At 70.9% G+C, this 110,992-nt stretch carries 114 protein-coding genes, 1 tRNA gene, 1 other RNA gene and 1 pseudogene (2 of these 117 cut by a window edge); 59 read left to right on the top strand and 58 right to left on the bottom strand.

Going from position 1 to position 110,992, the window contains the following annotated elements:
- Window positions 1-221 carry the final stretch of a helicase HerA-like domain-containing protein gene (locus tag FS769_RS09400; RefSeq protein ID WP_144832785.1) on the top strand. 1,744 nt of this gene lie to the left of the window's left edge, so only the last 221 of its 1,965 coding nucleotides appear in the window; its start codon lies beyond the left edge, outside the window; it ends in the stop codon at window positions 219-221.
- 64 nt (window positions 222-285) lie between these two features.
- On the opposite strand, the gene FS769_RS09405 is transcribed toward FS769_RS09400, so the two are convergent.
- Window positions 286-1,755, bottom strand: a complete 1,470-nt coding sequence (locus tag FS769_RS09405) for an MFS transporter (protein ID WP_144832787.1) — start codon at window positions 1,753-1,755, stop codon at window positions 286-288.
- A gap of 141 nt (window positions 1,756-1,896) precedes the next feature.
- Here FS769_RS09405 and FS769_RS09410 point away from each other — a divergent pair, with 141 nt between their 5' ends.
- The 3 genes from FS769_RS09410 to FS769_RS09420 are packed head-to-tail and all read left to right on the top strand — an operon-like array spanning window position 1,897 to window position 4,475.
- Window positions 1,897-3,510: an SDR family oxidoreductase gene (locus FS769_RS09410; protein ID WP_144832789.1), complete on the top strand. Its 1,614-nt coding sequence runs from the start codon at window positions 1,897-1,899 to the stop codon at window positions 3,508-3,510.
- 57 nt (window positions 3,511-3,567) lie between these two features.
- Window positions 3,568-4,050: a molybdenum cofactor biosynthesis protein B gene (locus FS769_RS09415; RefSeq protein ID WP_144832791.1), complete on the top strand. Its 483-nt coding sequence runs from the start codon at window positions 3,568-3,570 to the stop codon at window positions 4,048-4,050.
- Window positions 4,047-4,475, top strand: coding sequence for a molybdenum cofactor biosynthesis protein MoaE (locus tag FS769_RS09420; RefSeq protein WP_144832792.1), 429 nt, complete (start codon window positions 4,047-4,049; stop codon window positions 4,473-4,475). Before FS769_RS09415 ends, FS769_RS09420 begins: the two co-directional genes overlap by 4 nt.
- 16 nt (window positions 4,476-4,491) lie before the next feature.
- Here the strand turns inward: FS769_RS09420 and FS769_RS09425 are convergent, their stop codons facing one another.
- The 6 genes from FS769_RS09425 to moaA form a co-directional block, all read right to left on the bottom strand.
- Window positions 4,492-5,490: an endonuclease/exonuclease/phosphatase family protein gene (locus FS769_RS09425; RefSeq protein ID WP_144832794.1), complete on the bottom strand. Its 999-nt coding sequence runs from the start codon at window positions 5,488-5,490 to the stop codon at window positions 4,492-4,494.
- Window positions 5,491-5,573: 83 nt separating this feature from the next.
- A complete protein-coding gene (locus FS769_RS09430; RefSeq protein ID WP_144832796.1) occupies window positions 5,574-5,810 on the bottom strand; it encodes a MoaD/ThiS family protein in 237 nt (78 codons plus the stop codon).
- Window positions 5,807-6,286, bottom strand: coding sequence for a cyclic pyranopterin monophosphate synthase MoaC (moaC, locus tag FS769_RS09435; RefSeq protein ID WP_144785831.1), 480 nt, complete (start codon window positions 6,284-6,286; stop codon window positions 5,807-5,809). The genes FS769_RS09430 and moaC overlap by 4 nt, the downstream gene beginning before the upstream one ends.
- Window positions 6,283-7,506, bottom strand: coding sequence for a gephyrin-like molybdotransferase Glp (gene glp, locus FS769_RS09440; RefSeq protein WP_144832798.1), 1,224 nt, complete (start codon window positions 7,504-7,506; stop codon window positions 6,283-6,285). Before glp ends, moaC begins: the two co-directional genes overlap by 4 nt.
- Window positions 7,507-7,520: 14 nt before the next feature.
- Window positions 7,521-8,303, bottom strand: a complete 783-nt coding sequence (locus FS769_RS09445) for a HesA/MoeB/ThiF family protein (RefSeq protein WP_144785829.1) — start codon at window positions 8,301-8,303, stop codon at window positions 7,521-7,523.
- Window positions 8,300-9,520 (bottom strand): GTP 3',8-cyclase MoaA, encoded by a 1,221-nt coding sequence (gene moaA, locus FS769_RS09450; RefSeq protein WP_260979728.1) that lies wholly within the window; start codon window positions 9,518-9,520, stop codon window positions 8,300-8,302. Before moaA ends, FS769_RS09445 begins: the two co-directional genes overlap by 4 nt.
- 109 nt (window positions 9,521-9,629) lie before the next feature.
- Here moaA and FS769_RS09455 point away from each other — a divergent pair, with 109 nt between their 5' ends.
- The 4 genes from FS769_RS09455 to FS769_RS09470 all read left to right on the top strand — a co-directional run bounded on the left by FS769_RS09455 (window position 9,630) and on the right by FS769_RS09470 (window position 12,845).
- Window positions 9,630-10,025: a molybdopterin-binding protein gene (locus FS769_RS09455; protein ID WP_144832799.1), complete on the top strand. Its 396-nt coding sequence runs from the start codon at window positions 9,630-9,632 to the stop codon at window positions 10,023-10,025.
- A gap of 245 nt (window positions 10,026-10,270) precedes the next feature.
- Window positions 10,271-11,044 carry a molybdate ABC transporter substrate-binding protein gene (gene modA / locus FS769_RS09460; protein WP_144832800.1) on the top strand — a complete coding sequence of 258 codons (774 nt, stop codon included), beginning with the start codon at window positions 10,271-10,273 and terminating at the stop codon, window positions 11,042-11,044.
- Window positions 11,041-11,820, top strand: a complete 780-nt coding sequence (gene modB / locus FS769_RS09465; protein ID WP_144832801.1) for a molybdate ABC transporter permease subunit — start codon at window positions 11,041-11,043, stop codon at window positions 11,818-11,820. Before modA ends, modB begins: the two co-directional genes overlap by 4 nt.
- Window positions 11,817-12,845 carry a sulfate/molybdate ABC transporter ATP-binding protein gene (locus FS769_RS09470; protein WP_260979729.1) on the top strand — a complete coding sequence of 343 codons (1,029 nt, stop codon included), beginning with the start codon at window positions 11,817-11,819 and terminating at the stop codon, window positions 12,843-12,845. Before modB ends, FS769_RS09470 begins: the two co-directional genes overlap by 4 nt.
- A gap of 1 nt (window position 12,846) precedes the next feature.
- Here FS769_RS09470 and cydC read toward each other — a convergent pair whose 3' ends face one another.
- The 4 genes from cydC to FS769_RS09490 are packed head-to-tail and all read right to left on the bottom strand — an operon-like array spanning window position 12,847 to window position 18,741.
- The gene (gene cydC / locus FS769_RS09475) at window positions 12,847-14,532 is read right to left on the bottom strand and encodes a thiol reductant ABC exporter subunit CydC (protein WP_144832804.1); all 1,686 of its coding nucleotides are present in this window, start codon (window positions 14,530-14,532) and stop codon (window positions 12,847-12,849) included.
- Window positions 14,529-16,250 carry a thiol reductant ABC exporter subunit CydD gene (gene cydD / locus FS769_RS09480; protein WP_144832805.1) on the bottom strand — a complete coding sequence of 574 codons (1,722 nt, stop codon included), beginning with the start codon at window positions 16,248-16,250 and terminating at the stop codon, window positions 14,529-14,531. The genes cydC and cydD overlap by 4 nt, the downstream gene beginning before the upstream one ends.
- 10 nt (window positions 16,251-16,260) lie before the next feature.
- Window positions 16,261-17,292, bottom strand: a complete 1,032-nt coding sequence (cydB, locus tag FS769_RS09485; RefSeq protein ID WP_144832807.1) for a cytochrome d ubiquinol oxidase subunit II — start codon at window positions 17,290-17,292, stop codon at window positions 16,261-16,263.
- A gap of 9 nt (window positions 17,293-17,301) precedes the next feature.
- The gene (locus FS769_RS09490; RefSeq protein ID WP_144832808.1) at window positions 17,302-18,741 is read right to left on the bottom strand and encodes a cytochrome ubiquinol oxidase subunit I; all 1,440 of its coding nucleotides are present in this window, start codon (window positions 18,739-18,741) and stop codon (window positions 17,302-17,304) included.
- A 156-nt stretch (window positions 18,742-18,897) separates the two neighbouring features.
- Between FS769_RS09490 and FS769_RS09495 the strand changes: the two genes are divergently transcribed.
- Both FS769_RS09495 and FS769_RS09500 read left to right on the top strand, forming a co-directional pair.
- Window positions 18,898-19,443 (top strand): PadR family transcriptional regulator, encoded by a 546-nt coding sequence (locus tag FS769_RS09495; RefSeq protein ID WP_144832810.1) that lies wholly within the window; start codon window positions 18,898-18,900, stop codon window positions 19,441-19,443.
- A gap of 98 nt (window positions 19,444-19,541) precedes the next feature.
- Window positions 19,542-19,880, top strand: a complete 339-nt coding sequence (locus FS769_RS09500) for a hypothetical protein (RefSeq protein WP_144832812.1) — start codon at window positions 19,542-19,544, stop codon at window positions 19,878-19,880.
- A 21-nt stretch (window positions 19,881-19,901) separates the two neighbouring features.
- On the opposite strand, the gene FS769_RS09505 is transcribed toward FS769_RS09500, so the two are convergent.
- On the bottom strand, window positions 19,902-20,231 hold the full coding sequence (locus tag FS769_RS09505; protein ID WP_144832813.1) for a heavy-metal-associated domain-containing protein: 330 nt from the start codon (window positions 20,229-20,231) through the stop codon (window positions 19,902-19,904).
- Between the two features lie 10 nt (window positions 20,232-20,241).
- Window positions 20,242-20,523, bottom strand: a complete 282-nt coding sequence (locus tag FS769_RS09510; protein ID WP_144832815.1) for a metal-sensitive transcriptional regulator — start codon at window positions 20,521-20,523, stop codon at window positions 20,242-20,244.
- A gap of 230 nt (window positions 20,524-20,753) precedes the next feature.
- Here FS769_RS09510 and FS769_RS09515 point away from each other — a divergent pair, with 230 nt between their 5' ends.
- Window positions 20,754-21,116 carry a hypothetical protein gene (locus FS769_RS09515; protein ID WP_230705113.1) on the top strand — a complete coding sequence of 121 codons (363 nt, stop codon included), beginning with the start codon at window positions 20,754-20,756 and terminating at the stop codon, window positions 21,114-21,116.
- Here the strand turns inward: FS769_RS09515 and FS769_RS09520 are convergent.
- The gene (locus tag FS769_RS09520) at window positions 21,097-21,792 is read right to left on the bottom strand and encodes an ABC transporter ATP-binding protein (protein WP_144832817.1); all 696 of its coding nucleotides are present in this window, start codon (window positions 21,790-21,792) and stop codon (window positions 21,097-21,099) included. The genes FS769_RS09515 and FS769_RS09520 overlap by 20 nt on opposite strands.
- Complete coding sequence (locus FS769_RS09525; RefSeq protein ID WP_144832818.1) at window positions 21,789-22,850, bottom strand: ABC transporter permease; 1,062 nt, start codon at window positions 22,848-22,850, stop codon at window positions 21,789-21,791. The genes FS769_RS09520 and FS769_RS09525 overlap by 4 nt, the downstream gene beginning before the upstream one ends.
- 146 nt (window positions 22,851-22,996) lie before the next feature.
- On the opposite strand from FS769_RS09525, the gene FS769_RS09530 reads away from it, so the two are divergent.
- The 4 genes from FS769_RS09530 to gnd all read left to right on the top strand — a co-directional run bounded on the left by FS769_RS09530 (window position 22,997) and on the right by gnd (window position 26,459).
- Window positions 22,997-24,160, top strand: coding sequence for a sensor histidine kinase (locus FS769_RS09530; protein ID WP_144832820.1), 1,164 nt, complete (start codon window positions 22,997-22,999; stop codon window positions 24,158-24,160).
- Window positions 24,157-24,777, top strand: a complete 621-nt coding sequence (locus FS769_RS09535; protein WP_144832821.1) for a response regulator transcription factor — start codon at window positions 24,157-24,159, stop codon at window positions 24,775-24,777. The genes FS769_RS09530 and FS769_RS09535 overlap by 4 nt, the downstream gene beginning before the upstream one ends.
- 34 nt (window positions 24,778-24,811) lie before the next feature.
- Window positions 24,812-25,312, top strand: a complete 501-nt coding sequence (locus FS769_RS09540) for a bifunctional nuclease family protein (RefSeq protein ID WP_144832823.1) — start codon at window positions 24,812-24,814, stop codon at window positions 25,310-25,312.
- 85 nt (window positions 25,313-25,397) lie between these two features.
- Complete coding sequence (gene gnd, locus FS769_RS09545; RefSeq protein WP_144832825.1) at window positions 25,398-26,459, top strand: phosphogluconate dehydrogenase (NAD(+)-dependent, decarboxylating); 1,062 nt, start codon at window positions 25,398-25,400, stop codon at window positions 26,457-26,459.
- 30 nt (window positions 26,460-26,489) lie between these two features.
- Here the strand turns inward: gnd and FS769_RS09550 are convergent, their stop codons facing one another.
- A complete protein-coding gene (locus tag FS769_RS09550) occupies window positions 26,490-27,026 on the bottom strand; it encodes a hypothetical protein (protein ID WP_144832827.1) in 537 nt (178 codons plus the stop codon).
- A gap of 213 nt (window positions 27,027-27,239) precedes the next feature.
- Here FS769_RS09550 and FS769_RS09555 point away from each other — a divergent pair, with 213 nt between their 5' ends.
- Window positions 27,240-27,806, top strand: a complete 567-nt coding sequence (locus tag FS769_RS09555) for a ribonuclease H (RefSeq protein ID WP_144832829.1) — start codon at window positions 27,240-27,242, stop codon at window positions 27,804-27,806.
- 13 nt (window positions 27,807-27,819) lie between these two features.
- On the opposite strand, the gene FS769_RS09560 is transcribed toward FS769_RS09555, so the two are convergent.
- Both FS769_RS09560 and FS769_RS09565 read right to left on the bottom strand, forming a co-directional pair.
- Window positions 27,820-28,806, bottom strand: a complete 987-nt coding sequence (locus tag FS769_RS09560; protein WP_144832831.1) for an NAD-dependent epimerase/dehydratase family protein — start codon at window positions 28,804-28,806, stop codon at window positions 27,820-27,822.
- Between the two features lie 156 nt (window positions 28,807-28,962).
- Entirely contained in the window at window positions 28,963-30,255 is a 1,293-nt protein-coding gene (locus tag FS769_RS09565) for an HNH endonuclease signature motif containing protein (RefSeq protein ID WP_144832833.1), read from the bottom strand.
- A 113-nt stretch (window positions 30,256-30,368) separates the two neighbouring features.
- Here FS769_RS09565 and FS769_RS09570 point away from each other — a divergent pair, with 113 nt between their 5' ends.
- Both FS769_RS09570 and yiaA read left to right on the top strand, forming a co-directional pair.
- A complete protein-coding gene (locus FS769_RS09570; protein WP_144832835.1) occupies window positions 30,369-30,662 on the top strand; it encodes a hypothetical protein in 294 nt (97 codons plus the stop codon).
- A gap of 138 nt (window positions 30,663-30,800) precedes the next feature.
- Window positions 30,801-31,268, top strand: coding sequence for an inner membrane protein YiaA (gene yiaA / locus FS769_RS09575; protein ID WP_144832836.1), 468 nt, complete (start codon window positions 30,801-30,803; stop codon window positions 31,266-31,268).
- Between the two features lie 2 nt (window positions 31,269-31,270).
- Here yiaA and FS769_RS17180 read toward each other — a convergent pair whose 3' ends face one another.
- Window positions 31,271-31,963: a DUF4440 domain-containing protein gene (locus tag FS769_RS17180; protein ID WP_222123919.1), complete on the bottom strand. Its 693-nt coding sequence runs from the start codon at window positions 31,961-31,963 to the stop codon at window positions 31,271-31,273.
- Window positions 31,964-32,152: 189 nt separating this feature from the next.
- Here FS769_RS17180 and FS769_RS09585 point away from each other — a divergent pair, with 189 nt between their 5' ends.
- On the top strand, window positions 32,153-32,437 hold the full coding sequence (locus tag FS769_RS09585) for a hypothetical protein (RefSeq protein ID WP_144832838.1): 285 nt from the start codon (window positions 32,153-32,155) through the stop codon (window positions 32,435-32,437).
- Between the two features lie 35 nt (window positions 32,438-32,472).
- Here the strand turns inward: FS769_RS09585 and FS769_RS09590 are convergent, their stop codons facing one another.
- Together FS769_RS09590 and FS769_RS09595 are read right to left on the bottom strand one after the other, a co-directional pair.
- Window positions 32,473-32,943, bottom strand: a complete 471-nt coding sequence (locus FS769_RS09590) for a GNAT family N-acetyltransferase (RefSeq protein WP_144832840.1) — start codon at window positions 32,941-32,943, stop codon at window positions 32,473-32,475.
- A gap of 71 nt (window positions 32,944-33,014) precedes the next feature.
- A complete protein-coding gene (locus FS769_RS09595) occupies window positions 33,015-34,049 on the bottom strand; it encodes an LLM class flavin-dependent oxidoreductase (protein WP_144832842.1) in 1,035 nt (344 codons plus the stop codon).
- Window positions 34,050-34,138: 89 nt separating this feature from the next.
- Between FS769_RS09595 and FS769_RS09600 the strand changes: the two genes are divergently transcribed.
- Window positions 34,139-34,993 (top strand): hypothetical protein, encoded by an 855-nt coding sequence (locus FS769_RS09600; RefSeq protein WP_144832844.1) that lies wholly within the window; start codon window positions 34,139-34,141, stop codon window positions 34,991-34,993.
- A 228-nt stretch (window positions 34,994-35,221) separates the two neighbouring features.
- A complete protein-coding gene (locus tag FS769_RS09605; RefSeq protein WP_144832846.1) occupies window positions 35,222-37,753 on the top strand; it encodes an RNA helicase in 2,532 nt (843 codons plus the stop codon).
- Here FS769_RS09605 and FS769_RS09610 read toward each other — a convergent pair.
- From FS769_RS09610 to FS769_RS09620, 3 genes are read right to left on the bottom strand one after another with little or no spacing between them, the layout of a single operon-like run.
- On the bottom strand, window positions 37,750-38,283 hold the full coding sequence (locus FS769_RS09610; RefSeq protein ID WP_144832848.1) for a hypothetical protein: 534 nt from the start codon (window positions 38,281-38,283) through the stop codon (window positions 37,750-37,752). The genes FS769_RS09605 and FS769_RS09610 overlap by 4 nt on opposite strands.
- Window positions 38,262-39,683: an ATP/GTP-binding protein gene (locus FS769_RS09615; RefSeq protein WP_230705128.1), complete on the bottom strand. Its 1,422-nt coding sequence runs from the start codon at window positions 39,681-39,683 to the stop codon at window positions 38,262-38,264. Before FS769_RS09615 ends, FS769_RS09610 begins: the two co-directional genes overlap by 22 nt.
- Entirely contained in the window at window positions 39,683-40,009 is a 327-nt protein-coding gene (locus FS769_RS09620) for an SCO6880 family protein (RefSeq protein WP_260979730.1), read from the bottom strand. The genes FS769_RS09615 and FS769_RS09620 overlap by 1 nt, the downstream gene beginning before the upstream one ends.
- 46 nt (window positions 40,010-40,055) lie before the next feature.
- Here FS769_RS09620 and FS769_RS09625 point away from each other — a divergent pair, with 46 nt between their 5' ends.
- Together FS769_RS09625 and FS769_RS09630 are read left to right on the top strand one after the other, a co-directional pair.
- Entirely contained in the window at window positions 40,056-40,625 is a 570-nt protein-coding gene (locus FS769_RS09625; protein ID WP_260979737.1) for an amidohydrolase family protein, read from the top strand.
- A 474-nt stretch (window positions 40,626-41,099) separates the two neighbouring features.
- Window positions 41,100-41,384: a hypothetical protein gene (locus tag FS769_RS09630; protein WP_144832852.1), complete on the top strand. Its 285-nt coding sequence runs from the start codon at window positions 41,100-41,102 to the stop codon at window positions 41,382-41,384.
- A gap of 522 nt (window positions 41,385-41,906) precedes the next feature.
- Here the strand turns inward: FS769_RS09630 and FS769_RS09635 are convergent.
- The 4 genes and pseudogenes from FS769_RS09635 to FS769_RS09650 all read right to left on the bottom strand — a co-directional run.
- Window positions 41,907-42,065: pseudogene (locus FS769_RS09635) on the bottom strand (TraM recognition domain-containing protein); the annotation flags it as partial.
- A 93-nt stretch (window positions 42,066-42,158) separates the two neighbouring features.
- Window positions 42,159-43,400 carry a glycoside hydrolase family 1 protein gene (locus FS769_RS09640; protein ID WP_144832854.1) on the bottom strand — a complete coding sequence of 414 codons (1,242 nt, stop codon included), beginning with the start codon at window positions 43,398-43,400 and terminating at the stop codon, window positions 42,159-42,161.
- 141 nt (window positions 43,401-43,541) lie between these two features.
- Window positions 43,542-44,822 carry an MFS transporter gene (locus FS769_RS09645; protein ID WP_186325495.1) on the bottom strand — a complete coding sequence of 427 codons (1,281 nt, stop codon included), beginning with the start codon at window positions 44,820-44,822 and terminating at the stop codon, window positions 43,542-43,544.
- A gap of 47 nt (window positions 44,823-44,869) precedes the next feature.
- Complete coding sequence (locus FS769_RS09650; protein ID WP_144832858.1) at window positions 44,870-47,578, bottom strand: alpha-L-rhamnosidase; 2,709 nt, start codon at window positions 47,576-47,578, stop codon at window positions 44,870-44,872.
- A 110-nt stretch (window positions 47,579-47,688) separates the two neighbouring features.
- Here FS769_RS09650 and FS769_RS09655 point away from each other — a divergent pair, with 110 nt between their 5' ends.
- Window positions 47,689-48,306 carry a TetR/AcrR family transcriptional regulator gene (locus FS769_RS09655; RefSeq protein WP_186325496.1) on the top strand — a complete coding sequence of 206 codons (618 nt, stop codon included), beginning with the start codon at window positions 47,689-47,691 and terminating at the stop codon, window positions 48,304-48,306.
- A gap of 90 nt (window positions 48,307-48,396) precedes the next feature.
- Window positions 48,397-49,491, top strand: coding sequence for an alanine racemase (locus FS769_RS09660; RefSeq protein ID WP_144832862.1), 1,095 nt, complete (start codon window positions 48,397-48,399; stop codon window positions 49,489-49,491).
- A 58-nt stretch (window positions 49,492-49,549) separates the two neighbouring features.
- Here the strand turns inward: FS769_RS09660 and FS769_RS09665 are convergent, their stop codons facing one another.
- From FS769_RS09665 to FS769_RS09675, 3 genes are read right to left on the bottom strand one after another with little or no spacing between them, the layout of a single operon-like run.
- Entirely contained in the window at window positions 49,550-49,783 is a 234-nt protein-coding gene (locus tag FS769_RS09665) for a hypothetical protein (RefSeq protein ID WP_144832864.1), read from the bottom strand.
- On the bottom strand, window positions 49,780-50,574 hold the full coding sequence (locus FS769_RS09670; RefSeq protein ID WP_144832866.1) for an alpha/beta hydrolase: 795 nt from the start codon (window positions 50,572-50,574) through the stop codon (window positions 49,780-49,782). The genes FS769_RS09665 and FS769_RS09670 overlap by 4 nt, the downstream gene beginning before the upstream one ends.
- Window positions 50,575-50,579: 5 nt before the next feature.
- Window positions 50,580-51,098, bottom strand: coding sequence for a quercetin 2,3-dioxygenase (locus tag FS769_RS09675; protein WP_144832868.1), 519 nt, complete (start codon window positions 51,096-51,098; stop codon window positions 50,580-50,582).
- 162 nt (window positions 51,099-51,260) lie between these two features.
- Here FS769_RS09675 and FS769_RS09680 point away from each other — a divergent pair, with 162 nt between their 5' ends.
- From FS769_RS09680 to FS769_RS09690, 3 genes are all read left to right on the top strand, one after another.
- A complete protein-coding gene (locus FS769_RS09680) occupies window positions 51,261-52,163 on the top strand; it encodes a LysR family transcriptional regulator (protein ID WP_144832870.1) in 903 nt (300 codons plus the stop codon).
- Window positions 52,164-52,535: 372 nt separating this feature from the next.
- Window positions 52,536-53,054, top strand: a complete 519-nt coding sequence (locus FS769_RS09685; protein ID WP_144832872.1) for a hypothetical protein — start codon at window positions 52,536-52,538, stop codon at window positions 53,052-53,054.
- A gap of 12 nt (window positions 53,055-53,066) precedes the next feature.
- Entirely contained in the window at window positions 53,067-53,912 is an 846-nt protein-coding gene (locus tag FS769_RS09690) for a hypothetical protein (protein WP_144832874.1), read from the top strand.
- Between the two features lie 143 nt (window positions 53,913-54,055).
- Here the strand turns inward: FS769_RS09690 and FS769_RS09695 are convergent, their stop codons facing one another.
- Complete coding sequence (locus FS769_RS09695) at window positions 54,056-54,889, bottom strand: S9 family peptidase (RefSeq protein ID WP_222123920.1); 834 nt, start codon at window positions 54,887-54,889, stop codon at window positions 54,056-54,058.
- A gap of 238 nt (window positions 54,890-55,127) precedes the next feature.
- On the opposite strand from FS769_RS09695, the gene FS769_RS09700 reads away from it, so the two are divergent.
- The 3 genes from FS769_RS09700 (at window position 55,128) to FS769_RS09710 (ending at window position 56,385) form a co-directional block, all read left to right on the top strand.
- A complete protein-coding gene (locus FS769_RS09700; protein WP_144832878.1) occupies window positions 55,128-55,352 on the top strand; it encodes a hypothetical protein in 225 nt (74 codons plus the stop codon).
- 356 nt (window positions 55,353-55,708) lie between these two features.
- On the top strand, window positions 55,709-56,188 hold the full coding sequence (locus FS769_RS09705; protein ID WP_144832880.1) for a hypothetical protein: 480 nt from the start codon (window positions 55,709-55,711) through the stop codon (window positions 56,186-56,188).
- Entirely contained in the window at window positions 56,185-56,385 is a 201-nt protein-coding gene (locus FS769_RS09710; RefSeq protein WP_144832882.1) for a hypothetical protein, read from the top strand. Before FS769_RS09705 ends, FS769_RS09710 begins: the two co-directional genes overlap by 4 nt.
- A 77-nt stretch (window positions 56,386-56,462) precedes the next feature.
- Here the strand turns inward: FS769_RS09710 and FS769_RS09715 are convergent, their stop codons facing one another.
- From FS769_RS09715 to FS769_RS09730, 4 genes are all read right to left on the bottom strand, one after another.
- The gene (locus FS769_RS09715; RefSeq protein WP_144832883.1) at window positions 56,463-57,134 is read right to left on the bottom strand and encodes a hypothetical protein; all 672 of its coding nucleotides are present in this window, start codon (window positions 57,132-57,134) and stop codon (window positions 56,463-56,465) included.
- Between the two features lie 393 nt (window positions 57,135-57,527).
- On the bottom strand, window positions 57,528-57,737 hold the full coding sequence (locus FS769_RS09720) for a hypothetical protein (protein ID WP_144832885.1): 210 nt from the start codon (window positions 57,735-57,737) through the stop codon (window positions 57,528-57,530).
- A 66-nt stretch (window positions 57,738-57,803) separates the two neighbouring features.
- Entirely contained in the window at window positions 57,804-58,022 is a 219-nt protein-coding gene (locus FS769_RS09725; protein WP_144832887.1) for a hypothetical protein, read from the bottom strand.
- A gap of 7 nt (window positions 58,023-58,029) precedes the next feature.
- Window positions 58,030-60,345, bottom strand: coding sequence for an RHS repeat protein (locus tag FS769_RS09730; RefSeq protein WP_186325497.1), 2,316 nt, complete (start codon window positions 60,343-60,345; stop codon window positions 58,030-58,032).
- Between FS769_RS09730 and FS769_RS16850 the strand changes: the two genes are divergently transcribed.
- Window positions 60,335-60,496 carry a hypothetical protein gene (locus FS769_RS16850; protein WP_186325498.1) on the top strand — a complete coding sequence of 54 codons (162 nt, stop codon included), beginning with the start codon at window positions 60,335-60,337 and terminating at the stop codon, window positions 60,494-60,496. The two genes, FS769_RS09730 and FS769_RS16850, sit on opposite strands and share 11 nt — an antisense overlap.
- Before the next feature lie 492 nt (window positions 60,497-60,988).
- On the top strand, window positions 60,989-61,399 hold the full coding sequence (locus tag FS769_RS09735) for a response regulator (RefSeq protein WP_144832891.1): 411 nt from the start codon (window positions 60,989-60,991) through the stop codon (window positions 61,397-61,399).
- Between the two features lie 81 nt (window positions 61,400-61,480).
- Here FS769_RS09735 and FS769_RS09740 read toward each other — a convergent pair whose 3' ends face one another.
- The gene (locus FS769_RS09740) at window positions 61,481-62,041 is read right to left on the bottom strand and encodes a Dps family protein (RefSeq protein ID WP_144832893.1); all 561 of its coding nucleotides are present in this window, start codon (window positions 62,039-62,041) and stop codon (window positions 61,481-61,483) included.
- A 169-nt stretch (window positions 62,042-62,210) separates the two neighbouring features.
- Here FS769_RS09740 and FS769_RS09745 point away from each other — a divergent pair, with 169 nt between their 5' ends.
- The gene (locus FS769_RS09745) at window positions 62,211-64,019 is read left to right on the top strand and encodes a glycoside hydrolase family 15 protein (protein WP_222123921.1); all 1,809 of its coding nucleotides are present in this window, start codon (window positions 62,211-62,213) and stop codon (window positions 64,017-64,019) included.
- Window positions 64,020-64,073: 54 nt separating this feature from the next.
- Window positions 64,074-64,967: an SDR family oxidoreductase gene (locus FS769_RS09750; RefSeq protein WP_144785800.1), complete on the top strand. Its 894-nt coding sequence runs from the start codon at window positions 64,074-64,076 to the stop codon at window positions 64,965-64,967.
- A gap of 540 nt (window positions 64,968-65,507) precedes the next feature.
- Here the strand turns inward: FS769_RS09750 and FS769_RS09755 are convergent.
- Window positions 65,508-65,972, bottom strand: coding sequence for a GNAT family N-acetyltransferase (locus FS769_RS09755; RefSeq protein ID WP_144832895.1), 465 nt, complete (start codon window positions 65,970-65,972; stop codon window positions 65,508-65,510).
- A gap of 88 nt (window positions 65,973-66,060) precedes the next feature.
- Between FS769_RS09755 and FS769_RS09760 the strand changes: the two genes are divergently transcribed.
- The gene (locus tag FS769_RS09760) at window positions 66,061-66,990 is read left to right on the top strand and encodes a helix-turn-helix transcriptional regulator (protein ID WP_144832897.1); all 930 of its coding nucleotides are present in this window, start codon (window positions 66,061-66,063) and stop codon (window positions 66,988-66,990) included.
- Between the two features lie 4 nt (window positions 66,991-66,994).
- Here FS769_RS09760 and FS769_RS09765 read toward each other — a convergent pair whose 3' ends face one another.
- A complete protein-coding gene (locus tag FS769_RS09765; RefSeq protein ID WP_144832899.1) occupies window positions 66,995-67,291 on the bottom strand; it encodes a hypothetical protein in 297 nt (98 codons plus the stop codon).
- 142 nt (window positions 67,292-67,433) lie between these two features.
- Here FS769_RS09765 and FS769_RS16855 point away from each other — a divergent pair, with 142 nt between their 5' ends.
- The gene (locus tag FS769_RS16855; RefSeq protein WP_186325499.1) at window positions 67,434-67,592 is read left to right on the top strand and encodes a hypothetical protein; all 159 of its coding nucleotides are present in this window, start codon (window positions 67,434-67,436) and stop codon (window positions 67,590-67,592) included.
- A gap of 61 nt (window positions 67,593-67,653) precedes the next feature.
- Here FS769_RS16855 and FS769_RS09770 read toward each other — a convergent pair whose 3' ends face one another.
- Complete coding sequence (locus FS769_RS09770) at window positions 67,654-68,673, bottom strand: epimerase (RefSeq protein ID WP_144833134.1); 1,020 nt, start codon at window positions 68,671-68,673, stop codon at window positions 67,654-67,656.
- A 151-nt stretch (window positions 68,674-68,824) separates the two neighbouring features.
- On the opposite strand from FS769_RS09770, the gene FS769_RS09775 reads away from it, so the two are divergent.
- Window positions 68,825-69,226: a hypothetical protein gene (locus FS769_RS09775; RefSeq protein ID WP_144832900.1), complete on the top strand. Its 402-nt coding sequence runs from the start codon at window positions 68,825-68,827 to the stop codon at window positions 69,224-69,226.
- 92 nt (window positions 69,227-69,318) lie between these two features.
- The gene (locus FS769_RS09780; RefSeq protein WP_144832902.1) at window positions 69,319-70,647 is read left to right on the top strand and encodes a Cpe/LpqF family protein; all 1,329 of its coding nucleotides are present in this window, start codon (window positions 69,319-69,321) and stop codon (window positions 70,645-70,647) included.
- Window positions 70,648-70,852: 205 nt separating this feature from the next.
- On the opposite strand, the gene FS769_RS09785 is transcribed toward FS769_RS09780, so the two are convergent.
- Window positions 70,853-71,320, bottom strand: coding sequence for a hypothetical protein (locus FS769_RS09785; RefSeq protein ID WP_144832904.1), 468 nt, complete (start codon window positions 71,318-71,320; stop codon window positions 70,853-70,855).
- Window positions 71,321-71,471: 151 nt separating this feature from the next.
- Here FS769_RS09785 and FS769_RS09790 point away from each other — a divergent pair, with 151 nt between their 5' ends.
- Complete coding sequence (locus FS769_RS09790) at window positions 71,472-72,464, top strand: aldo/keto reductase (RefSeq protein ID WP_144832906.1); 993 nt, start codon at window positions 71,472-71,474, stop codon at window positions 72,462-72,464.
- Between the two features lie 65 nt (window positions 72,465-72,529).
- Here the strand turns inward: FS769_RS09790 and FS769_RS09795 are convergent, their stop codons facing one another.
- Together FS769_RS09795 and FS769_RS09800 are read right to left on the bottom strand one after the other, a co-directional pair.
- Window positions 72,530-72,982, bottom strand: a complete 453-nt coding sequence (locus tag FS769_RS09795) for an SRPBCC family protein (RefSeq protein ID WP_144832908.1) — start codon at window positions 72,980-72,982, stop codon at window positions 72,530-72,532.
- A gap of 114 nt (window positions 72,983-73,096) precedes the next feature.
- Window positions 73,097-74,317, bottom strand: coding sequence for an NAD(P)/FAD-dependent oxidoreductase (locus FS769_RS09800; RefSeq protein WP_144832910.1), 1,221 nt, complete (start codon window positions 74,315-74,317; stop codon window positions 73,097-73,099).
- 190 nt (window positions 74,318-74,507) lie between these two features.
- Here FS769_RS09800 and FS769_RS09805 point away from each other — a divergent pair, with 190 nt between their 5' ends.
- Window positions 74,508-74,849 (top strand): sugar ABC transporter ATPase, encoded by a 342-nt coding sequence (locus FS769_RS09805; RefSeq protein WP_144785787.1) that lies wholly within the window; start codon window positions 74,508-74,510, stop codon window positions 74,847-74,849.
- A gap of 68 nt (window positions 74,850-74,917) precedes the next feature.
- Here the strand turns inward: FS769_RS09805 and FS769_RS09810 are convergent, their stop codons facing one another.
- Together FS769_RS09810 and FS769_RS09815 are read right to left on the bottom strand one after the other, a co-directional pair.
- Window positions 74,918-75,373, bottom strand: coding sequence for an Hsp20/alpha crystallin family protein (locus tag FS769_RS09810; protein WP_144832912.1), 456 nt, complete (start codon window positions 75,371-75,373; stop codon window positions 74,918-74,920).
- A 204-nt stretch (window positions 75,374-75,577) separates the two neighbouring features.
- Entirely contained in the window at window positions 75,578-76,468 is an 891-nt protein-coding gene (locus FS769_RS09815) for an SDR family NAD(P)-dependent oxidoreductase (protein ID WP_186325500.1), read from the bottom strand.
- Between the two features lie 246 nt (window positions 76,469-76,714).
- On the opposite strand from FS769_RS09815, the gene FS769_RS09820 reads away from it, so the two are divergent.
- Entirely contained in the window at window positions 76,715-77,548 is an 834-nt protein-coding gene (locus tag FS769_RS09820; protein WP_144832916.1) for a UbiA family prenyltransferase, read from the top strand.
- A 10-nt stretch (window positions 77,549-77,558) separates the two neighbouring features.
- On the opposite strand, the gene FS769_RS09825 is transcribed toward FS769_RS09820, so the two are convergent.
- The 5 genes from FS769_RS09825 to FS769_RS09845 form a co-directional block, all read right to left on the bottom strand.
- Entirely contained in the window at window positions 77,559-78,677 is a 1,119-nt protein-coding gene (locus FS769_RS09825; protein WP_260979731.1) for an NAD(P)/FAD-dependent oxidoreductase, read from the bottom strand.
- Window positions 78,664-79,329, bottom strand: a complete 666-nt coding sequence (locus tag FS769_RS09830) for a methyltransferase domain-containing protein (RefSeq protein ID WP_260979738.1) — start codon at window positions 79,327-79,329, stop codon at window positions 78,664-78,666. Before FS769_RS09830 ends, FS769_RS09825 begins: the two co-directional genes overlap by 14 nt.
- Window positions 79,330-79,367: 38 nt before the next feature.
- Window positions 79,368-80,462 carry a type III polyketide synthase gene (locus tag FS769_RS09835; RefSeq protein ID WP_144832920.1) on the bottom strand — a complete coding sequence of 365 codons (1,095 nt, stop codon included), beginning with the start codon at window positions 80,460-80,462 and terminating at the stop codon, window positions 79,368-79,370.
- A gap of 79 nt (window positions 80,463-80,541) precedes the next feature.
- On the bottom strand, window positions 80,542-81,738 hold the full coding sequence (locus FS769_RS09840) for a glycosyltransferase (RefSeq protein WP_144832922.1): 1,197 nt from the start codon (window positions 81,736-81,738) through the stop codon (window positions 80,542-80,544).
- A gap of 198 nt (window positions 81,739-81,936) precedes the next feature.
- The gene (locus tag FS769_RS09845; RefSeq protein WP_144832924.1) at window positions 81,937-82,137 is read right to left on the bottom strand and encodes a hypothetical protein; all 201 of its coding nucleotides are present in this window, start codon (window positions 82,135-82,137) and stop codon (window positions 81,937-81,939) included.
- Window positions 82,138-82,410: 273 nt separating this feature from the next.
- On the opposite strand from FS769_RS09845, the gene FS769_RS09850 reads away from it, so the two are divergent.
- A complete protein-coding gene (locus tag FS769_RS09850) occupies window positions 82,411-82,863 on the top strand; it encodes a helix-turn-helix domain-containing protein (RefSeq protein ID WP_144832925.1) in 453 nt (150 codons plus the stop codon).
- 54 nt (window positions 82,864-82,917) lie between these two features.
- Here the strand turns inward: FS769_RS09850 and FS769_RS09855 are convergent, their stop codons facing one another.
- Complete coding sequence (locus tag FS769_RS09855) at window positions 82,918-83,259, bottom strand: hypothetical protein (protein WP_144832927.1); 342 nt, start codon at window positions 83,257-83,259, stop codon at window positions 82,918-82,920.
- Window positions 83,260-83,563: 304 nt separating this feature from the next.
- On the opposite strand from FS769_RS09855, the gene FS769_RS09860 reads away from it, so the two are divergent.
- On the top strand, window positions 83,564-84,499 hold the full coding sequence (locus FS769_RS09860) for an AraC family transcriptional regulator (protein ID WP_222123922.1): 936 nt from the start codon (window positions 83,564-83,566) through the stop codon (window positions 84,497-84,499).
- 24 nt (window positions 84,500-84,523) lie between these two features.
- Here the strand turns inward: FS769_RS09860 and FS769_RS09865 are convergent, their stop codons facing one another.
- Entirely contained in the window at window positions 84,524-86,017 is a 1,494-nt protein-coding gene (locus FS769_RS09865; protein ID WP_144832929.1) for a SulP family inorganic anion transporter, read from the bottom strand.
- 118 nt (window positions 86,018-86,135) lie between these two features.
- On the opposite strand from FS769_RS09865, the gene FS769_RS09870 reads away from it, so the two are divergent.
- On the top strand, window positions 86,136-86,507 hold the full coding sequence (locus tag FS769_RS09870) for a MerR family transcriptional regulator (protein WP_144832931.1): 372 nt from the start codon (window positions 86,136-86,138) through the stop codon (window positions 86,505-86,507).
- The gene (locus tag FS769_RS09875; RefSeq protein WP_144832932.1) at window positions 86,504-87,082 is read left to right on the top strand and encodes a GNAT family N-acetyltransferase; all 579 of its coding nucleotides are present in this window, start codon (window positions 86,504-86,506) and stop codon (window positions 87,080-87,082) included. The genes FS769_RS09870 and FS769_RS09875 overlap by 4 nt, the downstream gene beginning before the upstream one ends.
- A 113-nt stretch (window positions 87,083-87,195) precedes the next feature.
- Here FS769_RS09875 and FS769_RS09880 read toward each other — a convergent pair whose 3' ends face one another.
- Window positions 87,196-87,939: a FadR/GntR family transcriptional regulator gene (locus tag FS769_RS09880; RefSeq protein ID WP_144832934.1), complete on the bottom strand. Its 744-nt coding sequence runs from the start codon at window positions 87,937-87,939 to the stop codon at window positions 87,196-87,198.
- A gap of 78 nt (window positions 87,940-88,017) precedes the next feature.
- Between FS769_RS09880 and FS769_RS09885 the strand changes: the two genes are divergently transcribed.
- The 4 genes from FS769_RS09885 (at window position 88,018) to FS769_RS09900 (ending at window position 91,460) form a co-directional block, all read left to right on the top strand.
- Window positions 88,018-88,920 carry a proline iminopeptidase-family hydrolase gene (locus FS769_RS09885; RefSeq protein ID WP_144832936.1) on the top strand — a complete coding sequence of 301 codons (903 nt, stop codon included), beginning with the start codon at window positions 88,018-88,020 and terminating at the stop codon, window positions 88,918-88,920.
- Between the two features lie 34 nt (window positions 88,921-88,954).
- Window positions 88,955-90,379, top strand: coding sequence for an APC family permease (locus FS769_RS09890; protein ID WP_144832938.1), 1,425 nt, complete (start codon window positions 88,955-88,957; stop codon window positions 90,377-90,379).
- Window positions 90,376-91,302, top strand: coding sequence for an acetamidase/formamidase family protein (locus FS769_RS09895; protein WP_144832940.1), 927 nt, complete (start codon window positions 90,376-90,378; stop codon window positions 91,300-91,302). The genes FS769_RS09890 and FS769_RS09895 overlap by 4 nt, the downstream gene beginning before the upstream one ends.
- 66 nt (window positions 91,303-91,368) lie before the next feature.
- Window positions 91,369-91,460, top strand: a tRNA-Ser gene (locus FS769_RS09900).
- A gap of 42 nt (window positions 91,461-91,502) precedes the next feature.
- Here the strand turns inward: FS769_RS09900 and FS769_RS09905 are convergent.
- From FS769_RS09905 to FS769_RS09915, 3 genes are read right to left on the bottom strand one after another with little or no spacing between them, the layout of a single operon-like run.
- Complete coding sequence (locus FS769_RS09905) at window positions 91,503-93,797, bottom strand: DUF3488 and transglutaminase-like domain-containing protein (protein ID WP_230705145.1); 2,295 nt, start codon at window positions 93,795-93,797, stop codon at window positions 91,503-91,505.
- The gene (locus tag FS769_RS09910; RefSeq protein WP_144832942.1) at window positions 93,787-95,037 is read right to left on the bottom strand and encodes a DUF58 domain-containing protein; all 1,251 of its coding nucleotides are present in this window, start codon (window positions 95,035-95,037) and stop codon (window positions 93,787-93,789) included. The genes FS769_RS09905 and FS769_RS09910 overlap by 11 nt, the downstream gene beginning before the upstream one ends.
- Window positions 95,038-95,045: 8 nt before the next feature.
- Entirely contained in the window at window positions 95,046-96,089 is a 1,044-nt protein-coding gene (locus FS769_RS09915) for a MoxR family ATPase (RefSeq protein ID WP_144832944.1), read from the bottom strand.
- Window positions 96,090-96,246: 157 nt separating this feature from the next.
- Between FS769_RS09915 and FS769_RS09920 the strand changes: the two genes are divergently transcribed.
- On the top strand, window positions 96,247-97,176 hold the full coding sequence (locus FS769_RS09920) for an ROK family protein (protein ID WP_144832946.1): 930 nt from the start codon (window positions 96,247-96,249) through the stop codon (window positions 97,174-97,176).
- A 108-nt stretch (window positions 97,177-97,284) separates the two neighbouring features.
- Window positions 97,285-97,381, top strand: an RNA gene (gene ffs / locus FS769_RS09925) — signal recognition particle sRNA small type.
- Window positions 97,382-97,419: 38 nt separating this feature from the next.
- On the opposite strand, the gene FS769_RS09930 is transcribed toward ffs, so the two are convergent.
- A complete protein-coding gene (locus FS769_RS09930) occupies window positions 97,420-98,088 on the bottom strand; it encodes an NUDIX domain-containing protein (RefSeq protein ID WP_144832948.1) in 669 nt (222 codons plus the stop codon).
- A 41-nt stretch (window positions 98,089-98,129) separates the two neighbouring features.
- Between FS769_RS09930 and FS769_RS09935 the strand changes: the two genes are divergently transcribed.
- The 7 genes from FS769_RS09935 to recR all read left to right on the top strand — a co-directional run bounded on the left by FS769_RS09935 (window position 98,130) and on the right by recR (window position 109,615).
- A complete protein-coding gene (locus FS769_RS09935) occupies window positions 98,130-98,891 on the top strand; it encodes a DeoR/GlpR family DNA-binding transcription regulator (RefSeq protein ID WP_144832950.1) in 762 nt (253 codons plus the stop codon).
- Window positions 98,892-98,949: 58 nt separating this feature from the next.
- Window positions 98,950-101,094 (top strand): phosphate acetyltransferase, encoded by a 2,145-nt coding sequence (gene pta / locus FS769_RS09940; protein ID WP_144832952.1) that lies wholly within the window; start codon window positions 98,950-98,952, stop codon window positions 101,092-101,094.
- Window positions 101,091-102,341 carry an acetate/propionate family kinase gene (locus tag FS769_RS09945; RefSeq protein WP_144832954.1) on the top strand — a complete coding sequence of 417 codons (1,251 nt, stop codon included), beginning with the start codon at window positions 101,091-101,093 and terminating at the stop codon, window positions 102,339-102,341. The genes pta and FS769_RS09945 overlap by 4 nt, the downstream gene beginning before the upstream one ends.
- Window positions 102,342-102,409: 68 nt before the next feature.
- Window positions 102,410-103,144 (top strand): HAD family phosphatase, encoded by a 735-nt coding sequence (locus tag FS769_RS09950; protein WP_144832956.1) that lies wholly within the window; start codon window positions 102,410-102,412, stop codon window positions 103,142-103,144.
- A gap of 73 nt (window positions 103,145-103,217) precedes the next feature.
- Entirely contained in the window at window positions 103,218-105,755 is a 2,538-nt protein-coding gene (locus tag FS769_RS09955) for a glycoside hydrolase family 65 protein (RefSeq protein WP_144832958.1), read from the top strand.
- A gap of 207 nt (window positions 105,756-105,962) precedes the next feature.
- Window positions 105,963-109,022, top strand: a complete 3,060-nt coding sequence (locus FS769_RS09960; protein WP_144832960.1) for a DNA polymerase III subunit gamma and tau — start codon at window positions 105,963-105,965, stop codon at window positions 109,020-109,022.
- Complete coding sequence (gene recR / locus FS769_RS09965; RefSeq protein ID WP_013585718.1) at window positions 109,022-109,615, top strand: recombination mediator RecR; 594 nt, start codon at window positions 109,022-109,024, stop codon at window positions 109,613-109,615. The genes FS769_RS09960 and recR overlap by 1 nt, the downstream gene beginning before the upstream one ends.
- 36 nt (window positions 109,616-109,651) lie before the next feature.
- On the opposite strand, the gene FS769_RS09970 is transcribed toward recR, so the two are convergent.
- Window positions 109,652-110,992: the 3' portion of a threonine/serine exporter ThrE family protein gene (locus tag FS769_RS09970; protein ID WP_144832962.1), read on the bottom strand. Its footprint extends 60 nt past the window's final position; only the last 1,341 of its 1,401 coding nucleotides appear in the window; its start codon lies beyond the right edge, outside the window; it ends in the stop codon at window positions 109,652-109,654.

Raw genomic sequence — 110,992 nt, forward strand, 5'->3', positions numbered from 1 at the left:
CCGGATACGCCAAGCAGAAGGCCGCGATCGACAAGGCCAACGCCGAGGCGCAGAAGAAGGCCCAGCGGGAGTACGACCGCATCCTGAAGTCGACGGCCGCTCCGCGCAGCCGCACGAGCGCGCCCGCCTCGGGGCTCGACGGCCTGCTGGGTCGCGGGGCCACGAAGAGCATCGTGAACGGCGTCATCCGCGGCCTGTTCGGCAACAGCCGACGGCGCTGACCCCGAGAACGTGGAAGGGGGCGGATGCCGAGGTGTTCGGCATCCGCCCCCTTCCACGTCACCGCTACGAGCGGCGGATCGCCAGCGGCATGGTCGAGGTGTCGAGGAAGGGGTCTTCGTCCTGCCCCTCGACGAGGGCCTCGGCCTCGGCCGGCGTTTCGACCGTGGGCAGCGACCCGAGGAGCGGACGCTTGGCGGTCTCGCTCATCGCCAGGAGCGCGACGAGTCCGAGCGCGGCGAAGAACATGATGTAGAACGCCGGCATCAGGGTGTTGCCGGTGAGGTCGATCAGCGCCTGACTGAACAACGGGGTCGTGCCGCCGAAGAGCGAGACGGCGATGTTGTAAGCCACGGCCATCGCTCCGAAGCGCGAGGCCGTGGGGAAGAGCGCCGGAAGAGCGGATGCCGAGATCGCGACGTAGAACGCCACCGGCACGGCCGCGAGGCACAGCGCGATCATGACGGCCCACAGCTCGCCGATCTGCATGATGAGGAACGCCGGCACCAGCAGCACCAGGGCCGAGCCCGCGGCGATCGCATACACGGGCTTGCGGCCGATGCGGTCGCTCAACCGCCCGATGAGGGGGAGCGCGGCCGACATCACCAGCAGCACGGGAACCGTCGCCACCGCCGCCGTGATGTTCGAGACGCCGACCTCCTTCTCGAGGTAGGTCGGCATGTAGCTCGTGAGGGCGTAGCCGGCGGTGTTGGTCGCGGCCACGAGAGCGATGCCGATCAGCAGCGCCTTCCAGTGGTGGCGGACGATGCCGACGAGGCCCTGCCGGGCCATCGGGTCGCTCGCGTCGATCTCGGTCGATCCGCCCTGCTCGAAGGCGGGCGTCTCGGGGATGCGCAGGCGGAAGTAGATCGCCACGATGCCGAGCGGGATGGCGAGCAGGAACGGGATGCGCCAGCCGTAGTCGATCATCGCGTTCTCGCCCGAGATCGACATGGTGATCGCGGTGGTGATCGCGACGGCCGAGGCGCCCGCGGCGAAGCCGACGTACGAACCGACGTCGAGCCATGACGACCAGAAGCCGCGGCGCTTGTCGGGGGAGAACTCCGACACGTAGGTCGTGGCTCCGGCGTACTCGCCGCCGGTGGAGAAGCCCTGGATCATCTTCAGCAGGTAGAGCGGGATGATCGCCCAGAGCCCGATCTGGGCGGAGGTGGGCAGGAGGCCGATCAGCGCGGTCGCCGAGGCCATCATGGCCATCGTCAGGAACAGCACCTTTTGACGGCCGATGCGATCGCCGAGGGGGCCGAGCACGAACCCGCCGAACGGGCGGACCAGGAACGAGATCGCGAAACCGAGGAGGGTGACCAGCAGGCCCCACGGGGCGGGGACGTCGGAGGCGAAGACCGCGGTCAGCGTCACGGCGAGGTAGCCGTAGATGCCGAAGTCGAACCACTCCATGAAGTTGCCGACGACGGTGCCGCCGATGGCGGTGCGGACGCGCTTGGTGTCGACGACGATGACGTCGTCGACCTCGAGCCGGGGGGCTCCGGATGCCGAGGGGGATTTCTCGTTCATCCTTCTACCGTTACCCCCATCGCGCTCGCGTTTCCAGTCCAGGCTTTGCGCTCGGCGATTTGCTAGTCCACGGATCCGCAGACTTCTCCGCCGGAGGTCAAGCCCCCGGCGATGTCGGAGGGGCGGCGTACCGTGACCGGCATGAGCGAGCTCTCCGCCCCCACCGGCCGCGAACCAGCCCTGGTCGCGCAGCCGCGATCCGACGGGTCTGCACCCCTCGCGCTGGTCCTCGGGGCCACGGGCTATCTGGGCGGGCGGCTCGTGCCGCGGCTGCTCTCGGCGGGCTACCGGGTCAGGGTGCTCGCGCGCGATCCGCGACGTGTCGGCGCCTTCCCGTGGGGAGACGACGTCGAGACCGCCGCGGGCGACGCGACCGACGTCGACGCCGTGCGCGCCGCGGTCGACGGCGTCGACGTGCTCTACTACCTCATCCACTCCATGGGCAGCGCCCGCGACTTCGAGGCCACCGACCGGGTCGCGGCCCAGACCGTCGCCGACGCGGCCTCGGCGGCATCGGTCTCGCGCATCGTGTATCTCGGGGGGCTCCACCCCGATGACGCCACGCTCTCGGCCCACCTGCGCTCGCGCGTCGAGGTGGGGCAGATCCTGCTGCGCAGCGGCGTGCCCACCCTCGTGCTGCAGGCGGGCGTCGTGATCGGCTCGGGCTCGGCCTCGTTCGAGATGGTGCGCCACCTCACCGACGTGCTGCCCTACATGCCCGCGCCCAAGTGGGTGCGCAACCACATCCAGCCGATCGCCGTGCGCGACGTGCTGCACTACCTGCTCGGCGCTGCCCGCGTCGCCCCCAACGTCAACCGCGCGGCCGACATCGGCGGCCCCGACGTGCTGCGCTACGGCCAGATGATGAACGGTTACGCCATGGAGGCGGGGCTGCCGCAGCGCGCGATCGCATCGCTGCCGGTGCTCACCCCGCGCCTCGCCTCGCACTGGGTCAACCTCGTCACCCCGATCCCCAAGGCGATCGCGCGCCCTCTCGTCGAGTCGCTGCAGAACGACTGCGTGGTCAAGGACCGCGCGATCGACGATCTCGTGCCGCGCCCCGAGGGCGGGCTCATGCCGTACCGCGAGGCCGTGCGCCGCGCGCTGGGACGCGTGAACGACGACGCGATCGAGACCAGCTGGCAGGATTCCGAGGTGTCGGGTGCCCCGAGCGACCCGCTGCCCAGCGACCCGGAGTGGTCGGGGCGCCTGGTGTACACCGACATCCGCACCATGACGACGACGGCGAGCTCGGCCCAGCTGTGGTCGGTGATCGAGGGGATCGGCGGCGAGAACGGCTGGTACTCCTCGCCGCTGCTGTGGGCGATCCGCGGCTGGATGGACCGCCTCGTCGGTGGCGTGGGCCTCGCCCGCGGCCGGCGCAGCCGCTCGGTGGTCACCGTGGGCGATGCCCTCGACTTCTGGCGCGTCGAAGCGATCGAGCCCGGTCACCTGCTCCGTCTGCGCGCCGAGATGAAGGTGCCGGGCGGGGCCTGGCTCGAGCTGCGGGCCACCCCCGAGGGCGAGGGGGCGCGGTTCGACCAGCGCGCCCTGTTCTTCCCGACCGGGCTCGCCGGGCGGCTCTACTGGCTGTCGGTGCTGCCGTTCCACGGCCTGATCTTCAGCGGCATGGCCCGGCGCATCACCGCCGCCGCCGAACACGTGCAGCGCGAAGACCTCGAGCCGAAGGCGAAGGCCGGGCGTATCGCGCCGGAGATCGCCGAGGTCGAGACGACCGCGGCCCCCTCGTCGTGAGCTTCGCCTGGCCGCAGGCCTGCCCCGCTCTCGTGTCGCGCCCGTAGGCTGAGCCGCGTGCCTCATCACGCTCGCGTCCTCACCGTCTCCGACCGCTCGGCCGCAGGGCTGCGCGAAGACCGCGGAGGACCCCTCGCGGTGTCACTGCTGCGCGAGGCGGGGTTCGCCTGCGACGACGCGGTCGTCGTGCCCGATGGCGCCGACAGCGTCGAGACGGCGCTGCGCGCACTCGTCGCGGCGGGACCGGGGCTCATCGTCACGACCGGCGGCACGGGCATCGCCCCCACCGACCGCACGCCCGAGGGCACGGCACGCGTCCTCGACCGCGAGATCCCCGGCATCGCCGAGGAGTTGCGTCGGCGGGGCCTCGCGGACACCCCGATGGCCGTCATCTCGCGGGGCCTCGCGGGGATCGCCGACCCCGGCGCCCTGATCGTCAACCTGCCGGGGTCGACCCGCGCCGTGGCATCCGGGATCGCCGTCATCGCCGAGCTCGCCCCTCACGTGCTCGACCAGCTCTCCGGAGGAGACCACGCATGAGCGCCGTCCGCATCGCCCGCCTGTCCGAGACGCCTCTCGATCTCGACGCGCACCTCGACGCCGTCGAGGACTCCTCGTCGGGCGCCGTCACGACCTTCGTCGGGCGCGTGCGCGACATCGACCCCGACGCCACGGGTCAGGTCGTCGCGCTCGAGTACAGCGCGCACCCCGACGCCGAGCAGGCGCTGCAGCGCATCGCCGAGAGCGCGACCGCCGGCACCGACGCGATCGTCGCGGTCAGCCACCGCGTGGGCCGGTTGGGCGTGGGGGAGGCCGCCGTCGTCATCGCCGTGGCATCCGGTCATCGCGCCGAGGCGTTCGAGGTGTGCCGCACCGTGATCGAGACGATCAAGACCGACCTGCCCGTGTGGAAACGACAGGTCGAGGCCGACGGGACGACGGAGTGGAAGGGCCTGGGCGGCTAGGTTCGCTCCGCGCCGCTCACCGGCGCGACAGCGTCGCCACGATCGGGCGGTGGTCGCTCCCGGCGTCGTCGAAATCGGTGCGGACCTCGAAGGAGCGCACCTCCCACGCCGACCCGACCAGCACGTGGTCGATCGGCGCGGCGAGACCCGTCGGCAGGCGCACGGGCCACGTGCCGAGCGCGGCCGCTCCCGCGTCGGCGGCGGCATCCCGGCATCCGCCGACCGTCGCCTCACCCTCGCCGAGGCCCGCGAGGTGGTCGAGGGTCGAGTTGAGGTCGCCCGCGAGGATGACATCGGGGCCCGTGCACTGCGCCGCGACCCAGTCCATCCCCTCCGTCCACTCCGTCATGATCAGCGGCAACGGCGGCAGCGGATGCGCGGCGACGATCGTCGGCCCGTCACCGCCGACGGGGCGGTACACGCCGCTCGGCACTCCCGGCGTCGAGCCCGCCGACGCGTCGAGGGCGTACGGCCCCATCGACGTGGAGAGCAGGAGCGAGGTCGGAATGGGGTCGTCGCCCGGGTCGGCTTCTCGGGTGGTTGCGGTCATGCCGATGCCGTCGCCGGCCAGGAGGTCGACGACGGTCGCCGCCGCCACGGCATCGGTCTCGGGGAGGACGACTACGTCGGCGCCCGTCTCGCGCACCAGCCGCGCGATGCTGTCGGGTGAGGCACCGCCCCCGTAGGTGTTCCACGCGGCCACGACGACCTCGCCGTCGGCGATCGAGCCGCCGAAGCCGCGACTCAGCACCACCGCGCCGTTGCCGACGGCTGCTGCCGCGAGAACGATCGCGAGCGCCGCGGACACGGCCCACCGACGTCGGAGCACGGCGACGAGCGCGGCGACGGCTGCGAGCACGGCGAAGGCCAGCGCGACAGGTCCACGGAACGGGATCAGCTGCGCGAACACCTGCAGCCGTTGCGCGCCGACCAGCTGCGGCCAGACCGCGAGCACGGCGAGGGCCGAGCCGAGGACGAGCGTGACGAAGAAGGCCGTGCGGCGGGCGGTCGACATGCGGCCAGTAAAACAGGGTGCGATGCCGCTTCCCTGCGAGGAAGGGTGGCGGCGGGCGGGTGAGGGAGTGCGCGAGCCCGGGCTCAGCCGCCGGCGAAGGGCGGAAGCACGTCGACGTGCGTGACCCCCGCGAGCGGGACGTCGTCGTCGTGACGGGTGCCGTCGACGAGCACGGCGCAACGATCCAGGATCTCGCCCAGAGCCGGGTGGTCGGCGACGACGGCCTCGCGCAGGGCCGTCAGAGACGGTTCGGCGCGGTCCTCGGCATCCGTTCCCGCCGCCTCCGCCGCAGCGGCGAAGTAGCGCACGCGGACGCTCATGCGTCTTCTCCGGGACGCATCCAGTCGCCCGACTTGCCGCCGGTCTTCGACACGATGCGCACGTTCTCGATGACCGTGCCCTTGTCCATGCCCTTCACCATGTCGACGATCGCGAGGGCGGCGACCGAGACGCTCGTGAGGGCCTCCATCTCGACGCCGGTGCGGTCGGCGGTGCCGACGGTGGCTTCGATCTCGACGCCCTCGTCGGTGATCGCGAGGTCGACCGAGGCGCGGTGCACCCCGATCACGTGCGCGAGGGGGAGGAGGGCGGGAGTGGACTTCGCGGCCTGGATGCCGGCGATGCGGGCCACCGCGAGCACATCGCCCTTGGGGGCCGTGCCGTCGCGGAGGGCGGCGACCACCTCGGGGGCGCAGCGCACGAAGCCACGCGCCGTGGCGGTGCGGACGGTGGGCTGCTTGAGGGTGACGTCGACCATGCGGGCGTGGCCCGCGGCGTCCAGGTGGGTGAAGGTCATGGAATCAGCATGACATCGAGCGGGTCGCCCACCGACACGGTGGACACCTCGGCGGGGACGATCGCGAACGCCTCGGCGCGCGCGAGAGAGGCGGCCAGGTGCGAGCCCGATCCGCCCGCCGTGGCGGGGCGCACGGTGCCGACGACGAGGTCGATCACCGCGGGGAGGTACTGGCGGCGGCCGGGCGGGGTGGTCCAGGACTCGGATGCCGTGAGCCGGGCGATCCGCCGATCGATCACGGTGCGGCCCTGTAGGGCCAGAAGGGCGGGGCGCACGAACACCTCGAACGACACCGCGACGCTCACGGGGTTGCCGGGCAGGCCGAAGGCGAGCCGGCCGTCGTCGAGCACGCCGAAGGCCTGCGGCTTGCCGGGCTGCATCGCGACCTTCTCGAAGGCGATGCGCCCCTCGAGGGCCTGGCGCACGGGCTCGTAGGCTCCCGCGCTCACGCCCCCGCTGAAGACGATCACGTCGACGTCGCCCGCGTGCTCGAGCAGGGCGTGGATCGCGTTCGCGTCGTCTCGCAGCGACGAGATGACCGTCACGTCGGCGTCGGCGTCGGCGACCAGGCCGGTCAGGAGCGTCGAGTTGGAGTCGGGGGTCTGACCGCGCCCTGGGACGACCCCGGGGACGACCAGTTCGCTGCCGGTCGACACGACGGCGACCCGCGGGCGACGGTGCACGTCGAGCTCGGCCACACCCGCCGCGGCGGCCGCGGCCAGCGCGAACGGCCCCAGGCGTTCGCCGGCCGACAGGACGACATCGCCCGCGCGGGTGTCGCCGCCGCGGCGGCGGATGAAGGCTCCGGATGCCGCGGGTGCCCGCCGCACGTCGATGGTTCCCAGGGAGTCGGCGAGGCCTCCCGCGGTGTCTTCGAACGGAACGATCGCGTCGGCGTCGGCGGGGACCGGCGCGCCCGTCATGATGCGCACCGCCTCGCCCGCGCCGAACGACGGGTCGTCGGACGACCCGGCGGGCAGATCGGCGACGACGCGCAGGGTCACCGGGTTCTCGGCATCCGCCCCCTCGACGTCGGCGAAGCGGACCGCGAAACCATCCATGGAGGAGTTGTCGAAGCCGGGCAGGTCGTGAGCGGCGCGCACGGGGGCGGCCAGCGTGCGGCCGGCCGCATCGGCGAGGCGCACGGTCTCGACGGGCAGGACCGAGACGGCGTCGAGCACGCGGACGCGGTGCTCCTCGACGGTGAGCAGCGGGGTCATCGGGGCCTCCGGGGTCAGGACGAAACGGCGGGGCGGGCGGCGGGGGAGAGCGGGATCACGTCGTGGCGGGCGCGCAGGGCATCGATCACGACGAGCCGGCCGAGCAGGGGGTCGCCCGCGCCGGTGACGAGCTTGATCGCCTCGGTGGCCAACATCCCGCCGACCTGCACGCACAGCGATCCGAGCACGCCGACCTGGGCACACGTGGGTGGTTCGCCCGCCGAGCCCGTCGGGAAGAGGTCGCCGAGCACGACGGGCGCGTGCCCCTCGGGCGGGGCCGACCAGAACACGGTCACCTGCGCGGCCCACTCCTGCACGGCGCCCCAGACGAGGGGGATGCCGAGGCCCTCGGTCGCGGCGGCGACGGCCTCGCGCGTGTCGAAGGTGTCGCTGCCGTCGATGACGAGATGCGCGCCCGCGAAGAGCTCGGAGGCATTGTCGGAGGTCAGTCGTACCGTTCGTTCATGGACGACGGTGAGGGGCGACAGGTCACGCACGGCGCGCGCGGCGGAGGCCGTCTTGGCGGTGCCGATGTCGGTGATGCGGTGCGCGAGCTGGCGCTGCAGGTTGGTGCGCTCGACGGTGTCGTCGTCGATGATGACGAGCTCGCCGACTCCGGCCGCGGCCAGTGCGAGCAGCACGGGGGAGCCGAGACCGCCGGCTCCGACGACGGCGATGCGCGCTGCCGCGAGGCGGCGCTGGCCCTCCTCGCCGATCGCGGCGAGCACGGCGTGACGAGCGGTGCGGATGAGTTCTTCCGGGGCGAGCGAGGCCACCGGCTCGACCAGCGGCTTCATCCGCCGATCGCGCTCATCGTGCGCTCGGGCTGCACGAAGTCGGGGCGCGCGAGTCCCACGCGGTCGGAGCCGTGGGCGCGGGGCTTGGCCCACATGGCCTCCCGCCAGACCTGCGCGATGCCGGCGTCGTCGGCGCCCGCACGAAGGGTCGAGAGGAGGTCGGTCTCTTCGTGCGAGAAGAGGCACGAGCGCACCTTGCCGTCGGCGGTGACGCGGGTACGCGTGCAGGCAGCGCAGAAGGGTTCGGTGACCGAGGAGATGATGCCGATGTGTCCGGCGACGGCCGTTTCCCCGGGGCGGCGGACCTCCCACCGCTCGGCGGGGGCGGCGCCGCGACCGCGCGGATCGGGGGTGAGCGAGAACGCCGTCTCGATCTCGGCGCGGATGTCGCGCGCGGCGATGACGTTCGTCGCCATCCACGACCGGTCTCCGTCGAGGGGCATGTCTTCGATGAAGCGCATCTCGAAGCCGTTCGTCACGGCCCAGTCGACGAGCGAGACGATCTCGGTGTCGTTGACGCCGCGCAAGAGCACCGCGTTGATCTTGATGGGGCCGAGGCCGGCGGCGCGCGCGGCCTGGAGCCCCGCGAGCACCTTGTCGAGGTGCGGGCGGCGCGTGAGCTCGGCGAAGGTCTCGGGGTGCAGGGTGTCGAGCGAGACGTTGAGGCGGGTGAGGCCCGCGTCCTTCAGAGCCTGGGCGCGGCGATCGAGGCCCACGGCGTTCGTGGTCATCGAGATCGGCAGGTCGGGGTTGTCTTCGCGGATGCCGGCGATGATGAACTCGAGGTCCTTGCGCACCAGGGGCTCGCCGCCCGTGATCCGCAGTTCCTCCGCGCCGAGGGACTGCACCGCGACGCGCACGATGCGGCGGATCTCGTCGGTCGACATCAGCTGCGTCTGGGGGAGCCACGGCATCCCGTCGGCAGGCATGCAGTAGGTGCAGCGCAGGTTGCACTTGTCGATGACCGAAACGCGCAGGTCGGTCGCGACGCGGCCGAAGCGGTCGAGCAGGCCGCCGTCCTGCGGGGCTCCGGTCGCGGCGAGGGCGGTCGCGCCGGATGCCGGAGAGGGGGCGCCGGTCGCCGGGAGGGCGGTCGCGCCCGATGCCGGAGAGGCGGCGCCGGTCGAGGGGAGCGCGGTGGCCCCCGATGACGTCACGGTCGCGCCGAGGGCCACGGCCACCGGCCGTCGCGTCGGGCTCGCGTGCTCGGCATCCATGGGTCGAGCCTAGGTCAGTCCCGGTGGGGTCGGGCGGTGAGCCGGGATGCCGCCACGGCGAGCCGCTCTCGCCGGGCGTCCCGGCCACCGCGGGCGGTACGGTCGTCGCATGACGAACACCTTCCGCATCGCGCAGGCGGCGGGCCTGCTGGGCGTCAGCGACGACACCGTGCGCCGCTGGATCGACCTGGGGCTGCTGCCGACCACGGGCGCGACGCCGGTGGAGATCCCCGGGGCCGCTCTCGCGGAGCGGGCCGTGGCGCTCGCCGCCGAGCCCGACGACCCCACCAAGGTTGCCTCGAGCGCGCGCAATCGCTTCGTCGGGCTCGTCACGCGCGTGCAGGTCGACGGCGTGATGGCGCAGGTCGACCTGCAGTGCGGGCCGCATCGGGTGGTGTCGCTGATGTCGGCCGAGGCGGCGCGCGAGCTGGCGCTCGAGCCGGGGTCGCTGGCCGTCGCGTCGGTGAAGGCGACGGTCGTCACGGTCGAGAAGCCGCGCAGCTGACGCGCGCAGCTCGGCCCGCTCTTGACCCGCTCGGCCGCTCGCCGCGCCCGCTCGGCCGCTTGCCGCGCCCGCTCGGCCGCTTGCCGCACGCGAGACTGCATCTGGCTGACAAGTCAACGTCAGGCTGACGCGCAGTTGTCAGCGGGATGCAGTTTCGCGGCATAATCGGGAGGGAATGGCCGTCGAACTCCGCGAATGCGGAATAATCGTAGACAAGCGAGCCGCCGGGTCGCCGAAAGGACCCCATGCGTCGCTCCCTCCGCCTTCTGACAATCCTCGGCGCGGTCGCCGTTCTCGCCTCGGGCTGCGCGTCCGCGAGCCCGGGCGCAGACCCGGCCCCCTCGGCATCCGCCGATTCCCTCACCGGAACGGTCGAGGTGTACGCGGCCGCCTCGCTGCAGCGTTCGTTCGACGAGATCGCGACGGCGTTCGAGGCCGCCCACCCCGGGATCACGGTGAGCGCGGTCTACGACGGGTCGAGCACGCTCGCGACGCAGATCGGCGAGGGTGCCCCCGCCGACGTGTTCGCCTCGGCCGACGAGAAGAACATGGCCAAGGTCGCCGACCTGGCTCCCGACCCGCAGCCGTTCGCGGGCAACACGCTCGTGATCGCCGTGCCGGCGGGCAACCCCGGAAAGGTCGCGACGCTCGCCGACCTCGCGCGGGTCACGACGGTGCTGTGCGCCGCCGAGGTGCCGTGCGGTGCCGCCTCGCAGACGCTGCTGTCGAACGCCGGGGTCGCGGTCACTCCGGCGAGCAGCGAGCAGAACGTCACCGCCGTGCTGACCAAGGTCGCCGCCGGCGAGGCCGACGCGGGACTCGTGTACGCGACCGACGCGAAGGGCAACGGCGACGTCGAGGCGATCGTGCCCGACGGCGCCGACACGGTGGTCAACACCTACCCGATCGCCACTCTCACCAACGCACCGAACCCCGAGGCGGCCGCGGCCTTCACCGCCTTCGTGCTATCGGACGACGGGCAGAAGATCCTCTCCGACGCGGGATTCCGGGCTCCGTGACCGGCGGCGGCTTCGTTCCTCGCTGGCTGGTCGTGCCCGCCGGGATCGGACTGCTGTTCCTGCTCGTTCCGCTGACCGCCCTCGTCGCACGCGTGCAGTGGGCGACGCTGTGGAGCGACGTCACCTCGCCCGCCGCGCTGTCTGCCCTCGGCCTGTCGCTCGGAACGGGGGTGGTGGCAACCGCGGTGTGCGCGGTCGTCGGCATCCCTCTGGCTCTGCTGATCGCGCGCAGTCCCGCGCGCACGGCGGCGGTGCTGCGGGCCCTCGTGACCGTGCCGCTCGTGCTGCCGCCCATGGTCGGCGGCGTGGCGCTGCTGTACCTGTTCGGGCGTACCGGCCCCCTCGGCGCGCTGGGATTGCCGTTCACGACGCCCGCCGTCGTGCTCGCGCAGGTGTTCGTCGCCCTGCCCTTCCTGGTGCTCGCCGTCGAGGGTGCCCTGCGCAGCACCGGGGTGGGGTTCGAGCGCACCGCCGCCTCTCTCGGGGCGTCGCGCGCCACGATCCTGCGGCGCATCACCCTGCCGTTGGCGGCGCCCGGAATCGTGGCGGGGGTCGTGCTGTGCTTCGCCCGCGCGATCGGCGAGTTCGGCGCGACGGCCCTGTTCGCCGGCAACCGCCCGGGCGTCACGCAGACGATGCCGCTGGCGATCTACACTGCGTTCAACGGCGCGGGGGTGTCGCAGGGCACCGCGGTGGCCCTCTCTCTGCTGCTGCTCGTCACGGCGGTCGCCGTGCTGCTGCTCGTGCGCGGATGGCGCCCGGGGGTGGGGCGATGACGATCCCGGATGCCGCCGCGCTCAGCGCTCGCGTCGTCGTGCGCCGACGCGACTTCGCCGTCGACATCGCCCTCGACGTCGCCCCCGGCGAGACCGTCGCCGTGATGGGGCGCAGCGGCGCGGGCAAGTCGACGCTGCTCGGCGCGCTCGCGGGTCTCACCCCGCTCGACGACGGGGAGATCTCGGTCGACGGGCGCGTCCTCGACCGTACGCCGCGCCTGCGGACGGCTCCGATGCAGCGCGGGATCGTGCTGCTCGGTCAGGACGCCCGGCTGTTCCCCCACCTCACCGCGCGCGAGAACGTCGCCTTCGGTCCGCGCTCGGCCGGGGTCGCGGCATCCGTCGCCCGTGCCGCCGCCGACGAGTGGATCGCGCGCGTGGGGCTCCCCGGCGCCGGGGATCGCCGCCCCGCCGAGCTGTCGGGCGGAGAGCAGCAGCGCGTCGCGGTGGCCCGCGCGCTCGCCGCCGAGCCCCGGGTCGTGCTGCTCGACGAGCCCCTGGTCGCCCTCGACGCCGTCACGGCATCGGAGATCCGCGCGATGTTGCGCGAGCGCCTCGCCGGGGTGACGACGGTGGCCGTGACGCACGACGCGGTCGACGCGGCGGCCCTGGCGGATCGTCTCGTGATCGTCGAGCGGGGCCGCGTCACGCAGCAGGGGTCGGTGCGCGAGGTGCTGTCGGCACCGGCGACGGAGGTGGCGGCGAAGATCGCCGGTCTCGAGCGGCTCATCGGCGAGGCGCGGGGCGGCGCCTGGCAGCGGGGCGACCTGCGGCTCGAGTCGGCGGATGCTGCGCCCGTCGACGGGACGGCCCTGGCCGCGCTCTTCCGCGCGAGCGACGTGCGCCTCGGCGAGGGGCGGGCGGCGACGGTGGTCGCCCTCGAACCGACGCCGTCGGGCGTGCGCGTGCTCACCGACGAGGTCGTGGCCGAGGTCTCACCGGCCGAGGCGGCGGGCCTGCGCCCGGGCGACGTGGTGCGCTGGAGCATCGATCCCGCGCGGGTGCGATTCGCGCCGGCATCCTGACTCAGACGCCGACGACCCGCCCGCCCTCGAGCCGCACCTCGCGGTCGACCAGGCCCTCGGGCACCTCGACGTGCGAGACCAGCACCACGGCGCGTTCGCGCCCGACCGCACCGAGCAGATCGAGAAGAAGGGCATCGGATGCCGCGGGGTCGACGCCCGCGGTCGGCTCGTCGAGCACGAGCACCGGGAAGTCGCGCAGCAGCGCACGGGCGAGGGCGAGGCGCTGCGCCTGCCCGCCGGAGACGAGACCGCCGCGGTCGCCCACGCGGGCGTCGAGGCCCCCGCGCTCCCGCGTCCAGTCGGCGAGGCCGACCCGGTCGAGCACATCCCACAGATCGTCGTCGGTCGCGGTGTCGCGCGCGAACAGGAGGTTCTGGCGGACCGACTCGTCGAACAGGTACGGCGCCTGGTCGATCAGGCCGATCGTCTGTCGCAGGTCGTCGCCCGACAGCTCCCGCGCCTCGACGCCGCCGAGGCGGAACGACCCCTCGTAATCGAGGAAGCGCGCGAGCACGTGCGCGAGGGTCGTCTTGCCCGCGCCGCTGGGACCCGTCACGAGCACGGTCTCGCCGGGTGCCACGCGCAAAGAGACGTCGGTGAGCCGGCCCGCGTCGCCGTCGGTCTCGGCCCGGGAGGGCCAGTGCGCGCGGATGCCGTGCAGCTCGAGGCCCGCGCCGAGCGCCGGGGCCACGCCGGTCGGGGTCGACTCGTCGCGCGGCAGGCCCGCGGGAACGGTGTCGGGCACGGCCTCGGCGAGGCGTTCGACCGCGGCGCGCACCTGCCGCCACGACGCGAGGGCGAGGGGCACCGGGCCGAACACGTCGAACACGGCCATCGGCAGCAGCACGACGACCGCCAGGCCGGGGCCGGAGAGCGTGCCGGCGGTGACCCCCGACGCCGCGACGATCAGAGCGAGGAGCGAGGCGACACCCGCCAGCACCGACACCGCCCCCGCGGTGAGGCCCTGCGCGCCGCCGCGCCGCACGATCGCCCGGCGTAGCGCCGCATCGGCGTGCCGGACGCGCTCGCGCGCGGAATCGAGAGCCTCGTAGGCCGTGAGCACGTCGAGGTTCGCGAGCAGGTCGTGCACCGCGTCGGCGACGGCGGCGCGCAAGGGGGCGATCGAGCGTTCCGCCCGGGCTCCGGCGGCCCAGCCCACGGCGACGGCGACCGCGAAGGCCAGCGCGAGGCACAGCAGCAGCACGAGAGCGGCCGGCCACGACACGAACGCGGTGAAGACGACGGCGGCGAGGGCCGTGACTCCCGCGGTCACCAGCGGCAGCACCACGCGCAGGGGAAGGTTCTGCAGTTCTTCGACATCGTCGACCACGCTCGAGAGCAGACCGCCGCGGCGCGAGCGGGCGAGTCCGTCGGGGGCGAGGGGCACGAGATCGCGCACGAGGTCGGCGCGGACCCCGGCGAGCTGGTGCAGCGCCGCGTCGTGACCGGTGAGGCGCTCGAGATAGCGGAACACCCCGCGCGACAGCGCGAACGCGCGCACCCCGACGACGGCGACCGACAGGTACATCACGAGGGGCTGCTCGGCCGCCCGCGTGATGAGCCACGCGCTCGCCGCGATCAGCGCGACGGCGCTCGCCGCCGAACCGAAGCCCGACAGGAGGGCGGGTGCGAGGCGGCGCGGGGTCGGCAGGGCCGAGCGCAGGATGCCGCGGACGCGGTTGTTCATGAGCGCACCTCCGGATGGAGCGAGGTGAGTTTGTGGACGGTCCCGGTCCCTTCGACAGGCTCAGGGACCTCGGGGGGCGGCTCAGGGACCTGTCGGGCTGCGTCGCGCGGGGGCGAGAGCTCGATCACCCGATCCGCGATCGCGCGGGCGGACCGGCGGTGCGAGACCAGGAGCACGCCCCGGCCGGCATCGGCTTCGCGGCGCAGCGTGTCCCACAGGTGCGCCTCGGTGTCGGCATCCAGAGCGCTCGAGGGCTCGTCGAGCACGAGCACCGCTGCTCCGACGACCCGGCTGCGGTACAGGGCGCGCGCGACGGCGACGCGCTGCGCCTCGCCGCCCGACAGACCCGCGCCGCCCGCGCCGAGCGGCGTACCGGGAGCGATGTCGGCCGCCCCCGCGTCGGCCAGGGCGGCAGCGATCTCGGCGGGATCGGCGGGGGAGCCGAGCGCGACGTTCTCGGCGACGGTGCCCGACACGAGTCCCGGACGCTGGCCCGCCCAGGCGACGACGGCGCGGGCGTGCGGCACGGCGACCCCGTCGACGAGCACCCGGCCGTCGTGCTCCGCGTAGCCGAGCAGAGCGGCGATCAGCGACGACTTGCCCACGCCGCTCGGTCCCGCGATCAGCACCACCTCGCCCGGACCCGCCGAGAGCGAGACCGTCGGCAGGGCGTGGCCCTCGCGATGCACCCGCACGCCGTCGAGGGCCACCGTCGATCCGAGCGTCGAGGGCGCGGCATCCGGAGTCTGTCCTTCCCGCGCGGAGCGCGCGGCGTCGAGGGCGTTGAAGATCTCCTCGGTCGCGGCGACTCCCTCGGAGGCTGCGTGGAACTGCACGCCCACCTGACGCAGCGGCAGGTAGGCCTCGGGGGCCAGCAGCAGCACGAACAGCCCCACGAGCAGCGAGAGATCGCCGGCGAGCAGGCGGAAGCCGATGGTCACCGCGACGATCGCGACCGAGATCGAGGCCAGGAACTCCAGCGCGAACCCCGACAGGAACGACACGCGCAGCACCGTCATCGTCTCGCGCTTGTAGTCGCGCGTGATGGTCTCGATGGAGTCGGCCGCGCGGTGCTGGCGTCCGAAGGCCTTCAGCGCGCCGAGCCCCTCGACGGTGTCGGCGAAGCGCGCGGCAAGGCGGCCGAGCGTGCGGTACTGCCTCTGCTGCACGCCGCGGGTGGCGAGGCCGATGAGCACCATGAACACCGGGATGAGGGGGATCGTCAGCACGACGATGAGCCCCGACAGCGGGTCGGCGAGGGTCATGGTGCCGATGAGGATCGGCATGGTGATCGCGGTGGCCACCAGCTGCGGCAGGTAGCGGCCGAAGTACGCGTCCAGCGCCTCGAGACCGTGCCCCGCGGTCACGGCGAGGCCGGCGGCATTGCGGGCGCCGAGCCACCGCGGGCCGAGGCGCGTCACGGCCGAGACGAGGGCGTCGCGCAGCTGCAGCGAGGCGGCCGCGGCGCCGCGGGCCGACACCCGCTCGGAGGCGGCGATCAGCGCTCCGCGCAGCACCACGAGTGCGGTCGCCATTCCCACGAAACCCCACACCTCGCTCAGCGTGCGCCCCTCGATCACCCCGACGAGCGCGCTCGTGAGCGCCCAGGCGAAGCCCACGATGACCCCCGCCTGCGCGAGCACGATCGCCGCGGTCACGGCGAAGAAGCTCCGCGACGCGGTCGCGTACCGCAACAGGCGGGGGTCGACGGGTTTCATGGCGGGGGTCTCAGTGCGCGACGAGCGCGGCCTTCTCGATGCGGGCGCGGGTCACGCGCTTGCGGAACACCCAGTAGGTCCACCCCTGGTAGGCCAGGATCAGCGGCAGGAAGATCAGTGCCGCCCAGCTCATGATCGTGAGCGTGTAGTCGGTGCTCGAGGCGTTGTCGATCGTCAGGCTCGCGCCCCCCGCGAGGGTCGAGGGCATGACGTTGGGGAACAGCGCGAAGAAGAGCGCGGCGACGGCGGCGACGATCGTGACGGCCCCGAGGGTGAAGGCGGTTCCCTCCCGATCGCGCAGGTTCGCGACCCACGACCCGATGAGGGTGAGGGCGGCGACCCCGGCGAGGGCGACGACACCGAGCAGCAGGGGCGCCTCGGCGTTCGCGGCGTTGATGATGGTCCAGACCAGGAAGAGTGCGGCCAGCGCGATCGTCAGCAGGCCCGCCTTCTTCGCGAGCGCCCGTGCGTCGGCGCGAACCTGCCCGTCGGTCTTGAGGGCCACGAAGTAGACGCCGTGCAGGAAGAACAGGCTCAGGGTGGTGAGACCGCCCAGGATGCCGTACGGGTTGAGCAGCGTCAGCACGGTGCCGGCGTACTCGTGGTCGGCATCCAGCGGCACGCCCTGCACGATGTTCGCGAACGCGACTCCCCAGAGGAATGCGGGCACGGCCGAGCCGATGACGATCATGCGGTCGAACGACCGCTTCCATTTGAGCGAATCGCGCTGGTGGCGGTATTCGAAGGAGACGCCGCGGGCGATCAGAGCCATCAGGATCGCCAGCAGCGGCAGGTAGAACCCGCTGAAGAGCGTCGCGTACCACTCGGGGAACGACGCGAACAGCGCGGCGCCGGCCACGATGACCCACGTCTCGTTGAGGTCCCACACGGGACCGATGGTGTTGATGATCTGCCGACGGGCGATGTCGTCCTTGCCGAGGAAGGGGAGCGACATGCCGACGCCGAAGTCGAACCCGTCGAGCACGAAGTAGCCGACGAAGAGGAAGGCGACGATCCAGAACCAGAGCTGCGCGAGATCCATTTCCTGCTCCTAGTAGACCGTGGTGGGGGTGTTCTCGATGGAGTCGTCGTGCACGGCATCCGGATCCGGCAGGGGCTCGGGGCCCTTCTGCGCGAACTTGACGATGAGACCGAACTCGACGATCGCGAGGGTGAGGTAGACGAGGGTGAAGGCGACGAGCGAGATCAGCACGCTCCAGCCCGGCACGCTCGGCGAGACGCCGTCCTGCGTGAGCATGAGGCCGAACACGATCCAGGGCTGACGGCCCATCTCGGTGAACACCCATCCGACGAGGCTCGCGAGCATGGGCAGGGGAGCGGCCCAGATCGCGATGCGCCACATCCAGCCGGCGACGGGGCGCTTGGCGTTCTTGCGGGTGACCCACAGGCCCACGACGCTGACGAGCGCCGCGATGCCGCCGAGGGCGATCATCCAGCGGAACGCCCAGTAGGTGACCCACAGCACGGGGGCGAAGTTGCCGTCGACCTGGTCGGCGAACTGCGGGAACATCTGCTGGCTGTAGAGGGTGTTGAGGTCGTTGATGCCCTCGACGCAGCCGTCGAGCGAGTGCGTCGACAGGATGCTGAGCAGGAACGGCACGCGGATGCTGAACAGCTCGCTGGTTCCGTCGGGGGTGCCGAGCGTGAAGATCGAGAACGAGGCGTCCTGCCCGCAGACGGTGTTGAAGGTCGCTTCGGCCGCCGCCATCTTCATGGGCTGGGTCGCGACCATCACCAGGCTCAGCTGGTCGCCGACGATCGCGACGAGCACGAACGACACGAGCGTGCCCCACAGTCCGAAGCGGAGCGTCTTGCGCATCATGTCGGTGTTGCGCCCGCGTGCCATGTGCCAGGCCGAGACGGCGACGACGATCATGGCCGCGAACATCCAGCCGGCGAAGATCGTGTGCGGGAAGGCCGCGAGGGCCACCGGGTTGGTGAGCATCGCCCAGAAGTCGACGAGCTCGGCGCGGTGGCCGTCGGCCGACATCTGATAGCCCACCGGGTTCTGCATGAAGGCGTTCGCGGCGATGATGAAGTACGCCGAGAGGGTGGCGCCGATGGATGCCATCCAGATGCTGGCGAGGTGCGCGAGGCGGGGGAGTTTGTCCCACCCGAAGATCCACAGCCCGATGAAGGTCGCCTCGAGGAAGAAGGCGAGCAGGCCCTCGAAGGCGAGCGGGGCGCCGAAGACGTCGCCGACGAAGCGCGAGTAGGCCGACCAGTTCATGCCGAACTGGAACTCCTGCACGATGCCGGTGACCACGCCCATCGCGAAGTTGATCAGGAAGATCTTCCCGAAGAAGCGCGTGATGTGCAGCCACCGCACGTCTCCCGTGCGGTACCAGACGGTCTGGAAGATCGCCACGATGAGCGACATCCCCAGCGTCAGGGGCACGAAGAGGAAGTGGTACAGCGTCGTCAACCCGAACTGCCAGCGGGCGAGGGCGAGGGGGTCGAGCCACTCCATCAGGAGCCTCCGATCGAACCGGATTATGTGGTCAGACCACATGCTACGCCGCGCCGTCGGAGCGCCGAAGGGCGATGATTCGGCGTCGAACCACCTCCGCCGGTCTAGATTGGGGCTTACCGAGCAAGTCTTTTCCCGAACCCGTCCGGAGGCCGCATGTCGGTGCGTCAGAGCCTGCTCGCGATCCTCGATCGCGGCGCCTGCTACGGCTCGCAGCTGCGGGCCGAGTACGAGCGGCGCACGGGGGTCCGCGTGAACGTCGGCCAGGTGTACACCACGCTCGAGCGCCTCGAGCGCGACGGGCTGATCGAGAGCATCGGCGTCGACGACGAGGCCCACGTGCTCTGGCAGCCCACCGCCGCCGGTCGCGACGACGCGCGGTCCTGGCTCGCCGGTGCGTCGCTGGCCGAGGGGCGCGACGAGGTGGCGCTGAAGATCGCCCTCGCCGTCACTCTGCCGGGCGCCGACGTCGACGGCATCCTGTCGGCTCAGCGCGCGGCCGTGCGCGAGGCGCTCGCGCGGGTCGACGAGGAGGGGGCGGATGCCGTGCCGGCGGCCATCGTGCGCGCGGCGCGGCGGGCGCGGCTCGGGGCCGACCTGCGCTGGCTCGACGAGGTGGAGCAGCTCACGGTCGGAGCCGAGCCGTTCGGGTTGTCGGAGGAGCGTCCGCGGCGCGGTCGACCGGCCCGTTCCGCGGTCTGATCGCGGGTAACGCTGATCGTCGGATCCGTCAACCCCGGCGCGGGCCCGGGGTCTGCGGTGCACTGTGAGAGAACCCGAACGACCCAAGGAGTTCTCACATGGTCATGGAAGCACCGCTCAGTCGCTCGGGTTCTCTGAAAGCCGCCGCTCGCGCCGCCGCGAAGCTCGCCGCTCTCTCCGCACCGACGACCCCGACCGTGATCTCCCCGTCGCCGGTCGCGTCGTCCGCGCTCGAGACGATCACCGAGATCCCGTGGACGCGCATCGACCTCGATCTGTACGAGGTCGCCCGCGGCGGATACATCGTCGGATACGTCGAAGTGGTCGGGGCGGTCTTCGTCGCCCTCGGCGGTACGCGCTACGACCGCGCGGTGGAGGTGTCGCAACACCTCACGTTCCACGCGGCCGTCGACGTGCTCGTGCGCCGCGGCGCCTGACCGCGGTTCGCCGAGCCGGTCTCACCGGGCGAGCGTGTAGCCCGCCTCGTCGATCGCACCCGCGAGGGCGGTCTCGTCGGCCGCTCCGGTGGAGGCGATGCGCACGATCGAGGCTCCTCCGACGTGCAGCTCGACGTCGAGGACCTCGACGCCGTCGAGGGCGCTGAGCTCCTCGGTCACCGCGCGCACGCAGTGGTCGCAGGTCATGCCCTCGACGCGGAGTTCGTCGGTCGCGGGGCGGGAAGAGGGTGCGGATGCCGCGGCGCCATGGCCGCAGCCGCACGCGTCGCCGCAGCCGCCCGAGGTCGGGGTGGAGGCGCTCAGGCCGAGTTCGATGCGCTGCTCTGTCATGGGGGACTCCTTACGATCGGACCAGGCGGGCGATCGCCTGGTTGGCTTCTTTGAGCTTCTCTTCGGCGACGGGTCCGCCCTGAGCGGCCGCCTCGGCGACGCAGTGCGAGAGATGGTCGTCGAGCAGTGAGAGGGCGACGTTCTCGAGGGCTTTGGTCACGGCCGACACCTGGGTGAGGATGTCGATGCAGTACTTGTCGTCGTCGACCATGCGGGCGATGCCGCGCACCTGGCCCTCGGCGCGGCGGAGGCGCTTGAGCAGGTCGTCCTTGTGGCCCTCGTATCCGTGCATGGTCCCAGCATACCCCCGAGGGGTATGACTAGCACCGTCTCCCGTCCTGTCAACCCCCTCGGCCGGAGGCGTCTCCTGACGGATCGTCGAATCATCAGGAGGTCGACATGTTCGCTCGTCGTACCGGTGGTGGTCTGCGATGACCACCGAGCCCTTCCCCACCGGCCCCCATCGCCCCGTTCGCATCCCGGCGATGCCCCCGCTGCGCTCGCAGCGGAGACAATCGAAGGATGACGAGAACGCTGGCGGCACTCCCGGGCGCCGCCCGGAGACTCTGCCTCAGTCGAAGAAACGGCGAGATCTGCACCCGTGAGAATGGCCACCGCGGGCTGCACCACCGCAAAGGCGGACGCCTGCTGTGGAACGACCTCCAGGCCGACCCGCCCGCGTGCAGCGGAGCGGGGACCGAGGCTGAACCCGCGCCGACACTCGACGACGGCTTCCCCGACGGTCGGGCTGTCTGCCCCGTCTGCTGGGCGTTCGTCGAACTGACCGCTGAGGGCACGCTGTCGGCGCACGACTCGTGGCGAGGCGACGAGTCGCGCGCCGAAGCGGATCACCGACGCGACTGGTTCAACGCGTTCGGGTGGTGACCAGCGCCGCGCGCCCGTCGACCACCTCCACGGTCTCGTCGAGCACCTCGCGGTGCACGAGGTCGTGCGTGACGAGCAGGGTGGCCGTCTGCCGCTCGTGCGTCAGCCGCGCAAGCAGGCCCATGATCTCGGCTCCGCGTGCGGTGTCGAGGGCGCTGGTGGGTTCGTCGACCAGCAGCACCGAGGGCTCGTGCACGAGGGCACGGGCGATCGCCACGCGTTGACGTTGCCCGCCCGATAGCTGCGCCGGGCGGCGATCGGCGACGGCGGCGAGCCCCACGGCATCCAGCAGCTCGTCGACGCGACCGCGGACGAGGGCGCGACGCTCGCGCCGACCGGAGCCGCCGAGCTCTGCCATCACCCGCAGCTGCTCCCGCGCGGTGAGGGCGGGGAGCAACTGCGGCTGCTGGAACACGATGCCGATGCTCTCGCGGCGCAGCGTCGTGGCCTGCGAGCGACTTAGCCGCGTGGCATCCGTTCCCGCGATCATCACGCGGCCGGAGTCGGGCCGCACGAGGGTCGCCGCCAGCGCGAGCAGGCTCGATTTGCCCGAGCCCGACGGGCCGGTGATGCCGGTGAGCACCCCGGACCGCCCCTCGAGGGTGACGCGGTCGACCGCGGTGACGCGGGCGTCGCCGTCGGGGTAGGTGAGGGTGACGTCGTCGAGCAGGATCATCGGGTGCTCCCCAGAGCAGTGAGAGGGTCGGACGAGGTGACGGTGCGCAGCGACACGGCCGCGCCGGCGAGGCCGAGCGCGATCATGATGGCGGCGGGCGCGAGGGTGGTCAGGGGGTTCAGCACGAACGGCAACGCGCCCCCGGCCAGCGCTCCGAGCAGGGCGGTCAAGCCGATCCCGACGCCGACGCCGAGCACCAGCACGACCAGGGCCTGCCCCAGGGCGTCGCGCACGAGGGCCGGGGTGCTGGCACCGAGCGCCTTCAGCACGGCGACGTCGCCGGCGCGCTGCATGCTCCACACGGTGAAGAACGCCCCCACCACCAGTGCCGAGACGCCGAACAGCATCGCGATCATGAGCGCGAGCGAGCCGATCTCGGAGCGGAACGTAGGCAGCGCCGTGAGGCTCGAGAACGGGGCGGATGCCGTGGTGCCGGTCTCGGCGGCGACCTCATCCCACGCGGGAGTGCCGGTGACGGCCAGCACCGTCGCCGCGCCCGTGCCGCCGAGCCGCTCGTCGAGGGCGCGCCACGCCCCGGGAGTCAGGGCGAGTACCGGCGTGTGGCTGTACGACAGGTCGGCGCCGATCGACGACACGCGGAAGGCGGCTCCGGCGAGGGTGACGGTGTCGCCGACCCCGGCTCCGAGAGCCGTCGCCGCGGCGGACGACAGGCCCACCTCGTCGTCGCCCGCCGCGCTCACGCCGAACGCGGGAGAGTCGAGCCCGAACAGGGCGACTCCCGCCGAGCCTCCGGGGCCCTCCGCTCGCGCCTGCGAGATGCCGACCGCGGTGACGCTCTCAACGCCCGGTGCCGCCCGCCACGCGGCGACGGTGGAGTCGTCGATCGCCGACTCGGCGAACGTGGCCGCGGCGTCGGCGGTGGGCTGCAGTACGAGCCGGTCGCCGGGCAGGGCGAGCACCGCCGAGACGTTCTGCGCGGCGAGACCGCCGGTCAGGCCGGAGAGAAAGCCGACCAAGAGGGTGATGAGGGCGACGACCGCCCCGATGAGGGCGAACCGCCCGCGGGCGAACCGCAGATCGCGCCATGCGACGTACACGTCGCCTCCTTCCGCCGGCGGATCTCACCGGTACCCCTCCAGCGTGGTCAGCGGACGCGTCCGCGTCATCGGGGCAACGGGCGAACCCGCTCTCCACCTTTCGGATGATCCGTCGGGGGCGCGGCTTCCGTAGCCTGGACACCGACATGCCGCACCGCACCCTCGCCCCCGTCTTCGCGGGCCTGCGCGTCGGCCTGCACGTTCTGTTCTGCGGGCTGCTCGCGCTGGTCGTGGTGCGCGTGCTCGTGACGAACGGCTCCCTCGTGGCGCTGGTGCTCGCCGGTGTCCTCGGCCTCGTCTATCTCTCGGGCCTCGTCGTCGCCCGGACGCGACGCCGCGCGTGGGGCATCGTGTGGATCGTGGCGCTGACGCTCGTGTGGGCGGCGCTGGTGTGGCTGGTGCCCGAGGCGGCCTATCTCGTCTTCCCGCTGTTCTTCCTGTACCTGCACCTGTTGCCGCGAGGGGTGGGACCGATCGCCGTGGTGCTGACCACGGCGCTGACCATCGTGGCGTTCGCGGTGCACGGCGGTCTGAGCGTCGGGGGCGTCGTGGGACCGATCGTGGGCGCCGGGGTGGCCCTGCTGATCGGACTGGGCTACTCGGCGCTCGAGAAGCGGGCGGCCGAGCGCGAGGCCCTGATGGCCGAGCTGTTGGCCACCCGCGACCGCCTCGCCGCCGCCGAACGCGAGCAGGGCACCCTCGCCGAGCGTTCGCGCCTCGCCCGCGAACTGCACGACACCGTCGCGCAGGGGCTGTCGAGCATCCAGATGCTGCTGCACGCGGCGGAGCGGGCGGATGCCACGGGCCCCGGCATCGCCCACGTGCGCCTCGCGCGCCAGACCGCGGCCGACGGCCTGGCCGAGACCCGTCGGTTCATCCGGGAGCTGGCGCCCCCGAGCCTCGATCGCGGGCTCGCGTCGGCGCTCGAACGCCTCGCCACCGGGTGGGGGAGCCGAGAGGGCGTGGAGGTCGACCTCGACCTCGATGCGGAGGTGTCGCTGCCGATGGACGCGCAGACCGCTCTGCTGCGCATCGCGCAGGGGGCGCTCGCGAACGTCGGACAGCACGCGCGGGCCCACCGCGTCGGCATCCTGCTGGCGTCCGTCGAAGAGGGCGTACGGCTGACCGTGACCGACGACGGCATGGGGTTCGATATCGAGCGGGCGGAGTCCACGGCATCCGCCACCGATTCCTTCGGGCTGCGCGCCATGCGCGAGCGGGTCGACCAGCTCGACGGGCGCATCCAGGTCGACAGCGCCCCTCGCGCTGGCACGACTCTCACCGTGACCCTGCCGGTGGGGGCGTCGTGATCCGCGTCGTCATCGCCGACGATCACCCCGTCGTGCGCGCCGGGGTCCGGGCCCTGCTCGACGCCGAGCCCGACATCGCCGTGGTGGGCGAGGCCTCGACCCCCGACGAGGCGGTCGCGCTCGCCGCCGACCTCGCCCCGGAACTCGTGTTGATGGACCTGCAGTTCGGCGACCGGGCCGCGGGAGCCGACGCCACCCGCCGCGTGCGTGCGCTCGCCGCCCCGCCCTACGTGCTGGTGCTGACCAACTACGACACCGACGGCGACATCCTGGGCGCGGTCGAGGCGGGCGCCAGCGGATACCTGCTCAAAGACGCGCCGCCGCACGAGCTGCTCGCCGGCGTGCGCGCCGCCGCTGCCGGGCAGAGCGCCCTGGCCCCGGCCATCGCGGGGCGCCTGCTCGCGCGCCTGCGCGAACCGCGGGTGACGCTGTCGGTCCGCGAGATCGAGGTGCTGCGCCTCGTGTCGCGCGGGGCGTCGAACGCCGACGTCGCGCGGCGCCTGCACATCACCGACGCCACGGTGAAGTCGCACCTCGCGCACGTCTTCTCCAAGCTCGGCGTGACCTCCCGCACCGCGGCGGTGTCGGCGGCCCGATCGCTCGGCATCCTGCGCTGACGACCGACCACCGCGTGCCCGTACGATGGGCCCCATGATCCGGGTGCGCGTGGTCGGGGTGGCGCTCGATCCCGCCCAGCAGCACGTGATCCTGCTCAAGCCCGTCGACGTCGAGAGCCACGGCGACCGCGTCCTGCCCGTGTGGATCGGTCCGCAGGAGGCGATGTCGATCCTGGTCGCGATCGAGGGCTCGGGGTCGCCGCGGCCGCTCGCGCACGACCTGATGACCGCGATGCTCGGCGAGCTGTCGGCCTCGGTCGACCGGGTCGAGGTGACGCACCTCGACGAGGGCACGTTCCACGCGCGGGTCGTGCTGAACACCCCGGTCGGCCCCCGCACCTTCGACGCGCGACCCTCGGATGCCATCGCCCTGGCCGCCCGCGCCGATGCGGCGATCCTCGTGGCCGAGGCGGTCTTCGCCGAGGCCGGGGTACCCGACGAGGCGGTCGAGCTCGAGGCCGCGGCCGACGAGGATCGGGTCGAGGAGTTCCGTCGCTTCCTCGACGACGTCGATCCCGAGGATTTCCAGGGCTAGCACCGATGCCCGGGGCCCTCGGGCGCTCCTAGACTCGCGGAGGGGCCGCTCGCGGCGGCCGTGATCCACGACGAACGGGGTACCAATGCAACTCGCCATGGTCGGACTCGGACGAATGGGCGCCAACATCGTCCGCAGGCTCATGAGAGACGGTCACGACTGCGTCGTGTTCGACGTGAACCAGGACGCCGTGCAGGCCCTCGTGGCCGAAGGGGCCACGGGAGCGACCAGCATCGCCGACCTGTCCTCGAAGCTCGAGAAGCCGCGCGCGATCTGGCTCATGATCCCCGCCGGCCTCACCGGCACCGTCGTCGACGAGGTGGCCGCGGTGCTCGAGCCGGGCGACATCATCATCGACGGCGGCAACTCCAACTACCGCGACGACGTGCGCCGCGCGAAGAAGCTCGACGACAGCGGCATCCACTACGTCGACGTCGGCACCAGCGGCGGGGTCTTCGGTCTCGAGCGCGGCTACTGCCTCATGGTCGGCGGCCACGACGAAGCCGTCGCCCACCTCGAGCCGGTGCTGCGCACGATCGCCCCGGGCCCCGGCGAGGTCGAGCGCACACCCGGCCGCACCGGCGACTACTCGACCGAGGAGCGCGGCTACCTGCACTGCGGTCCGTCGGGCTCGGGACACTTCGTGAAGATGGTGCACAACGGCATCGAGTACGGCATCATGGCCGCGCTCGCCGAGGGACTGAACGTGCTCAACAGCGCCGACGCGGGCCTGCACCAGGGCGAGCACTCCGCCGAGGTCGCCCCGCTGGAGGAGCCCGAGTTCTACCAGTTCGACATCGACACCGCGCGGGTCACGGAGCTGTGGCGTCGCGGGTCGGTCATCTCGTCGTGGCTGCTCGACCTCACCGCCGCCGCCCTCTCGCAGAACCCCACGCTCGACGGCCTCGCCGGTCGCGTGTCGGACTCGGGTGAGGGTCGATGGACGGTGAAGGCCGCCGTCGACACCGGCGTGCCCGTGCCCGTGCTGGCGGCGTCGCTGTTCGAGCGTTTCGCCTCGCGCGGTGAGGACCACTTCGCCAACCAGGTGCTCTCGGCGATGCGTCTGCAGTTCGGCGGCCACCAGGAGCTGCCCGCGGGCGACGTGCTCGAAGCCGGCCAGAAGAAGGCCGAGAGCGGTCGCGACTGACGAGCGGCCCCGGCGCGGGTCGGGGCGGCGTCAGCGCTCGAGCAGGATCTGACAGATGAAGAGGCCCCCGCCGTCGTTCCACACCTCGACGGCGGGGGCCTCGCACGTGCCGTCTTCGGCGGTGAGCAGGTGGATGCCGGCGTCGTCGACGATCGCGTAGGGCCCGACCGTGCCGCGCACGGGCGCCGAAACCCCCTCGGGGAGGGGACCGGTCGTCGCCAGCGCCTGCATCAGCGGGGCGCTGGCCTCTTCGGTGTAGAAGGTGTTGCCGTCGTAGTCGCGGCAGTTGGGGGTGCCTCCCGCGCCGACCGGGAAGCCGGTGCCGAGGCAGTAACCGCCGGCGGCGACGTCGGGCAGGCCGCTGTTCGCGTCGCGGTAGGTCTCGAAGACCTGCTGCCATTGCACGAGCTTGTCGGTCGCGGCGGCGTTGGGCGTCGTCTGTCCTGCCGTCAGCAGCCACACGAGGAACGCGATGGCGCCGAGGATGATCACCCCACCCGTCGCGAGCGCGACGACCGCGGCGGGGTGGAGGCGGGCGCGGGTCGGGGCGGGGGACGACGTCGACATGGCGGGACGCTTTCTCGAGGGGTGCGCAAGACGCGAGAGCGGGTCGCGCCAGATTCACACGGGCGCGCGGCGCACAGAGCGCGCCGTCGCCCGTCGTCCCGGCGAGCCCCTCTCGCGTTCACCCGCCGTTTCGCACGCGTGTGATGGGGTGCTCACCATGCGGGCCGGATCCCACGGGTGAAGGCGCTCCCTCGGGCAGGGGAGACTAGAGGGATGAGCAGTTCCTCCGCGACCGCGCCCTCCGACCGATACGTCGTCGCCACCGACGGCGCCTGCAAGGGCAATCCGGGGCCGGCGGGCTGGGCGTGGGTCGGCGAAGACGGGCACTGGGCCGCGGGCTCGATCCCCGAGGGCACGAACAACATCGGCGAACTGCTGGGTCTCCTGCACGCGATCACCGACCACCCCGACGTGCGCGAACTCGTCGTGCAGGCCGACTCGAAGTACGCCATCGACACGTATTCGAAGTGGATGGACGGCCACCGCCGCCGCGGCTGGGTCACGAGCGCGAAGAAGCCGGTCGCCAACCAGGGCATCCTCGAGGCGCTCATCGCCGCGCGCGACGCCCGTCGGGCCGCGGGGCTCCCCGACGTGGTGCTCGAGCACGTGCGCGGACACTCCGGCCACGTGCTGAACTCGTGGGCCGACGAGCGCGCGGTGCGGGCCTCGCAGCACGCCGCGAAGGGCGAAGAACTGATCTGGACGTCGTTGCGCGGCCTCGACCGACTCGAGGTGGCCTCGGCCCCGCCGCGGTCGGCAGCGGATCGCAACGGTCGCTGACCCGCGCGCAGCGCTAGCCCGCGAGCACCTCGGCCTCTTCTGCGGGGGTCAGTCCGGCGCGTCTCGGGCGATCGATTCCGCGCGCGCGTTCGTCGTCGAGCGTGCGACGCATCGTCTCGGCGAGCGGTCGTCGACGACCCCCGGATGCCACGAAGGCGGCGTCGCTGCGCCGCGAGAAGCCCCGCGCCTCGGCGGGGAGCCACAACGGCAGCGACCGCGGCCCGGCCCAGTACTGCACCCCGCGCGCCGAGAGGGTGTCGTCGTCGAGCGGCACGCTCTCGGTGACCGGCGCATCGGCGTGCCCCCGGGCGGTGTCGCCCCCGGCGGCGTCGCGAGCGGCGGCGAGCACCGCGGCGAGCGGCAGCTCTTCGCCGACCGCGTTGATCGGCCACGTCACTCCCGTGCGCCCGGCGAGCTCGATCCACGCGGCGAGGTCGTCGACGTCGATGCCCTGCACGTGCCGACCGGCGGTCGCGGGCACGAGCACGCGGCCTCCGCGGGCGAACCGAGCCGGCCAGTAACCGTAGCGGTCGCTCGGGTCGCCCGGACCGACGATCAGTCCAGCCCGGGCGAGCAGAGCCCGATCGGGCAGTCGCGCCGCGGTGAGCCGTTCGGTGTGCACCTTGGCATCCGGATACGCCGTCAGATCCCGCGGCTCGACGAGATCGGCGCTTTCGTCGGCGAAGGGGACGTCGGAGTGGGCGTACACCGAGACGCTCGACACGAGCGTCCAGTGCGCGGCGCGGTCGGCCAGGGCCTCGAGGGCGGATGCCACGAACCCGGCGTCCCACGAGAGCTCGACGACCTCGTCCCAGTCGTGCCGCACGTCGGCGTAAGCGTGGGGGTCGTCGCGGTCGGCGCGCACGAGCCGCGCACCCGGCGCGGGGTCGCCGGAGTCGCCGCGGGCGAGGCACGTGACCTCGGCGCCGTGCGCGAGGGCATGAGCGGCGATGGCACGGCCCAGCCACGCTGTTCCGCCGAGGATGAGGACGCGTCGCATGCCGGCCAGCCAACCACCGTCGCGTGGCGGACGCGAGGGTGTTCGCGCGTGGCGGAGGCGAGGGTGCTGGCGAGCGGGTGTTCGCGCGGATGCGCCGCCGCGTGAGGGGGCCGCTGAGTCGGGCAGAAACGGGCCAGCCGGAGGGGCCGTCGCACGTCAGAACGGCGGCGGGTCGGGGTCGGGCGCGAAGGTGACTCGCCGCTCCGGCGGGTCAGTGGTGCGACGACCCAACGGGCTGGTCCACACGATGCTCCCGTCGGGCTGCTGCTCGGCTGTCCACGCGGTCTCGGTCTTGAGCACGTGATGGCGCTTGCACAGGCAGGCGAGGTTGCAAAGGTGCGTCGCGCCGCCCTTCGCGTGGTCCAGGTTGTGGTCGATCTCGCAGCGTCGGGCGGGTTGGCGGCATCCGGGGAATAGACAGTGCACGTCGCGGATGCGCACGAAGCGACGCATCGCGGGCGTCGGCCGGTAGCGGTCGACGGCGAGGGCGACACCGGTCACGGGATCGGTGAGCAGGCGTTCCCACCCGGGTGCCCCGGCCATGAGCTCGCGCGCCGTGTCGGCGTCGACGGGAGTGCATCCGTCGAGCATCGCCGCCCGCTCGCTCGCGCCGACGGCGGTGAGCACCGGAATGACGACCGAGACCTCGGCACGGATCGCCCCGAGCCCCCCGGGGAGGTGCGCCTGGGTCGGATCAACGACGGGCCGGCCGCCCAGGACGAGGTCGCACAGCAGGTCGGCGCGGGTCTGATCGATCGATCTCGTGTCGTCGACCCCACCGTCGTCGCCCGCGAGGTGCGCGACCTGGCGCACCGCGCGGGCCTGGCGCGTGAGGCGGTCGAACATCGCCCGGATCTTCGCGGCACTGTCGATCACCCCGAGCTGCGCCATGCCGTCGACGTCGTCTTCGACCCACACACGGCGCCGCTGGACGGCCTCGTCGTGGCGCTCGTCGATCGAGCGGGGCTGCAGCTCCTCGACCACGGCGCGGGCGAACGCGCGAGTGCCGGCGACGGTGTCGCGTTCGGCCCGTGCGAGCACTCGACGCTCGTACTGCCGTCGGCTCGGCTCGTCGACGAGGCACGCACCGATCTCGCGGACGACCTCGGTGTGCCGCGCCGTGATGCGCGCCTCGGCCAGTGCCTCCACGGTGGCGGGGAAGTCGTCGACCAGGCTCGCCGCCTCGGACAGGCGGCGCTGCGCCGTGCGGTCGTGCCACCGGAGTGCTGCGCCGATCTCGGCCGCCACCGACCGCAGCGCGAGCTCGCGCTCCTGCACGGCCGCGGGCGAGTGCGCGGTCCGCGCCGTGGCGATGGCGAACGCCCGGCCGAGCAGCCGCGCTCGCTCCGCCTCGAGCTTCGCGATCGACGCGTCGACCCGCATCAATGCCTCGACGATCTCGTCGAGCGCGAGCTCGTCCGCGTCGTCGGCGACGGGGCGGCTGTTCATGTAAACATGCTCCCACCGACCTCCGACATCGGCCCGGGACGTCGGCCGGGGACAACGGTCCGAGACAGCGGCAAGGGCTTCCGCGCGAACCGACCAGCGCGATAGGAAGAGACGTGCCCGACCAGCCGCAGGCCCCGTCCCTCATCCAGCGACGCATGACCCTCTCGCGCGGTCTGGCCTACCCGATCGCCGCCATCGCGGTATCGGCGCTCGATCTGATGCTCCAGATCGTGCCCCTCGTCGAGTCCGATGGCACCGCCGGCTGGCGGTGGATCGTTCTCGTCCTCTGGGCGGTCCTGCTGGCCGCGAGCATCGTCATGCTGGTCAGGGCGAGAGGTGCCATCGTCGCTTTCGAGCGCGAGCACGGCCGCGACGCGGGCAGGCAGAAGCCCGTCGGCCACCCCTGACGAGGCTTCTCCCCAGGCCTCGGCATCGGGAGATCGTCCACATCCGAGCCGCGTATCTCACTTTCGACATACGACCTCCGCTAGCTTCTCCGCCACGGCATATATCCCCGCGCGGGGATCGACGAAGGGGTGGGAAAGATGACGGACACGCACACACCGCAGGTGCTCGGTCGGCCGACCGGAGCCTTCGTGGGGGCCTCCTGGGTGGCACTCGGGCTCGGCACCTCGGTGTATTTCATCGGCCTGTACAGCGCGCACATGACGCTGGCCGAGAAGGGCTTCTACCTCTCGGTCTTCCTGCTCGGGCTGTTCGCCGCGATCTCGGTGCAGAAGGCCGTGCGCGACCGTGCGGAAGAGATCCCGGTCACCGGCGCATACCTCGGCGTCGCGTGGAGCATGCTGCTCGTCGCGCTCACGCTCATGGCCGTCGGCTTGTGGAACGCCGAGCTGCTGCTGTCGGAGAAGGGCTTCTACGGCATCGGATTCGCGATGAGCCTGTTCGCCGTCGTCGCCGTGCAGAAGAACGTGCGCGACCTCGCCGCATTCCGCTCCGTGCACCCCGAGCCCGCGCCGAAGGAGCACACGACCTACCCGACGCTGGGGTGAGCTCAGCCGACCGGCGTCCCCTGGTGGAACAGGCACCGCGGTGCGGGGTCGCACCGCCAGAGGGACGACCGGCGGCTGACGCGATCTTCGAACCGCAGCAGGTACGTCAGCAGCACCGTGTCGGGTCCGAGCACTCGGTGCTCCCTCTCGCTCAGCGAGGGGGAGGGGTCGGTGCCCGGCTCGTTCTGCAGCGCGGCCACGATCTCGTCGCGCGTCCAGCGGCGGCCGGACTGACCGAACTCCACGAACGAGGGATCGAGCAGTCGGCCCGCCTCCTGCGGGTCGGAGCGCACAGACGGATCCAGCAGGTGCTGCTCGGCTGCCCAGGCCGCGGCGACGAGGGCCTCGTCATCCCGAACCCGCCCGCGGATCACGTACGACCGCTCGATCCCGGCGGTCTCCCGCCCCCAGGTGCTCGCGGCGACCCGACGCTGGTGGGCGTCGAATGCGGCCTCGTCGACGAAGCGCTCCGCCACCCGCCACACCAGCTCGTCAGCGGTGGGAGTGACCTCGAACGACAGGCATCCGGGCTCGGCGCGAGTCAGCGCGACGTGCTCGTCGAGGTGGGCGCGCACGCGTTCCGCCTCGGCCGCGTCGGCGCAGCGCAGCTCGCCGGAGAGCGTGACTTCAGGCCCGCGCGAAGGAGAGCGGTCGTCGGGATCGGCCGCGTCGAGGCGCGTCAGGGAAATGCCCACGAGCCCACCGTAGGCAGGAACGCCCAGCAGAGTCGTATCGCGGCGTCGGTACCCTGGAACCGCCGAGTCGCGTCACCGACTCGCGCGCACCCGAAGGAGACCCCCATCGCCGCTTCGCCCTCCTCGACGAGGATCCGCGCCCTGCGCACCGCCTCCCTCGCGATCGCCGGGATCGGCGCCGCGATCACCATGGGCGCCCTGGGGCCCTGGTTCACGCCGGTGATCCTGCTGGTCGCCACGGCCGGGGCGCTGCTCGTCATCTGGCGGAGCGACGGGGCCACGGTCGGTGCCCGCGCCACGGTGCCGGTGCTCGTCGTCGTGGTCGCCCTCACGGTGGCGGCTCTGCTCGGTCTCGCGGGCGCCCTGCCCTCGGGGTGGGTGTGGGCCTCGCTCGGCGCGTATGCCGTGGCGTGGGGTGAGTACCTCGTGTCGCAGACCATCGCGCGTTCGCACGAGCTGACGGGCTACCGGTGATCCCCGCCGCGGCGCGTTGATCGGCGCCGCTCGGATCACCGCAGCTCGAGGCAGACCAGGTCGGGCCGCTCGTCCCACGACGGCACGACCTCGAACCCGGCGCGCGCGTACAGCGACAGCGCGGGCTCGCGCCATCTCCACACGGACAGCCGCACCGGTCGCGGCGCACCGTCGACGGCGGCGGCCAGCAGCGCTGAACCGACGCCGCGACCGCGGGCGGCCGGGGTCGTCCAGAAGCGGGAGATCTCGCCTCCCTCGGCTGAGCGCGCGATCACCACGACGCCGCAGTCCTCATCGTCGACCGCGGCGATGAGCACGCGACGGTCGGCGAAGACGTCGGCCGGATCGTCGATCTCGCGCGCGTAGCGGGCGGGCATCGCGGCATCCGCGTCGACGAGTCCGTGCTCGGCCTTCTCGGACTCGGTGCGACGGAGGTAGTCGCCGACGAGCATCGAGACGGACTCACCGTCGCGCGGGAACCGGGCGGTGCGGATGACGACGCTCACCGCCCCACCGTAGACGGAACGGGCCCGGATGCCGGGGAATCGGCATCGGGGCCCGTTCGGGCACTCGCGAATCAGGCGGTGGAGAGAGTCGACTGCCAGCCGAGGGCAGGGGCGACGTGCTTCGCGAAGTTCTCCACCAGGCGCAGGTTGAAGTCGACGCCCATCTGCGAAGGGATCGTGAGCATGAGCGTGTCGGCGCTCATGACGGCGGCGTCGTTCTGCAGCTGCTCCACGAGCACCTCGGGGGGTGCGGCGTAGGTCTTGCCGAAGGTCGAGCGCATGCCGTCGATCACGCCGATCTGGTCGCTGCCGGCCGAACCGCTGAAGTACATCTCGTCTTCGGCCGTGACGATCGGGAAGATGCTGCGACTGACCGAGGTGCGGGGCTCACCCGGGTGTCCGGCCTCGCGCCACGCGGCGCGGAAGGCGTCGAGCTGCTGCGCCTGCAGGATGTCGAACGGCGTGCCGTCGGCCTCGGTGAGCAGCGTCGACGACATGAGGTTGACGCCCAGGCGTCCCGCCCACTCGGCGGTCGCGGTGGTGCCGGCACCCCACCAGATGCGCTGACGCAGTCCGGGGGAGTGCGGCTCGATGCGCTGCAGGCCGGTGCCGCCGCCGAAGGGGCTGTGCGGGTCGCGCTCGGCGAGACCCTCGCCGTCGATCGCGCGCAGGAACAGGTCGAAGTGCTCGCGGGCGATGTCGCCGCCGCGCGGGTCTTGCGAGCCCGTGTAGCCGAACGCCTCGTAGCCGCGCACGACCGACTCGGGTGAGCCACGGCTCACGCCGAGGGCGAGTCGATTGCCGCTGATGAGGTCGACGGATGCCGCCTCCTCGGCGAGCATGAGCGGGTTCTCGTACCGCATGTCGATCACGCCGGTGCCGACCTCGATGCGCGAGGTGCGGGCGGCGATCGCGGCAAGCAGGGGCATGGGGGCGGCCTGCTGGCGGGCGAAGTGGTGAACGCGGAACGAGACGCCGTTGACCCCGAGGTCGTCCATGCCCTGGGCGAGATCGATCGCCTGGAGCATCGAGTCGCCGGCGGTCAGTTGACGCCCACCGCCGAGGGGCCCGTAGTGGCCGAAGGAGAGTGTGCCGAAGGAGCGCATGTCGGATACAACATCACACTCCTCGATCTATTCCCGCGCATATACCGCGATCGGCCCCGGGGGCGTCCAGGTGTGGAACCATTCAGAGCATGGACGATGACGTGCTCCAGGAGTTGCAGCTCCTGCGCGCACGGGCGTACGGACCCGACGCCGACATCGCCGATGACCCCGCAGCCCAGCAGCGGCTCGCACAGCTCGAGGAGCAGGAGCGACGGGCTCGCGCGACCCCGGCTCCGACCCCGGTCGACCCGCCCCCGCTGCCGCCCCGGCCTGCCGTCGACGCCGCCGCCGCGGCATCCGGAACCTCCCGCCCCCTCGAGGTCGCGAGCACCGACGAGACGCCGTCCGACGATGACGCAGGTCGCGACCACGAGACGCCCCGCGAGCGCCGCCCGCTCGTGCGGTCGAAGCGCAGCTTCTGGGCGTGGGCGATATCTCTGGCGGCGGTCACCGCCCTCGCGAGCGCCGCCACGGCGTCGGGGGTGGCGCTCGTTCCGGTGTCGACGGCGACGGGGGCGTCGCAGGTCGACGTGCTCGTGCCCGATCCCGCGGCCACGGTCCCCTCGATCTTCGGCGACCGCGGACTCGACTCCCGCGGCTACCGCGACTACTTCGGCGTGACCGCCTTCGCCGGGTACGTGCAGATCGACGCGAGCGAGAACCGCAGCCCCTGCCTGTACCTCCTCGACACCGACGAGGTCGACCAGGGTGGTTCGCGCGGCTTCCGCGGCAACTTCGTCTACGGCGGGTGCGGCGCGGGAGTGTTCCCCGCGACCGTGCAGTTCGTCGTCGCCGACGGCATGCCCGAGGCCTTCGTCGAGCGGTTCCCCCTCGGCACGAGCGTGCAGTTCGTCTTCGACGGAGAGAACGTCGGGGTCTTCGCGGACCGCGACGGAGAGGACCGACCCGCGGTCGCGGCAGGCGGCATCCAGGGCGGTCCCTGAACCTGTCGGAGGGCGGTCCCTGAGCCTGTCGAAGGGCGGTCCCTGAGCCTGTCGAAGGGCGGTCCCTGAGGCTTCGGCAAGCTCAGTCGCCTCGCGTGGTTCCGGTGGCTTCGACAGGCTCAGCCACCTCGTGCGCAGTGGTCCCTGAGCCTGTCGAAGGGTGGTCCCTGAGCTTGTCGAAGGGTGGTCCCTGAGCCTGTCGAAGGGCGCGGATGAGAGGCTGGGGGAGTGACCCCCCTTCTCGAGCACGTTCCCGTCGGCGCCGATGCGGATGCCGCGTACCTGGGCTTCGTCGAGTGGGCGGGCTCGCGAGGGCTCACGCTTTACCCCGCGCAGGACGAGGCGATCATCGAGATCGTCTCGGGCGCGAACGTGATCCTGTCGACCCCGACCGGCACGGGCAAGTCGCTGGTGGCGGTCGCCGCGCACGCCGCCGCCCTCTCCCGCGGCGGGCGCACGTATTACACCGCGCCGATCAAGGCCCTCGTGAGCGAGAAGTTCTTCGCCCTCGTCGACATCTTCGGCGCCGAGAACGTCGGCATGGTCACGGGCGATTCGTCGGTCAACTCCGACGCTCCGATCATCTGCTGCACCGCGGAGATCCTCGCGAATCTCGCCCTGCGGCAAGGGGCCGACGCGAACGTCGACCAGGTCGTGATGGACGAGTTCCACTACTACGGCGAGGCCGACCGCGGCTGGGCCTGGCAGGTGCCGCTGCTGCTGCTGACCCGCGCGCAGTTCATCCTCATGTCGGCCACCCTGGGAGATGTCACCGAGATCGCCGACGACCTCTCGCGTCGCACCGGCCGGCCCACCGCGCGGGTGACAGGTGTCGAGCGGCCCGTGCCGCTGCACTTCGAGTACGCGCGCACGCCCGTGCACGAGACGGTGCAGGAGCTGCTCGACACGAAGCAGGCGCCGATCTACGTCGTGCACTTCTCGCAGGCCGCGGCGATGGAGCGCGCCCAGGCGCTGTCGTCGATCCGCATCATCGGTCGCGAGCAGCGCGACGAGATCGCCGAGGCGATCGGCGGCTTCCGCTTCACGACCGGCTTCGGCAAGACGCTCTCGCGCTACGTGCGCGCGGGCATCGGCGTGCACCACGCCGGCATGCTGCCGCGCTACCGCCGCCTGGTCGAGACACTCGCCCAGCGCGGTCTTCTGCGCGTGATCTGCGGCACCGACACCCTGGGCGTCGGCATCAACGTGCCGATCCGCACCGTGCTCATGACCGCGCTGACCAAGTACGACGGCACGCGCATGCGCCAGCTCTCGGCGCGCGAGTTCCACCAGATCGCCGGTCGCGCGGGCCGCGCGGGCTACGACACCGCCGGAACCGTCGTCGTCATGGCGCCCGACCACGAGATCGAGAACGCCGCGCAGATCCTCAAGGCCGGCGACGACCTCAAGAAACAGAAGAAGATCGTGCGCAAGAAGGCGCCGCAGGGCTTCGTCAACTGGACCGAGCAGAGCTACGACCGCCTCGTCGCCGCCGAGCCCGAGCCGCTGCAGCCGCAGATGAAGCTGAGCGCCGCGATGCTCATCAACGTCATCGCCCGCGGGGGCGACGTGTTCGGCAACGTCCGCTCGCTCGTCTTCGACAACCACGAGTCGCGCGCCCGCCAGTACGAACTCGCGCGTCGAGCCCTCGCGATCTTCCGCACCCTCGTGCAGGCCGGTGTCGTCGAGGCGGATGCCGACGGCATCCACCTCACCGTCGATCTGCAGCCGAACTTCGCGCTCAACCAACCCCTCTCGCCGTTCGCGCTCGCCGCGATCGAGATGCTCGACCCCGAGGTCGAGCTCGGGAGGGCTCCGGATGCCGTGCCGGCGGCGTCGTCGGTGGGCACGGGGCACTACGCGCTCGACGTCGTCAGCGTCATCGAGTCGACCCTCGACGACCCGCGCCCGATCCTGTCGCAGCAGCAGTTCCGCGCGCGCGGCGAAGCCGTGGCGGCGATGAAGCGCGAGGGCATCGAGTACGACGAGCGCATGGAGCTGCTCGAGGAGATCACCTGGCCGAAGCCCCTCGACGAGCTGCTCGCACAGGCGTACGAGGTGTTCGCCTCGAGCCAGCCGTGGATCCGCGACTTCGAGCTGTCGCCCAAGTCGGTCGTGCGCGACATGTACGAACGCGCGTGCTCGTTCGGCGAGTACGTCTCGCTGTACCAGCTCGCCCGCAGCGAGGGTCTCGTGCTGCGGTACCTGAGCGACGCGTTCCGCGCGATCCGCCAGACGGTTCCGGTCGATGCGCAGACCCCCGACCTGCTCGATCTCATCGCGTGGCTCGGCGAGGTCGTGCGTCAGGTCGACTCGAGTCTCGTCGACGAGTGGGAGCAGCTGATCAACCCGGCCGACGATCCCACGGCTCCGGTGGTTCCGCCCGCTCCGCCGTCGATCCTCACCAACCGGCGCGCGTTCGGCGTGCTCGTGCGCAACGAGATGTTCCGCCGCGTGCAGCTGGCCGCTCTCCAGCGCGACGACGAGCTCGTCGAACTCGATCCCGACGTCGACTGGCCCGCATCCCTCGACGCCTACTTCGACGAGCACGACGAGATCGGCACCGGGGGAGCGGCGCGCTCCTCGGCCCTCGTCGTCATCGACGAGTCGTCCGCTGCGGACGGCGTCTGGCGCGTCGAGCAGATCATCGACGACCCCGCCGGCGACCACGACTGGCGCATCCGCGCCGAGGTCGACCTCGCCGCCTCCGAGGAGGAGGGCACGGCGATCGTGCGCGTCACCGAGGTGATCCGCCTCTAACCCGCGGTTCCCCCGGTGGGGCGCCGACCGACGACGCGGCGGAGCACCAGACCGACCACGGCGACCACCACGGTCGTCACCAGTGGCGGCACGATGATCTCCGGCATGGTGGATGCCGAGACGAAGACGCGCGCACCGAAATCGGCCATACCCGGCAGATCACGGGCGAGCACTCGCGTCCCCGCGGCCGAGGACAGCGCCGTCGTCAGAGCCGGGACCAGCCACACCAGCACGAGTCCCACGAGGCCCGTCAGCACCCGCCCGATGGTCGAGACACCCGTCCAGACGATCGCAAGGCCGACGAGAACCGGGGAGACGTACGGCAGCACCGGCAGCAGGGCCTCGAACGGAGAGGTGTACGAGAACAACGGGAAGAGGAACGTCGCGAGCCACGATCCCCCCGCCGCGGCCCCGACCACCAGGCCGAGACCCGCGCCGGCGCGCGGCGCGGCGGCGAGGAGGACGCAGGCGACCCACGCCGTGAGCGCGGCCAGCACGGCCACGGCCGTCAGCAGCACCAGGTAGAGCACCGACTCGTCGCGGTCAACAGCTCTTGCTCAGCCTCAGAGAACGGGATGACCGTCGTGAGCTCCGGCATTTCCGTATACGGCAGACCCGCGCACATGACCATGCCGGCGCGCTCTACGAAGCCCTTCGCCTTCAAGCGGTCCTCCTCCGGGAGGGCGCTCAGGTCGGCCATGGTGTGCGAAATCATCGCCGTGCCGACGCCCACCTGACGGTTGAGTCGGGTGAGGAAGTCCACGCGGTCGACGATGCCGTTTCCGGCGCGCAGGGCGCGCCACAGCTCGTCCATGATGACGAAGTAGTGCCGTCGGGGTTCCAGGCCAGCGTCCGCGAGGACGTTGGCGATGTTCACCGTCGCGAAGCCGTTCGACCAGCACGCGAGCAGCGTGGCCGCGCGCAGATCGCCCTCAGCCTCACCGATCGCGGAAATGTCGTAGACCACCGGACGGTCGAGCGCCATGGGGTTCGTCGTGTGGTGCGAGAACACCCCGCCGAGGCGACCGCTACCGGTCGCCAGGGCGAGCAACGACGCTTCGAGGCCACGCGTAATCTCCTGGTACTTGTCGAAGTCGCCGCGGTCGACGGCCACCTGTCGCAGCTCCTCCGGGCCTTTCTGCACGACGGCCAGCAGATCACCGAGCACCGGGATGCCTTCCATGTTGCGATCGAGCACGCGGAGGGCCTGGTCGATGATCGACTCCTCGACGTCGGTCGGCGGCGACTTGCGCTGGATCGTCAGCAGGGACGACACCATCGCCAGGCGGCGACCGTGGGCGTCTTCCAGTACCTCGTTGGCTTTTTTCTGGAAACCGGCCTCGATGAGGCGCAGAGCGGCCTCCTTGGCCTCGCCGGGGTCGAGCACGTTGAGGTATCCGCGCCCGCGGCCGAGGGTGATGACCTGACCGCCGAGCGCGCGGATGACCTCCACGTAGTCGGGGCGCAGATCGCCCAGCACGAGGGGCTGCACGCCGTAGCCGGCGAGTCCCGACGCCATGCGAGCGATGACCGTCGACTTGCCGAGCCCGGGCTTACCGAGCACGAACACAGACGGGTTGCTGATGAGCTTCGCCCGCTGGAACCACGAAATCGGGTCGGCGCAGAGCGTCGCCCCCGTGTGAATGTGGCGACCCAGCGGCACGCCCACCATCGGCGTACCGGCGCCGATCGCGTACGGCCACAGGCCGCACGTCTGCACCGTCGTGCCGCGCCACTCCGGGACGGGCTGTAGGTACGTCGACGAACCGCCGCCGGGGCCGCTCCACCCGCGAGAGGTGAGCGACCCACCGGACGCGCCCGCGCCCGTGGCGGTGTTCTTGCGCCCGGTGCGGACGAAGACGAGCGCACCCACCACGACGAGCAGGATCAACCCGCCCAACGCGAGCAGCGCGATCAGATCAGGGCTCATCAGATTCCCTCCCTCAGCATCGCCGGGACAGCTACGTGCTTGGTCAGCACGAGCCCGAGGGGCAGAGCCGCGGCGAAGGCGCTGTCCTGTGACCCGCACACCGGGCGCAGCCGCAGCCGAGCGGTCGCGCCGAGGTTGTCGACCGCCGCGCGAGCGTCGGCCTCCTTGCTCGGGTCGATTACAGTCGCGGTCACGAGGATGCCGAAGTTGACCAGGCCCGCGCCCGATGCCTCCTCCGACTCCGTGGCCTGAGCCGAGCGCAGCGCGAGCGAGTCGCGCGCCGCCGGCTTCCGGCTGGACGTGGCCTTGAACTCCGCAGCTCGCACGTCCGCCTGGACGATCGCCGCCGCGCGAGAGGCGACGGCCGCGTTCGTGGATCAGGGGGTGGTCGTCGCCGTCGGGCACACGGACGCCTCCTACGACCAGGCCGCCGAAGCGTTCGATCGGGGAGCGTCCCTGCTGACCCACGCATTCAACGCAATGCCCGGCCTGGGACACCGTGCCCCCGGCCCCGTCGGTGCCGCTTTGTCTCGCGAGCACGTCGCCATCGAAGTTATCGCCGACGGAAACCATGTGCATCCGGTCATGGTGCGTACGTTGTTCGATGCCGCCGCATCTCGCGTGGTGCTTGTCACGGACGCCATGTCGGCCACCGGACTCGGCAACGGTCGCTATAGCCTGGGCGGCCTCGACGTCGACGTGAACGAGGGACAATCGACCCTCAGCGGAACCGACACCCTTGCGGGGTCCACACTGACCATGGCACATGCCGTACAGGTAGCCACCGCGGCAGGGGTCCCCGCGGAGCTCGCCCTGCGTGCAGCTACCGATACACCCGCCCGTGTCCTGGGGCTGCCCCTTGCCGCGGACATTGAGCTCGGGACGAGCTTGGCGGGTTTGAACTGTTTCCGTGACGGGGAACCGAATGCGTTCCACGCTTGATTGTCGACCAACCGGGGCGAGATTGAGGTGGCTTGGCCGCAATCACTTGTCGAGTGGATCCACCCTTAGGAAGGAAAGGGTGGGCTCGGAAGCCGGCATAGTCTCGTCTTAAGGAGACGTGTATGCCGCGACAGGGGAGGGGGCTCGCCCCACAGTCATGTACGCCGAGAGGGCGGCGCTCCTGATGAGAGGCGCGTTCCACGAGGTTCCTTCGCGGGACACCTTCCTTATCGCGCTGATGCGGATGCGGGCCGACTCGGGATCGGCGCGACTTTGGTGACGTGGAGGACGGGCGCGGCGTCTCCCTCTGGGGTCGATACGCTGTCGCGCATGCGAAAGGTTGCGGCCGTCTCAGCGGTCTTCGGCGTTCTTCTATTGGCGGGGTGCTCGGGCGGGGAGGCTTCGTCCGAGGGGGACTCTGCGTCAAAGTCCGCCTTGCCCGTCGCTTCGCCGTCATCGACGGTCGTGGCCGCAATGTCGATCGCAGACGTGCTCGACAAGACGGGCTGCGGCCGCCCCATCGATGCGGCGGCGAAGCCACCGGTCGAGAAGGCTGTTTCTTGCAAGATTGGCGCCGATGGCGACCTGGCGTTCCTCTGGGAGCTGCCGTCCGCTTCGGCCGCGAAAAGTTGGCTTGCTGGCGGCGGCATTGAGATTGGCACCACCGATGCGGTCTACATCGACGGAAATGTGATCATGCTGGCCACGGACGCTGCGACGTCGAAGGCATTCGCCAAGATCGGAGTCGCATATCCGTGAGATCAGGCGCCGTGGGAGCCCGCGGCGTTAGGTCAGAAAACTGACCTAACGTGTGACTATCAGTTTCCCTGATAGTCGCCACGTGAAGAGGGCAAGGGCTACCGGCGCGACCGCGCCGGCGGTGACGGATCCCTCAGTCGTCAGCTACCTGCAGGGTGTGACAGCCTAGGCCGATCACGCACAGCGCGGTCGGCCTAGTATGCCCACGTCAACGAAGACCACCGCGGCCTCGATCAATTTGCGACCGAATGTCCTCAGCCGCACGCCGCATTTCGGGATCCAATCGAGGGCTGACGCGGCTGCTACGCCAGCGCGTCAGGGCCACGCCCGCGACAAAAGCGACGGCGACAACTGCGAGGGCTCCCGACGTCATCGCCACAAGTAAACCGATCATTTGGGCTCCGATCATTAGTGGCGAGGCTCACGCCGCCGCATCCCTGACCCTACTCACGAGTCGCGATCGCGAGCCCAACCGCGCGATGCAAGCGAGACCGCGGCCCGGGACGCCAGGAACCGCCAACGGTCGTAGTCACCGATCATCTGGGACAGCTCGTTCAGGAACTCCGGTTCCTTCACACCGCCGCCGTAGATCGCCACGTTCGACGCGCTCCAGAGCTTGCGCATCCCGTCACGGCCCCACACCTGAACGCCCTGGGACCACGACTGCAGAATGGTCATCAACTGGTTCGCGGCGATCATGTCGTCACGGTCGCCCGGGTTCGTTCGCGTGAGGGGGCATCCCCCATCACGCCCGGCACGAGCGGGCGGCAGAGTTCAGAGCATTCGTCCGTTGCTCGCCGCGTGTGCCCCGAGCCACTGGCCACTGGGCTTGACGAGACGCCGTTGGGTCTCTCGATCGACACCGATAAAGCCGAACTTTGGTCGATAACCGAAAATCCACTCGAAGTTATCGAATGCGGACCACGCGATGTAACCTCGCACGTCGATTCCGTCGCGGAGGCAATTGCGGACACCTTCCAAGGCCGTCTGGACATAACGAACGCGTTGGAAGTCGTCCTCGGTGGCGAGGCCGTTCTCGGTGACGAGGACCGGGGTCTCGGCCACGCTCCACGCTTCGCGGATCGTCTGTTCGAGGGCGAAGGGGTAGATCTCTTCGCCGAGCTGGTTCTTCTCGACATCGTCGCCAGCGTGGACGAGCCCGTCGGGCCCGACAATTGAACGTCCGTACGTCTGGATGCCGACGAAGTCGTCACCACGCGACGCTTCCAGATAGCGGATGTTCGTGTTGATCCGGATCGTCTCCGCGCGCTCCTCGGATCCCCCCAGGCTCTGGATCGCACTGTTGGCAAGAGTCCAGCCCGCCGGCAGGTCCGGCAAGATGCCATGGATCGCCTCCACCGCAGCGCGGTGCGCGGCATGCTTCACGGCGAACGCCGCGTCGCCGGCGCTGAATTGGAAGGACGCGAATTTCTCTGGGTCGATTCCCAGACGGCGCGCAGCATTCGCGAACATCGGCTTGCCCGCCCGCGTGTGCGCCGACAGTTCCAGAATGCCGAGATTGTGGATCAGGTCCGCCAGGTTGGGCTCATTCATCGTGCAGACGGCGGACATCAGATGGCCCAGCTCGCGGGTAACGAACGCGGCGTAGGCGGCGAACAGGTCGACAGTCTCCGGGTTCTCCCACCCGCCGCGGGCGATGAGCCACGTCGGCGAGCTGAAGTGATGGTAGGTGACGATGGGCCGCAGGCCATGGCGGTGGCACGCCTCGAGCACCCGGCGATAGTGCTCGACCGCCTCGTGCGAGAAATCACCGGGGGCGGGTTCGATTCGCGACCACTCCACGGAGAACCGGTATGTGGTGAATCCGAGGCCGGCGATGAGCGCGATGTCGGATTCGAAGAGGGAGTAATGGTCGATGGCGCTACCGGAGGGCTCCGCGAAGACGGTCCCCTCGACGTTCTCCAGCAACCAGTAGTCGTTGGCCTGGTTGTTGCCTTCGACCTGATGCGCTGCGGTGGCGAGGCCCCACTGGAAACCTTCGGGAAAAGCGGTCATTTCTACTTTCGTCTCACGTGCGCTGGTGTCGCGGTCGCCTGCAGCCTGCGATGCTGCAGGCGACCGCCCGGCGCGGTTGGGTGTCGATTCCGTGTTTCTTCGCGGCGCCTCCGACAAGGGCGTGGCCTCGGGAGGGAGCGCCTACTTCACGCCCCGGATCGGGACGATGAGGATGGCGCCGACGACCGCGGCGGCGGCGCCGGCGAGGAAGAGCGCCGTGAAGTTCTGGGGATTGGTGGCGGATGCCCCGATCGACAGAAGGGCGGGAGCGACGGCTGTCACGAGCGTGGGTGGCAGGGCGTTCGCAAGATTCATGATGCCGAGGTCTTTGGCGGGGTTCTTCGCGTCGGGTAGGACGTCCATGACGAGGGCGTAGTCGACGGCGAAGTAGACGCCCTGTCCGATGCCGATCACCGCGACAGCGATGAGGAACATCGGGTAGGTCGTCGCCATCGCCGTCAGACCGAGGCCGATCGCGAACACGACCGCCGAGGCGATGACGAAGGGCTTACGGCGGCCGACGCGATCGGACACCTTCGCCAGCAGCGGGGCAAAGATCATCGACAGAGCGGTGCTGATGACGCCGGCGACGAGGATCGCGGTGCCCACCGTCGCCGGATCGATGTGGTGGACGATGATGAGGTAGAAGGCCTGATACGCGTTGACCGCCGCGACGCCCACGAAGATCATGAACCGGCTCCACCACGCCCATCCGTAGGCAGAATGGCGCACCGGGTTGACCCAGAACGTCGCGAGGAACTCACGGAGGAGGAACGGGGGTCGCTCCTGGCGTGCCAGGGCGACGTCGGAGATGGTGAACGCCAGCACGAGCACGGCCACAACCGACACTGCCGCGGGGAGGAAGATCATGGCGGCGAGGTTCGGCTGCATCAACTGGGCGAGGAAGATCCCCACGATCGCGCCGAGCGGCGAGCCCAGCCCCAGCATGGCCGAGGCGGGCCCACGGTGTTCGGCGGCGACCTGGTCGGGGACCAGGGCGGTCGCGCCGACGAGCGCCGACACCGCGCCGAGAGTGGTGATGATCCAGCCCAGGGTGAGCACGGGGACGTTCGAGGCGACGACGGTCACCACCGCGCCGAGGGCGAGCAGCGCCGCCCCGGCGAACAGGTAAGGCCGCCGGCGACCAATCTTGGCGAGAGTGCGGTCGCTGAGTCGACCGAAGACCGGGTAGCCGATCAACGAGAAGACGCTGCCGATACCGACGACGATCGAGAGCACCGTCGTTGCTCCCGCAGCGTCGATCGCGGCGGACTTGAGCGACAGGGTGAGTATCGCGTTGGACAGCAGGGTGCCGTTGACCGCAGCGACGGCGACGACGAGCGTGATCAGGAAGCCCAGGCTGGGCTTGCCGTCTCGGGCACGGGGCGACGTGCGGTGCACGGAGGTAACAATGCGTGACACGGTGTTCTCCTTCGAACGATGGGTGGTGCCAGGGGTGGTGTGGAACGTCAAACGGTGAGGCGGACGGAGGATGCGGCGGTGACCTCGTTCCTTCCGGGATGGAGGGTGAGGGTGAGGTCGGGGAGCACGAGCTCGGCCTCGACCCCGAAGGGCAGGACGACCTCGACGTCGACGACCTCGCCGCGGCGCTGCCATGTGCTCGTGATCTCGCCGAACGGGGTGTCAACCGCAGCCGAAACGCGGTCGAGGGGGGCCTCGATGTCCGGGGCGATGCGCGCGCGACGCCACCCCGCGGCGGCGGGCGCGACGCCCGCGAACCGTCGAACGAGGAAGTCGTCGACGCAGCCGAAGGCGTAGTGGTTCAGAGACATCTCCCGAACCGAACCGTCCGCGGCCACGGCATCCCAGGTCTCCCAGATGGTTGTCGCGCCGCGGTCGACCTCGTACAACCACGACGGCGCCCGGTCCTGCCAGAGCACCGCGCGCGCAAGGTCGCGGTGTCCTGCGTCCCAGAGCGCGTCGAGCAGATAGGGCATTGACAGGAAGCCGGTGTCGAGGTGGTCGCCACGGGCGTGCACCAGGTCGACGAGGCGACCGGCCGCCGCATCGCGCAGGTGGTCGGGGATCATGTCGAGCCCGAGGGCCAAGGCGTACATGCCCTGCAGCTCGACGGGGAGCGACGCGTCGGCGCCGACGTACTCGCGGGCGAAGGCGTCGCGCACCTCGTCGGCGCGCGACGCGTACTCCTGGCTCTCGTTCGCGCGACCGAGCACGGCGGCGATGCGCGAGGCGAGGGTAAGGGTGTGCGCCTGGAACATCGGGGCCGCCAACTCGGAGGTGAGGGCCGGAGCGATGCCGATGGCCTCGTGGGTGGGCTTGCCCTCCATGGTCGAGGGCGTCAGCCAGTCGCCGAAGTGCTCACCCGTGTTGTACAGCAGTCGCTGGCGTTCGCGTCGCTCGGCCGAGAGCTCCGCGCCGGCGAGAGCGGGCGGGACTTCGGCGGCAGCCGTCGCGGTCTGGAAGGCGATCCACCCCTGGATCGCCGGGTAGTTGTCCTCGAGGATGCGCACGTCTCCGGTGCGCTCGTACAGCGTCCACGGCACGATCGCGATGGCATCGCTCCAGCCGGCCGCGGCGACGATTGACCCGAAGCCCGAGGCGGTGGTGATGGCTTCGTCATCGAATGCCGACCGGGGGGAGAAGATTGGCACCCGCCCGTCGGGAAGCTGATCGGCCCGCAGGTTCTCGAGCCAGCGGGTCACGAACGGCGTCACTCGCGCGATGTTGGTCGCAGCGGCGACGAAGACCTGCATGTCGCCCGTCCAGCCGGCGCGTTCGCGCTGGGGGCAGTCGGTGGGGATCGACAGGAAGTTGCCACGCTGGCTCCACACGACGTTCTCGTGCAGGCGGTTCAGGCGCGGGTCGGACGTCTCGAAACGACCCGTATATTCCAAGTCGCTCGAGATGACGATGGCCGAGACGTCGTCGGCGATGAGGGCGTCCAGCCCGCGGATGCGGGCGTAGCGGAAGCCGTGGAATGTGAACTCCGGTTCCCACTCGACCGCGCGCCCGTCGGAGACGTACACGTCGGTCTGCTCCTTGTTGATGCCGGAGATGTTGACGAACCAGTCGCCCTGGGCATCGAGCGTTTCGGTGTGCTCGATCGTGATCTCGCATCCCGGTGCCAGCGCCGGGATGCGCAGGCGCACGCGCCCCGCGATGACCTGCCCGAAGTCGACGACCACACCGTCGTTCGTCCTCGTGACCGACCGGGCGGGCAGTTCCATCACTCGGCGGACCGGCTCTCCCGAGAACGCGACGAGAGGGCTGAGTTCGCCCTCCCGCACCGCGACCGGTGCCCATCCGGAATCGTCGAATGTGGTCGAGGTCCACTGCTGCGCGCGGCGGGCGTCGTAGCGCTCGCCGACGAAGATGTCGGCGTAGGTCCACGGGCCCTCCGCGCTGATGGCACCCGTTCCGGCGCGCACGATCTCGGTGCGCCCATCGGGCATCGTCAGGTGGAGCTCCCAGGTCACGGCGGTGCGGTCGCCGAACTGCGCACTCGAACCGGTGAGTCCGATGCGGCCCGCCCACCAGCCGTCGGCGAGGGCGATGGCCAGGACGGTCGGTCCGCCCTGCAGGTGTTCGGTGACGTCGTAGGTCTGCACGCTCATGCGGTGCCGGTAGCTGTCGAACCCCGGGGCCAGTGCCTCGTCGCCCACGCGCTCGCCGCCGAGCCACGCCGAGTAGACGCCGCGTGCCGTCACCATCAAGCGAGCTCGAACGGGTGCCTCCGTCAACGCGATGCGCTGCCGCACGAGCTGGACGGGGCGCAGTCGCTCGGACGGGTCGGTTGTGGGTCCAGATCCTCGGATCCAGTCCATGAGCGACCAGCGCTCCAGCTCGGTCGGCGACTGCGCGGGCTCGATCCAGGGGGCTTCCCACCGGGACAGATCGGGCGCGGTTCCGAAGTGGGACTCCTCGCGCAGCTCGCCGTACGCGGACCAGCTCGTGACGCGCCAGGTGTAGTCCTCCAGTGGACGGAGCGGGCGCCCGGCGTAGGGGATCAGGGCGCCGGCGCCGTCGGGGACGCGTCCGGTATCCCAGACGGTGATGCCGGCCCGATCGACGACCTCGATGCGGTAGGCGGTCTGTGCGTGGTCGGCGACCCACGAGAAGCGCGGCTCCGGGGAGGCGACCGCAAGAGGGCGCCGTTCGTGCTCGACGCGGAGATCGCGGCAGCGCTGCTCGCTCATCGGGTGCTCCTTCGCTCGCGTCGCACAGATCTGCGGCGCAGGGCGAGCGTACGACGTGAAAACCTTACATGCAAGCTTTTCGCGAAAGTTTCGTCACGTACGCTTCTTCCGTGGTCGCACGAGGGACGAAACGGGGCTCGTACGCGGTCGGCCGGGAGCGGCGCGAACGCATCCTCGCCGTCGCGTCGCAGAGATTCTTCGAGGCTGGCTACTCGCAGACCTCTCTCGCCGAGGTGGCGCGCGCGGTTGGCATCACGACGCCGGGGCTGACGCACCACTTCCCGACGAAGCAGCACCTGCTCCTCGCGATCGTCGAGCACCGGCTCGACGTCGCCCAGGGGATGGCGGATGCCGCGAGCGGCGAGCCCGATGGCATCCGGACCATTCAGCTGCTCCAGTCGATCTCGGACACGATCGCCTCGGACCCGGCGCTGATCACCTTGTTCGTGCTCGTCTCAGCCGAGACGGCCGACCCCTCCAGCCCCGTGCACGCCCTCTTCGCGCAGCGGTACGAGCGCGCCGTGGAGGACATCGCTTCCAGCTTCGAGGCGGAGGCGCGAGCCGGGGCCATCCGTTCCGACCTCGACTACCGCGCTCTCGCGCGCGAGTGCATCGCGGTCAGCGACGGTCTGCAGCTGCAGTGGGTGGTGGCGGGCGGGGGGATAGATCTCTCCGGTCTCATCCGAGCGCATCTGGACCGAGTGTCTCGTCTGATTGCGATCGACTGAGACGGCCGCGCCACAGGCGCCGCGACATCCGCGCCACGCCCGCGGAGCTCCGTGACGTGCTGACGAAACAGCGAGAGACAGAGGGATGACGTGAACGATCTGATGGACGACCTCGACACGCCCGTGGTGCTGGTGGATCACGGCCGGATGCTCTCCAACATCGCGAGGATGCACGAGCAGTTGTGCGCTCGGGGAGTCGTGGTACGACCGCACGTGAAGACGCACAAGATCCCGCAGATCGCTCGACTTCAACGTGATGCCGGGGCGCGGGGTATCACGGTCGCCACGATCGGTGAGGCCGAGGTGTTCGCGGACCACGGTTTCGACGACATCTTCATCGCGTATCCGCTGTGGATCACCGCGCGCGCCGCGGTGAGGCTGAGGGCGATCAGTGCGCGGGCCAAGGTCATGTTCGGCGTCGACTCGGCGGAAGGCATCGCTGCGGCGGCAGCCCACCTCGCGTCGGCCGCGCGAGACGTGTCGGTCATGATCGAGGTCGACAGTGGGCACCACCGCAGCGGAGTGCGTCCCGCCGACGTCGGAAGCATCGCGTCGGCCGCCCGTTCGCGCGGGCTGGACGTGGCGGGCGTGTTCACGTTCCCCGGGCACAGTTACGCCCCGGGGCACGCGGAGGAAGCGGCGCGGCAGGAACGAGAGGCTCTCGCGGAGGCGGCGCGCTCCCTCGCGGATGCCGGCTGGGTCGACGTCTGGATCAGCGGCGGCTCGACTCCCAGCGTACTCGCGACACCCGCCGGTGCCGTGTCGGAGTTGCGGCCGGGAGTGTATGTCTTCGGCGACGCGCAGCAGGTCGAGCTCGGTCACCACGCCCTGGACGAGGTCGCCCTCACCGTCCTGAGTACGGTGGTCAGTCGCTCCGAGGACGGTGACCAGCGGCGGGTGATCCTCGACGCGGGGAGCAAGATCCTCGGGAGCGACAGGCCCGCCTACGTCAGCGGGTTCGGCCGGATCCTTGAGCACCCCGCCGCGCGCATCGCGGCACTCTCCGAGCATCACGCCACCGTCGTTTTCCCCGATGACGTCGCCCTGCCTGAGCTCGGCTCGCGCCTTCGCGTCATCCCCAACCATGTATGCCTCGTCCCCAACCTCGTCGACGAGGTCGTCGTCGTCCGCGATGGCGCTGTCGGAGAGCGGTGGCCGGTCGCGGCGCGCGGGCGGAACGGCTGACGGGCGCCCGCGCTTTCGCTCGCCGCTCCGTCGTGATCGGCTGATTGCGCGGGCGCGCTCACGATCGCGTCCGGCGTCTCCGCGTCCACGCTCCGTGCAGGCGCAGCAACTGCGGCACCACGACGTACACCGCGAGCGGGACGACGGCGAGGGTGAGAACGAACGTCCGGAGCACCGGATGCCAGCCTTCGGCGAACGGCTCGAGAGCGAGGGAGCCGAGCGTCACCAGGGGAAAGATCGCGCACCAGGTCAGAAAGGCCCGGGCGTGGATGCCGGGCGGAGGGCCGCTCATACCGCGTTACCGAAGGCGCGGCGGAGGAACGCGACGGCGGGATCCATGACGATCGCGCTGTCGTCGAGGCCCGACCAGATGTGTCCGACCCCGGGGACGAGCTGCAGCTCGACGTCGACCCCCGCCTCGCGCAGTGCGGCGGCGAAGCGCTCGCTGTGGTGGTGGGGGATCGCGCGGTCGTCGAGGCCGTGCGCCAGGAGGAAGGGTGGCGCCCCCGCGTGAACGTGATGCAGGGGGCTCGCCGCGCGAGCGGCATCCGGCTCCTCCGACGGGTCGACGCCGAGGAGGCGGGCTTCCCGGCTCGGCGGGCCGGCCGGGGTGGGTGCCGGCGGCACGTCCGCGAGGTCGCTGGGGCCGTACCAGTCCACCGCGGCTCGAATCCCGGCGTCGGGTTCGAGAGCGAGCAGGGCCGCGAGATGGCCGCCGGCCGACTCGCCCCACACCGCCACTGCGTGTGGGTCGAGATCGTATTCCGCGGCGTGATCGTCCAGCCACCGGCGTGCGGCCCGGGCGTCCTCAAGCGGCGCGGGGAAGGGGGCCTCGCTCGACAGGCGGTAGTCGACGGATGCCACGGCCCATCCCTCGTTCACCAGTCGGCCGAAGGTCTCGTCCGGCGGGAAGAAGCAGAACGCCCTTCGGCTCCCCACCATCCACCCTCCGCCGTGCAGGAACAGCACGACGGGAGACGGGCCGGTCTCGGCGGGGCGGTGCAGGTCGAGCACGAGCGGCCGGAAGCCCGGGACGCTCGCGTAGACAACTTCACGATCGATGCGGGCGGAATCGCATGTCATGGGCGTCAGTCGAAGAGCGCGTAGTCCGCGACGAAGTTGACGTCGTGACGGGCGCCCTCGGCCGCCATGACCGAGAAGTCGGGGATGTGGAACGCGTCGGGCTCCGGGATGCCCGCGGTGTCGGTCGGTCGGCCGACGGCGCGGAAAAAGTCGCTGAACCCGCCCGAGGTCACGCCGAAGATCTTGCCCGTCTGCTCGATGCGGTACGAGTGGATGGTGTTCTTCGGCACGTAGCCGAAGTGCCCGGCCTCGAGGACGCGGGTCTCGCGGTGACCGTTCTGATCGTCGACCCACAGGCGGATCGCGCCCTCGAGCACGAAGAAGGTCTCGTGGGTGAGGGCATGGAAATGCGGGGGGACGGGTCGACCGGGACGCCCCTCGGTGAGGAAGGCGTCGAACTCGCGGCTCGTCTGCGGAGCGGTCGCCAGCAGCGTGAACAGCTGGTCGAACATGACGAGCTTGTCGCCGTCGGCTTCGCCGAGGAAGTAGGGGGCGGGGCCGGCGGGAAGGGCGCTGTGCGACATGGGGAACCTCCGGGTACGTCGTCGGACCCTTCCCACTCTGCGCGCGGCGGCCGCGCCGAGCCAGTACGTTTTCGTGAAGGAGCGTGAGGCATCGTCTAACACTGGACGGCTGTGGATGTCATGTACGGGGTCGCGGTGTGTGCCGTCGTCTAACGTGGGCGGATGGAGATCTCGTCGCCTGCCCTGCGCTACTTCGCGGTGCTCGCCGAGGAGTTGCACTTCACCCGGGCGGCGCAGCGGCTGCGCATCAGCCCGCCCTCGCTGAGTCAGCAGATCTCGCGTCTGGAGAAGCAGGTCGGACGCCAGCTGTTCTTGCGCACGCCCCGGGCGGTGGAGTTGACGACCGCGGGGCGCGAGCTGGTGCCCCTTGCGCTCCAGGCGGTCGCCGCGCACGAGGCGGTCGCGCGGTGGGCGCGCGCGTCGACCGCGACACCGCCGCTCCAGGTGGGAATCGTGGCGACGGGCGCGGGGGCGCTGACCAGCGACATCATCGCCGAGACGCTACGACGTCTGCCCGACGTGCGCGTCGAGCTGAGGCGGCTCGGATTCATGGACGTCGAGCGGGCACTCATCGACGGAACCGTCGACCTGGTGCTCTCGCTCGGGCCGGCCCCGGCGGATCCGCGGGTGGATAGTACGACGCTCCTCGTGGAGCCGCGCGTGCTCGTCGTGCGCGAGGAACACCCGCTCGCCTCCCGCGACTCCGTGTCGATTGACGAGACGAACGGTCTCGATTTCGTGGTGCCCGTCGAAGCGCACAACGCTGCGCGCGCCTGGTGGCTCGTCGACCCTCGTCCGGACGGATCGACGCCGAGGGTCGTCGGCGTCGCTGACGGTGTGGAGGGGCTTATGGACTTCTGCGTCGCGGGGGTCGGTGTCAACATCGCTACCGCCTCGGCGGCGACCCATTACGGCCGGGCTGGCCTCGCCTATGTCGAGATCGACGACATCGCCCCGGCCGAGGTGCTCGCCATTCGGGCGGCGGAGCCCTCGCGACCCGAAGCGCTCGCGGTGGTCGCGATTGCGGAGGCGCTGGCCCGGCGCCGTACCGCCGTCGCGGACTGACGCCGCGTCGTGCTTCGTCGGCTCCGGCCCGGGGGCGGCTGCGGCCGTCAGTCCCGCAGGAAGGGCGGCACGATGCGCGGCGGCTGCGCCTCCAGCGTTTGTCGTTGGACGTCTCGGAAGCGAGCCGGAGATTTCCCCGTGTTGACGAGGGCGAAGTGGGCGGCGACGAACCACTCGGCAGCCTCGGCCGAAAGGCTTATGGACGTGGCCACGCCCGATGACCTCAGCACGAGCCCGGGCGTCGGCGCTGTGGTCACGCACAGCCTGGCGGGGTGATCGCTCTGCACGCCCTGGACGGCATCCCTAGCGAATGGCGGCGTTGCTCGACAGACCTCAGGCGCGTTCGCGGCGTGGTCCAACGCCGTTGAGGAAGTGCCTGGCGACCTCGCCGCCGCAGCCGACGAGCTGGCGAAGTCGGCACAGACCTACCGCGGCCACACGAAGCCCCAGAAGGCGGGGCGCGTGTCTGCCGGCGGCGCGGCGATGCTGCTCGCGAGCGCCATGCGTGGCGGTCAGGGAACGGCAGCGCAAGCGGCCATACTCCGACAGCTCGCCAACCTCACCGGGGCCGTTTACGACGCCGCCAAGGCCGCAGGACAGGCACGCCACGCCCAGGCCCTCGCCACCGACGTTCGGGAGCGACTGCGCCGCGTCCACGACGCCTTGCCGGCACCCGCGAAGACCGCGACCGCCACGGCCACGCCGGCCCCCGCTCCGCGTCACGCGACGTCGGCGGATATCAACGACATGGCCCGCGACATGCTCGACAAGATCAACCGCGCCGGGGAGAACCGTCGCAAGGGACCGGGCTCGCCGCTCCCGTCGACGATCGAGCCGGCGCCGCCCCGCACGACCGCAACCCCGAGCCCTGACCGAGGCGCGGAACGATGAGAGGAGCACGTCATGGCCGATGAGAGCGACGGCATCTCCGAAGCGTTCGAGGGGCAGCTCCGCGTCGCGATGACCGCCGCCGGCCGCGTGGGCGAAATCATCGCCCGACAGCGCGAGGAAGCAGCTCGGCGCGCCCAGGCCGAGAGCACCCAGCAAGCCCGCGAGCTGGCATCCCGGATGCAGGCCGAACGGCAGTCCACGCGCGTTGAGCTCAGCGGCGTCTACCGGAATGACTGGTGGAATCGTGCGACCCCCGAGCAGATCGGCGCGACGTTGGCCACGGCACGCGCCTGGCGCCACGAGGAGCCCGAGGCAGCGCGCGCCGAGGCGCACATGCGCGACGAGCTGCGCACCCGCTACGGCGTCGACATCGACGCAGCCGGCGGCGACCCTCGGGCCGTGCAAGCAGCCGTCGACGCGGAGCTGCTGCGCCGGCAGTCCGAGTCAGTGCGGCAGCGTGGTACGGGTGAGGAAGCCGAGGCGGCGTTACTGATGCGTGAAGCCGACCGCGCGGATCGCCAGACCGGAGGCGCTGACCGGCGCGCCGAGAACGTGTTTGAGGCCTCTGAACAGCCGATCCAAGCCCATGTTGAGGCTTCGCGCCACGTTCGCGCGGCTCAGCCTGCACGCGCCGTGGCCCCTCCCAGGTATGACTCAGCACGACGCCGAGCAAACGACGCACGCAACCTCGAGGGCAAGGGGATCGAACACGAGGCCATAATCGCAAAAATGCATGCGGACACAGGCAATGCCAAACCAGCGACAGAGGCAGTCAAGGGCGCATCCGAGAACGGCAAGGGGTCACGACGAGCGCGACCTGCATCAATTCAAGTGCAACGCCCCGGGCTCGGGCGCTGAAAAGATACCTGACTATCGATTGCGCCGCCCGTGTTTCGGCGCGTCAGGCTGCGCCTTAGAGCAGCTCCCGTTGGTCCTGGGAGCGCGCTAAGCGACCAAGCTCGATATGAGGGAGAAAAACCCGTGTGACGGGGAGAAGCTGACTAGACGCGGATCTCCGAGAAGGTCTCCGCCACCCAGTCGGCGATATAACCCGCGACGTAGGGCATGTTGTCAATGGAGATGTGCTCCGTGCCGCCCTCAGGCTCACTGAAAATGCGTAGTTCGAGCTTCGAGGAGTTGACGGCTTGCGCGGCGGTGAGTTCGGCGTATCTAACGTTGATCTGTCGGTCATTCGCGCCGTGCGTGATAAGAAACGGAGTCGTGATTTTCTCGGCGACCCCGTTCAGGTGCATGTCCTTGGTGACTCGAAGAAAGTCGTCAATGTTGTCAACGCCCCAAACCCAGAACACATGTTCCCAGTAGTGCGGAACCGGATTCTCGCCCTCGCGGCGCCGTCGGCCCTGTTGCACCTCGGCCCAATCGTGGTTTGCTCCCCACGCGACGACAAGCTTAAGACGCTTCTCGAACGCAGCAGCACGGGGCGCGTAATAGCCGCCCAACGACCAACCGACGATACCGATCTGCGCGGCGTCCACGTCGTCGCGCGTCTCGAGATAGTCGATGCAGGCCGATGCCCACGTCTCTGTGTCATGGCGAGCTGTGAGACCGCGCAGCCGAAGCGCTTCCCCGGACCCCGGCGTGTCGACCATGAGGGTGGAGATACCGCGCCGCGCGAGCATCTGAGGGAAGCCCGAGTAGTACATCATCTCCTTCGTGGAGTCGAGCCCGTTCCACTGAATAATCACGGGGGCGGGGGCGAGGTCAGACGTCTCTGCTGCATAAAAATAGGCCGGCAACGAGACGTCTTCGTACGGAATCTCCACGCGGGTGAGAGGCACGTCGCTGAGGGAGACATGTCGCTCCAGCAGATCCATCGACTTCTGATATGCAGCGGTTCGTCCCGACCACGTGGGGGACTGAAGGCGCTCCGCCTGGGACGTGTAAAGCGATGACCTATACAGCTTGTCGCCCGCACCGATCCTGCGCCCCCGCTCAATATCACCCTCGGCGGAGGTTGTAAGACGGTCAGCGACAGCCGACCACATCATGCTCGCCAAGTTATTGCGAGGCGTTGATCTCGCTGACACGGCAGCCGTCGCAGAGGTCCTCCGCATGTATGACCTCAAGCGCATCGGGCACACCACCTCACAGGTTGAACAGGCCTACGGTGCCGGGCAGCTCTTCCACCACACTCCGCCGGAGGGCCGCGCTGAGCGGGATCGAATGCTGGACGAGACGTCTTTCCTGCAAGACATGGTCGGGGACGGCTCGCCCCGCGAGATCGTCGCTCAGCTGGTTGAGATGGGGGAGGACAGGCTGGCGCCAGCGGGACGCTAATCCTCGGCGAGCACTCCTTCTGAATGCATTCGCTCTCGAGGCGGCGTTCGGGGCAAGCGTCATCGGCCCTGGTGGCAAGGCCGGACTTTTCGCAGCCCCGAACCGATCGCCGCTCGGATGACGGCGACGTGGTCTCGGTCGCGAAGCGGTGTGCGCACGCGGGGAGACCCGGAAAGAAACTGTCGTGCTCCAACCTGTCGGTGGATTCGCTAGATTCGTAGGAACAACGAGGGGCCCCAGATCCAGTCGTCCGGCTGGAATTCTGGGGCCTTTCTCTGATCCCGTCGCCCGTTTAGGTTGCAACTTGGCGTACGTCGGGAAACAACCCATCTGGCGGTTCAACGTAGGCTCGCCGCATGACAGCTGACCTGGGTCCTCACGAGCCAGAGTCCAGGGCCCGGCGGTTGCCGAGGTTGTGGTGGCTGTTCGTCGCTATCGGTTTGGTTGTTGGCGGCATTGGGGGTTTTGTAATCCCGCCGCCCTACCCGGACGGGCAGTGGTGGGGGGCTTTTCTGACATCTGCCGGCTTCGGCGGCAGCCTGGCCGTGGTCGGTGCTGGCATCGCGGCTACCATCGCTTTTTACAACTCTCGCAGCGATCGCCAGCAGAAGCAGGATGCTGACGCGCTTTCTCAGTGGTGGAGCCGCTTCACGTGGGCCTGTGAGAAGGCCGTCAGCACGAAACGTGGCGAGTCGGAGATGGGTCTATCGGTACTCAAAGCATTGATAGATGCGCCTTGGGCTCGAGACGAGGATAATGAGATGGCAATCGGAGTGGCTAACGTCATCAACGACGCCATGAACCCCACACCGAACAAAAGGTGGTGGCAGCGATGAGCGGATACAGCGAACAGTCGCAGAAGCTCGCGGAGGAGCTGGCCGAGAAGGCAGCGAACAATCTCCGCCGATCCGGCCGTACCGTTGAGCGCAGCGCAACGACCGGGCGCTATGTTGTCGGCGACAAAAGTGTCGGTAGCACAGTCGTTCGCAAGCACGGCGGGCTGGGTGGTGCGATCACCCGCCGCAATGGGTAGCCCTGCGCTCTAGTCGCCTTTCAAGTGCCTCTCGCGGGGTATCAAGTTGCGCCAGATGTGGCGCTTGAGTCCGCCCTTCAGCTGGGCAGGAGCTCGAACCCATCGGTCGACACGAGCTTCAGCTTCGGTCCGGAAAGCTTGGACTTTACGTGTAGAACGATGAAGTTCAGGCGCCCGTTGGTGAATCCTTCGGCCACGAAGGTGACACGGCCGCGCGTCGTGTCCAGGGTGATCTCGCATGGAGGAGCGCTGCCGGTTTGCAGGCTCAGAAGCGCTGATAGCTCGGGATACGTGGTCTGGCCGATAGTTCGCCGAAGCATGGAGGTCAGGCGGCCGTAACGGTTCTGGAAGCGAGCCGATTCGAACGTCTGCGTGCCGATTACTTCGACGCTTCCCCCCGGCTTCGGAAACCTGCTGGCTGCGACGACAACCACCTCAGCCGGCCAGTCGAGCACCGGGCGCCACATGTTCTCGGTGGTCGCGATGACGTACCGGCCGCCGTCGAGCGAGTGGTCGTTGACCTTGATCGGTTCGTCCTTGCCGAGCAGTGCGGCCTTCGCGTCCCACGAGTATCCCGGCGCCTCGGCGATGAAGCCGGGACAGCGGTCCGACACGACGAGGTGATCCTCCGACAGGAGCGACGCCTGCGTGGCGATGCCGTACGAGACGTTGTTGAGCCCGCCGGCGGTGGGGATGCCGAGCAGGTTCAGCTCGCGTAGAAAGTGCAGCGCCGCGGGGTCGACGATCACGAGCTCCAGGCGGAGGGCGGTGTCGTACGGCGTATGCGGCTGAGGCGGTCTGCGACCTCGCGGCCATCGAGGTACTTGTCGCCGATGTCCGTGAGGCCGGCCCGCTGCAGTAAGCGCTCCTTCTCATCCCGGGAGTCGAAGCACACGGCAAAGCAGAACTCGGAGTCGGTGGCGCGCTTGAAGCGGCCGGCTCTGTTCGCCCCATGTGTCGCTAAACTGACATAAGATCCATTATCGGCGTTGCCGTCTAGCGGCGCATTGCTAGTGCGTCTGCTGGATTGAGACGCTCGAGCTGAGGCGAGCGATGAACGGCCCCTCCAGGCAGGAGGGGCCGTTCATCCGCAAGTGAGCTCGGGGCTGTACCGAAGGCTCGATACCGACCTCGAACGATAACTATTTCTCGGCGTCCGCCTCAGAGGACGCATCATCCTGCGGCAAACCTCGTTCGGCCACTGCGCGGCGTGCCCAGAATAGAAGCGTCCCGGCGGCAATCCCGGTGAGGATCGCCGGCACCCACCATCCCGCGCCGGCGAATGCGATCGTCGCGGCGCCTAGAGGGATTACGCCAGCGATGTAGATGATCGATGCCTTGTCCATAGTCACAAAACGTTTGTCGTTGTCGACGTTGAACTATTCATACTTGAAGCGCAGGTCGATGGTGCAACGAGATCAACCTTTGTTTCGCCTTTCATTAATCAAGAGCACCGCTATTAGTACGATGGCCGCTACCATTCCGAGCAGCCCAAATGCCCAGGTTGGCCAGCCGAGAAGGCGGTTTGCACCGACTTCCGGGCCGCTTGCATCGCCGATGTTCGCGAAGAATATGAAAGCGCATAGCGCGCCGAGCAGTCCGAAGATGACCACCCCGCCCATAGTGTTTGACTTCATTTTTTCCTTATGTAAATTGTCCGACAACGCCGTACGCGACACCGGTAGAGAGAGCAAGGCATCCAGCCCCGGCGATCAAGCCGAGACCACCGGTCAACCCGGCAGTTACACCTGCACAGATTACGCCCGTTAGCGTGCCTACAATCAGACCGGTCGCTTCCCCAGCTATCTGTTGTGGGTCGCCACTGTGGAGGGCTGCGGCCGCTCCCCCGATGTCCCGTATCAACCCGAGGATGTCGAAGTAGCCAAGCCCGGCGTTCCCCGACGGATCAGTTATGTTTATCGGGTTTCCGCTGGCGTAGCCGTACGGGTTCTTTTCTTGGCCCGTCAGATCCATCTGCGTGAAGCGGGCCTGGCTAGCGTCGTAGTATCGCGAGCCAAATTTGTAAAACCCGCCGCCGAGGGACAGCTCGCCGATGTAGCGGAGTTGGTTTTCTGCGATGCGGGCGTTGGGTCCGGTGGCGCGTTCTTCGCCGTCGGGGCTGTAGCTGTAGCCGCCGAGGTAGCCGCCGCCGCTGTTGAATATGCCGACGACGGATCCGAGGTGGTCGGTGACGTAGTAGAACCGCTTGTTGTCGATGCTCTTGTACGACAGTGCCGCCCCTTCGGGGGTGCGGGTGTACCCCTGGTCGGTGGTCGATCCGTCGCTTCGGCGCATAAGCCCACCGGCTCCGTTGTCGAAGTTAAGGCCGGTGCCGTCGCCGTAGCGTTCGGTGTTGCCGACGGCGAAGTTGGTGTTCGCAACGCCTCCGAGGTAGCGCGTCTGGCTGCGGACACCGTAGCTGGAGGCGAAGCCTGACCCGTCGCGGGTCTGGTTGCCGGCGGCGTCGTAGGTCCAGGTCATGGTGTCGCCGGTGGCGGCGACGAGCTGGTTGGCGGCGTTGTAGGTGAAGTTCTTGTTCCCTGTGATGCCCGTGGACCCGGTGCGGGCCATGGAGGTGCGGTTGCCGTTGGCGTCGAAGGTGTATGCCCAGGACGCTGAGGTGGTCGACCCGGTCTTCTCGGTCGCGTTTGTCAGTCGGTTGCGGGAGTCGTACGCGTAGGTGGAGACGGCGCCGTCGGTGATGCCCTGCTCTTTGTAGGAGGTGCGGGTCTGCACGTTGGCGCGGTCATCGCTGGTGCCGGGCTTGGCGTAGCTGTAGCCGATGTCGACGACAGTGGTGCCGGCCCAGGTTTTCGCGGTGATGCGTCCGGGGCGGCTGCCTGCGTCGCGCGCGGTTTCGATGGTGGCGTTGCCAGGCAGGATGCGCTTGGTCTCTGCTCCGTTGACGTCGTATTCGAAGAGGATGCAGCCGGAGTCATCCGGGTTCGGCGCCGTGCAGTTGGCGGCTCCGCCTTGGAGGACGGTGGTGAGCTGGTTGGCGGCGTCGTAGTTGTAACGCACCTGACCTGAGGCGTCGAGGTAGCTGGTGATGTTGCCGACCTTGTCGTACGTGTACGTCGATTTCACGCCTGAGCGGGGCCCGGTTTCCTCGAGCAGACGGCCCTGGGTGTCGTAGGTGAAGGTGCGTGCCCCGCCGGCGGAGTCGGTGCGGGACTTTTCGAGCCCGTTGTCGTAGTACTCCATGGCGACGTTGGCGGTGTTGTGGAACGTCGTCAGCAGGGTCTTGTCGCGCACGTCGTACTGGTAAGAGGTGGTGTAACCGTTGCCGTCGGTGACGTATGCCACACGCCCGAGCGAGTCGTACGTGTACGCGGTCTCCCCCATCGGTGCCGGCGGGGTGACCTTTCGTAGATCGCCCTTGTTGTCGTAGAGGTAGCTGGTGACGTTGCCGTTGCCGTCCTTCGTGGTGCAGACCTGGCCGGCGAAGCCGCCGCAGGTGCCGTAGGTCTTCTCGAACTCCACCACGGGGTTGCTGCCGCTGGTGTCGGACTGCTTGGTTGGGTTGCCTGCGCTGTCGTACTCGTACTGCTTCTTGTTGCCCGCGTCATCTGTGGAGCACTTGGGCTGGAACGCCGTCCCCGTGTCGGGGGCGGAGCAGTTGGTGCCGATGGCGTACTGCGCCGCCGCGGCCGCGCCGGTAGGAAGCTGAGCTCCGGTGCGGTTGTTCGACCCGTCGTACGTGTACGTGGTCTGACCGGTGCCGAAGGCATCGGTGGTGGTGGCAATGTCGTTGTTTGCTGTCCAAGACTGCGACCGCCCGCGTCCGAGCGCGTCCTTGGTGTTGGTCACCTTGCCGGTGTTGTCGTAGGCGTAGGCGGATGCGTTCCCGTTGGCATCCGTCACTACCGTTCGACCGAACGAGTAGGCGAAGGTGGTGTCGATGCCCGGCTGTTGCGCGACCTTCGTCACACGGTGTGAGGAGTCGTACGTGAACGTCACCGTCGTCGTTGCCCCGGCGGCCCCTGCGACGGGGAACACCATGGTGGAGATGCGGCCGGTGGCGTTGCTGCAGTACCGAGCGGGTGGTCGCCGCCGTCTGCACGATCGCGACGACCTGAACGATCACGAGCCCGCCCAGCGCGGCGAATGATCGGGCCAGGCCCGGACGCGACCGGCGCGCGCGGGCGATGATCCCGGCGAAGACGCCCCCGACGACGAGCAGCACGATGATCGTCGTGATCGCGTACTGACTGTAGGGCAGCATCACGAAGGGCCCGACCTTCGCGGGATCCTGCCCCTCGCCCAGGTTCTGCAGCGGCAGGAACGGCCCGGTCAGCAACCAGGGCAGCAGACCCGCCACGCCGCCCGCCGCCCCAGCAGCACGAACCACGCAGTGCCCGTTCGTCGGCGCAGGTCGGTGTCGTCGTCCATGAGGCCCCCGTCTCGGTCGATGCTCCGACGCTATCGGAGCGACGCGGGCGCATCGTGTCGCCGAGCCGTCGCCGCCACCTGGCACGCGCGGCGGCGGCCTTCTCCACAGTGGGCGATCGGGTGCATTCGTGCACAGTCTCACGACAGCTGCCCGCGGGCAGCCCGCACCGTGATCTACAGTCGGGGCATCTCATCGTGAAAGGACCGGGCCATGGAGACGATCCCCCTGCTGTCGACAGCGATCGGATTGCTCGTCACCGGTTCGGCGACCATCCTCGGGGGCACGAAGTGGATGATCGGTCGTGTCGGACACCGCACCGACGCGCGCTTCGCCGAAGTCGGCGCACGCTTCGACCAGATGGACGCGCGCTTCGACCGGATGGACGCGCGCTTCGATCGGATGGACGAGCGCATGGACCGGGCCGATGCCCGTTCCGCAATCCATGACGAATCCCTCGTCGGCCTCAAGCTCGACCTCGCGCGCTTCGAAGCGCGCACGGACGAGCGCTTCGTCGCCGTGGGCGCGCGCTTCATCGCCGTGAGTGAATCCCTCGCCGAGATCCGAACGACGGTGGCCCGCCTCGAGGGCCCCCACCCGCCGTTCCTCATCGCGCGCGGGTGAGCGGCGAAGCCGGGGGAACCCGCGCACGAACGACGGATGCCGAGGCCCCGGGGCCCCGGCATCCGGTCTCTTCTGCGTGTGTTACGACTTGCGGGCGACGCGGTTCTCGGCGCTGACCATCCACGACAGCTGCTCGAGGCGCTCGAGCACACCGTGCAGGATGTCGGCGCTCGTGGGGTCTTCGTCGTCGACGTCGTCGTGCACCTCGCGGACGGTGCCGACCGTCGCGTCGAGACGCTGGGTGATGAGGTCGATGACCTCCGACGTGTCGACCTCGCCCTGGGGGAACTCCGGCAGGGTGGTGGTCTCGGCGATGGTGTCGCTGCGGCCGTCGGGCAGGGCGTGCAGAGCGCGCATGCGCTCGGCGACCTCGTCGCTGAACTCACGTGCGGCGTCGATGATCTCATCGAGCTGCAGGTGCGTGTCGCGGAAGTTCTTGCCGACGACGTTCCAGTGGGCCTGCTTTCCCTGGATCGACAGCTCGATCAGGTCGACGAGCACGGCCTGCAGCGAGTCGGTCAGCTTCTCCGACGCCTGGAAGCCCTTCTCGGCGTTCTGCTCGTCGGTGGTCTCGGGACCGCTGCCTCCGCGCGCGGGGCGACGACGGTTCTTGGTGGGGGCGTCCTTGGTGGTAGTGGACATGCGCGTTCCTTTCACTCACGGTCGATATCGACGCTAGGCGCGACGCACGCACTCGCAGCGGGGGTTGCGGGGGTTGCGAAGCCGGGGTACCGCCGATCGCCTCTAGCCGTTCACCCGGGGATCGACAACCCCGGCTCCGTGCCGCCGCCGCGTTCCTAGCGTGAGAGTCGTGCCATTGCATCCGCCCTCGCCCTCTCGCCCCCTTCGCGACTACGCCGCGATCGGCGATGGCCGCACGGTCGCCCTGATCGGCCTCGACGGCTCGGTCGACTGGTTGCCGCTGCCCAACATCCACTCGCGGCCCGTGTTCGCGCGCCTCGTCGACGAGTCGTCCGGCGGCTGCATCGAGCTCGCCCCGGTCGGGGAGTACACCGTCACCCGTCGTTACATCCCGCGCACGAACGTGCTCGAGACGACGTTCACGACCGACACCGGGGTCGCCACGGTCACCGACGCGATGGTCACCGGCATCGCCGGTCGCCTGCCGTGGGCGGAACTCGCCCGCCGCGTCGACGGCGTGAAGGGCGAGGTCGAGTTCGCTTGGTGCGTGCAGCCCGGCACCATGCTGCGCTCCGCCGCCCCCTGGACAGAGCGCATCGACGGCTTCTCGATCATGCGCATCGGCCACGTGTCGCTCGCAGTGACGGGTCACGAGCACGGTCTTCACGGTGATCCGGATGCCGGGAACGAGAGTATCGACGGCGGTTTCACGACCGAGAAGGGGTCGCGTCACCTGCTGGTGATCGCCGCGACCGAGGGGGAGCCCTTGCGCGTCCCCGACGCGCAGAACGTCGACCGCGGGATCGACCGCACCATCGGCGGCTGGGAGATGTGGTCGGACGAGTTCTCGTACGACGGTCCCTGGGTCGACGACGTGCAGCGCAGCGCCCTCGCCCTCAAGCTCCTGCTGTTCAGCCCGACCGGTGCGATCGCGGCCGCGGCGACGACGTCGCTGCCCGAGAACCCGCGTGGGGGGAAGAATTGGGACTACCGCTACGCCTGGGTGCGCGACCTCGCCTACACCGCGCACGCCTGGGTCGGTTTCGGCCTGCGCGAAGAGACGCACGCCGCGATCTCGTGGCTGCTGCGCACGATCCGCAAGAACGGCCCCGAAGTACAGGTGATGTACACCCTCGACGGCGACGCCGAGATCGGGCTCGAGAAGCACCAGGTGCCGGGATGGAACGGCAACCAGCCCGTCGTCACCGGCAACCCCGCGCAGGGGCAGCTGCAGCTCGGCGTCTACGGCGACCTCATCGCCCTCTGTCGCACCTACGTCGAGGCCGGCAACCGCCTCGACATCCAGACCGGGCGTCTGCTCGCCGACGTCGCCGACCGCACGTGCGACCTGTGGCGTCTCGAGGATTCGGGCATGTGGGAGCTCCCCGAGCTGCGGCATTACACCTCGTCGAAGATGGGCTGCTGGAAGGCGCTCGACGATGCGCAGTGGCTCGCCACCGGCGGCCACATCCCCGACAACGGCGACCGCTGGCGCGCCGAGCGTGACCGCATCCATCACTGGGTCGGGGAGCACTGCTGGTCGGAAGACCTGCAGACCTACACGCTCGCCCCCGGCAGCGAAGACCTCGACGCCTCGGTGCTGCTGCACGCTCCGACGGGCTTCGACCGGGGCGAGCGCATGTCGAAGACGGTGGATGCCATCACCGAGCGCCTCACGACCGAGAACCACCTCGTCTACCGCTACACCGGCATGGACCAGGAGGAGCACACCTTCGTCGCGTGCGCCTTCTGGCGGGCGACCGCCCTGGCCTGCGTCGGCCGGCACGCCGAGGCGATCGAGGCCATGGATTCCCTCGTCGCCCAGGGCAACGACGTCGGGATCTACTCCGAGATGATCGCCGAAGACGACGGCGCCTTCTGGGGCAACCTCCCGCAGGCACTCAGCCATCTCGCCCTCATCAACGCCGCCCTCGTCATCCGCGAGGTGGTCGACCCCGCCGACCTCGGCGGTCACTGATCCTCCACCGGGGCCTCCGGTCCCGGCATCCACCCCCCCCTGAAAGGACTCGCCATGAGCACGCAGTACACGTTCACCGACCCGTCGAAGCTGTACGCCGACATCGACCCGCAGTCGCAGGACCAGAAGGAGCCCGGCCTCGACGCCGAGCTGACGCCCAAGGCCAAGTTGGGTGAGGACACCTACGTCGGCACCGAGCGCCTCAAGGGCCGCAAGGCCCTGATCACGGGCGCCGACTCGGGCATCGGTGCCGCCACCGCGATCGCCTTCGCCCGCGAGGGCGCCTCGGTCGCGATGTCGTACCTGCCGCAGGAGAAGGAGGATGCCGACCGCATCGCCGGGATCCTCCGCGAAGCCGGTGCCACGGTCGTGCAGATCCCCGGCGACCTGCGCGAGCGCGAGTACGCCCGCACGCTCGTGAAGGAGGCGGTCGAGGGCCTCGGCGGCCTCGACATCGTCGTCAACAACGGCGGCAAGCAGATCTTCAACGAAGACGTCACCACCCTGACCGACGAGCAGTTCGACGACACGTTCAAGACCAACGTCTACGCGATGTTCTGGATCTGCAAAGAGGCCGTGCCGCACCTGAAGCCCGGTTCGACGATCATCAACACGACCTCGATCCAGGCCTACTCGCCGGCGCCGATCCTCGTGGACTACGCCTCGACCAAGGCGACCATCAACACCTTCACGAAGGCGCTCGGTCAGCAGCTCGCCCCCAAGGGCATCCGCGTCAACGCCGTGGCTCCCGGCCCCATCTGGACCCCGCTCCAGGTCACCGACGGTCAGCCCGACGAAAAGGTCGACGAGTTCGGCGAGGAGACCCCTCTCGGTCGCATGGGCCAGCCGGCCGAGCTCGCCCCGGCGTACGTCTACCTCGCTTCGGCGGAGTCGAGCTACGTGATCGGCGAGACGCTCAACGTCAACGGCGGCATGCCCACGCCGTAAGCGTCGTGCGCAGAGAGGGCCGTCGTCCGGGGTTCGGACGGCGGCCCTCCGTCGTTCGCGGAGCGCAGGTGGCTGAGCCTGTCGAAGCCTCCGGTCCCTTCGACGGGCTCAGGGACCTCGCTCCGGCAGATGGTGCGAAGCGGGGCGTAGGTGGCTGAGCCTGTCGAAGCCTGCGGTCCCTTCGACGGGCTCAGGGACCTCGCTACGGCAGGTGGTGCGGGGCGGGGCGTAGGTGGCTGAGCCTGTCGAAGCCTCCGGTCCCTTCGACGGGCTCAGGGATCTCGCTCCGGCAGGTGGTGCGGGGCGGGGCGCAGGTGGCTGAGCCTGTCGAAGCCTCCGGTCCCTTCGACGGGCTCAGGGACCTCGCTCCGGCAGGTGGTGCGGGGCGGGGCGCAGGTGGCTGAGCCTGTCGAAGCCTCCGGTCCCTTCGACAGGCTCAGGGACCTCGCTCCGGCAGATGGTGCGAAGCGGGGCGTAGGTGGCTGAGCCTGTCGAAGCCTCCGGTCCCTTCGACGGGCTCAGGGATCTCGCTCCGGCAGGTCAGTCGGTGAGCGGCTTGCGGTAGAAGATCTCGCCGTCGGCGGTCTCTTCGGTGCGGTGATAGCCCTCGCGCTCGTACAGGCGCTGGTTGGCCTCGCTGAGGCCGCCGGTGAAGAGTTCCGCGGTCGTCGCCCCTTCATCGCGGCCGCGCTGCTCGACGGCCGCCAGCAGCGCCGAACCGAGCCCCGCGCCCTGCTGGTCGGGCGCGATCGCGAGGCGGCCGATCAGCAGCAGCTCCCCGTCGCGGCGCGCGCGGACGGCTCCGACGATGCGGTGTGCGTCGACCGCGACGCACCCGAGGTTCTCGACGAGCTCCGCCCGCAGCTCTTCGAGCGTCTGGGTGAGCGGCGGCATGTCGGGGTCGCCGTAGATGAGCGCCTCGCTCGCGAAGGCGGCGCGTTGAATGGTCAGCACCTCTCCCGCGTCGTCAGTGGTGATCGGACGGATGGTGGGCGCGTCGGCCATGGTCGTGTCCTTCTGAGGGGTGTGAGGCTGCGGGTTAACTATCATGGGCTTCGGTGCCGCGTCATTCGGGTGAACGGTATCTCGCACCATGAATGACTTCTACGACACCTCGGTCCGCACGGACGACATCGCCGCGACGGATGCGTGGCTGCGCGCGCAGTACGGTCACGTCGACCTGCAGGCCGACGACGCCGTCTACGCCGAGCGTCTCGTCGGCGACGGCGCGTTCGCACTGCGACGACTCGAGTGGGATTCCCGCGTCGATCTGGCCTACGAATCCGACCGCTTCTACGTGTGCAGCTCGACGCCCGGGTACGCCTGGCGGATCGGTCGCTGGGACGGGGAGTTCAGCGTCGCTCCGGGTGTCATCCAACCCGGCGACGAGTTGCGCGCCCTCGCCGACCACTGCCGTCTCGACGTCGTCTCGTTCGATGCCGAACGACTGACGCAGACCGCGTGCACCATCTACGGTGACGACGAGCTCACCGTGCGCTTCGCCGGGACCGACCCCGTCTCGCCGCGCCTGCGCGACTACTGGCTGGCGACCCAGCGATGGGCCCTGACGCAGCTGCCGGTCCTCGCGGAACCGCTCGTGCGGGCGCACGTGTACCGCGCGTTGTCGGTCGCGGCGCTCGAGAGCTTCGCGTTGGTCGGCGATCCGCGCGAGCGACGCGCGTCGGCCGCGGCCCAGGCGTCGATCTACAACGCCGCCGCCGCGTGGATCGACGATCACGCCTCGCTGCCGGTCACGGTCGACGACGCCGCTCGCGCCGCGGGCACCTCGGTCGACGGGCTTCGTCGCGCGTTCGCCGCCAACGGGCAGGTCGTCGAGTCGCCCGAGGGCTACCTCGAACTCGCCCGCCTCAGCGCCGCGCACGCCGACCTGCTCGATGCGCACGCCGACGAGACGAGCACCGAGCAGGTCGCGGCGCGATGGGGCTTCGGCGATCCCGCCGTGTTCGCCACCGCGTACCGAGCGGCTTACGGCGTCTCGCCGCGCACGACGCTCGAACGCTGACCGCTCAGCGATCGCGGTCGGTGTACTCGCCGGGGTCGCTCACGTCTTCGTCGTCTCGGTCGCCGCTGGGCAGCTGCACGTCGGTGTAGGCGCCCGCCTCGTCGGCACGCGGACGAGAGGCGCTGCCGTCGGCGTTCTCGCGGTCGACGTACTCGCCGGGCTGGTCGGCGCTGCCGCGATCCGCGGTGCCGTCGGGCAACTGCACGTCGGTGTACTCGCCCTCGCCGGGTCCGGTGCCGTGTGCGCCCGCATGTCCGTCGGCGTGGTCGCCGTCGTGGCCGGGAACGTGGTGATCAGCCATAGCCGCCTCCTCGGGGTTGTGGTGGAATCGACGGTAGTCCCCGGATGCCGCGTGCCCGAGGCTCTTGACACGCGTTCTGCCGTGCGCCGTCGACGGTGTCAAGGGCGTGGGCCGGATCGCGGACGCCGGGCAGGGTGGAGACATGCCAGCTCTCGCCATCATCCTCGTCATCGTCGGTCTCGTGCTGCTGTTCCTCGGCGTCTTCGTCGAGGCGGTCAAGTTCCTGCTGTGGATCGGCATCATCATCCTGATCATCGGTGTGATCGCCGCCCTCATGCGCTTCATCCGCCGCAAGGCCTGACGCTCCGCGTCTACCACGCCGCCCCTCGCGACACTCGTCGCGGCGGGCGGCGTTCGTTCGTTCAGGCGGTGAAGAGATCGCGCGCCCGCGGCGGGTGCTGCGCCGCGACGGCCTCGAGCGCGGGTCCGAGCTTGTCGTGGCGGAACGCGAAGCCGGCCTCCTGCAGGACGCGCGGCACGGCCCAGCGGCTCTTGAGCACGAGCTCGGGCTCGTTGCGCAGCACGGCCATGGCGGGATCGAGCATCCAGCGGAAGGCGGGCAGACCGAACGGCGCACGCGCGATGCGCCGCAGCTCGCGCATCAGCGTGCGGTTGTCGCTCACGTCCGGGGCCGACAGGTTGACAGGACCGGCGAGATCCTCGCGATCGCGGAGGAACCGCACCGACCCCACGACGTCGTCGATGTGGATCCAGCTGAACCGCTGGCGGCCCGAGGTCCGGTGCCATCCCGAAAGGGTCGGGCCCGTGGGGTGCGCGCCGATCCCGCGATAGCGGCGATGCGGGAACCACCAGCTGTCGATCTGCGGCCCGCCGAGTCCGAGGCGGGCCAGGGCGAACAGCATGCGGGTGGCGGGGCCGTCGCCGAGCACGATCGCCATGCGCAGGGCGACCCTCCGGGTGCCGGGGAGGTCGCCGTCGAAGAACGCGCGTTCCCAGCTCGTGGCGACATCCACCGAGAACCCCTCGCCGATGATGCCGTCAACCTCGTCGTTGCCGCTCTCGGTCTCGTGCCGGTAGATCGTCGCGGTGGAGGCGTTCATCCACACGCGGGGTGGTCGCCGGGCGGCGCTCACGGCGCGGTGCAACGATCTCGTCGTGTCGACGCGCGAGCGCAGGATTTCGTCGCGGTTCGCGTCGGTGTACCGGCACGACACGATCTTTCCGGCGAGGTTCACGAGCACGGCGGCGCCGTCGACCGCGCGGGCGATGGCCGCGGTGTCACCCCAGACGATCGACCCCGACCGACCGATCGTGACCACCTCGTAGCCGTCGTCCGCGAACGCCGCGCGGAGCGCTCCGCCCACGAATCCGCCCGCCCCGGCGATCACGACGCGGGGCCGGTCGGGCGCCTCGCCCGGCATCACGCGGTGCGCATGCGCCGCGGTCTCAGCGTCGGCACCGTCTGCTTCGATCATGGTTTCCCGCATCCTCTCGCCGGGTCGATGCTAGTGAGGCCGTGACCGTGCGCGTCATCGCGACCGAGAGGTGCCATGCGATGGGCATGATGAAACGGTGAATGCCCACGAGCAGGACAGCTGGATCACCCTTCCCGCCCCCGTCGCGTACGACGCCCTGGTCGAGCCGCCCTATCGCGACCCGAAGCTCAAGCCCGGCGCCCAGGCGGTGTCGGCCTTCGCAGCCGCCCTCGAGGTCGGCAACAGCGCCTCCTCGTTCACGGTCAACCTCAACCAGTTCAGCGTCGAGTGGGGGTACGCCGCCGTGCGCCTGCCCTCCGCCGCGCCCGCGCTCATCGTCGAAACCACGCGCGCTCGGGCCGAGACCCCGCTGCCCGCTCTGCCCGAGGTCGGGCGCTCGGCCGATGTCACGCGCACGACCAACGGGACCTCCTACGGCATCGCCGGAGGCGTCTTCGTGGTGCTGGCGGCGACCGCCTTCCTGTTCGTGAGGCGGTGATCGGGCGCGGCTGATCTCCCTCGACAGGGGGAGGCGACGGGGCGTGAGAGATCCGTAGCGTGGAGGCATCCCCACCCCCCGGAAGGACCACCGTGACTCTCGCCCGTCGCTTCGCCGCCGCCCTGTCCGTCCTCGCCGTCGCCGCGCTCGCCGCGTGCACGAGCGCGGCCCCCGAGTCGCGTGCGAGTCGCGCGGCATCCGTCGACATCCCCTCCACAGCGGTGGGGGAGCGGATGACGTGGGTTCTCGACCAGCTCGAAGCCGAGGAGGACGCGACGCCCGGAACCTGGGCCCGCGTGCTCCACGAGGACTTCCAGAAGCAGGTGTCGGCGGAGCAGGTCGCCGAGCTGCTCAATCGGCAGATCCGGCCCGCGGCTCCCTTCACCGTCACCGCCTACCAGGGCACCGACACCCAGGCGCTCGCCACCGTCGCCGGGAGCCTGGGCGATCCCTTCGACCTGACCCTCTCGATCGACGCGGACGACCGCATCACCGGCATGATCTTCGGGCCGGCCGCCACGCCCTGGGAGCCCTCGACCTCGCTCGACCAGGTCGAGGAGCGCCTGCGCGCCCTGCCGGGCGACGTCAGCGCGCTGGTGCTCCGCGGCGTCCACGAGATGCTCGACATCGACAGCGCGCGATCGGCCCCGCTCGCGTCGGTGTTCAAGCTGTACGTGCTGCTCGCGGTGGCGGATGCCGTGGCATCCGGCGACCTGTCGTGGGACGAGGTGCTCGTGCTCGGCGACGCCGACCGCAGCCTCCCCTCCGGCGAGTTGCAGGACGAACCGACCGGCACCGAGGTGACGGTGCGCGAGGCCGCCTCGGCGATGATCCGCATCAGCGACAACACCGCGACCGACCTGTTGATCGGCCGACTGGGCCGCGAGAGGGTCGAGGCTGCGGTCGCGCGCAGCGGACATGCCGACCCCGCGGTGCTGGTGCCGTTCGTCTCGACGAAGGAGCTGTTCACCCTCGGCTGGGGGGATCCGGCGCTCCGCGAGGAGTGGGCCGCCGCCGATGTCGCGGGCAAGCGTGCTCTGCTCGACCGCATCGATGCGGCACCGCTCGCGGTCGACGGTGCGGCGGTCGTCGCGCCGGCGTGGGAGGACGGCTTCGACTGGTTCGCCTCGGCCGCTGATGTCGCCGGGGTGCACCGAACACTGCAGCAGACGGGCGACGCCGAGGTGCTCGGCATCCTGAGCGAGAACCCCGGGCAGGGCCTCGACGTGGGCACCTGGCCCTACGTGGCCTTCAAGGGCGGTTCGAGTCGGGGCGTCGTGACCGGCAGCTGGTTCGTGCGCGACGACGACGGCGAGGCGATCGTGGTGCTGATGATGTCGTCGACGGATGCCGCGGCGGTCACCGGCGCGACGCGGGACTTCTTCCACCTCGCCGAAGACGCCCTGCGCCTCGCGCACTGAGCGCGATCCTGTCTGAGGTCCCTGAGCTTGTCGAAGGGCCCCGAACCCGCAGAAGCTCCCTGACCCCGCAGAAGGTCCCTGAGCCTGTCGAAGCGACCCCGAACCCGCAAGGTCCCCGAGCCGGTGGAAGGTCCCTGAGCCTGTCGAAGGGCAGCCCCGAGCGCGGCGGGGCGACCGGCTCTCCCGGCCGCCCCCGCCGCGCTCGTCAGGCCCGGTCGGGGTCGGGCAGCGTCTGCGCGATGCGGCTCGAGGCCGCCGAATCGCGACCGACCCCCGGCTGGAACTTCGCGATCGGGTCGTCGCCGTCGACGTGCGGCTCGGGGCCGTCATCGGCGGGCGCGGGCGAGGCCGGCGTCTTCTCGGCCGACTCGTCGGCCGTGTGGTCGGCGTCCGCGTTTGCGCTGTCGATGTCTTCGGTGTGACGCGAGGTCGAGCCCCCGTCGCCGCCGTGTTCGCGCTCTCCGTCGGCGTTGCGCGTGCCGACCCCCGGCAGGTCGTTCTGGCTCGAGACGCCCTGCACACGCGCTTCGTCGTCGGGGTCGATGCGCGCGGCTCCCACGGCCCCGGTGTCGGCACCGGCGGCGCCGGCGGGCACGTCGGCGGTGAGACCGTCGGATTCGGGCACGAGGTTCTCCTCGTCGGTTCCGGGCAGGTGGTCGGCGGGGTTGTCCATGGTGTTCCTTCCGTGGGTGTGCCGCCACGCTAGGCGCCGATCCATCGGGGTGGACCGGGGTTGCGCGTCACCGGGTCGCGGCATCCGGAGCCTGCGGCCGACGATGTCGGAGCCCGTGGGTAGGCTCGGAACAGCTTCGAAAGGAACCGCAATGCAGCAGCGTCCCCTCTCTCGTACCGGCCGCGAGGTCTCGGCGATCGGCCTCGGCACCTGGCAGCTCGGCCCCGACTGGGGCGGGGTGAGCGAAGACGAGGCCCTGTCGGTGCTCGCGGCCTCGGCCGACGCCGGCGTCACTCTCTTCGACACCGCCGACGTCTACGGCGACGGCCGCAGCGAAGAGATCATCGGCACCTTCCTTCGGAGCACGGATGCCACGGGCATCACCGTCGCGACGAAGATGGGCCGCCGTGAAGACCAGGTGCCCGAGAACTACACGATCGAGAACTTCCGCGGCTGGCTTGACCGCTCGCGGCGCCTGCTCGGCACCGACACCCTCGACCTCGTCCAGCTGCACTGCCCGCCGTCCGCGGTCATCGACGACGACGCGACCTGGGACGCCCTCGACCAGCTCGTGAGCGACGGCGTCATCGCCGCGTACGGCGCCTCGGTCGAGACGATGGACCAGGCCCTGTCGGCCCTCCAGCGGCCGAACCTGACCAACCTGCAGATCATCTTCAACCCGTTCCGCCTCAAGCCGCTCGACGAGGTGCTGCCGCTCGCGGCCGAGAAGAACGTGGCCGTGCTCGCGCGCGTGCCCCTGGCGAGCGGTCTGCTGTCGGGCAAGTACACGCGCGACACCACGTTCGACAAGGACGACCACCGCACGTACAACCGCAACGGCGAGGCGTTCGACAAGGGCGAGACCTTCTCGGGCGTGCCGTTCGACGAGGGAGTGGCGGCCGCCGACGAGCTCAAGAACGCCCTGCCCGAGGGCGTGACGCTGCCCGCGGCGACGCTGGCCTGGATCGCGTCGCGCGAAGGCATCACCTCGGTGATCCCGGGGGCCCGCTCGGTGCAGCAGGCCACCGCGAACGCCGCCGCGGCCGACCTGATCGACGGCGGCTTCGACCTCGCGGCCTTCGACACCCTCGTGCGCGACGTGTACGACCGGCGTCTGCGGGCGGAGATTCACCCGCAGTGGTGAGACCGACATGACGAAAGCCGGGCCCGTCCGTATGGACGAGCCCGGCTTTCGTTCGGAAGGTGACGTCAGCTGACGTCGCCGCGCCAGGCGCCCGATTCGGTGCCGCGCGATTCGATGTACTTCTTGAAGTTGTCGAGGTCCTTCTTGACCGAGTGGTCGTCGGCGCCGAAGGCGGCACCGAGCTTCTCGAGGACGCCGGTGGGGGCCCAGTCGATCTGCACCGTGACACGCGTCTCGGTGTCGGACAGGCGGTGGAAGGTCACGACGCCGGCGTGGTTCTCGTCGCCGCCCACGCTGTTCCACGCGACGCGCTCGTCGGGGTGCTGCTCGGTGATCTCGGCGTCGAACTCGCGCTCGGCTCCGGCGATCTTGACCTTCCAGTGCGTGAGGGTCTCGGACTTCTGCGTGATGGACTCCACGAAGCTCATGAAGTGGGGGAACTCCTCGAACTGCGTCCACTGGTTGTAGGCGACGCGAACGGGAACGTCGACGTCGATGGTTTCGATGACCTGGGCCATGGTGTCCTCTTCCTGTGTGTCTTCCGGGGCTGCCCCCAGTCTTCGTGCGCCCACCCGCCCGCACCCCGGGGGTTGAGGGATCGGCCCTCGTGGCCTATACGCGGGGGAGACGCGTCAGGCGCGGCCGCGCAGGATCAGGTGCCAGTAGACCCACGGAAGCACGCGGCGGTCGGCGATCCACGAGAGCCGGCGCTCGCGATACAGCGAGCGCCAGAACGGGACGCTCGGCTGCAGCCGGCCCTGGCGGTCGAACTCCGCGAACACGACGGTGCCGCGCGACACCGTGAACGGCACCACGCTGTACCCGTTGTAGGTCGCCGTGGGCGCGCGCCCGGCCAGCACGGCCGTCATGTTCTGCACCAGCGCCTGGGCCTGGCGGCGGATCGCTCCGCCCGAGCGGCGCGTGGCGACGGTCGCGGCATCGCCGAGGGCCCAGATCTCCGGATGCCGGGTGTGCTGGAACTTCTCGGGGTCGACGTCGACGAAGCCGTGCGGGTCGTCCGGGGCCGCCAGGCCGCTGCCGGCGATCCACTCGGGCGCCCGCTGCGGAGGGACGGCGTGCAGCAGGTCGTAGGCGATCGTCTCCTCGGCGTCGCCGTGGCCGATCGTCACCGTCCGTGCCGCGGCATCCACCGCTCGAAGCTCCCGGCTGTAGTGCACCTCGATGCCGTACTCGTCGAGTTTGCGCTGAAGTTCGCGGTCGATGGCGGGGATGCCGAAGGGCACGGGGTCGGGGCACACGAAGACGACGCGGATGCCGGCGCGCACGCCGATCGAGCGCCACCAGTCGCAGGCGAGGTACATCGGCTTCTGCGCCGCGGCTCCGCACGACGCGGGCTCGGGTGGCTGCGTGAAGACCACGGTGCCGGAGCGGAAGTCACGGAGCGCGGGCGAGGCCTTGGCCGCCAGGTCGTAGTCGTAGTTCGAGATGCCCGTGGCATCCGCCATCGCCTCGGGAAGGCCCGGAACCTGCTCCCACGCCATGCGGAGGCCCGCGCACACGACGAGTTGGTCGTAGTCGATGCGACCGCCCGACACCAGGTGCACGCGTCGGGCGTCGGGGTCGACCGTGAACGCCTCGTCGCGCAGCCACCTCACCCCCGGCGGGATGACGTCGGCCTGGGGGCGGACGGCCTCCGAGGCGCGGGCGGCGCCGCCGGCGATGTGGGACTGCAGGGGAGCGAACACGTGCTGTTCCCGCGGCTCGATCACGGTGATGTCGCCGAGACGGGCGCGGTGCAGGCGCCCGGCGATCGACAGTCCGGCGTTGCCGCCGCCGATCACGACGATGCGCGGGGTCGCGCGGGCGGGCACGGCGGAACGGGGGTCGGGCATGGGGGATCCTCTCGTTCGTCCCACCGTGCGTCATCGGCGTAGACGCCGCCAGCACCTTGACAGGTGCCGCTCACGACGGCGACGACGGTCGCAGGGACCTGTCAAGGGGCACCGGCCGATGACCGCGGCCCCGTTTGATGAGAGAGCCGCGCCACCCGCGGCTTCGCGTCTGCGACGAAAGGACCCTCTCATGAGCGACGCCTCGATCGACCCCACTCCCTCCGACGCGGCTATGGCGGGCGTGCAGCCGCTGCGCGACGGCGACACCTCCATCGAGCCCGATCCCACGCTCGACCCCGCCCAGGCGGAGTGGGACGCCACGACCGCCATCGACGAGGGCGCCGACCCCGACGACATCAACCCTGCCACCGCGACGGGTGCCGACCCGGCCGAGATCCCCGCCGACGACAGCGACATCCCGCTCGAGGACATTCACCCCGAGTCCACCGGCACCGACTCGCAGGGTATGGACCCGGGCGTTGTCGAGCTGGGCGAAGAGGGACAGGGCGACCTCGCTCCCGAAGACCTCTGAGACGTCTCGCGAACACCGCACGATGCCCCGACCCTCGATGAGGGGGCCGGGGCATCGTCGCGTGCGGACTACTGCTCGATCAGCTGAGGCGTGCTCTCGTGCGCCTCGATGGCACCGTCGTGCTCGTCGGTCGAGACGGCGATGCGGCGCGGCTTCGCCTTCTCGCTGACCGGGATCGTCACGCTCAGCACCCCGTTGCGGTACGACGCGCTGATGCCGTCGGTGTCGATGCCCTGCCCGAGGTTGAGCTGGCGGACGAACGACGCCGTCTCGCGCTCGCGCGTGATCCACTTGACGCCCTCGCCCGAGCCGAGGGTGCGCTCGGCGCGGATCGTGAGCAGCTGGCCGTCGACGTCGATGTCGACCGAGCCGGGGTCGATACCGGGGAGGTCCGCCGCGAGCACGTAGTGGTCGCCGTCGCGGTAGAGGTCCATCGGCATCCGTCGCGGACCACCGCCGCGGCGGGCGTCGAGGAGCGTCGACGCGAGGCGGTCGAGGTCGCGGAAGGGGTCGTAGGTGGCCATGGTCGTTCTCCTTTTCGATCGGTCGGGACTCGGCATCCCCGATGTTCTGTGAAGTTGAGTCCATGTGGCTCAATTGCGATCAGATTAGCACTCGGCCCAGGAGAGTGCCAAGACCCTGCATGCGCAATTGGCGCACCTCGCCGAGCCCATCGGCCCTGACGCGAGCCCCGTGCGCGTCGGCATCCGTGGCCCTTCCCGACACGGTCAGCGCGGGCGACGCAGCGGGATCCGCGACCAGCCCCCGCTCACGGCACCGGGATCGTGCTGGGGAGCGAGGACGGCTCCGGTGGTCGTCGGCGCGGGGCGACGCCGCAGTCCCAGCGCGTGCTGCAGCGCGCGGATGAAACGGTCGTACACGCGCGGCGCGAAGAACTGCAGGGGGCGGGTCACGAACTGCGCCGCTCCCACGCCGACCTCGTGACGGGGCCCGCGCGTCACCCGCACGACGGCCCGGGCGACGCGGTCGGCCGACACCACCGGCGGCAGAGGGAAGGGCGTGCGCCCCGTCGAGTTGGCGGCGCGCTGGTAGATGGGGGTGTCGATGCTCGCCGGAACCACGATCTTCACCCGGATGCCGCGGTGCGCGAGCATCTCCTGCCGCAGCGACCGCGTGAATCCGAGCAGGCCGTGCTTCGCGGCGACGTACGACGAGACGTACGGGCCCGCCACCTGCGCGTACAGCGAGCCGACGAAAACGATCGTCCCGGTGCCGCGGGCGAGGAAGTGGGGGAGCACCGCCCGCGCCGCGCGCATGTGGCCGGTGAGGTTGGTCTCGATGACCCGGTCGCGCACGGCATCGGGGGTGTCGGCGATCGACCCGTACGAGAAGACGGATGCCGAGGCCACCCACACGTCGATGCGTCCGAACCGGAGGAGGGCGATGTCGGCGGCGCGCTGCGGGCCGTCGGCGAGAGCGAGGTCGATCGACGCGGTCTGCACCTCGGCCCCGCGAGCGCGGCATTCCGCGGCGGCGGACGCGAGCGCCTCCTCGTCTCGGGCCACCAGCATGAGACGCGCCCCCTGGCGGGCGAAGCGCAGGGCGGTGGCACGGCCGATCCCGCGGGATCCTCCGGTGATGACGACGACCTGGGGCATCGGGGTCTCCTTCGAGGCTTCTGCGGAACGCTGCTGCCCCGGCGCTCGCGACGGTAGGCGGGAGGGGATCGGATGCCGCGGGGGTTGACGTACCGACCGCCGACGCCCGTGCGCACCGGCGGGCCGCCCGGTGGACACGCCGTTCCCGGATGCCGATCCGCGGCGCGTCGCGCCGGATCCCCGCCGTTGTGCCCGGCGACCCCGCCGCGGGCCACCGGACCGCCGCCGCGCGGTAGCGTCGGACCCGTGACGGATGCCGCGACCACGACGTCGCCCCTGCGGGCCCTGTGGGGGGCTACCCATCCGGGGCCCACGCTCGTCGTGACCGTCCTCTCACTCGCGCTGGGCATCGCGGCGGGGCTCGAGCCGTGGCGCCTGGGGCTGCTGGTCGTGGCGGTGTTCGCGGGGCAGGTCTCGGTCGGACTGTCGAACGACGCGATCGACGGCGCCCGCGATGCCGCGGTCGGACGCACCGACAAGCCGATCGCGGGGGGAGCCCTCACCCCCGAGCGCGCGCTGGCCGTGGCCGTCGGAGCCCTCGTGGTCGCCCTGCTGCTCTCCGCACCCTTAGGGGCTGCTCTCGTCGCGGCGCACGCGATCGCCCTCGCCTCGGCCTGGGCCTACAACGCGGGCCTGAAGTCGACCCCGCTCTCGATCGTGCCGTTCGTGCTGAGCTTCGGTCTCTTCCCTTCGTTCGCGACCCTCGCCGGCCCCGACCCGGCGCTCGCCGCGCCGTGGGCGGCACTGGCGGGAGCCGCGCTCGGCGCCGCCGTGCACCTCACCAACGTCGTGCGCGACCTCGACGACGACCGCCGCACCGGCGTGCGCGGGTTGCCGCACCGCCTCGGTGCCCGCGGGTCGGTGCTGATCGCCGCGGCCGGGATCGTGGTCGGAGCCCTGGCGGTGCTGCTCGGGCCGTCGGGTGGGGCGGATGCCGTCGGGGCGGTGTTCTTCGCGGCCGTGGTCGTGGTCGCGGTCGTCACCGCGGTGCTCGTGCTGGTGCGGCCCCCGGGACGCGCGGTGTTCCAGCTGACGATGCTCGCAGCCCTCCTGCTCGCCGCCCAGCTCGTCATCGCGTGAGAACTGCTCGTCAGGTTCCGGATGCCGCCCGGTCGAGGCGCATCGCGTAGGCCCGGGTGAACAGCGCGCCACCCGGTCCGCGCAGAGCGGTGCGGAGCGCGGCGGAACGGGCCGCGTGCGCCCGCGGGCCGGAGGCGCGGCCCAGCAGGGTGTTGAGGAAGGCGAGGCGCGCGGCGTGCCGGGCCGACGCGAGGCGGTCGCGCTGCCAGCGATCCAGACCGGTCTCGTCGCCCCCGCGCACCCACGGCGCGAGCAGCGGGGCGAGGGTGAGCGCGTCGAGCAGTCCGAGGTTCATGCCCTGACCGCCGATCGGGCTCACCTCGTGCGCGGCGTCGCCGACGACGATCACCCGGCCGCGACGCAGTGCAGGAGCCACCGCGCGTCGCACGCCGAAGCTCGACGCCCCGGCCGTGTCGACCTCGACCCCCGTTCGGCGCGCCACCGCGTCGTGCAGGAAGGCCGCGGCATCCGGAACCTCGTCCCGCCCGGCCCAGGCCACGAGCCTCCGACGTCCGTCGGGGAGGGGGAACGACTCGACCACGCCGTCGCGCTCGAGGTGCACGCGGGCGACCGGCCCTCCCGGCGCGGTGACGTCGGCCATGACGTAGCGATCGGGGTAGTGGTGGGTGCGAACGGCCCCGTCGCGGTAGACGAGGGAGCGTCCCGCCCATCCGGATGCCACGACCACGACCTTCGCGCGCAGGTCGTCGGCCCCCGCGACGCCGACGCGCACGCCGTCCGCCTCCGCCCGCAGCGACTCCACGGTCACCCCGCGCCGCATTGGCGGGGCGAGGGCGGTCAGCACCTCGATCGTGTCGGACTGCGGCAGCGCCGCCACGTACGGGTGGCGCGCCCGCAGGCGATCGAAGCGGATCGCGGCGAGCAGGCGTCCGTCGGCTCGGGCCTCTCCGCGCGCGATCCGCACCGCTCGGTCGAGGATCCCGTCGGTGGCGCCCGAGGCCTCGAGCAGGGCGAGGGCGGGGGAGTGGATGCCGATCGCCCGCGTTCCCGCTCCGGCCTCGCTGCGACGTTCGACGAGGGCGACGTCGACGCCCCGCGCGCGCAGGTCGGCGGCCAACGCCAGCCCCACGGGGCCGGCGCCGACCACGAGCACCTCAGTCATCGGCATCCGCCCGCCCTCGAGCCACGGCGAGCACCCGGAACGGCGCGGGGGTCTCCACCCGCCAGGGCGCGCCGAGGGCCGCTGCGAGCTCGGGCGCGCGATAGCTCCGCCGGATCGAGCGCAGCCCGTCGACCCGCAGGAAGGTGCCGGCGGCGAGAGGGGCGATCCCCGCGGCGTACAGGGCGTAGGCGAGGCGCCCGCGGGCGATGTCGGCGTGCAGCACGCGTCCGCGCGAGAGGGCGAGCGAGTCGTCGGCGAAGCGCCGCAGCCCGTCGGCGTCGAGATGGTGCAGCACGTGGTTCGAGATCACGAGGTCGAACCTCTCGCCCGCGGCCAGCAGATCGTCCGACCCCTGCGCGACGAACCGCACGCCGGATCGTTCCCGCTCGCGCGCGGCCTCGCGGGCACGCGGATCGGGGTCGGCTCCGACCCACTCCACCTCGAGTCCGTCTCGCGCGGCCAGCGCCGCCAGCCGCACCACGACGTCGCCGCCCCCGCATCCGAGGTCGAGCACGCGCGCCGGTCGGCCCAGGGCGCGCAGCTCGGGACGCACCCGCGTGCGGTACACGTGCCCCCACGCCGAGACGAGACGGTTCACGACGTCGAACCGCCGATACGTCGCGGCGAGTGCGCGGGGGTCGCAGTCGGGGTCGTCCATCAGCTCGGTCAGCGCGGTGTCGCGCCGGGCCAGCGTGCTCACGCGCCGGTGCGGCGCATCGTCAGCCGCGCCGCCTCCACCGTGAGCCCCGGCCCGAACGCGAGGGCGGCCACCCTGTCGCCCTCGACGCGCTCCGCATCGGCCAGCAGGTCGCGCAGGATGAACAGCAGCGTCGCGCTCGACATGTTGCCGTGTCGGCGCAAAACTTCGCGCGAGGGGGCGAGGGCGCTGGCATCCAGACCCAGGGCGTTCTCGACGCGGTCGAGGATGCTGCGCCCGCCCGGGTGCACGGCCCACGCGTCGACGGCCGAGAGGTCGCCCAGCACGTCGTCGGCGATGGCCGAGATCTCGCGACCGATGATCCGCGGAACCTCGGGGGTCAGGGTCATCTCGAACCCCGAGTCGCCGACCGTCCAGGCCATGTCCTTCTCGCCGTCGTCGGTCACATGGGTGGCGAACCCGTCGAGGTCGAGGCCGTCACGCGAGGAGTCTCCGGATGCCACGACCGCCGCTCCCGCACCGTCGGCGAACACCGAGGCGGCGACGATCTGGTCGGGGTGCGAGGAGGTCTGCCAGTGCAGGGAGCACAGCTCGCAGCATGCGACGAGCACGACCGCCGCGGGGTCGTCGCCGACGATGCGGGCAGCGAGACGGAGGGCGGGAATGGCCGCCGCGCAGCCGATGAAGCCGAGGTGGTAGCGCTCGACCGCCGGCGAGAGTCCGAGGTCGCGCACGAGGTGGTAATCGGGCCCGGGGGCGAACATGCCGGTGCACGACACCGTCACGACGTGGGTCACCGCGTCGGCCCCGTACCCCGAGCCCGACAGCGCCTCCCCGGCAGCCGCGGCGAAGAGGGCGGGCGCACGGCGGCGGTACTCATCGTTGCGCGCTCCCGTCGGGGGCATCAGCAGGGTGTCGCCGTCGCGCACCGGGAGCCCCTCGACCTCGGTGCCCGCCAGCTGCGGCAGCACGACGTGGCGAGTGTCGATGGCGGCGGCGTCGAACGCCGCGCCGACGAGGCGCTGGCTCTTGCGGTCGAACCCGGGTTGCGCGGCGAACAGGTCGCGCAATGTCGACTGGGAGACACGGGTATCGGGCAGGGCCGTGCCGATCGACACGATGCGGGCGGTCATGCCTCACCTTGACACGGTTTCACCCGACAGGGCGCGGATCGGAGACCGGTTGTCGTGCGCCGATTCTCGTGCCAGCGCCTCAGACGGCGACCAGGTCCGCCAACAGTAGCCCCGCGATGGCTCCGCGGTAGTCGTCGATCATGCGCCGGCGGTCGAGGCGCCCGCGGGCGGCGACGGCCGCGGCGCGCAGGGCGGGCCGGTGGGCGAGGGCGTGGGTCCACGCCGCCACGATCGACGACTCGTCGCGGGCGGTGACCAGGCCGAACCCGTCGATCATGCGCGCGGCGTCGCCGACGTCGGTGGTGACGGGAACGGCTCCGGATGCCGCCCCCTCGACGAGACAGAGCGGCGAGGCCTCGCCGAAGGCACTCGTGAGGGCGACGATGTCGGCGATCCGGTACAGCTCGGGCATGTCCTCGCGCAGCCCGAGCGCGTGCAGGTTCACCGACTCGCCCACTCCGCTCTCGGCCCGCAGGGCGCGGAACGCGGGGTTGTCGGCCGTCATGCCCGAGCCGCACATGACGTAGTGCGCTCCGGGCGCGCGGCGCGCGTGCGTGGCGACCGCGCGGAGGAAGAGCCCGGGGTCCTTCATCGCGTCGAACCGCGCGGCGAGCAGCACGACGGGGGCGGAGTCGGGGATGCCGAGGCCCGCGCGGATGCGCCGGCGCTGCACGCGCGTGCCGGGGCGGAAGCGTCGCGTATCGATGCCGTTGTCGATCACCCGCGCCTCGCGGGTGACGACACCGGCGTTCGCGTAGGCGAGCGAGGTCGATTCGGCGCACGAGATCGTGGCGGTCACGGCGCCGCTGCCCGCGGCATCCGTCAACCACTCGAGAGCGGGGCCGGAGTGCGTCGGGTCGGAGCGGTGCAGGCACGCGGCGATCGGGCGGTCGGGGAGCAGACCTGCACGCGCCAGCGCGACGACGAGGCTGAGCGGCTGCTCCTTCAGAGAGAGCACGACGTCGGCCTCGGTGAACAGGGCGGCGGCCCGGGCGAGCTCGGTCGCGGTGAACTCCTCGGGGGCGAGGGGACGATCGCCCACGATGCGGTCGAAGGTGTCGATGACGACCCCCGCCTGCTGCAGGCGGCGGAAGCGCGTGTCGTCACGGGCGAACTGCATCGAGGCGTCGCGACGCGCGGCGGAGGTGAGCGAGAGCACGCGGTGCTGCTGCGCCCCGCCCTGCGACAGGCCGGCGACCACGTCGGAGTGGAGGATGCGCGCCCCGCCGGCGAAGAAGCCCTCGTAGAGCGAGAGCACACGGATGGGTCGAGTCATCGTCAGTCGCCTTCGGGGCCGGGGGTGGGGCACCGCGGACGCGGTCGTCCCATGCTGAAGGCTCGACCCCGAGTGGTGGGTTACGTCCACGAGACCATCGCATGAACGCCGGGACACGACCCGGTTCGCCTCCGTGAACGAGCCGACGCGCCGGCTCCCGGGGGAAGGAACCGACGCGTCGGGTGAAGGGGCGGTCGATCACGCCGGGGGCGCGACCTCCTTCGCCTCGCCGACCTCGTGCGTGCGCGACCAGGGCCACCGCTTCGTCGCGGGCGCCGTCGCCGACGGCTGGGGGGCCTCATCGATCGAGCGCGGGCCGATGCCGTTGCCCATGGCGGCGGTCATCGCGATGCTCCACACCGAGCCCGTCTGCCGTCCGCTCTGCTGTCCGTAGATCATGGTCGTTCTCCTCGCTCCCGTCTCCCGACGGGGATGCCCGTCTCCCGACGGGGTCGTGACCTCAGTCCTCACCCCGCGATGCGCGGCGAGACGCGCCCTTGACAGCGGTGACACGGTGAGCATGCCCGGCCGGGAACCACGTACTCCGCCGCCGGGCCGACCCGCGGGGCGTTCGCGAAAGGGTGGCCTGTGCGTCGGCCCGGAGTGTCACGATGACGGCGCGCGGGCGCAAGCGGGCGGCGCTCTGGGTTGCAGTGAGTACGATCGTGCCTCGTGCAGACGTCTACCGGTGCTTCGACGCCCCCCTCGCCGGGGTCGGACCTGAGTCGCGCGCTGCTCGCTTACGGCGAGGCCCGCCGCACGGCGGCCGCGGAAGCGCGGCGCGTCCTCTCGCTCAACGAGCTCGACGCGCGCGCCCTCATGTTCGTCGCCGAGAACCCGGGCGCGCGTCCCTCGCACGTGCGCGACCACCTGGGCATCACCTCCGCGGGCGTCACGACCCTCATCGACCGCCTCGTGCAGCGCGGCGCTGTGCGCCGCGACCTCGACGACGAGGATCGCCGCGTCAACCACATCACCGCGACCGTCGATCTCGACGCCGAGCCCTGGCGTCACCTGCGCGCGTTCGACGCGGGCATCGAGAAGGCCGTCGCCGATCTCGACCCCGCCCACGCCGCCATCGCGGCCAGCGTCATCGATCAGCTCATCGGGGCCACCGACAGCTGAGCATCGGCGACCGTCCGGATCGCCCGCGGATCACGTCGCCGACGAGGCGTCGGGTCAGGAGCGTGCGACGAACGCTTCGGAGCGCGCCTGCAGGAACGAGCACAGAGCGCTGAGCGTCGCGAGTTCGCCCGACAGCGCCATGACGCGTCCGGCGGGCAGCGGTGCGGCGTCTTCGCGCGGCTCGAAGGTGACGGCCCACTCGGTGGATCCCTGTTCGGGGCCGGGGGAGATGAAGAACGTCGTCGACACGCTGCGCAGCTGCGCGGCGATCAGACCCGTGTCGGAGCCGTCGTCGCCGTCTTGCGGGATCACCCGCAGGATCTCCGCGTGGTCGTACCCCATTGCGCGGAAGTCGTCGACCCAGGTCTGCAGGGTCGTCATGGTGCGGAACGGCATGCGGGTCCCTTCGGCGGGCGGGGCGCCGGGCGGCGTCACCCTCCCATTATGGCCTCGCGCGCGGCCCGTCTCCGCTGGCCGAGGACTACTCACGCGAATGCGCATTCTGTATTGAGCGCTTCATTTTATGGCTGATCAAGTCGAAATGCGCATGAATGCGCGCGGGAAAGATACGGTGGAAAGACGGATGGGGGGCATCCGCGAAATTCGCATTCGTCGTATCGACTGCGTGGGAGCGTTCCCGCATTCACCTGCGCTATCGCGCCGGTTATCGCCGTCGATCCCGGACGAATGAGGACACTTCGTGGAGCATACGAACATCGAGACGCGAGACGCCGAGACCGTCGAGCATCTGTGGCAGACGGTCGTCCCCGGTGCACGCATCTCGCGAGCCGAGGCGATTCAGCCGGCGCTCACCTGGCACGCGGCATCCGAGCCGGGGTTCGCGTTCTGCGACTACACGATCGGCTCCACCATGCTGGTCGAATCCGACCCGCTCGACCAGGTCGTCGTCGGCCGTATCGCCGGCCCGCGGGTCTCGGCCACTTATCGTCGCGAGCGCATCGACGCGGCCGTGCCGTTCATGGTGGTCGATCGTCCTCTCGAGATCGCCTTCACGGGGAGGATCGCCGGCACCGCCGTCTCGTTCTCGCGCACCGACTTCGACGAGGCCGCGCGCCGTCTCTCGGGTGACGACACCCTGCGCGTGCGCGCCACGGGCTACGCCCCGGTGAGCGAACAGCGCATGCGCTACTGGTCGCGCACGTGGGAGTACACGCGCGACGTGCTGCTGCGCTCGCCCGAGCGCACCCCACTCATCGAGCAGCAGGCGCGCACCCTCATGCTCGAGGCGTCGCTCCTGGCCTTCCCGACCACCTTCACCGACGCCCTCGCGGCGGGTCGACCCTCGCGACCGCTGCCCGCGCCCGTGCGCCGCGCCAAGGCGTACGTCGAAGCGCACGCCGCGGAGCCCGTGGTGCTCGCCGACATCGCCCAGGCGGCGCGCCTGTCGCCCCGCGGGCTGCAGTACGCCTTCCGCGCCGCGACGGGTCGCACGCCCATGCAGTACCTGCGCCGGGTGCGTCTCGACGCCGCGCGCGCCGAGCTGCGCAGCGCCGATCCGTCGGTCGACACCGTGGCCGCGATCGCGGCGCGCTGGGGTTTCTCGAACCTCGGCCGGTTCGCGGCGATGTACCGCGGCGAGTTCGGAGAGACGCCCTCCACGACGTTGCGCTCCTGACACGAAGCGGTCACCCGCGCCGGGTCAGTGGCCCGCGCCGAGCTCTCCGCTGAGGCGGTCGTGGAAGCGCGAGGCGTGGTCGTTCATGCCCACCAGCTCGACCGTGGTGCCCACGTGCGCGTACTTCGTGCGCACGGCGTCGAGGGCGGCGACCGTCGAGGCGTCCCACACGTGCGAGCGCGACAGGTCGATGACCACTCGCGAGGGGTCGTCGTGGTACGCGAACTTCGTGGTGAGGTCGTTGCTCGAGGCGAAGAACAGCTCGCCCTCCACGGTGTAGCGGGCGACGTCGCCGCCGACCTCGCGCGTGACGCGGGTGAGGCTCGCGACGCGGCGGGCGAAGAGCACGGCGGCGGCGATCACGCCGACACCGACGCCGATGGCGAGGTTGTGCGTCCACACCGTCACGGCGACGGTGAGCACCATGACGATGGTCTCGCTCACCGGCATCCGCCGCAGAGTCGCGGGGCGGATGCTGTGCCAGTCGAAGGTGGCGACCGAGACGACGATCATGACGGCCACGAGCACCGCCATCGGGATGATCGCGACGACATCGCCGAACGCCAGAACGAGGACCAGCAGGAAGACGCCCGCGAGGAAGGTCGAGATGCGCGTGCGGGCCCCCGACGCCTTGACGTTGATCATCGTCTGGCCGATCATCGCGCACCCGCCCATTCCGCCGAACAGGCCCGACAGCACGTTGGCGGCGCCCTGCCCGAGCGATTCGCGCGTCTTCGACGAGGGGGTGTCGGTGATGTCGTCGACCAGGGCCGCGGTCATGAGCGACTCGAGCAGTCCGACGATGGCCATGGCGATCGCGAACGGGAAGATGATCGCCAGCGTCTCGCCCGTCAGCGGGACGTTGGGCACGAGCGGCGCGGGAAGGCTCTCGGGAAGGGCGCCCTGGTCGCCGACGGTCGGCACCGAGATGCCGAACACGACGACGGCGCCGGTCAGCAGCACGATCGCCACGAGCGGGGCGGGCACGACCTTGGTCAGGCGCGGAAGCAGGTACATGATCGCAAGGCCCGCCGCGGCGATCGGATAGACCGCCCACGGCACGCCGATCAGCTGGGGCACCTGCGCCGTGAAGATGAGGATCGCGAGCGCGTTGACGAAGCCGACCATGACGCTGCGCGGGATGAAGCGCATGAGCTTGGCCACCCCGAGCAGGCCGAGGATCACCTGCAGGAGGCCGCCGAGGATCACCGTCGCGAGCAGGTAGTCGACACCGTGCTCGCGGGCGACGGGGGCGATGACGAGGGCGATCGCACCGGTGGCGGCCGAGATCATCGCGGGGCGTCCGCCAAGGAACGAGATGGCGACCGCCATGACGAACGACGAGAACAGGCCCAGGCGCGGGTCGACGCCGGCGATGATCGAGAACGCGATCGCCTCGGGGATGAGGGCGATGGCGACGACGAGGCCGGCGAGCACCTCGCGGGTGAGCAGGCGGGGGGAGCGCAGGGCCTGCAGGACGGTGGGCTCGGTGCGCGGGCGCGCGAGGGCAGAGGTCATGGAGAGTCTCCAGGAGGTAGGGGAGGGGACCCGCGTCGGCGCGGGGAAGAATAGGGGGGTCGCGATCGCGACGAACTAGACTCTACCGTAACGAGAGGGTTGCGGGATCGGGGATGCGATGACCGAGGTGCGACCCATGCAGATCGGCGAGCTCGCCGAGCGGACGGGGCTGTCGATCCGCACGCTCCGTCACTACGACGAGATCGGTCTGCTGCGTCCCTCGGCCCGCACCGAGGGTGGCTTCCGTCTCTACACCGCCGACGACGAGTCGCGCCTGCTCCTCATTCGCCGCATGAAGCCGCTCGGCTACTCCCTCGAGCAGATGGGGGAGCTGCTCTCGGTGGTCGACGGCCTCGAGGCCGATCCTTCCGACGAGGCGCTGCGCGCGCGGCTCGCCGACATCCGCGACGAGGCGCACCAGCGGCGGGAGGACCTCCGCCGCAAGGTCGCCGCGGCCGACGAATTCATCGCTCAACTGGAGGCACGATGACCGCGCACGACATCGTCCTCGAGGGTCACGGCATCCGCCTGTCTCCCGCTCGAGCCGACGACGCGGCCGAGGCGTGGCCGCTGACCGACCCGGAGCTGTGGAGCCGCATGACCACGCCCTGGGCGGACTCGGTCGAGGCCTACGCCGCGCGCGTCGAGCAGCAGCGCGCGACGCCGGGGCTGTACGCCTTCACGGTGCGGGATGCCGAGACCGGTGAGGTCCGCGGCGCCACGACGTTCTACGAGTACGTGCCCGCGCAGGGGCGGGTCGAGATCGGGACGACCTGGTACGGCCGCGCGTTCCAGGGCGGTCGCACCAACCCCGCCGCGAAGATGCTGCTTCTCACCCACGCGTTCGAGGCGTGGGAGGTCAATCGCGTGGCGCTCCGGTGCGACGCCCGCAACGAGCGCAGCGCGCGCGCCATCGAGCGTCTCGGGGCCACCCGCGAGGGGCGCCTGCGACAGCACCGCATCGCTCCCGACGGCAGCGTGGCCGACACGCTGTACTTCTCGATCCTGCGCGACGAGTGGCCCGCGGTGCGCGCCGGTCTCGAGGAGCGTCTGCGCGAGGCCTGATCGCGCCGAAACTGCATCTCGCCGACGAAACGGCCGCAGTCTGCAACGGGCGTGTCAGCGAGATGCAGTCTCGCGGTGATCGTGGCGTGAGGCGGACGCGTGTGGGCGCGGGCTCAGCCGGCGGCGGCCTCGGCGGCGCGACGACGGGCGAACTCCCGCGCCTCGGTGAACAGCTCGAGGTCGATCTGCACGTGTCGGCGCGCGAGCTCGGCGGCCTCGTCGGGGGTGGCCTGCACGATCGCGTCGACGATCGCGTCGTGCTCGCGGGCGGCGCGCGTCTCCATGCGGAGGTGACTTCCCCGGTCGCCCCAGGGGTGCGCCGGGGCCGACAGCGAGAGGTGTCGCTCGTGCTCGAGCAGGATGTCGCGCAGCGCGGTGTTGTGCGCGGCGTCGATGATGGCGAGGTGCAGCAGGCTGTCGGCGCGCTGCTTCGGGTCGCCCGACTCCGCCGCGTGGAAGTCGTCGAGGCGGCCCCGCATCGCGGCGATGTCGGCGTCGGTGCGCCGCTCGGCGGCCAGGCGCGCGAGCGAGGAGTGCAGCATCGAGCTCGCCGTGCACGCGTCGACGAGGTCGCTCCATCGCTCCTCGAACCACCGGTCGACGCCGACCACGATCGAGTCGGGCCAGTCTTCGGCGACGAACGTGCCGCCGCTCCGTCCGCGACGCCGTTCGATCAGGCCGCGTGTCGACAGGTCGTCGAGGGCCGCGCGCACCGTGGTGCGTCCGACGCCCAGGAGGGGAGAGAGGTTGCGCTCGGCGGGAAGACGGGTGCCCGGGAGGAACTCGCCCACCGCCACGGCGGTGATCAATCGATCGGTCACGCGCTCCACCAGGGAGGCGTCGTCGGTGTCGGCCATGGGCTCCCGTCGTTTCTCCCATGTTAATTCCGCAGAAAAGGTTTGCCAACGCACCTTTAACGGGTCCACCATGACTGCATGCACCGCTCCACGCAACGCGAGATCACCGTTCCCTTCCGCGACGGCTTCACCTGGGCCCGCCTCACCGAACCGACCGAGCCCACCGGCGCCGCGCCGCTGTTCGTGCTCCACGGGGGCCCCGGGATGGCGCACAACTACGTCTCGAACCTCGACGCCCTCGCGGAGCTGACCGGTCGCACCGTCGTGCACTACGACCAGATCGGGTGCGGCAAGAGCTCCCACCACCCCGACGCTTCGGCCTCCCAGTGGGTGCCGCAGCTGTTCGTCGACGAGTTCCACAACCTGCGCGAAGCGCTCGGCTTCGACGAGTACCACGTGCTCGGTCAGTCGTGGGGCGGCATGCTCGGCGCCGAGATCGCCGTGCGTCAGCCCGCGGGGCTGCGAAGCCTGGAGATCTGCAACTCCCCGGCATCCATGGCCCTCTGGCTCGCGGGAGCGGCGCGACTGCGCGCCGAACTCCCCGAAGACGCCCGCGACGCCCTCGACCGGCACGAGGCCGCCGGCACCCTCGACGACCCCGAGTACGCCGAGGCCACCCGCGTGTTCTACGAGCGCCATGTGTGCCGCGTCACGCCGATGCCGCAGGACTTCGTCGACAGCGAGCAGCAGATGCTCGCCGACCCCACGGTCTACTTCACGATGAACGGGCCGAACGAGTTCCACGTCGTCGGCACGGGTCGTGACTGGACGATCATCGACCGCCTGCCCCAGGTCGCCGTGCCCACGCTGGTGGTCGCCGGCGAGTTCGACGAGGCCACCCCCGAGACGTGGGAGCCCTTCGTCGCGCACATCCCCGGCGCCCGCTCGCACGTGTTCGCCGGGGCGAGCCACTGCACCCACCTCGAGATGCCCGACGCCTTCCGCACGGTCATCGCCGACTTCCTCGCGCCCCTTCCCTGACACCCGCCCCACCCCACCCGAACCAGGAGACCCGATGTCGCACCCCGCCCCCGAGGCCCAGCAGTCGCTGGAGTCGTTCGGCTACAAGCAGGAGCTCAAGCGCTCCATGTCCACCTTCGACCTCGTGGTCTACGGTCTCGTCTTCATGGTGCCCATCGCGCCGTGGGCGATCTTCGGCGTGGTGTTCAACGCCGCGAGCGGCATGGTGCCGCTGGTCTACCTCACCGGCGTGATCGCGATGATCTTCACCGCCCTCGCCTACGCGCAGATGTCGAAGGCGTTCCCGATCGCCGGCTCCGTCTTCTCGTACGTCGGTCGCGGTCTGCACCCCACGGTGGGCTTCTTCGCGGGCTGGGCGATCCTGCTCGACTACCTGCTCGTGCCGACGCTGCTGTACGTGTTCGCGGCCTCGTCGATGGCGGGCATCTTCCCCGACGTCCCGCAGTGGATCTGGGCCGTCTCGTTCGTCATCATCAACACCGTCATCAACGTGCTCGGCATCGGCTCGATCAAGATCGCGAACCGGGTCATGCTCGCGATCCAGCTCGCCTTCGTGGTGATCTTCGTCGTGATCGCGATGGTCGCCCTGTCGTCCGGCACGATCCCCGGCGCGGAGTTCACCATGGCTCCGCTGTGGGATGCCGAGAAGGTCAACCCCGCGCTCATCGCCACCGCCCTCTCGATCGCGGTGCTGAGCTTCCTCGGCTTCGACGGCATCTCCACGATGGCCGAGGAGTCCACGGGTGACCGGAAGTCCGGCGGTCGCGCCATGATCATCGCCCTGCTCGTGGTCGCGGTGCTCTTCATCGCGCAGACCTGGTTCGCCAGCGCCCTCGCCAACGGCACGATCGCCTTCGGCGACGACGAGGTCAACAACGCCTTCTTCCTGCTCGTGGCCAAGGCCGCCGGCAGCGGGTGGGCGACCGCCTTCCTCGCGGTCAACGTCATCGCGGTCGGCATCGCCAACGCGGTCGCGGCCCAGGCGGCGACCTCGCGCCTGCTCTATTCGATGAGCCGCGACCGGCGCCTTCCCGCCTTCCTGTCGAAGGTCACCTCGCGCCAGGTGCCGATGGCGGCGATCCTGCTGGTGAGCGCGATCTCGCTCGTGCTGGTGCTGTTCTTCGTCGGCCAGATCGCCGTCATCTCGTCGCTGGTGAACTTCGGCGCCCTGCTCGGCTTCATGCTGCTGCACGTGTCGGTCGCGGCGTACTACCTCGGCAAGAAGAAGTCGAAGAACTACCTGCTCCACCTCGTGGTGCCGCTGGTCGGCTTCCTGATCATCGGATACGTGCTGCTCAACGCCGATATGACCGCCAAGATCGGCGGCATCCTGTGGCTGGTCGTCGGCGCGATCGTCTACGTGATCTTCGCCCGCAAGAGCGGCGGGGCCACCGGACCCCTGCCCGAGCACGCCACGGCGACCGCCGGCGAGGGCGGCGGAGAGGTGGCGTCCCGATGACCTTCGAGCACCGGCTCGGTAAGGAGCACGGTCGCCCGGGGTACGACGCCTCGGTGCCCCCGGTGCTGCGCATCCGCCCCGGCACCGGCGAGAGGATCGCGTTCGAGACCGACGACGCGGTGTACGCCGAGCTGCACGACCACGGCGATCTCGCTGCCCTCCAGGCGCCGATCAACCCGGTGACGGGTCCGGTGTACGTCGAGGGGGCGAAGCCGGGCGACGCCCTGGCGGTGCACGTGCACGAGATCCGCCTGGGAGACTACGGCTGGTCGCAGAGCCTCCCCGGCGCCGGAGCGCTGCAGCACCGCATGCCCGACCACGTCGTCAGCCGGCGCATCCCGATCGACGCGGAGGGAGTTCACCTCACCGAGCGGCACGTGGTGCCCGCGCGTCCGATGATCGGGTGCATCGGCACGGCGCCGGCGACGGGGCAGAACTCCACCGTCATGCCCACGACCGCGCTCGGCGGCAACATGGACCTCACCGACGTCGCCCCGGGCGCCACGGTGTACCTGCCCGTCGAGGTCGAGGGGGCGCTGCTGTCGATCGGCGACATCCACGCCGTGATGGCCCGCGGCGAGTCGTCGTTCGTCGCGATCGAGGCGGCGGGCGTGGCCGTGGTCTCGATCGATCTGATCCCGGATGCCGCTCTGCGCGCGCCCCGCGTCGAGACCGACGAGGAGTGGATCTTCGTCGGCCTGGGCGACCCCGTGCAGGAGAGCGTCCGGCGCGGCTACGAAGACGTCTTCGACCACCTCGTCGACGAGCGCGGCTGGGACCGGATGGACGCGTACGCGGTCATGAGCGCCCTCGTGCACAGCGAGCTGGGCGGACCGACGGGGTCGGAAGCGCCCGATCCGCTGCATCCGTTCCGCGCCGTGGGGGCGGTGACGCTGCACCGCCTGCCCAAGAGCGTGCTCTGACCGGGGGGTGGCCCGGACGCGGTGGCGGTTCGAGCGGGGCCGGAGCGCCGTGTAAGATCGTCCCTTGGAAGTGTGTCCGAGCGGCCTAAGGAGCATGGCTGGAATCCATGTAGGCGGGGTAACTCGCCTCGCAGGTTCAAATCCTGTCACTTCCGCCACACGAAGAGCGTCACCCCTCAGGGGGTGGCGCTTTTCGCTCGTCAGACGGGGGTGGTCTCGCGCTCCGGGGCCTCGGCCCCCGGTCGCACGAGGAGGGAGCGCGGCGCGATCCGTGCCACGAGGCGTCGCGTGCGGGAGGCGCCCGACGCCAACTGCGTGCGGATGCGCTCGACCGCGTCGGCGAGCGCGGGTCCCGCCGCGGCATCCGGCTCCGTTCCGGCGTAGCTGACCTCTTCGAGCGCTGCGCGGAGCAGATCGACGTCGTCGGCGTCCACGCCGTGCTCGTCGACGAGTTGGGTGGCGTAGGCGCGCGGCGACACGCTCGCGGGGGAGGGGATGCCGAGATCGACGGCGTCTTCGCGCATCGCCGTCCACGCGGCCACCGGGTCTCCCGCCCGTGCGGCGGCGAGTCGACGGCGCCGGACGACGGTGCGCACGACCGACGGTGCGGCAGCCAGCAGCAGCAGTGCGAGTGCGATCACGACGGAGGGGATCCACGCCGTGCCGGTGCGGGCGGCCACGCCCGCGCCTCCGGCCTCCACCGCCCCGGTGTCTCCGCGATCCGCCGACGACGCCGCCGGCGACGGAGCCGTCGAGGGAACGGCCGCGTCTTCTTCGGGGGTCGTGGGGGCGGCTCCCCCTGTCGTGGAGCTGGAGGCGAAGTTCGTGGGCACGCCGAGGCTGTTGGTCGGCTCGAAGGGCACCCAGCCGATGCCCTGGAAGTACACCTCGGGCCACGCGTGCAGCTGGCTGGAGGTGACCGTGTACTCGATGCCCCCCTGCTGCGGGATGCTCGAGGCCGTGCCGGGCAGGTACCCGATCACGATGCGCGAGGGCATGCCCAGCGAGCGCGCCATGACCGCGAACGCCGAGGCGTAGTGCACGCAGTAGCCTGCGCGCACCTGCAGGAAGTCGGCGACGGCATCCATCCCCGCCCCGTCGAAGCCCGCCTCGACGGGCGCATCGAGGGAGTAGCGGAACGCGCTGCTGCGGAACCACGTCTGCAGGTCGATCAGCGCGTCGTACGACGTGCTCGCGCCGGCCGTCACCTGTCGAGCCGTGTCGCCGATGATGGCGGGGACGTCGGGGGGCAGCGAGGTGAGCGCCGGGTCGAGGTCGGGGCTGCCGACCTGACGGGCGCGGATCTGCTCGAGGGTCGGCCGGGGCACGTTCGCCTGCACCTCGTACACCTGGTCGCGCGTCGAGCCGGCGCGGGTGACGACGGTGCGGTTCTGCGGCATGCCCAGCCAGTCGCCCGACAGTCCCGTGACGGTCGAGGCGGGGTAGGGCACGGGCAGCCACGGGCTGTCGAGCTGATCGACGGTGACGGTGGTCGACCAATCGGCCAGGGCGATGTCCTGGTCGACGCCCACGCGGTCGAACACGGGCCCGTCGGAGGGCACGGGCACCGTATCGGAGCTGTCGGGTTCCCACACGGCGCCGTCGAAGCGCGAGAGCGTGACGGCACGCAGGTACGGGGCGGTCGGCCCGGTCGTGCGCACGGTCAGCACGTCGACCTCGCGCGGCTGGCGCAGGTCGTTGCCGAGTTCGAGGTTGGGGTTGATGGTCGTCCCGATACCGCCGGTCCCGCCGGTCGCGAAACGCAGGCCCGGCTGGGGCAGCAGCGGGGTGGCGACCACGGCGACGATCACGGCGACGGCGGCCACGCCGAGCGCGGTCGACGAGGCGCCCAGGCGACGCGGGGCCGGGTCGCGGTCGGACACCGCGATCGCCCGAGCGCGTGTGTCGACGCGCAAGAGGAACAGCAGAGAGGCCGCCAGCAGCACGAAGGCGACGATGTCGACGTCGGAGGGGATCGCGATGGTCGGGATCAACGAGACCGCGACGAGACCGACGCCGGCGAGCAACGGCATCCGGGCCGTGAGCACGACGTGATCCAGCACCAGGGCGAGTCCGCCGATCGCTCCCACGAGCAGGAACGCCAGGCCGACGGCCGGTTCGACGGGGGCGACACCGAGGCGGATCTCCTCCGACGCCCCCGAGAGCAGACCCGGGACGCTCGCGAAGGTGGCGGGGGTGGGGATGAGCCCGAGGAGCGCCGTGGTGCGACCGAAGATCGCCGTCAGCAGCACGACCCACACACCGAGCTCGATGGCGCTGGCGAGGATCGCGGGCAGGCGGGCGATGCGCACCAGCAGGCCCGCGCCCAGCACCCCGGCCGTCACGACGACGGCGCCCGCGACCCACGGGCCCGGCGCGATGACCGAGAAGACCGGCAGCATCGCCGAGACGATGGCCGCGAACAGCCCCAGGGTGAGCATCGTCGCATCGCGACGTCGACGCGGGGTGCGCAGCACCGTGAGGTCAGCCGACACGGGAATACCCCTGTTCCATGGCGTCGTCCCACGATGCGGCGACCTCGCCGCCTGACCGCACGAGGGACGCACGCCATCCGCCGGCGCGCAGGCCGTCGAGGTCGGTGTCGAAACCCTCGTCCGCGACGACGATCAGCACCGGCATCGCCGAATGTCGCGCCACGGTCCCCAGCGAAGCACGATCGTCGGCCCCCAGTCGTCCGGTGACCACCACGACCGGGCCCAGCAGCGCGCCGGCCGAGGCGGGCACGATGCGGTGCGAGGGGTCGTCGGGGCGCGCACGCAGGCTCGCGAAACCGGCCGCGGTCCGGCGGGCGTCGACGTCGTCACCGCCCTCGACGGGATCCGTGAGCAGGGCCCCGTCGCTGTCGACGACGTCGACGGTGTAGCCCTCGTGCACGAGACGTGCGATGACCGACACGCACGCGCTGACTGCCGTCTCGAACGCCGCATCGGCGCCCGGCGCGTGCGCGGCGAGCGGCGACCAGCGCGACAGCGCGCGGTCGAGCACGACCGTCGCGGCCGGAGACGACTCCTGCTCCTCCTGACGCACCATGAGGGTGTCGCGGTGGGCCGTCGCCCGCCAGTGGATGCGCCGCATCGAATCGCCCGGGGCGTAGGGCCGGGCGACGAGGTTGTCGGCGCCCTGGCCCAACTGCATCGTCGTCGTCTGGCGCGACCCGCCGGCCTCGCCCGACGCGGTGGGCAGGGGAGCGAGGTCGACCACGGCCGGACCCACGGTCACGGGGGTGGGGCGCCCGAGGGCGAGCCGCCGCCGGACCAGGCCGAAGGGATCGGTCGTGGTGACCTCGAACGGACCGAGGGAATGGATGCCGCGCGACGTGCCGACGACCTCGTAACGCACCTCGATCGCTCCGCCCGCGCCCGCGAGCGTCGATGAGAGGCCGGGAGAAGCGCCCTCCGCCCGACCCGAGAGACCCGACGGCAGCGCGTCACGCCAGCGTCCGGGGCCCGTCGGCAGCGCGCTGTGCAGACCCGCGCGCACGAGCACGCTCGCGCGGGCGCCGACCTCGGGCACCTCCGGGGTGATCGTGCGCGTCACCGAGCCCGCGCCCCGCGTGAGCAGCAGGGCGATGCCGGAGGCCGCGAGAAGCGCCGCCAGCAGCGAGGCGAAGTACAACAGTTCCGGGATGCCGGCGCGCTGGGCGATCACGAACGAGGCCACGGCCAGCAGCACCGCGCCGGTGCCGCGGACGGTGAACGGCCACCAGCGCCGCACGGCCGGCCTCACGGTCGCGGCGCGAGCGGCACGCGGACGCTCGTGGCGATCCGATCGAGCGCGTCGGCGACCACGGCGGCCCCGGCGCGACCGCCGGCCGCCGACCGGTTGGCGATCAGACGGTGGGCGAACACCGGCGACAGCAGCGCCGTGATGTCGTCGGGGATGACGTAGGCGCGACCGTCGAGGGCCGCGCGCACCTTCGCCGCGCGCACGAGCTGCAGGGTCGCGCGGGGGCTCGCCCCCAGGCGGATGTCGGGATGGCTGCGGGTCGCCTGCGCGAGGGCGACGACGTAGTCCTCGAGCGCGGGCGCCACGTGCACGCCGCGCGCCCAGGCGATCATCGCCGTCACCTGACGCGCGGTCACCACGGGAGTCAGTCCGTCGAGCGGGTTCACGCTGTCGCGCTGGCGCAGCATGAGCGCCTCGGCCGCGGCATCCGGATACCCCATCGAGATGCGCAGCAGGAAGCGATCGCGCTGCGCCTCGGGCAGCGCGTAGGTGCCCTCCATCTCGAGGGGGTTCTGCGTCGCGACGACGAGGAACGGCGAGGGGAGCACGTGGGTCCGACCGTCGACGGTGACCTGGCGCTCCTCCATCGCCTCCAGCAGCGACGACTGCGTCTTGGGGGAGGAGCGGTTGATCTCGTCGGCGATCACGATGTTGGCGAACACGGCACCGGGGGTGAACTCGAACTGCCGCTGCACCGGGTTGAACACCGACACGCCCGTGATGTCACCGGGAAGGAGGTCGGGAGTGAACTGGATGCGCCGCACGTCGGCGTCGACCGTGGCGGCCAGGGCCCGCGCGAGCATGGTCTTGCCGACGCCGGGAACGTCTTCGATCAGCAGGTGTCCCTCGGCGAGCAACGCGATCAGGGCGCTGCGCACGGCATCGGGCTTGCCGTCGATCACGCGGGAGACGGATGCCACGATGTCGCCGGTCAGCTGGGCGAATGACGCGGCGTCCAGGCCGATGTCGACGCCCGGGCGCGGGCTCGTGTCGGTGCGGCGTGTCCGCGTGGTCGCCTCGGGCGTGACCGTCTCGTCCATGGCATCCCTTGTGTCGTGGAGGGCGGCGGCGCATCCTCGCCGCCGTGACCTGATCGTAACCCGCGTCATGGTGCGGCGGGTCGGAAAGAGCCGGGTGCACAGGGGGCGCACGGCTGCACCCCTAGGATCGGGGGCGTCGATCCGCCCGAGGAGCCCCATGCCCGACACCGCGACCACCCTCCCGTTCACTCACGTGCTCGCCGTCGACATCGGCGGGACCAAGGTCGACGCGGCCCTCGTGTCCGTCGAGGGAGAGGTCGAGCGTGCGAGCGTGGCCCGGCGCCCGACGGGGCGCGAGGCCGACCGTGCGCAGATCGCCCGCTACGTCCGCGAGGCCGCCGTCGCCGCGCTCGCCGCGGTGCCCGGTGCCCGCGTGGGAGCGATCGGGGTGGGCAGTGCCGGTCCCGTCGACCTCCCGTCGCGGTCGGTGTCGCCGCTGAACCTTCCCCTGGCCGCGGGCCTGCAGATCGACGAGGTGCTCGACGGACTCGTCGACGGTCCGATCCACCTGGCCCTGGACGGCACCTGCATCGCCCTCGCCGAGCACTGGCGCGGAGCCCTGGTCGGCTGCGACGACGCGATGGCCATCGTGGTGTCGACGGGCGTGGGCGGCGGCTTCGTCCTGGCCGGCGAGCCGGTGCGGGGCGCCAGCGGCAATGCCGGACACCTCGGCCAGATCTTCGTGCGCACCATCGACGACGGCGAGGTCGTCGCCTCGACCCTTGAAGCCGTCGCGGCCGGACCCGGCACTGTCGCGTGGGCACGCGCCCAGGGGTGGGAGGGCCTGACGGGGCTCGATCTCGCCGCCTCGCACGCGGCGGGTGACGACATCGCCGTCCGCGCGGTGCGCCGCTCGGCCACCGCCGTCGGGCAGGCGATCGCGGCCGCGGCCACGCTGTGCGACCTCGAGGCCGTGGCCATCGCCGGCGGGTTCTCGCAGGTCGCGCCCGACTACATCGATCAGGTGCGCGCGGCGGCCCAGGCCGCCTCTCTGCACGCCTACGCGCGCCGCTGCCGCATCGTGGGGTCGGGACTCGACGGCGACGGACCGCTGCTGGGCGCGGCCGCGCTGGCGCTGCAGGCGTGAGGCGCCGCGTGCCGTCGTCGCGGGGCCGGTTTCGGCGGTGAATCCCGGCGACGGATGCGCGCGGCTGGATCGCGGCGGGGAGACGCCGATGAGTCGGGTAGGCTAGTCGACGGCTCTCCGCGTGGCGGTATCCCGGCCAACTCCCCCAGGACGGAAACGTAGCAAGGGTAACCAGGCTCTACCGGGTGCGCGGAGGGTCTTTTCTTTTCCCCGATGCCCGACTCTGTGGCTCGACACCGCGCCTTAATGCCGGGCGAAGGGCCCGTCGAGCACCGCCCACTGCAGCAGCATGATGGTCTTGGCATCATGGATCGATCCGTCCCGGATCATCTGCATCGCCAGATCGATGTCGTATTCGAGGATCTCGATCTCCTCGTCCTCCTCGGCCAGGCCCCCGCGATCGCCCTCGCGGTCGGCGCCGTCGTAGGCCGCGGCGAAGAAGTGCAGGCGCTCGGTGACCGATCCCGGGCTCATGTAGACGTCGAACACGTGCTGTATTTCATCGACGCGCACCCGCGTCTCCTCCTCGGCCTCGCGACGGATCGCGGTGACCGGGTCGTCGTCGTCGAGCAGGCCCGCGGCGGTCTCGATGAGCATGCCGTCGGGGTGGTCGTTGACGTAGACGGGGTAGCGGAACTGCCGGGTGAGCAGCACGGTCCGCCGGTCGGGGTCGTAAAGCAGGATCGTCGCACCGTTGCCGCGGTCGTAGGTCTCGCGTGTGAGGGTCGTCCACTCGCCGTCGTCGCCGCGGTAGCGGAACGTCGTCGCCCGCAGCACGTGCCAGCCGGCCGCGAGGAGGTCGACGTCGGTGACCTCCACCCGCGGGTTGCGGTCGAGGTCGCGGCCGGTGAGGTGCAGGCCGGTGCGGCCGCGGTGATCGGCGACGGTGGTGCCGGGGCGAGGGTCGGTCATGACTCGGAACAATAGTGCAGAAACGTGCAACACTGTGGACCATGCTCGCTGCCGCCCGGAAAGACGCCCTGCTCGACCGGCTCCGGCGCGACGGCCGTCTCGTCGTGAAGGACATCGCCGTCGAGCTGGGTCTCTCTGAAGACAGCATCCGCCGGGACCTCCGAGAATTGGATGCCGCGGGCCTCGCCGTCCGCGTCTACGGCGGGGCGCTCCCGGCCTCGCCCGCCGTCGCCGACTACGCCGCTCGTCGCGAGGTCGCGCGGGGGAGTAAAGAGCGCGTGGCCGCCGCCGCGGTCGCCCTCATCGAGCCCGACTCCACCGTGCTGCTCGACGGCGGGACGACGACCCTGGCGATGGTCGATCTGCTGCCGCGCTCGTTCGGCGGCACGATCATCACCCACTCGCCGACGATCGCCGCCGCGCTCCTCGACCACGACGCCGAGGTCATCATCCTCGGCGGGCGCCTCTACAAGCACTCCGCCGTGGCCTGCGGGGCCGCGGCGATGGAAGCGGCGCAGAACGTCAGCGCCGACCTCTTCTTCCTAGGCGTGACGGGGGTTCACCCCGAAACGGGGCTGTCGACGGGGGATGCCGAGGAGGCGGCCATGAAGCGCGCTCTCGCGGCCCGCGCGGCCGAGACGTTCGTCCTCGCGAGCGAGGAGAAGCTCGGTGCGGCTTCGCGCTTCGGCATCCTGCCGCTCGACGGGGTCGCGGGGATCATCGCCGACCTCGACCCCGACACGGCGCTCGCCGCGGATCTCCGGAGGGTCGGCGCCCGGCTCGTGCCGGTGGACCCCTCCTGATCACTCGACACCGAAGCAACCCCGCGGCGGTGTCGGAGGCCCGCAATAGGCTGGCTCCGTGACGCAGAGCATCTACATCACGTCGGCCGAAGGTCATTCGGGCAAATCCTCGGTGGCTCTGGGCGTCCTCGACGCCCTCAGCCGCGTCACGCCGCGCGCGGGGGTGTTCCGTCCCATCGCGCGATCGACGGCCGAGCGCGACTACGTGCTCGAGATGCTGCTCGATCACGACAGCGTCGACCTCGCCTACGACGACTGCGTGGGCGTGACCTACGACGACGTGCGCGACGACGCCGACGCCGCTCTGGCCCGCATCGTCGAGCGGTACAAGGCCGTCGAGGCCCAGTGCGACGCGGTCGTCATCATCGGCAGCGACTACACCGACGTCGGCAGCCCCGCCGAGCTGGCCTACAACGCCCGCATCGCGGCCAACCTGGGCGCCCCCGTGCTCCTCGTGCTCGGCGGTCGTGCGCAGCAGGGTCACAGCGAGACGCTGGGCATGTCGGTCGCACGCACCCCGCACGAGGTCGGACAGATCGCCTCGCTCGCCGTCTCCGAACTGCAGCACGAGCGGGCGGCGCTGTTCGCCGTGATCGCCAACCGCGCCGATCCCGATCACCTCGACGAGATCACGGCATCCGTGCGTCAGGTCGTCGACGCGCTGCCCGTCGGCACCGCGGCCGAACGCCGCAGCGTGCCCGTCTGGGCTCTTCCCGAAGACCGCTTCCTCATCGCCCCCTCGGTGCGCGGCGTGCTGCGCTCCGTCGAGGGTGAGCTCATCAAGGGCGACCCGGCGCTGCTGACCCGCGAGGTGCTCGACGTGGTCGTCGCGGGAATGTCGATGGTCAACGTCCTGCCACGGCTCAAAGAGTCCGCGGTCGTCGTCATCCCCGCCGATCGCAGCGAGGTGCTCATCGCCGCCCTGCTGGCCAACGCCTCGGGCACCTTCCCCTCTCTCGCCGGCATCGTGCTCAACGGCGGGTTCGAGCTGCCCGATGCGATCGTGCGCCTCATCGATGGCCTCGGCTCGCCCCTGCCGATCATCGCGACCGACCTCGGCACCTACGACACCGCGGTGCGCATCATGAACACGCGTGGTCGCCTGGCCGCCGACTCGCAGCACCGCTACGACACAGCCCTCGCCCTGTTCGAGCGCCACGTCGACACCGAACTCCTCACGCGCGAACTGGGCGTCGCCCGCCCGAGCGTGGTCACCCCGCTCATGTTCGAGTACGGCCTGGTCGACCGCGCCCGCAGCGACAAGCGCCGCATCGTGCTGCCCGAGGGCAACGACGACCGCGTGCTGCGGGCGGCGGCCACCGTGCTCTCGCGAGGCATCGCCGACCTCACGATCCTCGGCGAGCCGATCGAGGTGCGTGGGCGCGCGATCGAGCTCGGCATCGACATCCGCGACGCCGAGGTGCTCAGCCCCTTCGACGCCGTGCACGTCGACAAGTTCGCGACCGAGTACGCCCGGCTCCGCGCGCACAAGGGCGTCACCTTCGCGCAGGCCGCCGACACCGTGACCGACGTGTCGTACTTCGGCACGCTCATGGTGCACCTCGGCCTCGCCGACGGAATGGTCTCCGGCGCCGCTCACACCACGGCGCACACGATCCGCCCCGCGTTTGAGATCATCAAGACCGCCCCCGGCGTCTCGGTCGTCTCGAGCGTCTTCCTCATGGCCCTCGCCGACCGCGTGCTCGTCTACGGCGACTGCGCCGTCATCCCCGACCCCACGAGCGAGCAGCTCGCCGACATCGCCGTGTCGTCGGCCGCCACCGCCGAGCAGTTCGGCATCGCGCCGCGCGTGGCCATGCTGTCGTACTCGACGGGCGAGTCCGGCACGGGCGCCGACGTCGAGAAGGTACGCACCGCGACCGCCCTCGTGCGCGAGCGCGCGCCCGAGTTGCTCGTCGAGGGACCCATCCAGTACGACGCCGCGGCCGACGCGGCCGTCGCCCGGGCCAAGATGCCCGACTCCGAGGTCGCCGGTCGCGCGACGGTGTTCGTCTTCCCCGACCTCAACACGGGCAACAACACCTACAAGGCCGTGCAGCGCTCGGCCGGGGCCGTCGCGATCGGCCCCGTGCTGCAGGGTCTGAACAAGCCCATCAACGACCTCTCGCGCGGCGCCCTCGTCGACGACATCGTCAACACCATCGCGATCACCGCGATCCAGGCCCAGGGGGGCACCCAATGAGCGTCGTCCTCGTCGTCAACAGCGGTTCGTCGTCGTTCAAGTACCAGTTGCTCGACATGGCGCACGAGCGGGTGCTGGCATCCGGTCTCGTCGAACGCATCGGCGACCCTTCGACAGGCTCAGGGACCGGGGGAACGGCGACCCACACCATCACCGCCGCGGCCCTCTCCGCTCCCGACGCTCCGGCGCCCACGGTGACGGATGCCACCTACACGATCGAGCGCGAGATCCCCGACCACACCGCGGGCTTCGCCGTCATGCTCGACGCCTTCGCCGCGCACGGGCCCTCGCTCGACGAGCGCGCCCCGGTCGCGGTCGGTCACCGTGTCGTGCACGGCGGTGCGCGCTTCTTCGCGCCCACGGTCGTGACGCCGCTCGTCGAGATCAACATCGACGAGCTGTCGGTCCTGGCGCCTCTCCACAATCCCGCGAACCTCGCGGGGATCGTCGCGGCGAAGAAGGCGTTCCCCGACGTTCCGCACGTGGCCGTGTTCGACACGGCCTTCCACCAGTCGCTCGCTCCCGAGGCGTACACGTACGCGATCGACCGCGAGGTCGCCGAGGCCCACCGCATCCGTCGCTACGGTTTCCACGGCACGAGCCACAAGTTCGTCAGCGAGGCAGCCGCCGCCTTCGTGGGTCGCCCGCTCACCGAGCTGAAGCAGATCGTGTTCCACCTCGGCAACGGCGCCTCGGTCGCCGCGATCGAGGGCGGGCGTTCGGTCGACACCTCGATGGGCCTCACGCCTCTCGAGGGGCTCGTCATGGGCACGCGCTCGGGAGACCTCGACCCAGCGGTGCTGCTGCAGCTCGCGCGCCGCGCCGAGATGTCGACCGCCGATCTCGACACGCTGCTCAACAAGCGCTCGGGCCTGCTCGGCATCGCGGGAGTGTCCGACATGCGCGACATCCAGCAGCGACGCGAGGCGGGAGACCCGGCGGCGCGCCTGGCCTTCGACGTCTACATCCATCGCCTGCGCGCGTACGCGGGCGCGTACCTCGCGCAGTTGGACGGGGTCGACGTCATCTCGTTCACCGCGGGGGTGGGCGAGAACGCCGCCGCCGTGCGCGCCGAGGCCATGGCGACTCTCGGGTTCGCCGGGGTCGAGATCGACGCCGAGCGCAATGCGACGCGCGGACGCGGCATCCGGCGCATCTCCACCGACGCCTCGCGCGTCGAGGTGCTCGTCGTGCCCACCGACGAAGAGCTCGAGATCGCGCGGCAGACCCTGTCGGTCACCCGCTGAGACACCTCGTCCCGTTACGCTGACCCCGCCCTGCTGGGGCGATCGTCTTCTTCGACCCGGAGTTCCCCATGACCCCCACCGCCGATCTGCCCGACCTGACGACGTTCGACGGGGTGCTGTTCGATCTCGACGGCGTGCTGACCCCCACCGCCGAGGTGCACATGCGGGCGTGGAAGACGATGTTCGACGAGCTGTTCGCCGCGTGGAAGATCGAGCCGGCCTACACCGACCGCGACTACTTCGAGTACGTCGACGGCAAGAAGCGCTACGACGGCGTGGCGAGCCTGCTGCGCAGCCGCGACGTCGAGGTGCCGTGGGGCGATCCCTCCGACGACCCCTCCGAAGACACCGTGTGCGGAGTCGGCAACCGCAAGAACGTGGTCTTCTCAGAGATCCTCCGCCGCGAGGGCATCGCGCCGTACCCGGGGTCGGTGGCCCTTCTCGACGTGCTCCAGAAGGCCGGGGTCCCCATCGCTGTCGTGTCGAGCTCGAAGAACGCCGTCGAGGTGCTCGACGCCGCCGGCATCCGCGATCGCTTCCCCGTCGTCATGGACGGCGTCGTCGCCGAGCGCGACCACCTGTCGTCGAAGCCCGCACCCGACGTGTTCGCCGAGGCGGCGCGCATGCTGGGCGTCGACCCGGCCCGATCCGTCGCCGTCGAAGACGCACTGAGCGGCGTGAAGTCGGCCGTCGCGGCCGGATACGCGGTCGTCGTCGGCGTCGATCGCGGCGTCGGGGCCGACGACCTCGCCTCCGCCGGGGCCACCGTGGTCGTCGACGACCTCGCGGCCTTCGTAGACTGAGCCGTCGCCTGCACGCGACCCACCCGACTCACCGCGGGCGCGCGGGATGCCCCCTCGCCCTGGAAGGCACGTGATGATCGATCGCGATCGTTTCCCCATCGACGAATGGCGTCTCGTAGAAACCGAGTTCTCGCTCGACGACGTGGGGGTCACCGAGACCCTCTTCGCGGTCGGCAACGGCTACCTCGGACTGCGCGGCAACTCCATCGAGGGGCGGTTCGCGCTCGAACAGGGCACGTTCATCAACGGGTTCCACGAGACGTTCCCGATCCGTCACGCCGAGCAGGCCTACGGTTTCGCCGAGGTCGGTCAGACGATCATCAACGCTCCGGATGCCAAGGTCATGCGCGTCTACGTCGACGACGAGCCGCTGTCGCTCGACGTCGCCGACGTGCGGGAGTACGAGCGCGTGCTCGACATGCGTCAGGGGATCCTGCGCCGCAACCTCCTGTGGGTCACGCCCTCGGGCAAGCGCGTGCGCATCGAGGACGAGCGCTTCGTGTCGTTCGACGAGAAGCACCTCGCGGTGCTGCGCCTGACCGTCACCGTGCTCGATGCCGACGCCCCCGTCACCGTGAGCAGCCAGCTGCTGAACCGTCAGGACGGCGAGGGCATCTACGGCGGTTCGCCCATGGCATCGAAGCAGTCCGGTTTCGACCCGCGCAAGACCGAGAAGCTCAGCGACCGCGTGCTGCAGCCGCGCGAGTACTGGCAGGACGGCGACCGCTCGGCCCTCAGCTACGAGGTCAGCGAGTCGGCCATGACGCTCGCCGTCATCGCCGACCACCTCGTCGAGACCGAGAACGAGTACACCTCGCGCCAGCTCATCGAGCCCGACATCGCCAAGAACGTCTATCGGGTGCACGCCCGGGCCGGCGTCCCCACCACGATCACCAAGCTCGTGAGCTACCACACCTCGCGTGGCGTTCCCACGGGTGAGCTGCTCGACCGCTGCCGCCGCACGCTCGATCGCGCGGTCGAGACGGGCGTCGACCGGCTCGTCGAGAAGCAGATCGCCTGGTACGCCGACTTCTGGGATCGCTCCGACGTGCGCATCGGCGGTCACGGCGACCTGCAGCAGGCCACGCGCTGGTGCCTCTTCCAGCTCGCGCAGGCGGCCGCCCGCGCCGACGGGCAGGGCGTGCCGGCCAAGGGCGTCACGGGCTCCGGCTACAGCGGGCACTACTTCTGGGACACCGAGGTCTACGTGCTGCCGTTCCTGGCGTACACGTCGCCGCTGTGGGCCCGCAACGCGCTGCGCATGCGCTACCTCATGCTTCCCGCGGGCCGCAAACGCGCGCACCAGCTGAATGAGGCCGGGGCGTTGTTCCCGTGGCGCACCATCAACGGCGAAGAGGCCTCGGCCTACTACGCCGCGGGCACGGCGCAGTACCACATCAACGCCGACGTGGCCTACGCGCTGGCGAAGTACGTGCGGGCGACCGGCGACGAGGAGTTCCTCGCCCGTGAGGGCGTCGACATCGCCGTCGACACGGCCCGCCTGTGGGCGACGCTGGGGTTCTGGCGCTCGAGCGACGGCTCCGACGACGGGGAGCGCGACTCCTTCCACATCCACGGCGTCACCGGGCCCGACGAGTACACCACCGTCGTCAACGACAACCTGTTCACCAACGTCATGGCGCGGTTCAACCTGCGCTTCGCCGCGCGCACGGTCCGCGATCTCGCCGACCGTGATCCCGACGCGTACGCGCACATGGCCGATCGCATGAACCTCGACCCGTCGGAGCCCGAGCGGTGGGACAAGGCCGCCGAGGCCATGCACATCCCGTTCAGCGAGGCCCTCGGCATCCACCCCCAAGACGCCGTGTTCCTCGAGCGCGAGATCTGGGACCTCGAGAACACCCCGCCCGATCAGCGTCCGCTGCTGCTGCACTTCCACCCGCTGGTGATCTACCGGTACCAGGTGCTCAAGCAGGCCGACGTGGTGCTCGCGCTGTTCCTGCAGGGCAATCACTTCACGGATGCCGAGAAGCTCGCCGACTTCGAGTACTACGACCCGCTGACCACGGGCGACTCGACGCTGTCGGCGGTCGTGCAGTCGATCCTCGCGGCGGAGGTCGGCTACCAGGACCTCGCCTTGGAGTACTTCCGTCAGGCCGCGTTCGTCGACCTCGGCGACCTGCATCACAACGCCTCTGACGGCGTGCACGTGGCCTCGGCCGGTGGGGTGTGGACGGCCCTCGTCAGCGGTTTCGGCGGCATGCGCGACCACTTCGGTCTGCTGACCTTCGACCCGCGTCTGCCCGCCGACTGGCCCGAGCTGTCGTACGTGCTGCACTGGCACGGCACGCGCCTCGACATCACCCTCACCGCGTCGGCGCTGACCCTTCGCGCCGGGGGAGAGGGCGGCCCCGTCACCTTCGCCGTGCGCGGGGTGGACTACACCGTCGCGCCGGGTGAGACGGTGCGCGTGGCCCTGCACGGACAGGGGCCGGTGCGGCCCGGTCGTCCCTCGATCCGCCAGCTCGAGGGCTCCGTGCGCGAGGACGGCACGCTGCTGTCGGCGTCGGTGCCGATCGTCACCGCGACCATCCCGGTCGTCGGCGACGACGAGGCACCCATCGCGGTCGGACTCGACGGCGGTTTCTGAGCTCCGAACGCGGCGGCACCCTGCGGGGGTCGCCGCGTTCGGCGTTCGGGGGCGCCCTCTCCGCCCGCGGGAGGAGGACCGGGGAGGGGAGGACGCCAGGGGGCGATCGCGTCCTCCGTCGCCGGAATCTCCGCCGTTCCCCGCGGTCCGAGGGTCGATCGTCGGGGGCGCGGAGGCGATGTCGGAGGTACGCCGTAGGCTGGTGGAGTGACGACAGCCCTGTACCGCCGATACCGCCCCGAGGCGTTCGGCGAGATGATCGGGCAGTCGCAGGTGACCGAGCCGCTCATGACCGCCCTGCGCAGCGACCGCGTGGGTCACGCGTATTTGTTCTCGGGTCCGCGCGGCTGCGGAAAGACCACCTCGGCCCGCGTTCTGGCGCGCTGCCTCAACTGCGCGGCGGGTCCCACCGACACCCCCTGCGGCACGTGCGACAGCTGCGTCGAGCTGGGGCGCGGCGGCGGCGGGTCGCTCGACGTGGTCGAGATCGACGCGGCGAGCCACAACGGTGTCGACGACGCCCGCGACCTGCGCGAGCGCGCGATCTTCGCCCCCGCGCGCGACCGCTTCAAGATCTTCATCCTCGATGAGGCGCACATGGTGACGCAGCAGGGCTTCAACGCCCTGCTCAAGCTGGTCGAAGAGCCTCCGGCCCACGTGAAGTTCATCTTCGCCACCACCGAGCCCGAGAAGGTGCTCGGCACCATCCGCTCGCGCACGCACCACTACCCGTTCCGGCTGGTTCCGCCCGCCGCGATGCTCGAGTACGTCCAAGAGCTCTGCGAGACCGAGGGCGTGAGCGTCGAAGCCGGCGTGCTGCCCCTCGTCGTTCGCGCCGGTGGCGGGTCGCCCCGCGACACCCTCTCGCTGCTCGACCAGCTCATCGCCGGCAGTGACCCGTCGACAGGCTCGGCGACCGAACCCGCGGGCCACGTGCTCGTGCGCTACGAGCGCGCGGTCTCGCTGTTGGGCTACACGCACTCCGAGCTGCTCGACGAGGTCGTCGACGCCTTCGCCGCGAACGACGGCGGAGGAGCCTTCGCCGCCGTCGACCGTGTCGTGCAGACCGGCCAAGATCCCCGCCGGTTCGTCGACGACCTGCTCGAGCGCCTGCGCGACCTGATCATCGTGGCGGCCACGGGTGCGGGCGCCTCCGCGGTCCTGCGCGGTGTCCCCGACGACGAGCTGGAGCGCATGTCGCGGCAGGCCACCGCCTTCGGAACCACCCGTCTGTCCCGCACGGCCGACCTCGTGGTGGCCGCGCTCGACGAGATGACCGGCGCCACCTCGCCCCGTCTTCAGCTCGAGTTGCTGGTGGCGCGCGTGCTCACGCACGCGGGTGTCGCTCAGGGCGGATCGCCCGCCACGGCGCACGACATCGAAGCAGGGCGCGGTCATGCCGCAGCCCCCGCGCAGGTCGCCCCCGCGACGGGGCGTCCCGCGTCACCCGCGGCCGACATCGCCGCCCCGTCGACCCAGTCGGCGGTGTCGTCCGCTCCCGCGGCGGCCCCGCGCATCGCGTCGCCCGGTACCTCATCGGGCGGCGCCTCGTCGCCGGCCGTGGCCTCCCCGAAGATCGCTTCACCGGCGGTGGCCTCACCGACCGTGGCCTCGCCGGCCGTCGCTTCCCCCGGCATCGCCTCTCCTGGGGTCGCCGCCCCCCGCATCGCGTCGCCGGGCGGGGCAGCCCCCGCGGTGGCGTCTCCGGGCGTCGCCGCCCCGCGGATCGCGGCTCCCGGTCGCCCCGAGCCGACGCCGGCGGATGCCGAGAGGCCCGCGCCCGCGCCCGCGACGAACCGCGTCGCCGCCCCCGCGACGGCCGGCAGCGCCCCCTCCGACGATGACGCCCCGCCGCCCTTCACCGACGACGACGCTCCGCCGCCGTTCGACGACGGCGACGCTTCCGTGTTCGACGAACCCGCACCGACCCGCGCGGCCTCGCCTGCGACGGCCGTCGAACCGGCTCTCGCCATGCCCGACGACGACGAGGCGCACCCCTTCGACAGAGCGCCCTCGGCGGCATCCGTCTCGACGTCGGGAGGCACTTCAGCAACAGATTCCGTCGCGGAGGCCGAGCCGGACGCGAAGCCCGAACCGGTCGCGAAGCCCGAGTCCACGACGAAAGCCGCGCCGGCGTCGGAGCCCGAGTCGGCGTCCACGGCCCCGCCCGCTGAGGCGACCGGCACAGCCGAGCCCTCGGAACGCGTCGAGCCCGCTGCGGCGGCTGAGCCGACGGCGACCCCCGCGCCCGACGCGACCCCCGCGCCCGACGCGACCCCCGCGCCCGACGCGACCCCCGCGCCCGACGCGGCAGCCCAGAACGACGCGGCAGCCGAGAGTGCCGCTGCGGCGGAGCCCGCCGACGCGGCTCCCGCGCCCGGCGAAGCTCCCGCATCCGACGAGGCCTTCCCGCTCGAGCCGTCCGCCCCGACGCCGCCGGCGACCCCGGTCGGCCCGATCGACCTGGCGCACGTACGAGACGCGTGGCCCGAGGTGCTGGGTCAGCTCGAGGTGGCGAGCCGTGCCTCATGGCTGATCGTGTCGACCTCGACTGTCGTCGCGTACGACGACGACGTGCTCACCCTCGCGTTCCGCACGACGAACGATCTGTCGGCGTTCAAGACCCGCACGCCCGAGGGCGGCCCGAGCGAAGACCTGCGGCAGGCGATCCAGGCCGTGCTCGGGGTCCGAGTGAAGTACCTCGCCCGCCTCGAGGGCGACCAGCCCGGTGGCCCCGGTGGGTCGGGCGGTGGCCCCGGCGGTCAGGGCGGCGCTCCGCGCGGACCGGCCGGCCCGGCGCCCGCCGGCCCGCAGGCGACGCGACCGAGCGGGCAGCAGCCCCCCGCGCCGCGCGCCGCGACCTCGTCGGCCCCGTACGCCTCGTCGGTGACCGAGTGGGCCGTGGCGCCCATCCCGGCCTCCGACGGCGCCGCGCCGTCGGCGTTCCGCGCTCCGACCGCCCTGGCGGTCGACGACGAACCCGACGAGGCCTCCGCGGGCATCGCACCGGCCACCCCCGTGCGCGAGGGTGTCGTGCTCCCGCCCCGTGACGTGGCCCGGTCGGTCCCGGCCCCCGAAGAGGTCGACGACGACGACGTGATCCCGCCCGCCGACGAGACCGAGGCCCCGCTGCCGCCGGTCGTCGTTCCGCGCATGCCCCCGCTTGGCGGCGGCGTGCAGCGCTACGGCGAGGCGGTCGTGCGACAGATGCTCGGCGCCACCTACGTGCGTGACGAACCCTACGAGCCCCCGACGAGGTTCAACTGATGTACGACGGAATCGTCCAAGACCTCATCGACGAGTTCGGCCGCTTGCCGGGCATCGGCCCGAAGTCGGCCCAGCGCATCGCGTTCCACATCCTGCAGTCGCCGTCGTTCGACGTCTCGCGACTGTCGACTCTGCTCGGCGAGATCCGCGACAAGGTCAAGTTCTGCGAGATCTGCGGCAACGTCACCGAGCAGGAGCGCTGCTCCATCTGCCGCGACCCCCGTCGCAACGCCACCCTGATCTGCGTCGTCGAAGACGCGAAAGACGTGGCCGCGATCGAGCGCACCCGCGAGTTCCGCGGTCTGTACCACGTGCTCGGCGGGGCGATCAGCCCGATCGCCGGCATCGGTCCCGACGACCTGCGCGTCACCCAGCTCATGCAGCGCCTCGCCGACGGCACGGTGCAAGAGGTCATCCTCGCGACCAACCCCAACCTCGAGGGCGAGGCGACCGCGACCTACCTCAGCCGGCTGCTGCACACGCTCGAGATCCGCGTCACCCGCCTGGCATCCGGACTCCCCGTCGGCGGAGACCTCGAATACGCCGACGAGGTCACCTTGGGTCGCGCCTTCGAGGGCCGCCGCACGCTCTGACCTCGGCCTCGGAGAGTCTGCGCCGCCCGCCCGCGACTACCGCCGCACGCGCGCCCGCACCCGGGTGACGCTGCTCAGCGTCGCGCGCACCGGCTGGCCGAGGTAGATGCCGAGCGAGGCGCCGACGGCCAACGCGATACCGATGGTCGCCGCCCCCGCGAGGGTGGTCACGCCGGTCATGAGCACGGTGGGGTCGTCGCCCGACTCGACCACGCCGAGCAGTCCGCGGAACACCGCGGCACCGGGCACGAGTGGCAGGATCGCCGCGGTCGTGATCGCGACCGACGGCACGTGCAGGCGGTAGGCGACCACGATGCCGGCGAAGCTGCCGACGAAGGCGCCCACGCCGCTCGCGGCCGCGACCTCGAAGCCGACCCCGGTCGCCGCGACGTACCCGGCCCAGGCGACGAGGCTGAGCGCCGCGCTGACCACGACGATGCGTGCGCCGGCGCCGTTGTACACCGCCACCGCGATGGCGATGACGGCGGCGCCCACGAACTGCAGGGCGACGGGTCCGAGCGGCAGAGCCGTCGACGGCGGCGACATGCCGAGACCGATGACGCGCACGGTCTCGAGACCGGCGAGGATTCCGAGTACCACGCCGAGCGTCTGCGTCGTCAGCTCGAGAATGCGGCCCGTGGCGGTGAGGGCGAAGCCGTCGATCGCGTCTTGGGCCGCGCCGACGACGGTGAGTCCCGCGAGCATCAGCACGATCCCGGATGCCACGATCACCGACGGTCTGATCGCCGCGGCCGCGTCGAGGCCCGTGTAACGCAGCAGGGGGGAGAGCGCCGCGACGACGGTGAGCACGAAGCCGCCCGCGATCTGGGCGAAGAAGTAGGGCACGCGGGCACGGGCCATGATGTGCTGCGTGGTCGCCGCGAGCGCCGCGGCGATGAACGACAGCACGAGGGCGAGCCAGTTCGCACCGAACATGATGGCGACGCCGGCCGCGAGCGAGGCTTGCGAGACGATGACGATCGCGGGGCGGTAGCGGAACGGCAGGCGCCGGATGGCGCGGCAGCGCGAGATGGCGTCGTCGAGGGCCAGGCCGTTCGCGATCTCCTCGACGAGGGCCTGCAGGCGCTGCAGCTTCGCGTGGTCGGGTACCGAGCCGCGCACGACGCGCAGCAGGGTCGTCGGATGGGTCGCCCCCGGCCGGCTGTGCGCGATGGTGATCGAGTTGTAGGTCACGTCGACGTGCACGGGGTCGAGTCCGTACGCCCCGCACACGCGCACGATCGTGAGCGTCACCTCGTTGGCGGGCGCGCCGACGACCAGCATCGTCTCGCCGATGCGGATCGCGAGATCGAGGATGCGCGTCGACAGCGCCTCGTCGATGACGGGCAGCAGGGTCGTGTCGGGCGACGACGACGC

It is taken from the genome of Microbacterium sp. BH-3-3-3 (genome assembly GCF_007679045.1).
Taxonomy (GTDB): domain Bacteria; phylum Actinomycetota; class Actinomycetes; order Actinomycetales; family Microbacteriaceae; genus Microbacterium; species Microbacterium algihabitans.

Coding starts and splice junctions, on each gene's coding strand:
- FS769_RS09785 (WP_144832904.1), bottom strand. CDS start 71,320: ATGGACAACCCCGCCGACCACCTGCCCGGAACCGACGAGGAGAACCTC.
- FS769_RS09885 (WP_144832936.1), top strand. CDS start 88,018: ATGCACCGCTCCACGCAACGCGAGATCACCGTTCCCTTCCGCGACGGC.
- cydB (WP_144832807.1), bottom strand. CDS start 17,292: ATGGATCTCGCGCAGCTCTGGTTCTGGATCGTCGCCTTCCTCTTCGTC.
- FS769_RS09725 (WP_144832887.1), bottom strand. CDS start 58,022: ATGAAGTCAAACACTATGGGCGGGGTGGTCATCTTCGGACTGCTCGGC.
- FS769_RS09930 (WP_144832948.1), bottom strand. CDS start 98,088: ATGACCGACCCTCGCCCCGGCACCACCGTCGCCGATCACCGCGGCCGC.
- FS769_RS09950 (WP_144832956.1), top strand. CDS start 102,410: ATGACCCCCACCGCCGATCTGCCCGACCTGACGACGTTCGACGGGGTG.
- FS769_RS09410 (WP_144832789.1), top strand. CDS start 1,897: ATGAGCGAGCTCTCCGCCCCCACCGGCCGCGAACCAGCCCTGGTCGCG.
- FS769_RS09505 (WP_144832813.1), bottom strand. CDS start 20,231: ATGACAGAGCAGCGCATCGAACTCGGCCTGAGCGCCTCCACCCCGACC.
- FS769_RS09920 (WP_144832946.1), top strand. CDS start 96,247: ATGCCCGACACCGCGACCACCCTCCCGTTCACTCACGTGCTCGCCGTC.
- FS769_RS09875 (WP_144832932.1), top strand. CDS start 86,504: ATGACCGCGCACGACATCGTCCTCGAGGGTCACGGCATCCGCCTGTCT.
- FS769_RS09705 (WP_144832880.1), top strand. CDS start 55,709: ATGACAGCTGACCTGGGTCCTCACGAGCCAGAGTCCAGGGCCCGGCGG.
- FS769_RS09710 (WP_144832882.1), top strand. CDS start 56,185: ATGAGCGGATACAGCGAACAGTCGCAGAAGCTCGCGGAGGAGCTGGCC.
- gnd (WP_144832825.1), top strand. CDS start 25,398: ATGCAACTCGCCATGGTCGGACTCGGACGAATGGGCGCCAACATCGTC.
- FS769_RS09855 (WP_144832927.1), bottom strand. CDS start 83,259: ATGCCGTTCCGCACCATGACGACCCTGCAGACCTGGGTCGACGACTTC.
- FS769_RS09405 (WP_144832787.1), bottom strand. CDS start 1,755: ATGAACGAGAAATCCCCCTCGGCATCCGGAGCCCCCCGGCTCGAGGTC.
- recR (WP_013585718.1), top strand. CDS start 109,022: ATGTACGACGGAATCGTCCAAGACCTCATCGACGAGTTCGGCCGCTTG.
- FS769_RS09890 (WP_144832938.1), top strand. CDS start 88,955: ATGTCGCACCCCGCCCCCGAGGCCCAGCAGTCGCTGGAGTCGTTCGGC.
- FS769_RS09915 (WP_144832944.1), bottom strand. CDS start 96,089: ATGGACGAGACGGTCACGCCCGAGGCGACCACGCGGACACGCCGCACC.
- FS769_RS09630 (WP_144832852.1), top strand. CDS start 41,100: ATGTCGATCGCAGACGTGCTCGACAAGACGGGCTGCGGCCGCCCCATC.
- FS769_RS09870 (WP_144832931.1), top strand. CDS start 86,136: ATGACCGAGGTGCGACCCATGCAGATCGGCGAGCTCGCCGAGCGGACG.
- FS769_RS09615 (WP_230705128.1), bottom strand. CDS start 39,683: ATGAGCCCTGATCTGATCGCGCTGCTCGCGTTGGGCGGGTTGATCCTG.
- FS769_RS09530 (WP_144832820.1), top strand. CDS start 22,997: ATGCCGCACCGCACCCTCGCCCCCGTCTTCGCGGGCCTGCGCGTCGGC.
- FS769_RS09865 (WP_144832929.1), bottom strand. CDS start 86,017: ATGACCTCTGCCCTCGCGCGCCCGCGCACCGAGCCCACCGTCCTGCAG.
- FS769_RS09690 (WP_144832874.1), top strand. CDS start 53,067: ATGGCCGATGAGAGCGACGGCATCTCCGAAGCGTTCGAGGGGCAGCTC.
- FS769_RS09520 (WP_144832817.1), bottom strand. CDS start 21,792: ATGATCCTGCTCGACGACGTCACCCTCACCTACCCCGACGGCGACGCC.
- FS769_RS09670 (WP_144832866.1), bottom strand. CDS start 50,574: ATGACATGCGATTCCGCCCGCATCGATCGTGAAGTTGTCTACGCGAGC.
- FS769_RS09830 (WP_260979738.1), bottom strand. CDS start 79,329: ATGGACGACCCCGACTGCGACCCCCGCGCACTCGCCGCGACGTATCGG.
- moaA (WP_260979728.1), bottom strand. CDS start 9,520: ATGGATGCCGAGCACGCGAGCCCGACGCGACGGCCGGTGGCCGTGGCC.
- FS769_RS09675 (WP_144832868.1), bottom strand. CDS start 51,098: ATGTCGCACAGCGCCCTTCCCGCCGGCCCCGCCCCCTACTTCCTCGGC.
- FS769_RS09510 (WP_144832815.1), bottom strand. CDS start 20,523: ATGCACGGATACGAGGGCCACAAGGACGACCTGCTCAAGCGCCTCCGC.
- FS769_RS09825 (WP_260979731.1), bottom strand. CDS start 78,677: ATGCCGATGACTGAGGTGCTCGTGGTCGGCGCCGGCCCCGTGGGGCTG.
- FS769_RS09425 (WP_144832794.1), bottom strand. CDS start 5,490: ATGTCGACCGCCCGCCGCACGGCCTTCTTCGTCACGCTCGTCCTCGGC.
- FS769_RS09700 (WP_144832878.1), top strand. CDS start 55,128: ATGTATGACCTCAAGCGCATCGGGCACACCACCTCACAGGTTGAACAG.
- FS769_RS09695 (WP_222123920.1), bottom strand. CDS start 54,889: ATGGATCTGCTGGAGCGACATGTCTCCCTCAGCGACGTGCCTCTCACC.
- FS769_RS09740 (WP_144832893.1), bottom strand. CDS start 62,041: ATGTCCACTACCACCAAGGACGCCCCCACCAAGAACCGTCGTCGCCCC.
- FS769_RS09765 (WP_144832899.1), bottom strand. CDS start 67,291: ATGGCTGATCACCACGTTCCCGGCCACGACGGCGACCACGCCGACGGA.
- FS769_RS09565 (WP_144832833.1), bottom strand. CDS start 30,255: ATGAACAGCCGCCCCGTCGCCGACGACGCGGACGAGCTCGCGCTCGAC.
- FS769_RS09595 (WP_144832842.1), bottom strand. CDS start 34,049: ATGCGCTCCTTCGGCACACTCTCCTTCGGCCACTACGGGCCCCTCGGC.
- FS769_RS09810 (WP_144832912.1), bottom strand. CDS start 75,373: ATGGCCACCTACGACCCCTTCCGCGACCTCGACCGCCTCGCGTCGACG.
- yiaA (WP_144832836.1), top strand. CDS start 30,801: ATGACGGACACGCACACACCGCAGGTGCTCGGTCGGCCGACCGGAGCC.
- FS769_RS09550 (WP_144832827.1), bottom strand. CDS start 27,026: ATGTCGACGTCGTCCCCCGCCCCGACCCGCGCCCGCCTCCACCCCGCC.
- FS769_RS09560 (WP_144832831.1), bottom strand. CDS start 28,806: ATGCGACGCGTCCTCATCCTCGGCGGAACAGCGTGGCTGGGCCGTGCC.
- FS769_RS09735 (WP_144832891.1), top strand. CDS start 60,989: ATGGAGACGATCCCCCTGCTGTCGACAGCGATCGGATTGCTCGTCACC.
- FS769_RS09515 (WP_230705113.1), top strand. CDS start 20,754: ATGACGAGAACGCTGGCGGCACTCCCGGGCGCCGCCCGGAGACTCTGC.
- FS769_RS09895 (WP_144832940.1), top strand. CDS start 90,376: ATGACCTTCGAGCACCGGCTCGGTAAGGAGCACGGTCGCCCGGGGTAC.
- cydD (WP_144832805.1), bottom strand. CDS start 16,250: ATGAAACCCGTCGACCCCCGCCTGTTGCGGTACGCGACCGCGTCGCGG.
- FS769_RS09490 (WP_144832808.1), bottom strand. CDS start 18,741: ATGGAGTGGCTCGACCCCCTCGCCCTCGCCCGCTGGCAGTTCGGGTTG.
- FS769_RS09650 (WP_144832858.1), bottom strand. CDS start 47,578: ATGAGCGAGCAGCGCTGCCGCGATCTCCGCGTCGAGCACGAACGGCGC.
- FS769_RS09445 (WP_144785829.1), bottom strand. CDS start 8,303: ATGAAGCCGCTGGTCGAGCCGGTGGCCTCGCTCGCCCCGGAAGAACTC.
- FS769_RS09665 (WP_144832864.1), bottom strand. CDS start 49,783: ATGAGCGGCCCTCCGCCCGGCATCCACGCCCGGGCCTTTCTGACCTGG.
- moaC (WP_144785831.1), bottom strand. CDS start 6,286: ATGACCTTCACCCACCTGGACGCCGCGGGCCACGCCCGCATGGTCGAC.
- FS769_RS09880 (WP_144832934.1), bottom strand. CDS start 87,939: ATGGCCGACACCGACGACGCCTCCCTGGTGGAGCGCGTGACCGATCGA.
- FS769_RS09540 (WP_144832823.1), top strand. CDS start 24,812: ATGATCCGGGTGCGCGTGGTCGGGGTGGCGCTCGATCCCGCCCAGCAG.
- FS769_RS09815 (WP_186325500.1), bottom strand. CDS start 76,468: ATGCCCCAGGTCGTCGTCATCACCGGAGGATCCCGCGGGATCGGCCGT.
- FS769_RS09795 (WP_144832908.1), bottom strand. CDS start 72,982: ATGGCCCAGGTCATCGAAACCATCGACGTCGACGTTCCCGTTCGCGTC.
- FS769_RS09935 (WP_144832950.1), top strand. CDS start 98,130: ATGCTCGCTGCCGCCCGGAAAGACGCCCTGCTCGACCGGCTCCGGCGC.
- FS769_RS09750 (WP_144785800.1), top strand. CDS start 64,074: ATGAGCACGCAGTACACGTTCACCGACCCGTCGAAGCTGTACGCCGAC.
- FS769_RS09470 (WP_260979729.1), top strand. CDS start 11,817: ATGACGATCCCGGATGCCGCCGCGCTCAGCGCTCGCGTCGTCGTGCGC.
- modA (WP_144832800.1), top strand. CDS start 10,271: ATGCGTCGCTCCCTCCGCCTTCTGACAATCCTCGGCGCGGTCGCCGTT.
- FS769_RS09640 (WP_144832854.1), bottom strand. CDS start 43,400: ATGACCGCTTTTCCCGAAGGTTTCCAGTGGGGCCTCGCCACCGCAGCG.
- FS769_RS09500 (WP_144832812.1), top strand. CDS start 19,542: ATGGTCATGGAAGCACCGCTCAGTCGCTCGGGTTCTCTGAAAGCCGCC.
- FS769_RS09495 (WP_144832810.1), top strand. CDS start 18,898: ATGTCGGTGCGTCAGAGCCTGCTCGCGATCCTCGATCGCGGCGCCTGC.
- FS769_RS09585 (WP_144832838.1), top strand. CDS start 32,153: ATGGGCGCCCTGGGGCCCTGGTTCACGCCGGTGATCCTGCTGGTCGCC.
- FS769_RS09945 (WP_144832954.1), top strand. CDS start 101,091: ATGAGCGTCGTCCTCGTCGTCAACAGCGGTTCGTCGTCGTTCAAGTAC.
- FS769_RS09770 (WP_144833134.1), bottom strand. CDS start 68,673: ATGCCGGGCGAGGCGCCCGACCGGCCCCGCGTCGTGATCGCCGGGGCG.
- FS769_RS09600 (WP_144832844.1), top strand. CDS start 34,139: ATGGACGATGACGTGCTCCAGGAGTTGCAGCTCCTGCGCGCACGGGCG.
- FS769_RS09835 (WP_144832920.1), bottom strand. CDS start 80,462: ATGACCGCCCGCATCGTGTCGATCGGCACGGCCCTGCCCGATACCCGT.
- FS769_RS09955 (WP_144832958.1), top strand. CDS start 103,218: ATGATCGATCGCGATCGTTTCCCCATCGACGAATGGCGTCTCGTAGAA.
- FS769_RS09755 (WP_144832895.1), bottom strand. CDS start 65,972: ATGGCCGACGCGCCCACCATCCGTCCGATCACCACTGACGACGCGGGA.
- FS769_RS09800 (WP_144832910.1), bottom strand. CDS start 74,317: ATGCCCGACCCCCGTTCCGCCGTGCCCGCCCGCGCGACCCCGCGCATC.
- FS769_RS09760 (WP_144832897.1), top strand. CDS start 66,061: ATGAATGACTTCTACGACACCTCGGTCCGCACGGACGACATCGCCGCG.
- FS769_RS09790 (WP_144832906.1), top strand. CDS start 71,472: ATGCAGCAGCGTCCCCTCTCTCGTACCGGCCGCGAGGTCTCGGCGATC.
- FS769_RS09845 (WP_144832924.1), bottom strand. CDS start 82,137: ATGATCTACGGACAGCAGAGCGGACGGCAGACGGGCTCGGTGTGGAGC.
- FS769_RS09455 (WP_144832799.1), top strand. CDS start 9,630: ATGACGAACACCTTCCGCATCGCGCAGGCGGCGGGCCTGCTGGGCGTC.
- FS769_RS09840 (WP_144832922.1), bottom strand. CDS start 81,738: ATGACTCGACCCATCCGTGTGCTCTCGCTCTACGAGGGCTTCTTCGCC.
- cydC (WP_144832804.1), bottom strand. CDS start 14,532: ATGAACAACCGCGTCCGCGGCATCCTGCGCTCGGCCCTGCCGACCCCG.
- FS769_RS09805 (WP_144785787.1), top strand. CDS start 74,508: ATGAGCGACGCCTCGATCGACCCCACTCCCTCCGACGCGGCTATGGCG.
- FS769_RS09680 (WP_144832870.1), top strand. CDS start 51,261: ATGGAGATCTCGTCGCCTGCCCTGCGCTACTTCGCGGTGCTCGCCGAG.
- glp (WP_144832798.1), bottom strand. CDS start 7,506: ATGACCCCGCTGCTCACCGTCGAGGAGCACCGCGTCCGCGTGCTCGAC.
- FS769_RS09555 (WP_144832829.1), top strand. CDS start 27,240: ATGAGCAGTTCCTCCGCGACCGCGCCCTCCGACCGATACGTCGTCGCC.
- FS769_RS09420 (WP_144832792.1), top strand. CDS start 4,047: ATGAGCGCCGTCCGCATCGCCCGCCTGTCCGAGACGCCTCTCGATCTC.
- FS769_RS16855 (WP_186325499.1), top strand. CDS start 67,434: ATGCCAGCTCTCGCCATCATCCTCGTCATCGTCGGTCTCGTGCTGCTG.
- FS769_RS09430 (WP_144832796.1), bottom strand. CDS start 5,810: ATGAGCGTCCGCGTGCGCTACTTCGCCGCTGCGGCGGAGGCGGCGGGA.